At 59.2% G+C, this 85,708-nt stretch carries 94 protein-coding genes and 1 pseudogene; 48 read left to right on the top strand and 47 right to left on the bottom strand.

The features are described from left to right. The 7 genes from J2Y56_RS24155 to J2Y56_RS24125 form a co-directional block, all read left to right on the top strand. On the top strand, window positions 1–229 hold a 229-nt coding region (locus tag J2Y56_RS24155; RefSeq protein WP_310353114.1), incomplete at its 5' end, for an OprD family outer membrane porin. A gap of 267 nt (window positions 230–496) precedes the next feature. After that, entirely contained in the window at window positions 497–1,318 is an 822-nt protein-coding gene (locus tag J2Y56_RS24150) for an NAD(P)-dependent oxidoreductase (RefSeq protein WP_007949314.1), read from the top strand. A gap of 52 nt (window positions 1,319–1,370) precedes the next feature. Further along, window positions 1,371–2,258: an SMP-30/gluconolactonase/LRE family protein gene (locus J2Y56_RS24145; protein ID WP_310353111.1), complete on the top strand. Its 888-nt coding sequence runs from the start codon at window positions 1,371–1,373 to the stop codon at window positions 2,256–2,258. Window positions 2,259–2,324: 66 nt separating this feature from the next. Next, window positions 2,325–3,296, top strand: coding sequence for a TRAP transporter substrate-binding protein (locus tag J2Y56_RS24140; RefSeq protein WP_007949310.1), 972 nt, complete (start codon window positions 2,325–2,327; stop codon window positions 3,294–3,296). Window positions 3,297–3,378: 82 nt separating this feature from the next. Beyond that, window positions 3,379–3,906: a TRAP transporter small permease gene (locus tag J2Y56_RS24135; protein ID WP_033049793.1), complete on the top strand. Its 528-nt coding sequence runs from the start codon at window positions 3,379–3,381 to the stop codon at window positions 3,904–3,906. After that, window positions 3,907–5,187, top strand: coding sequence for a TRAP transporter large permease (locus tag J2Y56_RS24130; protein ID WP_310353108.1), 1,281 nt, complete (start codon window positions 3,907–3,909; stop codon window positions 5,185–5,187). A gap of 76 nt (window positions 5,188–5,263) precedes the next feature. After that, window positions 5,264–6,133 carry an aldose 1-epimerase gene (locus J2Y56_RS24125; RefSeq protein WP_310353106.1) on the top strand — a complete coding sequence of 290 codons (870 nt, stop codon included), beginning with the start codon at window positions 5,264–5,266 and terminating at the stop codon, window positions 6,131–6,133. Window positions 6,134–6,141: 8 nt separating this feature from the next. Here J2Y56_RS24125 and J2Y56_RS24120 read toward each other — a convergent pair whose 3' ends face one another. The 13 genes from J2Y56_RS24120 to pedF form a co-directional block, all read right to left on the bottom strand. Then, entirely contained in the window at window positions 6,142–7,869 is a 1,728-nt protein-coding gene (locus J2Y56_RS24120) for a NahK/ErcS family hybrid sensor histidine kinase/response regulator (RefSeq protein ID WP_310353104.1), read from the bottom strand. Then, window positions 7,853–9,016: an alcohol dehydrogenase-like regulatory protein ErcA gene (ercA, locus tag J2Y56_RS24115; RefSeq protein ID WP_007949305.1), complete on the bottom strand. Its 1,164-nt coding sequence runs from the start codon at window positions 9,014–9,016 to the stop codon at window positions 7,853–7,855. Before ercA ends, J2Y56_RS24120 begins: the two co-directional genes overlap by 17 nt. Window positions 9,017–9,252: 236 nt before the next feature. Beyond that, window positions 9,253–10,395, bottom strand: coding sequence for a pyrroloquinoline quinone biosynthesis protein PqqE (gene pqqE, locus J2Y56_RS24110; protein WP_310353102.1), 1,143 nt, complete (start codon window positions 10,393–10,395; stop codon window positions 9,253–9,255). Then, the gene (pqqD, locus tag J2Y56_RS24105) at window positions 10,373–10,645 is read right to left on the bottom strand and encodes a pyrroloquinoline quinone biosynthesis peptide chaperone PqqD (RefSeq protein WP_310353100.1); all 273 of its coding nucleotides are present in this window, start codon (window positions 10,643–10,645) and stop codon (window positions 10,373–10,375) included. Before pqqD ends, pqqE begins: the two co-directional genes overlap by 23 nt. Then, a complete protein-coding gene (pqqC, locus tag J2Y56_RS24100) occupies window positions 10,642–11,394 on the bottom strand; it encodes a pyrroloquinoline-quinone synthase PqqC (RefSeq protein WP_310353099.1) in 753 nt (250 codons plus the stop codon). Before pqqC ends, pqqD begins: the two co-directional genes overlap by 4 nt. Before the next feature lie 90 nt (window positions 11,395–11,484). Further along, window positions 11,485–12,399 (bottom strand): pyrroloquinoline quinone biosynthesis protein PqqB, encoded by a 915-nt coding sequence (gene pqqB, locus J2Y56_RS24095; protein WP_310353096.1) that lies wholly within the window; start codon window positions 12,397–12,399, stop codon window positions 11,485–11,487. Between the two features lie 54 nt (window positions 12,400–12,453). Further along, the gene (pqqA, locus tag J2Y56_RS24090) at window positions 12,454–12,525 is read right to left on the bottom strand and encodes a pyrroloquinoline quinone precursor peptide PqqA (protein ID WP_003253598.1); all 72 of its coding nucleotides are present in this window, start codon (window positions 12,523–12,525) and stop codon (window positions 12,454–12,456) included. 257 nt (window positions 12,526–12,782) lie between these two features. Beyond that, entirely contained in the window at window positions 12,783–14,303 is a 1,521-nt protein-coding gene (locus tag J2Y56_RS24085) for an aldehyde dehydrogenase family protein (protein ID WP_310353095.1), read from the bottom strand. Window positions 14,304–14,503: 200 nt separating this feature from the next. Next, on the bottom strand, window positions 14,504–16,279 hold the full coding sequence (locus J2Y56_RS24080) for a PQQ-dependent methanol/ethanol family dehydrogenase (RefSeq protein ID WP_007949297.1): 1,776 nt from the start codon (window positions 16,277–16,279) through the stop codon (window positions 14,504–14,506). 143 nt (window positions 16,280–16,422) lie between these two features. Next, window positions 16,423–17,361: a quinoprotein relay system zinc metallohydrolase 1 gene (locus tag J2Y56_RS24075; RefSeq protein WP_310353093.1), complete on the bottom strand. Its 939-nt coding sequence runs from the start codon at window positions 17,359–17,361 to the stop codon at window positions 16,423–16,425. Window positions 17,362–17,377: 16 nt separating this feature from the next. Continuing rightward, entirely contained in the window at window positions 17,378–18,139 is a 762-nt protein-coding gene (locus J2Y56_RS24070) for a quinoprotein dehydrogenase-associated SoxYZ-like carrier (RefSeq protein ID WP_007948299.1), read from the bottom strand. 9 nt (window positions 18,140–18,148) lie between these two features. Then, window positions 18,149–19,024 (bottom strand): ABC transporter substrate-binding protein, encoded by an 876-nt coding sequence (locus tag J2Y56_RS24065; RefSeq protein ID WP_007948300.1) that lies wholly within the window; start codon window positions 19,022–19,024, stop codon window positions 18,149–18,151. A gap of 4 nt (window positions 19,025–19,028) precedes the next feature. Further along, entirely contained in the window at window positions 19,029–19,490 is a 462-nt protein-coding gene (gene pedF / locus J2Y56_RS24060) for a cytochrome c-550 PedF (RefSeq protein ID WP_007948301.1), read from the bottom strand. A gap of 461 nt (window positions 19,491–19,951) precedes the next feature. On the opposite strand from pedF, the gene J2Y56_RS24055 reads away from it, so the two are divergent. The 6 genes from J2Y56_RS24055 (at window position 19,952) to J2Y56_RS24030 (ending at window position 25,082) form a co-directional block, all read left to right on the top strand. Next, window positions 19,952–21,136: an ABC transporter substrate-binding protein gene (locus J2Y56_RS24055; RefSeq protein WP_310353090.1), complete on the top strand. Its 1,185-nt coding sequence runs from the start codon at window positions 19,952–19,954 to the stop codon at window positions 21,134–21,136. Window positions 21,137–21,176: 40 nt separating this feature from the next. Continuing rightward, a complete protein-coding gene (locus tag J2Y56_RS24050) occupies window positions 21,177–22,151 on the top strand; it encodes a YVTN family beta-propeller repeat protein (RefSeq protein WP_310336191.1) in 975 nt (324 codons plus the stop codon). Then, window positions 22,148–22,879: an ATP-binding cassette domain-containing protein gene (locus J2Y56_RS24045; protein WP_310353087.1), complete on the top strand. Its 732-nt coding sequence runs from the start codon at window positions 22,148–22,150 to the stop codon at window positions 22,877–22,879. The genes J2Y56_RS24050 and J2Y56_RS24045 overlap by 4 nt, the downstream gene beginning before the upstream one ends. Beyond that, the gene (locus J2Y56_RS24040; RefSeq protein WP_310353085.1) at window positions 22,876–23,667 is read left to right on the top strand and encodes an ABC transporter permease; all 792 of its coding nucleotides are present in this window, start codon (window positions 22,876–22,878) and stop codon (window positions 23,665–23,667) included. The genes J2Y56_RS24045 and J2Y56_RS24040 overlap by 4 nt, the downstream gene beginning before the upstream one ends. A gap of 135 nt (window positions 23,668–23,802) precedes the next feature. Beyond that, window positions 23,803–24,360 (top strand): PQQ-dependent catabolism-associated CXXCW motif protein, encoded by a 558-nt coding sequence (locus J2Y56_RS24035; protein ID WP_310353082.1) that lies wholly within the window; start codon window positions 23,803–23,805, stop codon window positions 24,358–24,360. A gap of 56 nt (window positions 24,361–24,416) precedes the next feature. Further along, window positions 24,417–25,082 (top strand): response regulator transcription factor, encoded by a 666-nt coding sequence (locus J2Y56_RS24030; protein ID WP_007948476.1) that lies wholly within the window; start codon window positions 24,417–24,419, stop codon window positions 25,080–25,082. Window positions 25,083–25,223: 141 nt separating this feature from the next. Here the strand turns inward: J2Y56_RS24030 and nahK are convergent, their stop codons facing one another. The 3 genes from nahK to J2Y56_RS24015 form a co-directional block, all read right to left on the bottom strand. Beyond that, a complete protein-coding gene (gene nahK, locus J2Y56_RS24025) occupies window positions 25,224–27,857 on the bottom strand; it encodes a hybrid sensor histidine kinase/response regulator NahK/ErcS' (RefSeq protein WP_405046883.1) in 2,634 nt (877 codons plus the stop codon). Further along, the gene (gene nosP / locus J2Y56_RS24020) at window positions 27,787–28,950 is read right to left on the bottom strand and encodes a nitric oxide-sensing protein NosP (RefSeq protein ID WP_310336198.1); all 1,164 of its coding nucleotides are present in this window, start codon (window positions 28,948–28,950) and stop codon (window positions 27,787–27,789) included. Before nosP ends, nahK begins: the two co-directional genes overlap by 71 nt. A 158-nt stretch (window positions 28,951–29,108) precedes the next feature. Then, window positions 29,109–29,915: a sulfite exporter TauE/SafE family protein gene (locus J2Y56_RS24015; protein ID WP_310336201.1), complete on the bottom strand. Its 807-nt coding sequence runs from the start codon at window positions 29,913–29,915 to the stop codon at window positions 29,109–29,111. Between the two features lie 162 nt (window positions 29,916–30,077). Between J2Y56_RS24015 and J2Y56_RS24010 the strand changes: the two genes are divergently transcribed. Next, complete coding sequence (locus J2Y56_RS24010) at window positions 30,078–30,941, top strand: MBL fold metallo-hydrolase (protein ID WP_033049679.1); 864 nt, start codon at window positions 30,078–30,080, stop codon at window positions 30,939–30,941. Between the two features lie 145 nt (window positions 30,942–31,086). Here J2Y56_RS24010 and bkdR read toward each other — a convergent pair whose 3' ends face one another. After that, window positions 31,087–31,575 (bottom strand): Bkd operon transcriptional regulator BkdR, encoded by a 489-nt coding sequence (bkdR, locus tag J2Y56_RS24005; RefSeq protein ID WP_007948482.1) that lies wholly within the window; start codon window positions 31,573–31,575, stop codon window positions 31,087–31,089. Window positions 31,576–31,760: 185 nt separating this feature from the next. Here bkdR and J2Y56_RS24000 point away from each other — a divergent pair, with 185 nt between their 5' ends. The 5 genes from J2Y56_RS24000 (at window position 31,761) to J2Y56_RS23980 (ending at window position 38,037) form a co-directional block, all read left to right on the top strand. Next, the gene (locus J2Y56_RS24000; RefSeq protein ID WP_007948483.1) at window positions 31,761–32,996 is read left to right on the top strand and encodes a 3-methyl-2-oxobutanoate dehydrogenase (2-methylpropanoyl-transferring) subunit alpha; all 1,236 of its coding nucleotides are present in this window, start codon (window positions 31,761–31,763) and stop codon (window positions 32,994–32,996) included. 1 nt (window position 32,997) lies between these two features. Further along, window positions 32,998–34,056 carry an alpha-ketoacid dehydrogenase subunit beta gene (locus J2Y56_RS23995; protein ID WP_007948485.1) on the top strand — a complete coding sequence of 353 codons (1,059 nt, stop codon included), beginning with the start codon at window positions 32,998–33,000 and terminating at the stop codon, window positions 34,054–34,056. After that, window positions 34,057–35,328: a dihydrolipoamide acetyltransferase family protein gene (locus J2Y56_RS23990; RefSeq protein WP_310353075.1), complete on the top strand. Its 1,272-nt coding sequence runs from the start codon at window positions 34,057–34,059 to the stop codon at window positions 35,326–35,328. Window positions 35,329–35,331: 3 nt separating this feature from the next. Then, window positions 35,332–36,717, top strand: coding sequence for a dihydrolipoyl dehydrogenase (gene lpdA / locus J2Y56_RS23985; RefSeq protein ID WP_007948487.1), 1,386 nt, complete (start codon window positions 35,332–35,334; stop codon window positions 36,715–36,717). Window positions 36,718–37,017: 300 nt separating this feature from the next. Next, window positions 37,018–38,037: a branched-chain amino acid aminotransferase gene (locus J2Y56_RS23980; protein WP_007948490.1), complete on the top strand. Its 1,020-nt coding sequence runs from the start codon at window positions 37,018–37,020 to the stop codon at window positions 38,035–38,037. Between the two features lie 98 nt (window positions 38,038–38,135). Here the strand turns inward: J2Y56_RS23980 and J2Y56_RS23975 are convergent, their stop codons facing one another. The 5 genes and pseudogenes from J2Y56_RS23975 to J2Y56_RS23955 form a co-directional block, all read right to left on the bottom strand. Beyond that, complete coding sequence (locus tag J2Y56_RS23975; protein ID WP_050550233.1) at window positions 38,136–38,624, bottom strand: MEKHLA domain-containing protein; 489 nt, start codon at window positions 38,622–38,624, stop codon at window positions 38,136–38,138. Window positions 38,625–38,729: 105 nt separating this feature from the next. Next, on the bottom strand, window positions 38,730–39,413 hold the full coding sequence (locus J2Y56_RS23970) for a hypothetical protein (RefSeq protein WP_007948492.1): 684 nt from the start codon (window positions 39,411–39,413) through the stop codon (window positions 38,730–38,732). 130 nt (window positions 39,414–39,543) lie between these two features. Further along, window positions 39,544–40,377, bottom strand: coding sequence for a cycle-inhibiting factor (locus tag J2Y56_RS23965; RefSeq protein ID WP_310353070.1), 834 nt, complete (start codon window positions 40,375–40,377; stop codon window positions 39,544–39,546). Between the two features lie 579 nt (window positions 40,378–40,956). Then, window positions 40,957–41,172 (bottom strand): annotated as a pseudogene (locus tag J2Y56_RS23960) (aldehyde dehydrogenase family protein); the annotation flags it as partial. 146 nt (window positions 41,173–41,318) lie between these two features. Further along, window positions 41,319–41,657, bottom strand: a complete 339-nt coding sequence (locus J2Y56_RS23955; RefSeq protein WP_007948495.1) for an FKBP-type peptidyl-prolyl cis-trans isomerase — start codon at window positions 41,655–41,657, stop codon at window positions 41,319–41,321. A 421-nt stretch (window positions 41,658–42,078) separates the two neighbouring features. On the opposite strand from J2Y56_RS23955, the gene J2Y56_RS23950 reads away from it, so the two are divergent. Both J2Y56_RS23950 and J2Y56_RS23945 read left to right on the top strand, forming a co-directional pair. After that, complete coding sequence (locus J2Y56_RS23950; RefSeq protein ID WP_007948496.1) at window positions 42,079–42,684, top strand: DJ-1/PfpI family protein; 606 nt, start codon at window positions 42,079–42,081, stop codon at window positions 42,682–42,684. A gap of 202 nt (window positions 42,685–42,886) precedes the next feature. Beyond that, on the top strand, window positions 42,887–44,698 hold the full coding sequence (locus J2Y56_RS23945) for a monovalent cation:proton antiporter-2 (CPA2) family protein (protein ID WP_310353066.1): 1,812 nt from the start codon (window positions 42,887–42,889) through the stop codon (window positions 44,696–44,698). A gap of 210 nt (window positions 44,699–44,908) precedes the next feature. Here J2Y56_RS23945 and J2Y56_RS23940 read toward each other — a convergent pair whose 3' ends face one another. Then, window positions 44,909–45,847 carry a hypothetical protein gene (locus J2Y56_RS23940; RefSeq protein ID WP_007948498.1) on the bottom strand — a complete coding sequence of 313 codons (939 nt, stop codon included), beginning with the start codon at window positions 45,845–45,847 and terminating at the stop codon, window positions 44,909–44,911. Between the two features lie 278 nt (window positions 45,848–46,125). Between J2Y56_RS23940 and J2Y56_RS23935 the strand changes: the two genes are divergently transcribed. Both J2Y56_RS23935 and J2Y56_RS23930 read left to right on the top strand, forming a co-directional pair. Next, window positions 46,126–46,809, top strand: coding sequence for a response regulator transcription factor (locus tag J2Y56_RS23935; protein WP_007948499.1), 684 nt, complete (start codon window positions 46,126–46,128; stop codon window positions 46,807–46,809). Beyond that, entirely contained in the window at window positions 46,787–48,184 is a 1,398-nt protein-coding gene (locus J2Y56_RS23930) for a HAMP domain-containing sensor histidine kinase (protein ID WP_310353062.1), read from the top strand. Before J2Y56_RS23935 ends, J2Y56_RS23930 begins: the two co-directional genes overlap by 23 nt. A gap of 172 nt (window positions 48,185–48,356) precedes the next feature. On the opposite strand, the gene J2Y56_RS23925 is transcribed toward J2Y56_RS23930, so the two are convergent. The 3 genes from J2Y56_RS23925 to J2Y56_RS23915 are packed head-to-tail and all read right to left on the bottom strand — an operon-like array spanning window position 48,357 to window position 50,611. Continuing rightward, the gene (locus J2Y56_RS23925; protein WP_310336219.1) at window positions 48,357–48,767 is read right to left on the bottom strand and encodes an SRPBCC family protein; all 411 of its coding nucleotides are present in this window, start codon (window positions 48,765–48,767) and stop codon (window positions 48,357–48,359) included. Window positions 48,768–48,794: 27 nt separating this feature from the next. After that, entirely contained in the window at window positions 48,795–49,592 is a 798-nt protein-coding gene (locus tag J2Y56_RS23920; protein ID WP_310336220.1) for an SDR family oxidoreductase, read from the bottom strand. A gap of 2 nt (window positions 49,593–49,594) precedes the next feature. After that, on the bottom strand, window positions 49,595–50,611 hold the full coding sequence (locus J2Y56_RS23915) for an aldo/keto reductase (RefSeq protein WP_310353058.1): 1,017 nt from the start codon (window positions 50,609–50,611) through the stop codon (window positions 49,595–49,597). Window positions 50,612–50,728: 117 nt separating this feature from the next. On the opposite strand from J2Y56_RS23915, the gene J2Y56_RS23910 reads away from it, so the two are divergent. Next, window positions 50,729–51,628 (top strand): LysR substrate-binding domain-containing protein, encoded by a 900-nt coding sequence (locus tag J2Y56_RS23910; protein WP_007948372.1) that lies wholly within the window; start codon window positions 50,729–50,731, stop codon window positions 51,626–51,628. Window positions 51,629–51,745: 117 nt separating this feature from the next. Here J2Y56_RS23910 and J2Y56_RS23905 read toward each other — a convergent pair whose 3' ends face one another. Continuing rightward, a complete protein-coding gene (locus J2Y56_RS23905) occupies window positions 51,746–52,108 on the bottom strand; it encodes a DUF6124 family protein (protein WP_007948370.1) in 363 nt (120 codons plus the stop codon). 419 nt (window positions 52,109–52,527) lie between these two features. Here J2Y56_RS23905 and J2Y56_RS23900 point away from each other — a divergent pair, with 419 nt between their 5' ends. Continuing rightward, a complete protein-coding gene (locus J2Y56_RS23900; RefSeq protein ID WP_007948369.1) occupies window positions 52,528–53,457 on the top strand; it encodes a LysR substrate-binding domain-containing protein in 930 nt (309 codons plus the stop codon). On the opposite strand, the gene J2Y56_RS23895 is transcribed toward J2Y56_RS23900, so the two are convergent. Then, entirely contained in the window at window positions 53,369–53,965 is a 597-nt protein-coding gene (locus J2Y56_RS23895) for a DinB family protein (protein WP_007948368.1), read from the bottom strand. The two genes, J2Y56_RS23900 and J2Y56_RS23895, sit on opposite strands and share 89 nt — an antisense overlap. A gap of 209 nt (window positions 53,966–54,174) precedes the next feature. Here J2Y56_RS23895 and J2Y56_RS23890 point away from each other — a divergent pair, with 209 nt between their 5' ends. Then, window positions 54,175–54,492 carry a DUF2388 domain-containing protein gene (locus J2Y56_RS23890; protein WP_310353055.1) on the top strand — a complete coding sequence of 106 codons (318 nt, stop codon included), beginning with the start codon at window positions 54,175–54,177 and terminating at the stop codon, window positions 54,490–54,492. Between the two features lie 51 nt (window positions 54,493–54,543). Here the strand turns inward: J2Y56_RS23890 and J2Y56_RS23885 are convergent, their stop codons facing one another. Then, entirely contained in the window at window positions 54,544–55,473 is a 930-nt protein-coding gene (locus J2Y56_RS23885) for a pyridoxal-phosphate dependent enzyme (protein WP_310353053.1), read from the bottom strand. A 135-nt stretch (window positions 55,474–55,608) separates the two neighbouring features. Here J2Y56_RS23885 and J2Y56_RS23880 point away from each other — a divergent pair, with 135 nt between their 5' ends. Further along, the gene (locus tag J2Y56_RS23880) at window positions 55,609–56,268 is read left to right on the top strand and encodes an isoprenylcysteine carboxylmethyltransferase family protein (RefSeq protein ID WP_007948347.1); all 660 of its coding nucleotides are present in this window, start codon (window positions 55,609–55,611) and stop codon (window positions 56,266–56,268) included. A 107-nt stretch (window positions 56,269–56,375) separates the two neighbouring features. On the opposite strand, the gene J2Y56_RS23875 is transcribed toward J2Y56_RS23880, so the two are convergent. Together J2Y56_RS23875 and J2Y56_RS23870 are read right to left on the bottom strand one after the other, a co-directional pair. Then, complete coding sequence (locus J2Y56_RS23875) at window positions 56,376–57,044, bottom strand: HAD-IA family hydrolase (RefSeq protein WP_310353050.1); 669 nt, start codon at window positions 57,042–57,044, stop codon at window positions 56,376–56,378. A gap of 89 nt (window positions 57,045–57,133) precedes the next feature. Further along, complete coding sequence (locus tag J2Y56_RS23870; RefSeq protein ID WP_007948345.1) at window positions 57,134–57,541, bottom strand: response regulator; 408 nt, start codon at window positions 57,539–57,541, stop codon at window positions 57,134–57,136. Window positions 57,542–57,741: 200 nt separating this feature from the next. Between J2Y56_RS23870 and J2Y56_RS23865 the strand changes: the two genes are divergently transcribed. Next, the gene (locus J2Y56_RS23865; protein WP_007948344.1) at window positions 57,742–58,683 is read left to right on the top strand and encodes a class I SAM-dependent methyltransferase; all 942 of its coding nucleotides are present in this window, start codon (window positions 57,742–57,744) and stop codon (window positions 58,681–58,683) included. A gap of 17 nt (window positions 58,684–58,700) precedes the next feature. Here J2Y56_RS23865 and J2Y56_RS23860 read toward each other — a convergent pair whose 3' ends face one another. Continuing rightward, window positions 58,701–59,150: a cupin domain-containing protein gene (locus tag J2Y56_RS23860; protein WP_007948342.1), complete on the bottom strand. Its 450-nt coding sequence runs from the start codon at window positions 59,148–59,150 to the stop codon at window positions 58,701–58,703. Between the two features lie 239 nt (window positions 59,151–59,389). Here J2Y56_RS23860 and J2Y56_RS23855 point away from each other — a divergent pair, with 239 nt between their 5' ends. Continuing rightward, window positions 59,390–59,833: a hypothetical protein gene (locus tag J2Y56_RS23855; protein ID WP_310353047.1), complete on the top strand. Its 444-nt coding sequence runs from the start codon at window positions 59,390–59,392 to the stop codon at window positions 59,831–59,833. A gap of 177 nt (window positions 59,834–60,010) precedes the next feature. On the opposite strand, the gene J2Y56_RS23850 is transcribed toward J2Y56_RS23855, so the two are convergent. The 3 genes from J2Y56_RS23850 to J2Y56_RS23840 all read right to left on the bottom strand — a co-directional run bounded on the left by J2Y56_RS23850 (window position 60,011) and on the right by J2Y56_RS23840 (window position 63,046). After that, window positions 60,011–60,946 carry a Ppx/GppA family phosphatase gene (locus tag J2Y56_RS23850; protein WP_310336246.1) on the bottom strand — a complete coding sequence of 312 codons (936 nt, stop codon included), beginning with the start codon at window positions 60,944–60,946 and terminating at the stop codon, window positions 60,011–60,013. A 194-nt stretch (window positions 60,947–61,140) separates the two neighbouring features. After that, window positions 61,141–61,491: a BON domain-containing protein gene (locus J2Y56_RS23845; protein ID WP_007948337.1), complete on the bottom strand. Its 351-nt coding sequence runs from the start codon at window positions 61,489–61,491 to the stop codon at window positions 61,141–61,143. 52 nt (window positions 61,492–61,543) lie between these two features. Next, entirely contained in the window at window positions 61,544–63,046 is a 1,503-nt protein-coding gene (locus tag J2Y56_RS23840; protein ID WP_310353044.1) for an aldehyde dehydrogenase family protein, read from the bottom strand. A 372-nt stretch (window positions 63,047–63,418) separates the two neighbouring features. Between J2Y56_RS23840 and J2Y56_RS23835 the strand changes: the two genes are divergently transcribed. Both J2Y56_RS23835 and J2Y56_RS23830 read left to right on the top strand, forming a co-directional pair. After that, on the top strand, window positions 63,419–63,934 hold the full coding sequence (locus J2Y56_RS23835) for a DoxX family protein (protein ID WP_007948335.1): 516 nt from the start codon (window positions 63,419–63,421) through the stop codon (window positions 63,932–63,934). Between the two features lie 55 nt (window positions 63,935–63,989). Then, on the top strand, window positions 63,990–64,688 hold the full coding sequence (locus J2Y56_RS23830) for a dienelactone hydrolase family protein (RefSeq protein WP_310353041.1): 699 nt from the start codon (window positions 63,990–63,992) through the stop codon (window positions 64,686–64,688). Between the two features lie 73 nt (window positions 64,689–64,761). Here J2Y56_RS23830 and J2Y56_RS23825 read toward each other — a convergent pair whose 3' ends face one another. Both J2Y56_RS23825 and J2Y56_RS23820 read right to left on the bottom strand, forming a co-directional pair. Next, window positions 64,762–65,730, bottom strand: coding sequence for a nitrilase-related carbon-nitrogen hydrolase (locus J2Y56_RS23825; protein WP_310353038.1), 969 nt, complete (start codon window positions 65,728–65,730; stop codon window positions 64,762–64,764). Window positions 65,731–65,834: 104 nt separating this feature from the next. After that, complete coding sequence (locus J2Y56_RS23820) at window positions 65,835–66,791, bottom strand: GlxA family transcriptional regulator (protein WP_405046882.1); 957 nt, start codon at window positions 66,789–66,791, stop codon at window positions 65,835–65,837. Between the two features lie 245 nt (window positions 66,792–67,036). Between J2Y56_RS23820 and J2Y56_RS23815 the strand changes: the two genes are divergently transcribed. Next, on the top strand, window positions 67,037–67,531 hold the full coding sequence (locus tag J2Y56_RS23815; RefSeq protein WP_150782695.1) for a PaaI family thioesterase: 495 nt from the start codon (window positions 67,037–67,039) through the stop codon (window positions 67,529–67,531). 11 nt (window positions 67,532–67,542) lie between these two features. Here the strand turns inward: J2Y56_RS23815 and J2Y56_RS23810 are convergent, their stop codons facing one another. Continuing rightward, on the bottom strand, window positions 67,543–68,163 hold the full coding sequence (locus J2Y56_RS23810) for a cell wall hydrolase (protein ID WP_310353037.1): 621 nt from the start codon (window positions 68,161–68,163) through the stop codon (window positions 67,543–67,545). Window positions 68,164–68,302: 139 nt separating this feature from the next. On the opposite strand from J2Y56_RS23810, the gene J2Y56_RS23805 reads away from it, so the two are divergent. Then, a complete protein-coding gene (locus tag J2Y56_RS23805) occupies window positions 68,303–69,154 on the top strand; it encodes a CAP domain-containing protein (RefSeq protein ID WP_007944209.1) in 852 nt (283 codons plus the stop codon). 31 nt (window positions 69,155–69,185) lie between these two features. Here J2Y56_RS23805 and J2Y56_RS23800 read toward each other — a convergent pair whose 3' ends face one another. After that, a complete protein-coding gene (locus J2Y56_RS23800) occupies window positions 69,186–69,422 on the bottom strand; it encodes a hypothetical protein (RefSeq protein WP_007944207.1) in 237 nt (78 codons plus the stop codon). Between the two features lie 200 nt (window positions 69,423–69,622). Between J2Y56_RS23800 and J2Y56_RS23795 the strand changes: the two genes are divergently transcribed. Both J2Y56_RS23795 and yghX read left to right on the top strand, forming a co-directional pair. Then, complete coding sequence (locus tag J2Y56_RS23795) at window positions 69,623–71,386, top strand: L-lactate permease (protein WP_310336249.1); 1,764 nt, start codon at window positions 69,623–69,625, stop codon at window positions 71,384–71,386. A gap of 102 nt (window positions 71,387–71,488) precedes the next feature. Next, complete coding sequence (yghX, locus tag J2Y56_RS23790) at window positions 71,489–72,376, top strand: YghX family hydrolase (RefSeq protein ID WP_007944205.1); 888 nt, start codon at window positions 71,489–71,491, stop codon at window positions 72,374–72,376. Between the two features lie 29 nt (window positions 72,377–72,405). Here the strand turns inward: yghX and J2Y56_RS23785 are convergent, their stop codons facing one another. After that, a complete protein-coding gene (locus J2Y56_RS23785; protein ID WP_310353034.1) occupies window positions 72,406–73,194 on the bottom strand; it encodes a DeoR/GlpR family DNA-binding transcription regulator in 789 nt (262 codons plus the stop codon). Window positions 73,195–73,305: 111 nt separating this feature from the next. Between J2Y56_RS23785 and J2Y56_RS23780 the strand changes: the two genes are divergently transcribed. The 3 genes from J2Y56_RS23780 to J2Y56_RS23770 all read left to right on the top strand — a co-directional run bounded on the left by J2Y56_RS23780 (window position 73,306) and on the right by J2Y56_RS23770 (window position 75,291). Next, window positions 73,306–74,184, top strand: coding sequence for a serine hydrolase domain-containing protein (locus J2Y56_RS23780; RefSeq protein ID WP_310353032.1), 879 nt, complete (start codon window positions 73,306–73,308; stop codon window positions 74,182–74,184). A 118-nt stretch (window positions 74,185–74,302) separates the two neighbouring features. Then, entirely contained in the window at window positions 74,303–75,109 is an 807-nt protein-coding gene (locus J2Y56_RS23775) for a DUF2092 domain-containing protein (RefSeq protein WP_007944201.1), read from the top strand. Then, window positions 75,106–75,291, top strand: coding sequence for a hypothetical protein (locus tag J2Y56_RS23770; RefSeq protein WP_007944200.1), 186 nt, complete (start codon window positions 75,106–75,108; stop codon window positions 75,289–75,291). The genes J2Y56_RS23775 and J2Y56_RS23770 overlap by 4 nt, the downstream gene beginning before the upstream one ends. 31 nt (window positions 75,292–75,322) lie before the next feature. On the opposite strand, the gene J2Y56_RS23765 is transcribed toward J2Y56_RS23770, so the two are convergent. Next, window positions 75,323–75,991 (bottom strand): ATPase, encoded by a 669-nt coding sequence (locus J2Y56_RS23765; RefSeq protein WP_310353028.1) that lies wholly within the window; start codon window positions 75,989–75,991, stop codon window positions 75,323–75,325. A gap of 173 nt (window positions 75,992–76,164) precedes the next feature. Here J2Y56_RS23765 and J2Y56_RS23760 point away from each other — a divergent pair, with 173 nt between their 5' ends. Next, the gene (locus J2Y56_RS23760) at window positions 76,165–76,641 is read left to right on the top strand and encodes a hypothetical protein (protein WP_007944198.1); all 477 of its coding nucleotides are present in this window, start codon (window positions 76,165–76,167) and stop codon (window positions 76,639–76,641) included. 57 nt (window positions 76,642–76,698) lie between these two features. Then, window positions 76,699–77,607, top strand: coding sequence for an alpha/beta hydrolase (locus J2Y56_RS23755; protein ID WP_310353025.1), 909 nt, complete (start codon window positions 76,699–76,701; stop codon window positions 77,605–77,607). Window positions 77,608–77,638: 31 nt separating this feature from the next. Here the strand turns inward: J2Y56_RS23755 and J2Y56_RS23750 are convergent, their stop codons facing one another. Beyond that, window positions 77,639–77,839, bottom strand: coding sequence for a YbdD/YjiX family protein (locus J2Y56_RS23750; protein ID WP_007944193.1), 201 nt, complete (start codon window positions 77,837–77,839; stop codon window positions 77,639–77,641). Between the two features lie 33 nt (window positions 77,840–77,872). Here J2Y56_RS23750 and J2Y56_RS23745 point away from each other — a divergent pair, with 33 nt between their 5' ends. The 6 genes from J2Y56_RS23745 to J2Y56_RS23720 all read left to right on the top strand — a co-directional run bounded on the left by J2Y56_RS23745 (window position 77,873) and on the right by J2Y56_RS23720 (window position 80,813). Then, the gene (locus tag J2Y56_RS23745; protein WP_157214413.1) at window positions 77,873–78,040 is read left to right on the top strand and encodes a hypothetical protein; all 168 of its coding nucleotides are present in this window, start codon (window positions 77,873–77,875) and stop codon (window positions 78,038–78,040) included. A gap of 239 nt (window positions 78,041–78,279) precedes the next feature. Continuing rightward, the gene (locus J2Y56_RS23740) at window positions 78,280–78,885 is read left to right on the top strand and encodes an SCO family protein (protein ID WP_310336258.1); all 606 of its coding nucleotides are present in this window, start codon (window positions 78,280–78,282) and stop codon (window positions 78,883–78,885) included. Further along, window positions 78,885–79,358 carry a copper chaperone PCu(A)C gene (locus tag J2Y56_RS23735; RefSeq protein WP_310353022.1) on the top strand — a complete coding sequence of 158 codons (474 nt, stop codon included), beginning with the start codon at window positions 78,885–78,887 and terminating at the stop codon, window positions 79,356–79,358. Before J2Y56_RS23740 ends, J2Y56_RS23735 begins: the two co-directional genes overlap by 1 nt. 122 nt (window positions 79,359–79,480) lie before the next feature. Beyond that, on the top strand, window positions 79,481–79,906 hold the full coding sequence (locus tag J2Y56_RS23730; RefSeq protein WP_007944189.1) for a hypothetical protein: 426 nt from the start codon (window positions 79,481–79,483) through the stop codon (window positions 79,904–79,906). A 104-nt stretch (window positions 79,907–80,010) separates the two neighbouring features. Then, on the top strand, window positions 80,011–80,229 hold the full coding sequence (locus J2Y56_RS23725; protein WP_310353020.1) for a PLD nuclease N-terminal domain-containing protein: 219 nt from the start codon (window positions 80,011–80,013) through the stop codon (window positions 80,227–80,229). A 302-nt stretch (window positions 80,230–80,531) separates the two neighbouring features. Further along, window positions 80,532–80,813 (top strand): hypothetical protein, encoded by a 282-nt coding sequence (locus J2Y56_RS23720; RefSeq protein WP_033048962.1) that lies wholly within the window; start codon window positions 80,532–80,534, stop codon window positions 80,811–80,813. A gap of 45 nt (window positions 80,814–80,858) precedes the next feature. Here the strand turns inward: J2Y56_RS23720 and J2Y56_RS23715 are convergent, their stop codons facing one another. Beyond that, entirely contained in the window at window positions 80,859–81,287 is a 429-nt protein-coding gene (locus J2Y56_RS23715) for a hypothetical protein (protein ID WP_238543896.1), read from the bottom strand. Beyond that, window positions 81,259–82,413: a polymorphic toxin type 44 domain-containing protein gene (locus J2Y56_RS23710; protein WP_310353016.1), complete on the bottom strand. Its 1,155-nt coding sequence runs from the start codon at window positions 82,411–82,413 to the stop codon at window positions 81,259–81,261. Before J2Y56_RS23710 ends, J2Y56_RS23715 begins: the two co-directional genes overlap by 29 nt. A 455-nt stretch (window positions 82,414–82,868) precedes the next feature. Between J2Y56_RS23710 and J2Y56_RS23705 the strand changes: the two genes are divergently transcribed. Beyond that, window positions 82,869–83,219 (top strand): DUF6152 family protein, encoded by a 351-nt coding sequence (locus tag J2Y56_RS23705; protein ID WP_007946331.1) that lies wholly within the window; start codon window positions 82,869–82,871, stop codon window positions 83,217–83,219. Further along, window positions 83,219–83,731 (top strand): DUF6644 family protein, encoded by a 513-nt coding sequence (locus J2Y56_RS23700; RefSeq protein WP_310353013.1) that lies wholly within the window; start codon window positions 83,219–83,221, stop codon window positions 83,729–83,731. Before J2Y56_RS23705 ends, J2Y56_RS23700 begins: the two co-directional genes overlap by 1 nt. A gap of 114 nt (window positions 83,732–83,845) precedes the next feature. Here J2Y56_RS23700 and J2Y56_RS23695 read toward each other — a convergent pair whose 3' ends face one another. The 3 genes from J2Y56_RS23695 to J2Y56_RS23685 all read right to left on the bottom strand — a co-directional run bounded on the left by J2Y56_RS23695 (window position 83,846) and on the right by J2Y56_RS23685 (window position 85,372). Then, window positions 83,846–84,118: a hypothetical protein gene (locus tag J2Y56_RS23695; RefSeq protein ID WP_007946333.1), complete on the bottom strand. Its 273-nt coding sequence runs from the start codon at window positions 84,116–84,118 to the stop codon at window positions 83,846–83,848. A 144-nt stretch (window positions 84,119–84,262) separates the two neighbouring features. Beyond that, window positions 84,263–84,709 (bottom strand): NUDIX hydrolase, encoded by a 447-nt coding sequence (locus J2Y56_RS23690; RefSeq protein WP_007946334.1) that lies wholly within the window; start codon window positions 84,707–84,709, stop codon window positions 84,263–84,265. Window positions 84,710–84,823: 114 nt separating this feature from the next. Next, a complete protein-coding gene (locus J2Y56_RS23685; protein ID WP_007946335.1) occupies window positions 84,824–85,372 on the bottom strand; it encodes a cupin domain-containing protein in 549 nt (182 codons plus the stop codon). Between the last annotated feature and the right edge of the window lie 336 nt (window positions 85,373–85,708).

The raw sequence follows: 85,708 nt of genomic DNA, 5'->3' as shown, positions 1-85,708 counted from the left end.
CGGCCTGACGTTGATGAACCGCTACATCAGCGGCGACAACATCCACACCGGCACCATCACCGATGGCAAGGAATGGGGCCGCGAATCGGAACTGGCCTACACGCTGCAAAGCGGGCCGTTGAAAAGCCTAAACGTCAAATGGCGCAACTCGACCATGCGTCGCGACTACAGCAACAACGAATTCGATGAAAACCGGATCATCATCAACTACCCGATTTCGTTGCTGTAAACCCGACCTCTGTGGGAGCGAGCCTGCTCGCGATTGCTATCTTTCAATCAGCCATTGGTTGACTGATCCACCGCTATCGCGAGCAGGCTCACTCCCACAAGGATTGCATTTCAGTCCGGAGGATTGGCGTTACTGCAACAGGGAATGACCCTCCGTCCATTTCGACCAAAGTCGCGTTGACAAGACCCGGATTGCCTAACAATATCTCAAGATGTCGTACGACAACCTACAACAAATTTTTACAACGACTGCGTGTCCAGGATTCCCATGACTACTACAACCACCCGCCTCCCATTTAATCGCCTGCTGCTGACCGGTGCCGCCGGTGGCCTGGGTAAAGTCCTGCGCGAAAGCCTGCGCCCTTACGCCAACGTCATTCGCCTGTCGGACATCGCGGCCATGGCCCCGGCTATCGATGATCGCGAAGAAGTCGTGCCGTGCGATCTGGCGGACAAGCAAGCCGTGCATCAATTGGTCGAAGGCGTGGACGCGATCCTGCACTTCGGCGGTGTGTCGGTTGAGCGCTCGTTCGAAGAGATTCTCGGCGCCAACATCTGTGGCGTATTCCACATCTATGAAGCCGCGCGCCGCCACGGTGTGAAGCGGGTGATCTTCGCCAGTTCCAACCACGTCATCGGTTTCTACAAGCAAGACCAAGTCATCGACGCCCACTCCCCTCACCAACCGGACAGCTATTACGGTTTGTCCAAGTCCTACGGTGAGGACATGGCCACGTTCTACTTCAATCGCTATGGCATCGAAACCGTCAGCGTGCGCATCGGTTCTTCGTTCCCGGAACCGCAAAACCGCCGGATGATGAGCACCTGGTTGAGCTTTGGCGACCTGACCCAACTGCTCGAACGCGCGCTGTACACCCCGAACGTCGGCCACACCATCGTGTACGGCATGTCCGACAACAAGGACATCTGGTGGGACAACCGTTACGCCACGGCCTTGGGTTACGCACCGCAGGACACCTCCGAAGTGTTCCGTGAAAAAGTCGAAGCCCAACCGATGCCTGCTGCTGATGATCCGGCTCGGGTCTACCAGGGCGGTGCCTTTTGCGCGGCCGGCCCGTTTGGTGATTGAAGCACTGCTTCTCGCTTGATCCCCACAACAAAAACCCAGGGAATGAGTTGCCATGTCCGCTGAACTGATTGTCGATGCCCGTAATGCTGTCGGTGAATGCCCGGTGTGGGTCCCCGAGGAAGACGCCCTGTACTGGGTGGATATTCCCGCCGGGGGCCTGCAACGCTGGAGCGCCGAAAACGGTCATGTCCACGCCTGGAAAACTCCAGAAATGGTGGCATGCATCGCCCGTCAGGCTGACGGCAGTTGGGTGGCCGGGATGGAAAGCGGGTTTTTCCAGTTGCATCCGCACAACGACGGCAGCCTCGACAGTCAAGTGCTGGCGAACGTCGACCACGCCCGAACCGACATGCGCCTGAACGATGGCCGTTGTGACCGTCAGGGACGTTTCTGGGCCAGCAGCATGGTGTTGAACATGGGCGCCAACATCGCCGAAGGCGCCCTTTACCGCTACAGCGCTAGTCAACGCGGGCCCGTCGAGGCACAACTGGGCGGGTTTATCGTCCCGAACGGTCTTGGGTTCAGCCCCGATGGCCGCACGATGTACCTGTCCGACTCTCATCCCCTGGTTCAGCAGATCTGGGCCTTTGACTACGACATCGACAGCGGCACGCCGACCAATCGGCGGCTGTTCGTCGACATGAATCAGTTCTGCGGTCGCCCCGATGGCGCCGCTGTGGATGCCGAGGGTTGCTACTGGATCTGCGCCAACGACGCCGGGCTGATCCACCGCTTCACCCCCGACGGTCGTCTGGACCGTTCCCTCACCGTACCAGTGAAAAAACCCACCATGTGCGCCTTCGGCGGCAGTCGACTGGACACGCTGTTCGTGACCTCGATCCGCCCCGGTGACGACCATGACGAGCAATCCCTGGCCGGTGGCGTGTTCGCGCTCAACCCCGGCGTCAAAGGATTACCGGAGCCTCTTTTCCACGTCTGACCATAACCACCTCTGCTGCATCGCTGTGCCTTTGACAAAAAAAACAATAAAACTGGAGACACCCCCATGGACTTCAAACGCACCTTGCTCGCCGCTGCACTCCCGCTCGCCTTCTCCCTGAGCAGCGCCGCTCACGCGCTGGAAATCAAGTTCGCCGACATCCACCCTGCGGGTTACCCGACAGTCGTGGCCGAGGAGCAACTGGGCAAAACCCTGGTGGCCGACAGCGACGGCAAACTGACCTTCAAGATGTTCGCCGGCGGAGTGCTGGGCTCGGAAAAGGAAGTGATCGAACAGGCACAGGTCGGCGCCATTCAGATGGCCCGGGTCAGCCTGGGGATCGTCGGCCCGGTGGTCCCGGACGTGAACGTGTTCAACATGCCGTTTGTGTTCCGTGATCAGGCGCACATGCGCAAAGTCATCGACGGTGACGTCGGCGACGCGATCCTCGACAAGATCACCAACTCGGAATTCAACCTGGTCGCCCTGGCCTGGATGGATGGCGGCACGCGCAATATCTACAGCAAAAAACCGGTGCGCAACCTCGCCGATCTCAAAGGTATGAAGATCCGCGTGCAAGGCAACCCGATGTTCATCGAGACCATCAATGCCATGGGCGGCAACGGCATCGCGATGGACACCGGCGAAATCTTCAGTGCCTTGCAGACTGGCGTGATCGACGGCGCGGAAAACAACCCGCCGACCCTGCTGGAACACAACCACTACCAGAACGCCAAGTACTACAGCCTGACCGGGCACCTGATACTGCCAGAACCCATCGTGATGTCGAAAATCACCTGGAACAAACTCACCCCCGAGCAGCAGGAGTTGGTGAAGAAAACCGCCAAAGCCGCCCAGGCGCATGAGCGCACCCTGTGGGACGCCAAATCGGCCAGCAGTGAAGAAAAACTCAAGGCCGCTGGCGTAGAGTTCATCACCGTCGACAGAAAACCTTTCTATGAGGCAACCGCCTCGATCCGCGAAAAATACGGCGCCCCTTATGCCGACCTGATCAAGCGTATCGAAGCCGTTCAGTAATCCTCCCTGCATTCAAGAAAGGCTCGGCGCCACTGACTGACATTGATGTCGGTCGGTGCGCGCCCGGTTACGGTAAAACTCGATGAAAAATCTGCTGTTGCGCATCAACGACAGGATTTACATGACCTGCATCTGGGTCGCGGGGCTGTCGGTGCTCGCCATTTCCCTGATGATTCCCTGGGGCGTGTTTGCCCGTTACGTCCTTGGCACCGGCTCCAGTTGGCCGGAGCCCACTGCGATTCTGCTGATGATGGTCTTCACCTTCATCGGTGCCGCGGCCAGTTATCGCGCCGGCGCGCACATGGCGGTGGCGATGATCACCGATCGCATGTCGCCCGAAATGAGCAAATACATGAGCGTGTTTTCCCAGCTGTTGATGGCCACCATTTGCCTGTTCATGGCCATCTGGGGCACCAAGCTTTGCCTGTCGACCTGGAACCAGTTCATGAGCGCCATTCCGACCCTGCGCGTAGGCATCACTTACATGCCGATCCCGATTGGCGGGGTGCTGACGTTGATCTTTGTGCTGGAAAAACTCTTGCTCGGGGACCAGAGCAACCGTCGGGTCGTGCGTTTCGACCTGGTTGAAGAAAATGAAGGTGCCGCATAAATGGACGCTCTGATTCTGCTGGGCAGCTTTATTGCTTTGATTCTGATCGGCATGCCGGTCGCCTACGCCCTGGGGCTTGCCGCCCTGATCGGCGCCTGGTGGATCGATATCCCGTTCCAGGCACTGATGATTCAAGTCGCCGGGGGCGTGAACAAATTCTCCTTGCTGGCGATTCCGTTCTTCGTCCTGGCCGGCGCGATCATGGCCGAGGGTGGCATGTCCCGCCGGCTCGTGGCATTCGCCGGGGTGTTGGTCGGATTCGTCCGTGGCGGCCTGTCACTGGTCAACATCATGGCCTCGACCTTCTTCGGCGCAATCTCCGGCTCTTCGGTGGCGGACACCGCCTCGGTCGGTTCGGTACTGATTCCGGAAATGGTGCGTGAAGGCTATCCACGGGAGTTCGCCACGGCGGTTACCGTCAGCGGCTCGGTGCAAGCCCTGCTGACCCCGCCGAGCCACAACTCGGTGCTCTACTCCCTGGCCGCTGGCGGTACGGTGTCGATTGCCTCGCTGTTCATGGCGGGCGTGGTGCCGGGTTTGCTGATGAGCGCGTGCCTGATGGTGCTGTGCCTGATTTTCGCCAGGAAACGTGACTACCCCAAGGGTAAAGTCATTCCGATGCGCGAAGCGTTGAAGATCTGCGGCGAAGCCATGTGGGGCCTGATGGCGATGGTCATCATCCTCGGCGGTATTCTGTCGGGTATTTTCACCGCGACTGAATCGGCGGCGATCGCCGTGCTGTGGTCGTTCTTCGTCACCATGTTCATCTACCGCGACTACAAGTGGCGTGAACTGCCGAAATTGATGCACCGCACGGTGCGCACGATTTCGATCGTGATGATTCTGATCGGTTTTGCCGCCAGCTTCGGCTACATCATGACGCTGATGCAGATCCCGTCGAAGATCACCACGATGTTCCTGACCCTGTCGGACAACCGTTACGTGATCCTGATGTGCATCAACGTCATGCTGCTGTTGCTCGGCACCGTGATGGACATGGCGCCGCTGATCCTGATCCTGACACCGATTCTGATGCCGGTGATCCTGGGCATTGGCGTGGACCCGGTGCAGTTCGGCATGATCATGCTGGTGAACCTGGGGATTGGTTTGATCACACCGCCAGTGGGTGCGGTTCTTTTTGTGGGGTCGGCAGTGGGCAAGGTCAGTATCGAAAAAACCGTGAAAGCGTTGCTGCCGTTCTACGGCGTACTGTTCCTGGTGCTGATGGCCGTGACCTACATTCCCGCGCTGTCGCTGTGGTTGCCGCATCTGGTCCTGTAACGCTTTTCTTCAGGAGCCCGGTTTTGCGGGCTCCTGAAGCAGGCATTCCACGCATTTCCTGCTGTCGATGGTGAACATGAAACCAACACTGATCGAACTTGAAGACGAACTGACCCACCTCACCCTTGCCCCCGAGATCGGCGGCAGTATTGTCAACTGGACCGTTCTCAGCACTGGTCAACCGCTGCTACGTCACAATGATTCCCATGCACTGAACACCGGTCTGCCAGGCAAGCTCGGTTGCTATCCCCTGGCCCCGTGGTCCAACCGCATTGCCGAAGGTGGCTTCGATTGCCCCGATGGCTGGCTGGCCCTGACGCCCAACAGCCTCACCGATCCGCTGCCCATCCACGGCAGCGCCTGGCAACAACCGTGGCTGGTGGTGTCACAATCCGCCAACGAAGTGGTCCTGCAACTCGACAGCAGCACACCCTTCGCTTATCGCGCCCGGCAACGCTTCCAGTTGAACAAAGGGCAATTGAGCATCGAGCTGCAAGTCACCCACTTGGCCGAGCAAGCCGCATGGCATGGGCTCGGTTTGCACCCCTACTTTCCGCGCACCGCGAACACGCAGCTACAGACCAAGGCCGAGCAAGTCTGGCTGTGCAATGGCTCAAAATTACCGACTGAGTTGATCGAGCTGCCCGCCGACTGGGACTTTGGTCAATTGGGAGCCCTACCCGCCTCGCTGGTGGATAACGGCTTCTGCCACTGGGACGGCCATTGCCTGATCCAGCAACCCGACCTCGGTTATGCGCTGGAATGCCAGGCCACCGGCAGCGATTACTACCTGCTCTACTGCCCGGTCGATCTGGCGTTTTTCTGTATCGAACCGGTTAGCCACCCCGTCAACGCGCATCACTTGCCGGGTCGGCCGGGGTTGCAGTTGCTGGAGCAAGGTGAGTCGGTTGAACTCGGGTTCAGCCTGCAGTATCGCGCGCTCTGATAACGCCACTACCCGAGCATCTGACTCAGCACTGCGCGCAACTTGCCGGGCTTGACCGGCTTGTTCAGCAGCGGTGCGCCAAGTCTCTGCAATGAGCGTCGGCATTGATCAGTGCGGTCCGCCGTGATGATCACCGCCGGGATGACCTGGCTGTAATGCTCACGCAAATGCCTGACCACATCGCAGCCCACCACACCGTGATCGAGGTGATAGTCCGCCAGAATCAGTTCCGGTGCTTGCCCTCGCAGGGCCGCCAGCGCGGAGGATTCATCCGTGGCCGTGACCACCTCGCACCCCCACTGTTCCAGCAGCGCGCTCATGCTCTCGAGAATGCTCACCTCGTTGTCCAGCACCAGCAAACGTCGGCCTGGCAAGGGATTACCGGTGCTCAACAGAGGCGCGGCTTGACTGATAGGCAGCGGCACCTCATGGGATATCGGTACGTCGATGCTGAACATCGAGCCTCGCCCCGGCAAGGACTGCACCCGAATTTGATAACCCAGGATCTTGGCGATGCGCTCAACGATGGCCAGTCCCAGGCCCACGCCTTTGCGGTCGGCGGCACGTCCGACGTCGAGCTGGTTGAACTCCAGGAAAATCGAATCCAGCCGGTCCGCCGCGATGCCGCGCCCGGTGTCCCATACTTCCAGGCGCAGCACCTCGCCACGCCGTCTTGCCGCCAGCAGGATGCTGCCCTCGTCCGTGTAGCGACAGGCGTTGCTGAGGAAGTTACGCAGGATCCGCGTCATCAGCCGCAAGTCGGTGCTGATGGCGTAATCGCCCACATGCACGCGCAGGTTCAACCCCGCCGCTTCGGCGACTGACTGAAACTCCGACACCAGCGGGCCGAGCAATTCGTCGAGACGATAGAGGGCAACGTCTGGCTTGACCGCCGCCTGATCGAGCCGGGAAATATCCAGCAGGTCAGTGAGCAGGTCTTCCGCTCCTTCCAGTGCCTGATGAGTGCGTTCGACCAAAACCTGCTCAACGTCAGGCAGTTTTCGTTCACGCAATGTCGAGATCAGCAAGCGCGCAGCGTTAAGCGGTTGCAGCAGGTCGTGACTGGCGGCGGCGAGGTACTTGTCCTTGCTGCGATTGGCGGCCTCGGCGGCGTCACGAGCATCGCGCAAGGCTTCGGCAATCTGCTTACGCTGGGTGATCTGCTGTTGCAGGTTGCGGTTGGCTTCCAGCAGTTCATCGGTACGCGCGGTGACCCGCTGCTCCAGTTCATCGTTGAGCTGTTGCAGACGTTGCTGGGCCAACTTGCGTTCGGTGATGTCAGCGACAAACCCCTCCACCAGGCCTTCCTGATCAGGCTTGAGCAACAGGTTCATCAACACATCGAGGCTGCTGCCGTCCTTGCGTCGCAACTGGGTTTCATAACCGTGCAGGCTGCGTTGATGCTTGAGGATTTCGCCGATTTTTTCCAGCTCGGCAGCCCCGCCGACAAACAGGTTGCTCGCCAGATCAGCCAGCGAAAACAGCACCTCCTGCGGATCCTGATAACCGAGCATGTGCGCCAACGCCGGGTTGGCGGCCCGCATGCCTTCTTGCAGGCTGGCCTGGAAAATCCCCTGGACCGCGTTTTCGAACAGCCACTTGTAGCGATTGCGTTCGGCTTCCAGTTCGTCGAGTCGCGCGGCCAGTTCCGGGTAATGACTCTTGCGCGCCGAATGGCTGCCTAACCCGAGTAGCCCCGCCAGTGCCCGTTGCTGATCGTCAGAGGGCTTCGCCATAGACGACCTCGACATCACGCTGACTGGATTCACGCGGATTGGTCAGGATGCACGGGTCGTGCATGGCGTGTTGCGACAGGAACGGAATGTCCGCCGTGCTGACCCCATGCAAACCGAGGGTCTCATGGAAGCCGATGGCGTGTTTGAGGGCGATCAAATGCTCGACCAGCCGCCCGCAAATCTGTCGGTGGTTCAGGCCACGGCAATCGATGCCGAATGTCTCGGCGATCACTTTGAAGCGATCCGGCGCCGAGCTGTAATTGAACGCCACCACGTGTTCCACCAGCACCGCGTTGCACAAGCCATGGGGCAGATCGAGAAACCCGCCCAGACTGTGGGACATCGCGTGCACCGCGCCGAGGATCGCGTTGGAAAAGGCGAGACCGGCCTGCATGCTGCCAAGCATGATCTTCTCGCGCAAGGCGATGTCCGTCGGGTTGGCGATCATTTGCACCAGGTTGCCGTTGATCAACCGCATCGCTTCCAGTGCGTGCGGATCGGTCAGCGGCCCGTGCCCCGTGGAGACGAACGCCTCGATGGCATGCACCAACGCGTCGATGCCGGTACAGGCCGACAGGAACGGGTCCATGCTCAGGGTCGTTTCCGGGTCGATCAACGACACGTCCGGCACCACCGCTTTACTGACGATGGAGAACTTCATGCGTTCTTGCTGGTTGGAAATGATCACGAATTGCGACACATCCGCCGAGGTACCGGCCGTGGTCGGAATCAGGATCAGGGGCGGGCTGGGCACGCGGATGGTGTCCACGCCTTCGAATTCGAGAATGCTGCGTCCGTGAGCCACGACAATGCCGATGCCCTTGCCGCAATCCATCGGGCTGCCACCGCCGACGGCGACGATCACATCGCAATGGTTTTCCCGGTACAGCTCGGCGCCGAGCATGACTTCTTCGACCCGCGGGTTAGGCGAGACATCGCTGTAAAGGAAGTAGTCGATACCCAAGGCTTGCAGGCTGGCCTCGACATCGGCGACCCAACCGGCGGCAATCACCCCGGGGTCACTGACGACCAGGACTTTGCGGGCGCCGAAGGTCTTGGCGTAATTGCCGACGTTGTGCCGGCAGCCGGCACCAAAAATGATTTCAGGCGACACGAATTTACGCAGTTGGCTGAGACTCTGGCTCATTGGAAAGCCTGTTTTTATTGTTTTGGAAGGTAGAAACCACACTAAACCATCCAACCGTGAATGCAATCAGACCAAAGAACACTGCTACCGGAGGCGCACCCGGATTGTGTATTCACCGCCGACCTACTGTGGGAGCGAGCCTGCTCGCGATGAGGCCAGCTCATTCAAAATTGATTTCGACTGACCCACCGCTATCGCGAGCAGGCTCGCTCCCACAAAGGATCGGTGTATGGCGACTATCCACGGTAGATCAGCTGCGACACTTTTTCGTTGCGCAACGTCAGGTGCTCCATGCCCTGCCCCGGCGTTTCGGCTTCTTCGCGGGCCTTGAGGATCACGCCGTGATGCGGTGACTTGCTGCACACCGGGTCGGCATTGGCGGCATCGCCGGTGAGCATGAACGCCTGGCAGCGGCAGCCGCCCAGGTCCTTGTGCTTTTCATCGCACGAGCGGCACGGTTCCTTCATCCAGTCATCACCGCGAAAACGGTTGAAGCCAAACGAGTCCGTCCAGATGTGCTCGACACTGTGCTCGCGCACGTTGGGAAACTGCACCGGCAACTGTCGGGCGCTGTGACAAGGCAGTGCGGTGCCGTCCGGGGTGATGTCGAGAAACAGATTGGCCCAGCCGTTCATGCAGGTTTTGGGGCGTTCCTCGTAGTAATCCGGGGTGACGAAGATCAACTTGCACGGATGGCCCTGGGCCTCAAGCCGCGCGCGATATTGGTTGGTGATGCGCTCGGCCCGTTGCAGTTGTTCGCGGGTGGGCAGCAGGCCGACGCGATTGAGTTCGGCCCAGCCGTAGAACTGACACGTGGCCAATTCGACAAAATCCGCTTCCAGTTCCAGGCACAGGTCGATGATCTGCCCGATCTGGTCGATGTTGTGCCGATGGGTCACGAAGTTCAGCACCATGGGGTAGCCCTGGGCTTTCACCGCACGGGCCATGGCCAGTTTCTGGGCGAAGGCCTTGCGGGAGCCAGCGAGCATGTTGTTGACCGCTTCGTCGGCCGCCTGAAAGCTGATCTGGATATGGTCCAGCCCGGCCACTTTGAAATCGCGGACTTTCTGCTCGGTCAGGCCGATGCCCGAGGTGATCAGGTTGGTGTAGTAGCCCATGTCGCGCGCGGCTTTGATCAGTTCGACCAAGTCCTGTCGCACCAATGGCTCGCCACCGGAAAAACCCAACTGCGCCGCACCCATCTCCCGGGCCTCGCGAAACACCCGAATCCACTCCTCAGTGCTCAGCTCCTCGCCGTGCCTGGCAAAGTCCAGCGGGTTGGAGCAATACGGGCATTGCAGCGGGCACCGGTAGGTCAGCTCCGCCAACAGCCACAGTGGTGGACCTATAGAGGCATCATTCGATCCAGAATTGAGCATGGGCCACCTCCAGAAACGCCAGCACATCCTCGTCGATCCCCGGCACCCCGGGAAAATTCGCGGCCAGTTGCTCAATGATCGCCGCGACGCTGCGCTGACCGTTCACCAGACAAAGGATCTGCCCGGCGCTACCGTTGAGTTTGATCATGCCTTCGGGGTACAGCAGCACATGACAGTTCTGGCGGGGTTCCCATTGCAAACGAAAACCCTGGCGCAACGACGGCAATAGCTCGCGATTGATCAGGCTCACAGGGCAATCCCCCGGTGCCAGACGTTTTCGGTGGTGACGGTGTGATACGGCGGGCGTTCCAGCTCGTAGGCCATGCTCATGGCGTCAAGCATGCTCCACAGCACGTCGAGTTTGAATTGCAGGATGTCCAGCATGCGTTGCTGCGCCGGGAGCGTGACATAGTGCGTCAACGTGATACGCAAGCCGTGCTCCACGTCGCGCCGGGCCTGGCTCAGGCGGTTGCGAAAATAGTCGTAGCCGGCCACGTCGATCCACGGGTAATGGGTGGGCCAGGCGTCGAGCCGGGACTGGTGGATCTGAGGGGCGAACAGTTCGGTCAGTGAACTGCTCGCCGCTTCTTGCCAGCAGGCGCGACGGGCGAAATTGACGTAGGCATCCACGGCGAAGCGCACGCCGGGCAGCACCAGTTCCTGAGACAGAATCTGCTCGCGATCCAGCCCCACCGCTTCGCCCAGACGCAGCCAGGCTTCGATGCCGCCCTCACTGCCGGGCACGCCGTCGTGGTCGAGAATCCGTTGCAGCCACTCACGACGCACCTCGCGGTCCGGGCAGTTGGCAAGGATGGCGGCATCCTTGAGTGGAATGTTCACCTGGTAATAGAAACGGTTGGCGACCCAGCCCTGAATCTGTTCGCGAGTCGCCCGGCCGGTGTACATGGCTTGGTGGAACGGGTGATGGATGTGGTAGTAGGTGCCTTTGGCGCGCAGGGCGGCTTCGAATTCGGTGGGGGTCATGGGTCTGTCAGTCATTTTTATTTTCCTTCGAGTTCTGCGGTGCCCGGGCTGTTCTCATCGCGAGCAGGCTCGCTCCCACAAGGTTCGAGGTGATGGAACCATTGCCTACAGCTCAATACTCATGCCGTCATAAGCCACTTCGATCCCGCACCGTTCCAGCAAGGCACGTTCGGCCGAGTCTTCGTCGAGGATCGGGTTGGTGTTGTTGATGTGGATCAGCACCTTGCGCTGGCGGGTAAAGCCTTCCAGCACCTCAAGCATGCCGCCGGGGCCGCTTTGGGACAGATGCCCCATTTCACTGCCCAGGCTCTGGCCGACTTCGCAGACGCGCATTTCGTCGTCACGCCACAAGGTGCCGTCCAGCAGCAGACAATCGGCACGCTGCATCCAGCTCAACACTTCATCATCGACTTGCCCCAGCCCCGGTGCGTAAAACAGTGATGCGCCGCTGCGCCGGTCTTCAACGAACAAACCAATGGTGTCACCCGGTTGCGGATTGCCGCGATTGGGCGAGTACGGCGGTGCATTGCTCACCAGGGGAATCGCACGCCAGCGCAAGTGCTGGCAGGCAGGAATGCTGAATGGCTGGCGATCCAGACCGATCGGTTGCCACTGCAACCCGCCGTTCCAGTGGCGCAGCATGTTGAACAGCGGGAAGCCACTGCTCAGGTCCTGGTGAACCCGTTCGGTGCACCAGACGGCATGCGGACACCCTTCACGCAGGCTCAGCAAGCCGGTGCAGTGATCGATCTGGCTGTCCAGCAGCACGACGCCGGCGATGGCACTGTCACGCAACTGGCGAGCCGGTTGCAACAGCGGAAAACTGGCGAGCTGCGCGCGAATGTCCGGTGACGCATTGCACAGCACCCAATCCACACCGTTGTCGCTCAGGGCAATCGAGGACTGCGTGCGCGGTTGCGCCCGCAGGCTGGCATTGCGCATCCCGGCGCACTGGTAGCAGTTGCAATTCCACTGCGGGAAACCGCCACCAGCGGCGGAGCCGAGAACGCGGATGTGCATGGGTAAGGCTCCAAAGGCAGGCCCGGCCAACACAACAGCTGGCCGGGTGAGCAATCAACGGTTGGCGAAATACATCGTCACTTCGAAGCCAATGCGCAGATCGGTAAACGCGGGTTTAGTCCACATGGGTCAATCCTCTTCTTGTGCCGGGCGATTCCGGTAAAGCCATTAATGCACGGGGCGTCGAGTGCCCGAATGCTACTTTCGAAGGAGATGGCGGGGTGCGTTGGTAGGGGGTGTTGCGCGATCTTCAAGTGCACCCAAAACCAATGTGGGAGCGAGCCTGCTCGCGATAGCGGTCCATCAGTCAACAGTGTTGTTGAATGTGAAACCGTCATCGCGAGCAGGCTCGCTCCCACAGGTTTTTCAGTGATCTGGAAGGGTTAGAAGAACCCCAGCGGATTGATGTCGTAGCTGACCAGCAGGTTTTTGGTCTGCTGGTAGTGATCGAGCATCATCTTGTGGTTTTCCCGACCAACGCCGGACTTCTTGTAGCCACCGAACGCCGCGTGTGCCGGGTACAGGTGATAGCAGTTGGTCCACACGCGCCCGGCCTTGATCGCCCGGCCCATGCGGTACGCACGGTTGATGTCGCGGGTCCAGAGGCCGGCACCGAGGCCGAACTCGCTGTCGTTGGCAATCGCCAACGCTTCGGCTTCGTCCTTGAAGGTGGTGACACCCACCACCGGGCCGAAGATTTCTTCCTGGAACACGCGCATCTTGTTGTGCCCCTTGAGCAGCGTCGGCTGGATGTAATAGCCGCTGGACAAGTCGCCTTCAAGACGCTCGGCGGCGCCACCGGTGAGCAGTTCAGCGCCCTCCTCCTGAGCGATTTTCAGGTACGAGAGGATCTTGTCGTATTGCTGCTCGGACGCCTGGGCGCCGACCATGGTTTCGGTGTCCAGCGGGTTGCCGCGCTTGATCTTGACGATCTTCTTCATGACCTCGGCCATGAACGGCTCGTAGATCGACTCTTGCACCAGCGCCCGCGACGGGCAAGTACACACTTCGCCCTGGTTGAAGAACGCCAGCACCAGACCTTCGGCGGCTTTCTCGATGAACCGAGGCTCGGCGTTCATGATGTCTTCGAAGAAGATGTTCGGCGACTTGCCGCCCAGCTCGACCGTGCTTGGAATGATGTTCTCGGCGGCGCAATGCATGATGTGCGCGCCCACCGGGGTCGAGCCGGTGAAGGCGATCTTGGCGATGCGCTTGCTGGTAGCCAGCGCTTCGCCGGCTTCACGACCGAAGCCTTGGACGATGTTCAATACGCCCGCTGGCAGCAGATCGGCAATCAGCTCAGCGAACACCATGATCGACAGCGGTGTCTGCTCGGCCGGTTTGAGCACGATGCAGTTGCCGGCAGCCAGCGCCGGGGCGAGCTTCCAGGCGGCCATTAGCAGCGGAAAATTCCACGGAATGATTTGCCCGACCACGCCCAGAGGCTCATGAAAGTGATAGGCGGTGGTCAGCTCGTTGATCTCGGCAGCGCCGCCTTCCTGGGCGCGAATGCAGCCGGCGAAATAACGGAAATGGTCGGCGGCCAACGGCACGTCGGCGTTCAGGGTTTCGCGCACGGCCTTGCCGTTGTCCCAGGTTTCGGTGACCGCGAGGATTTCCAGGTTTTGCTCGATACGATCGGCGATTTTCAGCAGCACCAGCGAGCGGTCCTGGGCCGAGGTCTTGCCCCAGGCATCCGCAGCGGCGTGTGCGGCGTCGAGGGCCTTTTCGATGTCGGCGGCGCTGGAGCGTGGAAACTCGGCAATCACTTCACCGGTGACCGGCGAGGTGTTGGTGAAGTATTCGCCATTGACCGGCGCGACAAACTCGCCGCCGATGAAGTTGCCGTAGCGCGGTTTGAAGGAAACAACGGCGCCTGGGGTTCCGGGTTGTGCGTAGATCATGGTGAGCCTCTGTCTGGGTCGATGCCTGCCGTACCGACAGGCGATGAATCGATACGTTATTTGGTAGTAGGTTTCACACAAGTCCCCTTGTGGGAGCGAGCCTGCTCGCGAAGGCGGAGTGTCAGTCACCAATGTGTTGAATGTGACGCCGCTTTCGCGAGCAGGCTCGCTCCCACAGGGGATGTGCAGCGGACTCAGGGTCAGTGCTTGGCAACGAGATCTTTGGGCAGCTTGAAGGTCCAGAGCATGCCGCCCTGGTTGAAGTCCTTCACGCGCTTGGCCACTTCCCCGCCCCACAACGGTACGGCGCCGCCCCAGCCGGAGAGGACGGACACGTATTGTTCGCCGTCCATTTCCCAGGTCACGGGTGAGCCGAGTACGCCGGAACCGGTCTGGAACTCCCAGACTTTCTCGCCGGTCTTGGCGTTGAACGCCTGGAGGAAACCTTCCGGCGTGCCGGTGAACACCAGATTGCCCTTGGTGGTCAGCACCCCGCCCCACAGCGGCGCGTAGTTCTTGTGGCGCCAGACTTCCTTGCCGGTTTTCGGGTCAATGGCGCGCAGCACGCCGATGTAGTCTTCATTCAACGGCTTGATGGTGAAACCGGCCCCGAGGAATGCCGCGCCTTTTTTGTAGGCGATGCCTTCGTTCCAGATGTCCATGCCCCACTCGTTGGACGGCACGTAAAACAGCCCGGTGTCGCGGTTGTAGGCCATCGGCATCCAGTTTTTCGCGCCAAGGAACGCAGGCGCTACGAAGACCGAACTGCCTTTGGGGTCAGCGCCCGGGGCGCCGGGGCGGCTGGCTTCGTTGTAGATTGGCCGGCCCTCTTTATCCAGACCGGTGGCCCAGGTGATCTTGTCCACGAACGGGAAACCACGGATGAACTTGCCGTTGGTACGGTCCAGCACATAGAAGAAACCGTTACGGTCCGCCGTGGCCGCCGCTTTGATTTCCTTGCCGCCCTCGGTGTAGTTGAAGGACACCAGCTCGTTGACGCCGTCATAGTCCCAACCGTCGTGAGGCGTGCTCTGGAAGTGCCATTTGATGGTGCCGTCGTCCGGGTTGAGCGCCAGACGCGACGACGAGTAGAGGTTATCGCCAGGACGCAAATGCGAGTTCCACGGTGCCGGGTTGCCGGTGCCGAACAGCAGCAGATTGGTTTCCGGGTCGTAGTAACCGCCGAGCCAAGGGGCCGCACCACCGGTCTTCCACAGGTCACCCGGCCAGGTCTTGCCGGCTTCACCGCCGGAGATGCCGTTTTCGATGGCCTTGCCGTCCTTGTAGATGTAGCCCATGTGGCCTTCGACGGTCGGCCGGACCCACAACAGCTCGCCATTTTTAGGGTCGTACGCCGCGATCTTGCCCACCACACCGAATTCGCCACCGGCCACGCCGGTAATCAGTTTGCCGTTGATCACCAGAGGTGCGGCACTAATGGAGTAGCCTTCCTTGTGGTCGGCCACCTTCTTGCTCCACACCACTTTGCCGGTGTCTTTGTTCAGGGCTACCAGCTTGGCGTCGAGGGTGCCAAAGATCACCAGGTCGCCATACAGCGCCACGCCACGGTTGATCACGTCGCAGCACGGACGGATGTCATCCGGCAGGCGCGCATCGTATTGCCAGAGTTTCTTGCCGGTGCGCGCATCCACCGCGAACACCCGCGAGTAGGAACCGGTCATGTACATCACGCCGTCCTTGACCATCGGCTGTGCTTGCTGGCCACGCTGTTTTTCGCCGCCGAAGGAGAATGCCCAGACGGGCCGCATCTCCTTCACGTTGTCGACGTTGAGAATATCCAGCGGGCTGTAGCGCTGCCCCTGGACGCCGAGGCCGTTGGTGACGACTTGCTCCGGATTTTTCGGGTCCTGGAGAATGTCCTGGTCGGAAACGGCGGCCCATGCCTGGCCGGACAACAGCATGGCACTGAGCAGCAGGCTCAAGACGAAGGGCTGGCGACGTGCGGGTTGGGTCATGACGGCTACCTCTGCGGTTTTTTGTTATTCGCGGGAACGTTTCCCGGCGTAGTGCAGATTCTTGGGCGCCGCCGCCCCGACAACAATTACCCGCAATATGGAGATTCCTAATCCCTTAGTAGCGGTTTGCATGAGTTCAAGCGTCACATGGCCGCGCCGGAATCAACCCGGGTCATCTGCCCACGCTCGTAACGCGGGTACAAATGACTGACGCTGCGGATCAATTCATACCGGCTCAGATTGATCCTGGCGAAACGTTCAGGGATGGGGCTGCGGATCATCTCGGCCATGTCGCTGCCGCTGGCCGCGCCCTCTTGCAGCAGCTGGTCGAGCCAGGTCAGGTAGTCGCGCATTTGTTCGAAGGGTTGTGGGTCGCTGGCCACCGGACCGTGACCAGGCACGATCAGCGTCCAGGCCAAGCCCTGGAGAGTGGCGGTGTCCGCCAGCCACACGGCCAGCCCGGGGCTGTTGGGGGTGGTCAGGGCCCGCTGATAAAACACCAGGTCCCCGGCAAACAGCACGCCGGTTCGCTGGTCGAGAATAGCCAGATCCGCTGCCGTATGCCCACCCAGGCCCAGCACGCGTAAATCGTGATTCCCAAAACTGTGTACGCCTGGTGTCACGACCTGATTGGGCAGCACCACTTCGGTGCCGCGCATCCAGTCGCCCACCATTCGATACATATTCTCGGCCATCGCATCACCTTGTTGATGCAACAGCTCAGTGGTACCCGCCAATGCGCCGATGGGCACGTCGGCAAACGCCTGATTGCCCAGCACATGGTCCGGGTGATGGTGGGTCAGAAATACCTGAATCACCGGTTTATCCGTGATCGCCGCAATCGTCTTGCGCATGGCCTCGCCGTAACGCTTAGACGGCCCGGTGTCGATCACCACCACGCCGCGCTCGGTGACAATGAATGCGGTGTTGACGATATCGCCGCCGTTGGCCTTGGTGAAATTATCCGTGCTGCCTTCCAGCAGCCAGGTGTCTTCGGCGATCTGCCGGGGCTTGAGCGAATACTCAAGGTCGGCCATGGCCGGCAGGCTGACGCTCAAGATAATCAGCAGTATCCAACGCATGACACGCTCCTTTGGGTCAGGGGATCGACGCATCAAATTCATTGCCGCTGGTGTCCCGAATGAACAGGCGCGTCTGCCCTGCCCCTTCAATGTCAAAGGCAAGGTTGGGGTTTTCACTGACAGCGGGAAACAGCTCCAGCCGCGCCAACAGCTGATCGTTCAGATCCTTCAGTTCCGCATGGTTGATGAAGAATTCCGGAATACCGCTGACCATGCCGTTGTCCATCGGGTGCGCCACTTGCACGCGCAATCGGTTGAACTTACTGCGCGGATAGCGACCGCCCAACACTTCGCCGATGTGCTCCTCCCAGCCGGGCTGGGTGCGCACGACACTCGGCGCGGTGCAGCCGCCACCCGCCGCGTCGATCAACGTCGAACCGACATGCCAGAGCCCATCGCGTGTCAGGACCGCCGCGCGCAAGGGGGTGGCCTGTTCGATCCGGATACGGATCGACAGCCACGGCAATACCCGATCCAGCGGCTGGAAGTCGACGATCCTCGGCAACGGATTGAGTTCGGCCCAGGCGAGGATTTTCACCACCTCGCCCTTGAACGCTCGTGCATCGATTTCCAATGGCACTTGCCGGGCGTCTTCGGCAAACGGCGGCGCCAGCAGCTTGACCCGATCATCAAAGACAAAGGGTGCATCGCCGAGCATTTGCTTGTGATAGAACGCCCACATCACCGAGGGCACCGGGTCTTTACCCGGATCGATGCTCGTAGCGTGCGCAGCCAAGGGTAACCAACAGGCCAACAGACACGTCATTCGCCAGCTCATCACCCGCTCCTATTGATACATCTGCGGCACGTCATAGCGCAGGCCGTAATGGCTGTAGATCGTCTTCACCGCACCCTCGCGGATCAGGCCTTCCAATGCCTCTTCCACGGCATAGGCCAGCTGCCGATTGCTCTCGTGCACGGCCATGCCGATTTCCCAGAGCTGCTTGCCCATGCTCGGGTAGGCGTTTTGCGCCAGTGCCACCTGCGGGTCGGCCGCTTCATGCACCTGCCAGTCAATTTCGCCCCGCATGGCCATGACGGCGTCGACCTCACCGGCCTTCATCGCGGCAAATGCCTGTGGCACGCCCGGATAGTGGTGGGTCTTGCCGGCGAGCATGCCGTTGAACACCGAAGTCAGGTAAAACGACGGCACGCTGTCGACCTCGACGCCAATCGGGTGATGCTCGAACACGGCCACGCTGCCGACTTTTTCCAGCCGACGTTGATCGTATGCCACCTGCCATTGTTCGGTCTGATAGGGGCCGAACATCACCACATGACCGTTTTCCATTTCGCCGAATTCGTTGCGCTTTTGGGCGAAGTCGCGGTCATAGGGCACACGCATCATCAGGTCGGCCAGTTGCTGGTTGTGCAAGGCACTGGCGCGCCAAATGTAATCCCGCAAATCGTCATCGAGTTTTTCCCCGGCAGGCGCCCAGATCAGCGTCAGGCGTACACCGAGCGCCTTGGCCAGGGCCTCGGCGAGCTCGACATCAACACCTCGGGGCTGGCCGGCCTGTTCAAAACTGTAGGGGGGGAAGTCCTTGTAGACCGCCACTTTCAGCTCCCCGGCGGCGATCATTTCGTCATAGGTGCGAACCTGCGCCTGCACTGTCTGGCAGCACAGCCACAGTGCACTGATCAGCACCGCGATCAGACGCATGGGATCACTCCTCGACGTGAACGCTGTCGAGGTAAGTGCGCACCGCCCACAAGGCTTCCTGGCTCAAATAGTCGGCCATTTTGGGCATGTAGACCCGACCGTCACGCACCGCGCCATGACGCACGCGCTCGACAAACCACTCGTCTCCTGACTCTCCGACATCAAGCATGCGCAAGTCGGGGGCAATCCCACCGGACTTGGCCTCCAGGCCATGACAGGCCGCACAGTTCTGGTTGTAGGCCGACGAACCGATTTCCAGCGCCTTATCTCGCTCCGGGGAGGCGCGGTAGGGGTTGGCCGCCGCCCAGCCATCCGCATCGACCGGAACACCGGCGTCCTTGATCGGGGTCAGACCCTGGGTTTCCACGGCTTGAGGTACCACGTTGCCGTGAGCCCACACGGAACCTGCACTGATAAAGCCGGCCAGCAGCCCGGTCATGAGCAAAGCGTTGCGTATTGTTGTCATTGTTATGCCCTCAGGATTGCACGCAAAACCTCTTGGCAGAGGCTATGGCACCCATCTTAGAAACGGCATTGCAATCACCCCATGCTGCTTTGGTGGTCGCCTTCTAGTCCCTTGGTAGTAAGGCGATGGAGGCAGCCGACAGGCGTAACGCGATCCGTAGCAGCTGGCGAAGCCTGCGTTCGGCTGCGCAGCAGTCGTGAAATCAGGCGATGCGGTGGTTCAGGAAGACCGCAGTTTCAGGTTTTACGACTGCTGCGCAGCCGAACGCAGGCTTCGCCAGCTGCTACGGATAGTGTTATGGCTTAACTGATCGGCATCAGGGCGAGAGCCATTCAAACCCAAGCTAAAACCGCGTCGATTCGCCCGGGTTACTACCTTGGTACTGGCTCTCCGGTACTTTCTGCATATTTCTTCTGCTTCACAGGCTTCCTATGCTGGCGCTACCTGTAATGGAGCGTCCTATGCGCCTGCTAGCCCCTTACGCCTTGCTGTACCTGCTGGCGATTGCCTGCGCTGCCGGCCTGGCCACCCAAAGCCAGGCCGCAGACGCGCCGCTTCAGGTGCGGGTCGGCTACCTGGGCTATCGCCCCGATCCGGGACCGTTACTGTCCAATGTCATTCCCGAGCCGACCGATGCCGGGTTGCGTGGCGCCGAATTGGCGATCACCGACAGCAACAGCACCGGACGTTTTCTCAACCACAGTTACACCCTGGACAGTGCCAGCGTCGACAGCCCCGAAGCCTTGCTCGAAGCGGCCAAAGCCCAGCACGCACAGGGGCTGCGTCTGTTTGTGGTGAACGCCCCGGCCGACAACTTGCGCCAACTCAGTGCCGCCCTGCCCGACAGCCTGCTGTTCAACGCCGGCAGCCCCGACGACCGCTTGCGCACCACCGACTGCCTGCCGAACGTGCTGCACAGCTTGCCGAGTCGGGCGATGCTCACCGATGCACTGGCGCAATATCTGGTGGTCCGCAAATGGCAACGGGCGCTGCTGATCGTCGGCCCGACTGCCGACGATCAAGCCTACGCCACCGCCCTGCGCCGCGCGGCCAAGCGCTTCGGGCTGCAACTGGTGGCGGAGAAGGCCTGGAGTTTTGATAACGATCAACGTCGCAGTGCCCAGGCCGACATGCCGCTGTTCACCCAGACCGCCGAATATGACGTGGTGCTGGTGGCCGATGAGCGCGGCGATTTCGGTGAATACGTGCCCTACCAGACCTGGTACCCGCGCCCGGTCGCCGGCACGCAAGGGCTGACCCCGGTGGGTTGGCACAAGACCGTGGAAACCTACGGCGCCGCGCAGTTGCAAAAGCGTTTTGAAGCCCTGGCCGGGCGCTGGATGAACGACCGCGACTTCGCCGCCTGGATGGCCGTACGCAGCATCGCCAGCGCCGTGAGCAAACTGCACCAGACCGAGCCGATGGCGATCCGTCAGCTGGAACTCAGCGATCAACTGCCGCTGGACGGTTTCAAGGGGCGCAAGCTCAGTTATCGCCCGTGGAACGGCCAGTTGCGCCAACCCATTCCCATCGTCCAGCCCCGCGCCCTGGTCAGTACCTCGCCGCAGGACGGCTTTCTGCACCCCTTCAACGAAATGGACAGCCTGGGTTACGACAAACCCGAGGTCGGCTGCCGCTTTCCCTGATCCAACTTTCCACAAGAACTACAACAAAAAGGAATCCGCCATGCGCCGCACCCTGCTTTGCCGCTCCCTGCTTTCTTGGGCCCTGCTGCTCGCTGCCGGGCATGCCGCGGCCAGCACCGCGTGGGTCTCCAACGAAAAGGACAACAGCCTGAGCCTGATCGACATGCAGACCCTGCAAGTCACCGACACCTTGCCTGTCGGCCAGCGCCCGCGTGGCCTGTTGCTGTCCCACGACAACAAGCTGCTGTACATCTGCGCCAGCGATTCGGACCGGGTCCAGGTGATGGACGTGGCCACGCGCAAGATCATCAAGGAGCTGCCTTCGGGCAAAGACCCCGAGCAATTCGCCCTGCACCCCAATAACCGCTGGTTGTACGTTTCCAACGAAGACGATGCGCTGGTCACGGTGATCGACACCGAAACCTCCCAGGTGCTCGGGCAGGTCAACGTCGGCGTCGAACCCGAAGGCATGGCCGTCAGCCCCGACGGCAAGTGGGCGGTGAACACCAGCGAAACCACCAACATGCTGCACTGGATCGACACCAGCACCCAGACCCTGGCCGACAGCACGCTGGTGGATCAGCGACCGCGCTTTGTCGAATTCAATCAGGACGGTTCACAACTCTGGGCGTCGGCGGAAATCGGCGGCACGGTGACGATTCTCGACGTCGCCAGCCGCAAGATCCTCAAGACCCTTAACTTCCAGATCAAAGGCATCCACCCGGACAAGGTCCAGCCCGTGGGCATCAAGCTCAGCGCCGACGGCAAGTACGCATTCGTCGCACTGGGCCCGGCCAATCACGTGGCGGTGATCGATGCCAAGACGTTTGAGACTCTCGACTATCTGCTGGTCGGGCGGCGTGTCTGGCAGTTGGCGTTCACGCCCGATCAAAAGCAACTGCTCGCCACCAACGGCGTCAGCGGTGACGTGTCGGTGATTGATGTCGACAGCCTCAAGGTCAGCAAATCGGTGAAAGTCGGACGCTACCCTTGGGGCGTGGTGGTGACGCCATGAATGCACTGGAAGTCAGCGACCTGAGTTTTGCCTACGGTGCCCGGGAAGCGTTGCGCCACGTGAATTTCAACTTGGCCGCCGGACGTTTCGCCGCACTGCTGGGGCCCAATGGCGCCGGCAAATCAACCCTGATTGCCCTGCTGACCCGGCTTTATGATGTGCAGCACGGAGACATCAAGGTCGGCGGCTATTCATTACGCGATGCCCCGCGCCCGGCGCTAAAGCAGTTGGGCGTAGTGTTCCAGCAAAGCACCCTGGACCTGGACCTCAGCGTCGAGCAGAACCTGCGGTATCACGCCGCGTTGCATGGTCTGTCCCGGCGCCAGACCGGTATCCGGGTTGACGCCGAGCTGGCCCGCCAGACCCTGACCGAACGCCGACGCGAACGGGTACGCGAACTCAATGGCGGCCACCGCCGCCGGGTGGAAATCGCCCGCGCCCTGCTGCATGAACCGCGCCTGTTGCTACTCGACGAAGCCAGCGCCGGACTCGATCCCGCCAGTCGCCTGGCACTCAATCAGCACCTGCGCAACCTGTGCCGCGAACACGCCATCAGCGTGCTCTGGACCACCCATTTACTGGACGAAGTGCAGGCCAGCGACGACTTGTTGATCCTCCATCAAGGCCGGTTGGTGGCCAGCGGACAGGCCGATGCGCTGAGCCTGGAACATGGCGGCGACCTCGGCTCGGCTTTCGCTTGCCTGACCACTTCAGGAGCGGCGCGATGAATGCGTACTGGCAATGTTTCAGCGGTATCGTGCTGCGCGAATGGCTGCGTTTTGTGTTACAGCGCACGCGGTTTCTCAGTGCGCTGGTGCGGCCGCTGTTATGGCTGCTGGTGTTCGCGGCCGGTTTTCGGGCGGCATTGGGCATCGCGATTATCGAACCCTACGACACCTACATTCCGTACGAGGTCTATATCGTCCCCGGCCTGGCTTGCATGATCCTGCTGTTCAACGGCATGCAAGGTTCACTGTCGATGGTGTACGACCGCGAGATGGGCAGCATGCGCGTGCTGCTGACCAGCCCCCTGCCCCGGACCTTTCTGCTATGCAGCAAGCTGCTGGCCACGTCGCTGATTTCCCTGTTGCAGGTGTATGCCTTTTTGGCCATTGCCTGGATGTATGGCGTGCAGCCGCCGGCCATGGGGTTGTTGATTGCCCTGCCGACATTACTGGTGGTGGCGTTGATGCTCAGTGCCTTGGGCCTGTTGCTGTCCAACGCCATCCGCCAGCTGGAGAACTTTGCCGGGGTCATGAATTTCGTGATCTTTCCGCTGTTTTTCCTGTCCTCGGCACTGTATCCGTTGTGGAAGATGCGTGAGGCCAGTGAATGGTTGTACTGGCTGTGCGCGGTGAACCCGTTTACCCATGCGGTGGAGCTGGTGCGGTTTGCCCTGTATGAGCGCTTCAATCCGCTGGCGCTGGCGGTTTGTGTGGGGCTGACCGTGGTGTTCGCGCTGCTTGCCGTGCTCACCTTCAACCCACAGCACGCAGCCCTGCGAAAATCCAGCTAACAACCCGCTCCCACATTTGATCTTCATCAACCGGGGGGAAATTACTACTTTAGTACTGGTTTCCCTGTCTATCGTCGCATTCCCAAAGTCCCCCGCCTGGCATGTAATAGGTCCATAACTATAAGGATCGAACCCATGCCGCGTGCCCGACGCTGTCTGTTGCGCCCTACTCTCGCTGCGCTGTCTCTGAGCCTGTTGCTGGGCAGCGCGCACGCCGAAACACCGCTGTTTTCCGCCGAAGGCTATCGCATCGGGCTGTATCGCAGCCCGACGCCGGAAACCCTGCAAGGCGCGACCATCCTTGACACCCGAGCCCTGCAAACCCTGCTCAATCAAACCCCGTCGCCGGTACTGATCGATGTCTACCGCCGCCAATGGCTGCAAGGGCAGTTCATCGAAGACCAGCCCCATGAAAACCTGCCCGGCAGCCACTGGCTGGCCAATACTGGCGACGGCGACCTGACGCCCGACTGGCAGGGTTACTTTGCGCGTAACCTCAAGGCATTGACCGCCGGGGATCCGGCACGACCGCTGGTCTTCTATTGCCGCGCCGACTGCTGGTTGAGCTGGAACGCGGTAAAACGGGCGTCCGCCATGGGCTATAAGACGTTGTATTGGTATCGCGACGGCCTCGATGCCTGGCAAGCCGCCAACCTGCCCGTGACGCCCGCCCGGCCCGAACCTTTCCCCTGATCTTTACGCTGGCGTGTTGTTGCCACACCCTAATCAAAATAATGAGGTGAAAGGCTATGTACAAAATTCTGATTGCCGACGATCACCCGCTGTTTCGCGAAGCGATTCATAACGTCATCAGCGATGGTTTCCCCAATAGCGAAGTCATGGAAACCGCCGATCTGGACAGTGCCCTGGCGCTCACTCAGGAACACGACGACCTGGACCTGATCCTGCTCGACCTGAACATGCCCGGCATGCACGGGCTTAATGGTCTGATCAATCTGCGCAACGAGGCCCCGACCATTCCCGTGGTGATTGTCTCTGCCGAGCAGGACAAACAAATCGTCCTGCAAGCCATTACCTACGGTGCGGTGGGTTTCATCACAAAGTCGTCACCGCGCACGCAAATGACCGAGGCCATCCAGCAAATTCTTAACGGCAACGTGTACTTGCCGCCAGACATCATCCGCACCACCCGAACCAACACCCCGCGCAGGATGAACGACACGCCGAGCTTCCCTCCCGAATTGCTCCAGGCCCTGACCCGCAAGCAATTGCAGGTACTTGAACGCATGACCAAGGGCGAATCGAACAAACAGATCGCCTACACCCTGGAAATCGCCGAAACCACCGTCAAGGCCCACGTCTCGGCAATCCTGCGCAAACTCAATGTGCACAATCGGGTACAGGCAATCTTGAGTGCCGGGGATATTGATTTCGGGTCTTACTTGCGGCGTTGAGTCTGGGAGACCGCGTCGCCCCATTCGCGAGCAGGCTCGCTCCCACATTTAATCTCCCGTGAACACAGAATTTGTGAACATCCAAGAACCAATGTGGGAGCGAGCCTGCTCGCGATGACGGTGGTACTAACGCAGAGGATCTCAAGGCCTGCCGAGCAAATGACTCATCGCCGTCTTGAGTTTCATCGGCCGCACCGGTTTGTGCATCAGGGTGTGGCCCAGCTCGCGGATCTGCTGTTTGAGTTCGTTGCTGTAGTTGGCGGTGATCATCAGGGCCGGGATGGGTGACGCACGACAGGCATTGATCCGGGCCACGGCGTCCACGCCATTCTGATCGTTGTCCAGATGATAATCAGCGATCAACAGGTCCGCCTCGGCGCGGTAGTTCTCCACTTTTCGCGCCAGGTCCTCTTCCGACAGTGCCGTCACCACCCGACAGCCCCACCCTTCGAGCAAGGTGCGCATGCCGGCGCAAATGGTCGCGTCGTTGTCCAGCACCCAGACCCGTGCCCCGCGCAGGCGCTCAAGCATCGGCTCACTCATCTGCAACGTCGGCACCGGCGTCGGTGCGGTCGCGCTCAAGGGTACTTCGACCGAGAACATCGAACCCTTGCCTGGCCACGAGCGCACATGAATGCGATGCCCGAGGATCCCGGCGATTTTCTCGACAATGGCCAGGCCCAGCCCCAGGCCGCGATCTTGATCCGGACGCTGCACGTCACCGCGTTTGAACTCCTGGAAAATCTCTTCCAGACGATTTTCGGCGATGCCCATGCCGGTGTCCCAGACCTGGATCAACAAGCGCTGATGAAGACGCCGGCATCCGAGTACCACCCGGCCGCTGTAGGTGTAGCGAATCGCATTGCTCAGCAGGTTGCGCAGGATGCGCGCCAACAACTGGATGTCACTGCGCACCAGCGCCGAACAGGCGATGAAATGCAGTTCAAGGCCCTCACTGCGCGCCACTTCGGTGTATTCAGCCGCGAGGTTTTCCAGCAGTTCGCTGAGGGCGAACGGCGCAATATCGGCTTTGATGACCCCGGCATCGAGCTTGGAAATGTCCACCAGAGTGCCCAGCAAGTTCTCGACATCTTCCAGGGAGTTACTGACATTGCGCACCAGAATTTCGTTGGAATTCGGTTCGCGTCGCTCCAGCAATGCACTGGTAAACAAGCGTGCGGCGTTCAGCGGTTGCAGCAAATCGTGGCTAACGGCGGCGAGAAACTTGGTCTTGGACAAGTTGGCTTGCTCAGCTTCAAGCTTGGCCTCACGCAAACGTGATTCCACTTCGCGACGCTCTTCGATTTCACGCAACAACTGGCCATTGAGGGTCGTCAGTTCCGCCGTGCGTTCGCGCACCCGCAACTCAAGATTCTGATACGCCTGGTGCAGTGCCTCAGCGGTGCGACGGCGCTCGGTGATGTCGCGGATCAACACGAAAATCCCCACCACCTCCCCCGAGGCCAGGCGATTGGGCACGTAGGAACGCAGCATGTAGCGCTCCTGATTATTGACGTTGGTTTCGGCGAACTCGAACGTGACGCTCTCGCCGGCCAGCGCCCTCGCCACGTAACTCTCCAAACGCTGGTAATGCTGTTCGCTGTGCACTTGCCGCAGGCTTTGGCCGAGCATCACGCCCCGTGGCCAGCAGTACCACTCTTCGTAGACCTTGTTGGTGAACTCATACACCAGATCGGCGTTGAGGTAGGCGATCAGCGCCGGCACATGGTCGGTGATCAGGCGAATCCAGCGCTCGCTTTCACTCAGCGTCTCGGCGTGCTGGTATCGCTCGGTGATGTCGGTGAAGGTGTTGACGAAACCGCCGGTCGGCAGTGGATGCGTACGGATTTCCAGGACCCGGCCGTCATAGAGGCGTTGTTCGCATTCCTGTACCGGCCGTCCATTGCCATCGCGACTGACCGGGGTCAGCAAATTCAGCTCGGTGTCGGCGATCACTTCAGCAAAGGGTCGATGGGCAGCGACCGGCGCCAGCCCGCTCAATTCGAGGAAGCGCCGGTTCCACAATTCCAGAATACCCTCGGCGTTGACCATCGCCACACCCTGGGACAGGTTATCGACCGCCCGCTGCAACAGATGTGATTTCTGCGCCACGGCCTGTTCGCGGCGTACGGTTTCACTGAGTTTGACGTCGGTAATGTCGGTGAACAGGATCACCCGTCCGCCTTCCTGAGTCGGTCGCTCGCTGACTTGCAGCCAACGCCCGTTCTGCAAGCGGTACAGCAAGCTCTCGTCGGCGTGCCCCCGCGGTTCTTCGGTGAACAGCCCGTTGCTCATCATCAGGCGCTTGACCTCGGTCAGGCGCATGCCCGCGTTGATCCGCACCCGGCTATTGCGCCAGAACGCCTTGAAGCGACTATTGAACAAGACGATGCGCTGCTCGGCGTCGAACAAGACAAAGGCATCGGAAATGCTCTCGATGGCATCGATCAGATGTCGATGCGCCGTTTCGGCACGCAGGCGTGCCTCGCTGAGCAAATGGTTGCCGGCCTTGAGTTCGGCCATGGCCTGGTTCAAGGCATCGGTGCGCTCGCGGACCTGCTCGGCCAGCACCACTGAATGCTGGAACGCCGCGTACGGATCATTGCCCCGGGTGATGCCGGACTCGATACGCTCGATCAGCGCCGCGTTGATCCGCTGCAGTTTATGGTTGTCGTGGCGCAGGCCGGCCAGTTCGGCCTGCAGCTCAGCGATGTCCTGGGGCACGGCCGCGGGCAATGGCAACGCCGGTGAAGGTCTGGTTGATGTGCATGCCATTGAACTGTTCTCCATAGGTGTTGAAACCCATCACCCGTTGCTCGCGCAAAAACGTCCCGATGTCATCGAGACGACCGTCGTCTTCCAGTTCCAGTCGCCTGAGAAAACAGTCGCAACCGATGGTCAGCATCAGATCACCCAAGCGCTCCTCCAGCCCCTCGAACAAGCTTTTCAGGTTCGGCAGCATGGGCCCTGGGGTCATGGCGGTGAGCACGATGCCATTCTCCACGGCGCAGTAAAAACTCAGACTCAAGTCCGCATGCACCTGCTGAATCGCGCGCACGTAATACTGCTCGTTGATTTTCACGGCCAACGGGTGCGCGGCGAAGATTCGGTGATCCAGCGCACTCACCGGCACACCGATGTGCCGGGCGTATTCGGCGGCGGCGGGTTCCGCGTTGAGTTCATAGACACGGCGCGACGCGCTGTCGGCCCCGGTGACCACCAGCTTTTCGGCCCGGGGCAGCATGTGGTGGGTGGTGAACACTTCGAAATCCAGCCAGGTATTGACCAGCACGACCACCGCCGCGCCGCTGTGAAAGGCGCCATCGAAGTACACATGGGTATGGGTCAGGTAGTTGTCGTCACCGGCCGAACCGCCAAAATGGGGAATGTCGCCCAGTGCGGCACTCAAAGCGGCGAGGACCATTTCTTCGCGGCTGGACAAACCATCGAGCAGGGTCAGGGCAAAACTGTTGCCCTTGATCGGTGCCAGGGTGTTGCTGCGACAGCCGCTGACCAGGCGCTCAACCATTTGCTGCGCATCGATCAGGCTGAAGTGTTCCATTTCGTCGATCAACTCGATCGCAATGGAAAAATGCCGGTGATCGAAACCCACCGCCGTCACGCAATTGCGTCCATAGCCCAGCGGGGTGATTTCCCCGGCACTGGTGCAGCCCACCAGACGAATACCCCCGAAACTGTGTTGCAAGGCCTCGCCCAGCGCCTGCAAGTCATATTCGGCGGAACAGAAAAACAGCACGAAGCCCAGATGCGGGTGCAACAATTGACGCGCCAGCTCCTGCGCCACTTGTCGGGCATCGGTGGCCTGGGACATTGCGCTGACGACACCTTCACCCTGGACCTGCTGCATCGTCGCCTCCCGCAGGTGCGTATGGTTGAGCAGGGAGTTTACGAAACCCGCACAGCGCAACGAATGCTACTTGGGTAGCGGTCAGACGCTTCGATGGGATGAGAGCGGTGGCGAACTTCGCTGTGGACCCGACCGGGCCCACATGCAGGGTATCGTTTTTAGACGCCGGCCCTGAACAGCATATAAGCGGCAATCACAATGCAGACGCTGGCAAAGCCGACTTGCAACGCCCGCGCCGGCACCTTCGCGCACAGCTTGCGGCCAATGATCATGCCGACGATGCTGGCAACGATGAAACTGACACCAAGGCTATCGATGCGCACACCGGCGTGAAACGCGCCGATCACGCCGATGGCGGAAATCAGGCTGATCACCATCAGGGAAGTGGCGACGATCCCGCGCATCTGCACGTCGGTCAGTTGCTTGAACGCCGGGACGATCAGAAAGCCGCCGCCCACGCCGAGCAGTCCGGACACCACGCCCGTTACCGCGCCGAGCGACGCCAGGGTCGCCGTGCATTTGGCGGTCCAGGAAAAACGCCCGGTCTGTTGATCAAGCATGCAGTTTTTCTGCCCCCAGTTGGCGTGACCGTGATCGCTCGGCCCTGCTTCCTGCCGCTCACGGCGCAGCATCCGCCAGGCGACCATGACCATCAGCAGACTGAACAGAATCATCAGGATTTTTTCCGGCAACTGATGGGCGAAGTAGATGCCCACCGGGGAAAACACCGCGCCGAGCAGCGCGATCAGCAACGCCGCGCGATAACGCACCAAGCCATGCCGCAACCCGTCAATCGCGCCGACCGCTGCTGCGCTGCCCACCGCAAACAAAGCGACGGGCGCTGCTTGGGTCATGGTCAATCCCAACCCCAGCACCAGGGCCGGCACCGCAAGAATGCCGCCACCGGCCCCGGTCAAACCGAGGACCAGGCCCATGACCATCCCAAAAAAACTTGCCAGCAACATAAACCACTCGTGATTTGTTGAAAAAGGCCGGGAACGCCCGGTATCGATGACGGACAGGATAGAGCCCGCGCAGATTTTTTCATCAATTGAATTAATCAGGGGCTGGTCAATGCGGGGAAAATGAAACTACCCTCGGTGCTTGTTCAGATAGAAATGCTCACCATGCCTGCCTTGATTGAAGCTTTCCTCGACCCTGCCTCGTCGACCTACAGTTACGTGATCCACGAAGCCGATGGCGGCCAATGCGCCATCGTCGACCCGGTGCTCGACTACGATCCGGCAGCGGGCAGGACGTGCACGGCCCAGGCCGACAAAATCATCGCGTTCGTGCGCGATCATCAGTTGCAGGTGCAATGGTTGCTGGAAACCCACGCCCATGCCGATCACCTGTCTGCCGCACCTTATCTGCGCCGGGAGCTGGGCGGCAAAATAGCGATTGGGGAGTCGATCAGCAAGGTTCAAGGCGTGTTCAAAAGCCTGTTCAACCTGGAGCCGGAGTTTCGCATTGATGGTTCCCAGTTCGATCATCTATTCGCGCCGGACGAGTCGTTCATGATCGGCAACCTCAAGGCCACCGCCCTGCATGTGCCCGGCCACACCCCGGCGGACATGGCTTACCTGATTGACGATGAGGTGATTCTGGTCGGCGACACCTTGTTCATGCCCGATGTGGGCACCGCGCGCTGCGACTTTCCCGGCGGCAACGCCAATCAGTTGTACGCCTCGATTCGAAAACTGCTGGCCTTCCCGGCCAGCGTGAGCCTGTACGTTTGCCACGACTACCCGCCCGACGGCCGCGCCCCCCAATGCATGACCACGGTTGGCGAGCAGCGCAAAAGCAACATCCACGTGCATGACGGCATTGATGAGGCGGCATTTGTCGACATGCGCACGCGGCGCGATGCCGGGCTGGGCATGCCGAACCTGTTGCTACCGGCGATTCAGGTGAACGTGCGGGCGGGGAATTTGCCCCCGGCCGAGAGTAACGGCGTGACCTACCTGAAAATCCCCATCAACCAGCTCTGACTCACCACCCTCCACGTAGCAGCTGTCGAGCAACGCGAGGCTGCGTGTGCGGTGTGCCTGACAAAACCCGATTGCCGGGTTTGCGACGGCTGCGCCGCCGGACGCTGCCTCGCGCTGCTCGACAGCTGCTACAGGGATTGGAGGGTCAGCTGGAGAGGGTCAAACCATTGGCCGGCAACGGCAGTGCGGTTTTGTAGCGCACCTGCTTGAGTGCGAAGCTTGAACGGATGTTCGCCACACCGGGGACTTTGGTGAGAAAGTCCATCATGAAGCGCTCCAGCGACTGGATGGTCGGCACCAATACCCGAATCAAATAGTCCGGGTCGCCCGCCATCAAATAGCACTCCATCACTTCCGGGCGATCCGAGATCGCTTCCTCGAAATGCTGCAACGCCTCTTCTACCTGTTTCTCCAGACTGACGTGAATGAACACGTTCACATGCAGCCCCAGCAGGTTCGCATCCAGCAGCGTCACCTGCTCACGAATCAGGCCCAACTCTTCCATGGCCTTGACCCGATTGAAGCACGGCGTCGGCGAAAGATTGACCGAGCGTGCGAGGTCGGCGTTGGTGATACGCGCGTTCTCTTGAAGGCTGTTAAGAATGCCGATATCGGTACGGTCCAGTTTGCGCATGAGACAAAACCACCTGATTTTTCTGTTTATGCAGATTTTTTATCCCCAAATGATCTCCAACGCAATGAAACTGAGATAAATATTCTTCTTCGCCGGGCCTATGATTGTTGTAGGACAATAATTCTTCCACAGAGGAATGACGGTCAGCTCACTACAAGAAATTCACAAGATCGAGCGAAGAAGCCATGAACCAAGCGTACGAACCGCTGCAACTGCACGTTCCCGAACCCTCGGGCCGTCCTGGTTGCAAAACCGACTTCTCCTACCTGCGTCTGACCGACGCGGGCACGGTGCGCAAACCTTCCATCGACGTAGAACCCGCCGACACCGCCGACCTGGCCAAGGGCCTGATTCGCGTGCTCGACGACCAGGGCAATGCCCTCGGTCCGTGGGCTGAAGGCGTACCGTTCGAAATCCTGCGTAAAGGCATGCGCGCCATGCTCAAGACGCGGATCTACGACAACCGCATGGTGGTCGCCCAGCGTCAGAAAAAAATGTCGTTCTACATGCAGAGCCTCGGCGAAGAAGCCATTGGCACCGGCCAGGCCCTGGCCTTGAACATCGACGACATGTGCTTCCCGACCTACCGCCAGCAAAGCATCCTGATGGCCCGCGACGTTCCGCTGGTAGGCCTGATCTGCCAACTGCTGTCCAACGAGCGCGATCCGCTCAAGGGCCGTCAGTTGCCGATCATGTACTCGGTCAAAGATGCCGGCTTCTTCACCATTTCCGGCAACCTCGCCACCCAATTCGTACAAGGCGTGGGCTGGGGCATGGCGTCGGCGATCAAGGGCGACACCAAAATCGCCTCGGCCTGGATCGGCGACGGCGCCACCGCTGAATCCGACTTCCACACCGCCCTGACTTTTGCCCACGTTTACCGCGCGCCGGTGATCCTCAACGTGGTCAACAACCAGTGGGCAATCTCCACTTTCCAGGCAATTGCTGGCGGTGAAGCCACCACGTTTGCCGGTCGTGGCGTCGGTTGCGGCATTGCCTCCCTGCGGGTTGACGGCAACGATTTCGTCGCGGTCTATGCCGCCTCTGCCTGGGCCGCCGAACGTGCACGCCGCAACCTCGGCCCGACCATGATCGAATGGGTCACCTACCGCGCCGGTCCACACTCCACCTCTGATGATCCGTCCAAGTACCGTCCGGCCGACGACTGGAGCTACTTCCCGTTGGGCGACCCGATTGCGCGCCTCAAGCAGCACCTGATCAAGATCGGTCACTGGTCCGAAGAGGAACACACCGCCGTCAGCGCCGAGCTGGAAGCCGAAGTCATCGCCGCACAGAAAGAAGCCGAACAGTACGGCACCCTCGCCGGTGGCCAGATTCCAAGCGCCGCGACCATGTTCGAAGACGTCTACAAAGAGATGCCTGAGCATTTGAAGCGCCAGCGTCAAGAGTTGGGGATCTGACATGAACGACCACAACAACAAAATCGAGCTGGAAACTGCCATGACTACGACCACCATGACCATGATCCAGGCCCTGCGCTCGGCCATGGATGTGATGCTTGAGCGTGACGACAACGTCGTGGTGTTCGGCCAGGACGTGGGCTACTTCGGCGGCGTGTTCCGTTGCACCGAAGGCTTGCAGACCAAGTACGGCACCTCCCGCGTGTTTGACGCGCCGATTTCCGAAAGCGGTATCGTCGGCGTCGCCGTGGGCATGGGCGCCTACGGCTTGCGCCCGGTGGCCGAGATCCAGTTCGCCGACTACGTGTACCCGGCGTCGGACCAGATCATTTCCGAAGCCGCTCGCCTGCGTTATCGCTCGGCCGGAGAGTTCACCGCCCCGATGACCCTGCGCATGCCTTGCGGCGGCGGCATCTACGGCGGCCAGACCCACAGCCAGAGCATCGAGGCGATGTTCACCCAGGTGTGCGGTCTGCGCACGGTCATGCCGTCCAACCCTTACGACGCCAAAGGCCTGCTGATTGCCTCCATCGAAAACGATGACCCGGTGATCTTCCTTGAGCCAAAACGCCTGTACAACGGCCCGTTCGATGGCCATCACGACCGCCCGGTAACCCCATGGTCGAAACACCCGGCCGCGCAAGTGCCGGACGGTTACTACACCGTGCCGCTGGACGTCGCTGCCATCGCCCGTCCCGGCAAAGACGTGACCATCCTGACTTACGGCACCACTGTTTATGTGTCGCAAGTCGCCGCTGAAGAAACCGGCATCGACGCTGAAGTCATCGACCTGCGCAGCCTGTGGCCGCTGGACCTGGACACCATCGTCAAGTCGGTGAAGAAAACCGGCCGTTGCGTGATCGTTCACGAAGCGACTCGCACTTGTGGCTTTGGCGCCGAGTTGGTGGCGTTGGTACAGGAGCACTGCTTCCACTACCTGGAAGCGCCTATCGAACGCGTCACCGGTTGGGACACCCCCTACCCGCACGCGCAAGAGTGGGCGTATTTCCCTGGTCCGTCCCGAGTGGGCGCGGCTTTGCATCGGGTTATGGAGGTCTGAATGGGCACGCACGTTATTAAAATGCCGGACATTGGCGAAGGCATTGCAGAAGTTGAGTTGTCGGTATGGCACGTCAAGGTCGGTGACATGGTCGTCGAAGATCAGGTGCTGGCCGATGTGATGACCGACAAGGCGATGGTCGACATCCCTTCGCCGGTCCACGGCAAAGTGATCGCGCTGGGCGGTGTGCCTGGTGAAGTCATGGCGGTTGGCAGCATCCTGATCAGTATTGAAGTGGAAGGCGCCGGCAACGTTAAAGAGTCGGCGCAGCCTGCTCCCGTTAAAGAAGCGCCGGTTGCAGCGCCTAAAGTTGCAGCCGTGGTGGAAAGCAAACCGGTCGCCGCTGCTGCGCCGCGAGCCGCCGTTTGCCAGGGCCCGATGGTCGCCCGCGAAGCCGACGAACGTCCGCTGGCCTCTCCGGCCGTGCGCAAACACGCCCTGGACCTCGGCATTCAATTGCGCCTGGTACGTGGCAGCGGCCCTGCCGGTCGCGTATTGCACGAAGACCTCGACGCCTATCTGGCGCAAGATCAGTCGAATGCATCGACCGTGTCGTCCGCGTACGCCCAGCGTAACGATGAAGAGCAGATTCCGGTCATCGGCATGCGCCGCAAGATTGCCCAACGCATGCAGGACGCTACCCAGCGCGCCGCACACTTCAGCTATGTCGAAGAAATCGACGTGACTGCCGTTGAAGAACTGCGCGCGCACCTGAACGAAAAATACGGCGCAACCCGTGGCAAGCTGACCTTGCTACCGTTCCTGGTTCGCGCGCTGGTCGTCGCCCTGCGCGACTTCCCGCAGATCAACGCCCGTTACGACGACGAAGCCCAGGTCATCACCCGCCTCGGTGCGGTGCATGTGGGCATCGCCACCCAGGCCGACATCGGTTTGATGGTGCCGGTGGTGCGTCATGCCGAAGCCCGCAGCCTGTGGGACAACGCGGCCGAAATCTCCCGTTTGGCCACCGCCGCACGCAATGGCAAGGCTGGCCGCGATGAATTGTCTGGATCGAGCATTACCCTGACCAGCCTCGGCGCCTTGGGCGGTATTGTCAGCACGCCGGTGCTGAACCTGCCGGAAGTGGCGATTGTCGGCGTCAACAAGATCGTCGAACGCCCGATCGTGGTCAAAGGCCAGATCGTGATTCGCAAGATGATGAACCTCTCCAGTTCCTTCGATCACCGCGTGGTCGACGGCATGGACGCGGCGCAATTCATCCAGGCCGTTCGCGGCCTGCTCGAACAACCCGCCACCTTGTTTGTGGAGTAAGTCATGCAACAGACTTTGAATACCACGCTGCTGATCATCGGCGGTGGCCCTGGCGGTTATGTGACGGCGATCCGTGCCGGTCAACTGGGCATTGCAACCATTCTGGTGGAAGGCGAATCGCTGGGCGGTACCTGCCTGAACATCGGCTGCATCCCATCCAAAGCGTTGATCCACGTGGCTGAGCAGTTCCACCAGACGCAACACCACAGCCAGCACTCGACCTTGGGCATCAGCGTTTCGGCACCGACCCTCGACATCACCAAGAGCGTCGAATGGAAGGATGGCATCGTCGATCGCCTGACCACAGGCGTCGCGGCGCTGCTGAAAAAGAACAAAGTCCAGGTCATTCAAGGCTGGGCCAAGGTCGTTGACGGTAAAACCGTCGACGTCGGCGACACGCGCATTCAGTGCGAGCACCTGGTGCTGGCCACCGGGTCGAAAAGCGTGAACCTGCCGATGCTACCGATTGGCGGCCCGATCATCTCCTCCACCGAAGCCCTGGCGCCGACGTCCGTGCCAAAACGGCTGACCGTGGTCGGTGGCGGTTATATCGGTCTGGAACTGGGGATTGCCTATCGCAAGCTCGGCGCCGATGTCAGCGTGGTCGAGGCGCAAGAACGCATTCTGCCCGCCTACGACGCTGAACTGACCCAGCCAGTCCACGACGAACTGAAAAAGCTCGGCGTGAAGCTTTACTTGAAGCACAGCGTTCAAGGCTTTGACTCAGCAAGTAATTCATTGCAGGTACTGGGTCCGGATGGCGACACCCTGAACCTGGAAACAGATCAAGTTTTGGTGGCCGTGGGCCGCAAACCCAACACTCAGGGCTGGAACCTCGAAGCGCTGAACCTGGACATGAATGGCTCGGCGATCAAGATCGACCACCGCTGCCAGACCAGCATGCGCAACGTGTACGCCATCGGCGACCTGAGCGGCGAACCGATGCTCGCGCACCGGGCCATGGCTCAGGGCGAGATGGTGGCCGAACTGATCAGCGGTAAAACCCGCGAGTTCAACCCTACTGCCATTGCGGCCGTGTGCTTTACCGACCCGGAACTGGTGGTGGTCGGCCAGACCCCGGACGAGGCCAAGACCGCCGGTCTGGACTGTATCGTCGCAAGCTTCCCGTTCGCGGCCAATGGCCGGGCGATGACGCTGGAATCGAAAAGCGGCTTTGTGCGGGTTGTCGCTCGTCGGGACAATCATGTGATTGTCGGCTGGCAAGCGGTGGGTGTGGGGGTTTCCGAACTGTCTACGGCGTTCGCACAAAGCCTGGAAATGGGTGCACGGCTGGAAGACATCGGCGGCACCATCCATGCGCATCCGACGCTGGGCGAGGCTGTGCAGGAAGCGGCGCTGCGGGCCCTAGGCCACGCGTTGCATCTGTAAAAACAGACGCAAAACCCTGTAGCAGCTGACGAGCACCGCGAGACAGCGTCCGGCGACGAAGTCGTCGCAAAACCTGCCACCCAGTGCTTTCAGGCACACCGAGCCAGCTGGATTACGACGACTTCGTCGCCGGACGCTGCCTCGCGGTGCTCGACAGCTGCTACACCGGGACGTATCGATGGTCGCAGAGATCAAATTGCAGGCTGCGAAATGGGTCCGGAATGAAGTATTGTTGTCCCCATCCAAAAAACGTCAGAAGCCTTGAACCGTTTCGGCGGTTGTTCAGTGATAGAGGGTGTCATGGGTAACGAAAGCATCAATTGGGACAAGCTGGGTTTTGACTACATCAAGACAGACAAGCGTTTCTTGTCGTACTGGCGCAATGGCGAGTGGGACAAGGGCACCCTGACCGAAGACAACGTGCTGCACATCAGCGAAGGCTCCACGGCCCTTCACTATGGCCAGCAATGCTTCGAAGGCATGAAGGCCTATCGTTGCAAGGACGGTTCGATCAACCTGTTCCGCCCGGACCAGAACGCCCTGCGCATGCAGCGCAGCTGTGCTCGCCTGCTGATGCCGTTCGTCGAGACCGAACAGTTCATCGAAGCCTGCAAGGCAGTGGTTCGCGCAAACGAGCGTTTCATCCCGCCTTACGGCACCGGCGGCGCGCTGTACCTGCGTCCGTTCGTGATCGGCGTGGGTGACAACATCGGCGTGCGTACCGCCCCCGAGTTCATCTTCTCGATCTTCGCCATTCCGGTCGGCGCCTACTTCAAGGGCGGCCTGACCCCGCACAACTTCCTTATCTCCAGCTTCGACCGTGCCGCCCCACAAGGTACCGGCGCGGCCAAGGTCGGTGGCAACTACGCCGCCAGCCTGATGCCAGGTTCCCAGGCCAAAAAGGCGCACTACGCCGACTGCATCTACCTGGACCCGATGACCCACACCAAGATCGAAGAAGTCGGTTCGGCCAACTTCTTCGGGATCACCCACGACAACAAGTTCGTCACCCCGAACTCGCCATCGGTCCTGCCAGGCATCACCCGCCTGTCGCTGATCGAGCTGGCCAAATCGCGCCTGGGCCTGGAAGTGATTGAAGGTGACGTGTTCATCGACAAGCTTTCGGACTTCAAGGAAGCCGGCGCTTGCGGCACCGCGGCCGTGATCACCCCGATCGGCGGCATCAGCTACAACGACCACCTGCACGTGTTCCACAGCGAAACCGAAGTCGGCCCCGTCACCCAGAAGCTCTACAAAGAGCTGACCGGAGTACAGACTGGCGACATCGAAGCGCCAGCAGGCTGGATCGTCAAGGTTTGATCTGACGTTGCTGTTCGCTTGAACAAAAAAGCCCGGTTATCGATTGGATAGCCGGGCTTTTTTTCGTCTTCGGTTTGAGCAATGCCCCGGGGTAAACTTCAATCACTTACCCTTCCAACACGCTCTGCATCCGGCCAGAACAAGGCTGCCTGCCCCCGATGTTCGCCGTGCTCATCGATAAGCGTCCAGACTTTGCCTTCGTAAATCATGAAGGAATTGCCGTCCCTGTCCACCCGCCAGCCGCTATAGCCATGTGCAATTCCGTTGGCCGTGACCTGCTCCAGCAGTGTCTGGCGCATGGCTCGGTCCAACGGTGAAGCGCTGAACTTCGACGGCATACCCAGGAACTGCGAGAGATCGTATTTGAAACAGGCCAACGTCTGTTTATTGGCAAAGAAGAAACGCGGATCGTCTTCAGTGCCATGGGCTAACAGACTGTACGGCGCGTGCTCGTGCAACCAGTGCAAGCGTTCCGTTCCGGTTATTGACTCCGGGGCCGGCAGACCCTGGCCGGTCCAGTGCCGATAAGCATCGTCCAGCAGTTGAACAGCCGTATATTCGTTGTTTGGCGACACGCGCCCTCCCATAACATGGCGTTGGTGGTACGACGCGCCATAGCCTATCCAAACCGATCAGAAAAATCCTCAGCCCTCTCACCCCAATCGACAACTGTTCATTCTGCACAGGGACACTCAAACCGCTGGGCTAACATTCTCCCCGCTCGCCTTAGACAGAACATTAGCAACAAACGTATTGCAGTTATACAAGCCATCTGATCCGCCGCCGTATATTTGTTGCGTATTTTTTAGCACATCCCCTTCCACGCCAAGCGCAAACGCAATCCTGCTAAAAGTATTTAATTTATCCGACAGCAACTTATGACCGGTACAGGGAAAGTGTATTTTATACGTATCTCGATGCTGAAAAAATTCATCTGGCTTTGTATCAATCCGCTCGCTCAGGCGAAGCCCCATATTGTACCTATCATTATGCGAGACTAGACAATCCATTCTGCCAGCCTCAACCATTTCTATCCTGTTAAATGTACACTCACCTCCGCCGACGCCCTTTACAATCAGCATTGAGCTGTGCACAAGAAGATCATTGTGATGATGTTGACTTAGGCTATTTTTGATATTTGCCGTTCTAATGAGCACGTCGTTTTCTGAAATGAAGTCAATACTATCGATCTTCGTTGCGAACATTGCATTACTTAAAACTCTCTGCATCCTATTTATAGAGCACTCGTGATGAGGAATGGCAGTGGCAGCATCCAGGTCCATCTGCAACCCTTGCGCCGCATCGAGTGTTCTATCATTACCTATAGGTTGCGATATTGAATTTGTTTGTTGTGCATTACTTGAGTGGATACACATAAACCGTTCCTTTGAACGTTAATCGAAACACCTGATCAAGCAGGCTTGCCAATTCATTTGATCCTGATTTATCAAACAAGATTGTGCCACATAAAAAATCGGCGACGCTCGCGCCATTTACGACGATAGTTCAACCCAAGGGTGGCCGCGTTTGATTGCACAGAGAGACAATAGTATCCACATTTTTTTGCAATCTATCTGGATCATATTGTTGAACTTGAAATTTGCTGGGTTTTCCCAACCGCAAGCGTTCTGCCTTGAGGATGAGAGGGTTACTGTCAATATCAAACAGCTTCGCTATGCACTCCAGATCGACATTCCCCGATTCCATGTTGTCGAAGTGCGCATACATTTCATTCATATCAATTGGGATATGAGCCTTTTCCCGCATCCAGTCAGTGATCGAGACACTTCGAGTTACACCGCCACCGAGATCCGATTGGTAGAGAAAAGCCGGACGTATTTTTTCATCGCCGGCTGGGATATCAACTATATAAGCATGACCAAGCCCACCGTCCTGAACTCTCAGCAAGAAGTGTTTATCGACAGGTAATGAGTTCAGCTTGGACTTCAACATTGACAAATCCAGATTTTCCGCCTTCGAGTAACTGTATTTATTTTCTCGGTCGTCCAGAAAAAGCTTCATGATGTTATTCGCAGAAAGTCCGCATACGGGGTCGCGAAAAGTGCTGGCACCGCCTACCATCGCCTCTACCTCATGCAGAGGCATGCCCCATTCGGCAGCTCTTTGCTTGTTACCCTCATTAATAAAATCCATAGTTTTTTTTGGATCTCTTTGGAAGATCGGTACATCATCATTACTTTCATTAAAAAGGGTGTTTGCCTCAATATTACTCCCCGCGAGGCGGGCGAAATCCTGTAAAGATTTAGTTGATATATTTTGCAGGGAAACACTTTTTATTGCTGTAGCCTGTGTCGCATCCGGAACTGCTGATTGCGTCAAATAACTCGCCGCTTTACTCGTAGTTGAAATGATAATTTTGTTTCACCCTAGTCTGACTGCAGCGTTGTTTAATTAGCATCAAGCTGCTTCCCAAAACAGGGATGGATCCATGCCTGATGTTCGCCCAACGAGGGGCATTGTTTTGCTGCGAATCTTTTCGATAGGAAATTGGCAGCGCTCACCGATTATTCTGAACAAGCCAGGAGCGGATCGGCTTTCCTTTTTCGCTCCCCCCGAAGGAAACAATTGGCGCTCATCGAAGCGCTGCATGCGGGGCAGATGCGGGGGCTAGCCTGGGGTGTTTAAGTTTGAACCACTGAACAGGATTCGCCGCTGGTGACGTTAAACAACGTGATGGCGAAGCCCCACATGGAGTCAGCGATGCATGAGACGCGGGAGACGCGGGAGACGCGGGAGACGATGGCCACGATTGCGGTGCATTCACTGATGGCGTTGTCTGGGGATCGGCCGAAGAATTTGACGAATGCAGGGGGTGGCAAGGCTGAGTCTTACGGCGTTTGTTAGTCAGACTGCTCGCGAAAGGGCCACCAAATTCGATGAATATCTTTCAGGCCTGCTGTATCCGCCAAACGGTGTCGAAGCATCCCCTTCACCGAAGCAATTGACCGTCACGATACCCGCGCGAATTTCACGTGAAAGCTTGATAGCGTTGCGCAGATTGTCGGTGTAGACAGATGCCGCCAGTCCATATACCGAATCATTGGCCAGGGCGATGGCTTCGTCGATGGTGGTGAAGGTCGTGACCGCGAGCACCGGGCCGAAGATCTGATTCCGCACCGGTGCTATCGTCAGCATTTGCTGTGGTATGGCTGGGTGCGGAGTTGGATGCGCAGTTTTGGCAGGGTCAGTGCTGGTTACTGCCGGATCGCTTGTCTGTTGGCTTGCGACTCTGCAGCGAATTAATTCAGATCAGACCTCACTCAATCATCCCGAGTCAGCACTTCCAGCAACTCAATCTCGAAAATCAGGTTCGAATTCGGCGTGATCTTGCCCATCGTCCGTTCGCCATAGGCCAGATGCGCTGGCACCAACAGCTTGCGCTTGCCGCCAACCTGCATGCCGATGATCCCCTGATCCCACCCTTTGATAACGCGCCCGGTGCCAATCACACACTGGAACGGTTTGCCACGGCTGTAGGACGAGTCGAATTCAGTGCCGTCTTCCAGCCAACCACGGTATTGGGTGGTGATCAGTGCACCTTTTATGGCGGCTTTACCGTCGCCGGGCTGGAGGTCGATGATTTGCAGTTGTTCATTCATGACGATGTTGGTCTGTTTGCGGAATTCGAGGGACGTGGTTTTCCCAGAAAATCATCCTGCTTGCAACTCTTCAGATGCCTTTACCCGGATGGTGCGGCCGGGTGAACTAACATAAACACTTACTTACCCTGCGGTTTAATGCCCAATACTGATTACTCTCATTGTGTACCCGGACCCCGCGCCAAGCATGGAGCATGGACCGGCTGATCCATATAGCGGACCTGGCGATGTATGAGGCCAAGCGCAGCGGGAATAATCAGTATCGGTTGGCACCGAGAGCCCGGTGCGAGCTCCCGACCCATAGGGCTTAAACGCCCCACCAGGGTACTTCCTTCTGTTGCGATGATTCTGCACCTGACTGTACCGGGGATTGCGCCCCGGCCTGGCGTAGGCTGCGTGAACACATTCAGGACTAGCCGCCATGCACATTGCCATTCTGACCTTCGACGGTTTCAACGAACTGGATTCCCTGATCGCTTACGGCATGCTTAGCCGGGTGTCGCTGCTGGGGGACAAGGACTGGCGTGTGAGCATCGCTTCGCCGACGCCGCGTGTCACGTCCATGAATGGTTTGACCATCGATGCGCAGATTGATCTGGCCGAGGCTTGTCAGGCGGATGCTGTGCTGGTCGGCAGCGGGCGCAAGACCCGTGAAGTGGCTGAGGATCCGGCGATCATGGATCAACTGCGTTTCGATCCAGGCCGGCAGTTACTGGCTGCACAATGTTCTGGCACCTTTTTACTGGCAAAGCTCGGCTTGCTCGGCGACGCCCCCGCTTGTACCGACGCCATCAGCAAACCGTGGGTGCAGGCGGCTGGGGTAAATGTCGTCAATCAAGCGTTTTATGCCAATGGGAATGTCGCGACAGCGGGGGGTTGTTTGTCGGCGCAGTATTTGGCGGTGTGGTTTCTGGCTCGGCTCAAAGGCACTGAAGCGGCTCGGGAGGTGTTGCACAACTTCGCGCCGGTGGGCGAGAAGGATGAGTATGTGGCTCGGGGGATGGCGCATATCGAGGCATTTATCTGATTGCCTGGTTGCTCGTTCGGGCGCCATCGCGAGCGGGCTCGCTCCCACAATGGATCTAAATCGGGCACAAAATTTGTGTTCACTGAAGATCAAATGTGGGAGCGAGCCTGCTCGCGATGAGGTTTGTCAGTCAACACGGCTGACGCATCCCGCCGCAGCCTTTATCCTTGGCGCCCCGCCGTATCGAGTGTTGGAGTCAGCCATGCCCCATGAAGGGAACCTGTTGCAAGCCGCTGTCGTGTTTCTGTTCGCGGCAGTGCTCACCGTGCCCTTGGCCAAGCGCCTGCAATTGGGAGCCGTGCTGGGTTATCTGTTTGCCGGTGTCCTCATCGGGCCCTCGGTGCTGGGGCTGATCGGCAACCCGCAAAGTGTCAGCCACATTTCTGAACTCGGCGTGGTATTGCTGCTGTTCGTCATCGGCCTGGAACTGTCGCCGCGTCGCTTGTGGGTGATGCGCAAATCGGTGTTCGGCGTGGGGCTGGCGCAGGTGCTGCTGACGGGTTCGGTGATTGGTGTGCTGGCGCTTTTCGTCTTCGGTCAGCCGCTGAACAGCGCCATCGTGCTGGGCCTTGGCCTTGCGTTGTCGTCCACCGCGTTTGGCTTGCAAAGCCTGGCCGAACGAAAGGAACTGACCAGCCCTCACGGCCGGTTGGCGTTTGCGATTCTGCTGTTTCAGGACATCGCCGCGATCCCGCTGATTGCCATGGTGCCGCTGCTGGCGGGTGGCGATCATGCCAGCACGGCGGCCGACAATGTGAATCATGGTCTGCGGGTGTTGGGCAGCATTGCGGTGGTGGTGATCGGCGGACGCTATCTGCTGCGCCCGGTGTTTCGCGTGGTCGCCAAGACCCGTTTGCCGGAGGTGTCCACCGCCACGGCGCTGCTGGTAGTGATCGGTACCGCATGGCTGATGGACCTGGTCGGCGTGTCCATGGCGCTTGGCGCGTTCCTCGCCGGGTTGCTGCTGGCGGACTCTGAATACCGCCATGAACTGGAAGCGCAGATCGAACCGTTCAAAGGCCTGCTGCTGGGCCTGTTCTTCATCAGTGTCGGCATGGGTGCCAACTTGAGCCTGCTGCTCAGCGCGCCGATTGCCGTGCTCGGGCTGACGCTACTGCTGATCGCAATCAAATTGCCACTGCTGTTTATCGTCGGCCGATTGGCCGGTGGCTTGGGCAAAGTCAATGCGCTGCGTCTGGGCATCGTGTTGGCGGCCGGTGGTGAGTTCGCGTTTGTGGTGTTCAAGATCGGCCGCGACCAAGGCTTGTTCGAGCCGCACCTGTACGACTTGCTGGTGCTGACGATCACCCTGTCCATGGCAGTGACGCCGCTGCTGTTGCTGCTGTGCGCCCGGCTGTATTCGCCCAAGGTGCAACCGGTCGTGGTGCCGGAAACATTCCGCCAAATCGACACCGATGCGCCACGTGTGGTGATTGCCGGCATGGGCCGGATGGGTCAGATCGTGTCGCGAATTCTGCGGGCGCAAAACATCAAGTTCGTGGCGCTCGACACCTCCGTGGAAACCATCGAACTGTCCCGCAGTTTCGGTGGTGTGCCGGTGTTTTATGGCGACCCGATGCGCCCGGAAATCCTCAGCGCGGCCAAGGTCGAACAGGCGGAATATTTCATCATTGCCACCGATGATCCGGACACCAACATCAAGACCGCCGAGGTGGTGCACCGCTTGTACCCGCACATCAAAATCATCGCCCGGGCGCGTAACCGCCAGCATGTGCACCGCCTGGTGGACCTTGGTGCCGAGGCGATTCGCGAAACCTATTACTCGAGCCTGGAAATGAGCCGGCGCACGCTGGTTGGACTGGGACTGACCCAGGCCCAGGCCGATGCGCGGATCAAGCGTTTCCAGCATCACGATGAACAGGTGTTGGAGGCGCAGCACGCGGTGTATGACGATGCGGCGAAGGTGTTGCAGACTGCGCAGGAAGCGCGGGCGGAACTGGCTAAATTGTTTGAGTCGGATCAGCTGGAGGAGCAGGAAGCGGGGAAAGTTTAAGAAATGGAGTGCTACTTGGGCCGTCATCGCGAGCAGGCTCGTTCCCCCAGTGGGATACCACACAGCAAAACGCCGCTTCTACCAGAGGCAGAAGCGGCAGAGGCAATGAGCCTCAGCGGATCAATGCATGAACAGGGCGATCAGGATGATGATCGGGATTGGCACGCCAAGAAAGAACAAAAGTAATGAGCGCATGATGATTCTCCTGGGTTAGCGAACAGGTGGCAGCGAAGTAGTGGTGACGTAGGCGTCGGTTTCCACATACACCACGGCGTCCCGACGACGACCGCCATAGGTGGCGGCAAGGCTGGCGAAAAACGCACCGATCAGCAGTGCAATGAACATCCACAGCGAAGTCCAGGCAGCGACTTTAGCGGCGGTGTCAGCGGCTTGCTGGGCTGCCAGCTTGGCGTCGGCAATGGCTTTTTGCGTGCGGGCGTAGACTTCATCGACACGACGTTCGGCGTCGGCCTGGGTCAGGTTGGTGCGCTGGGCAACCATTTGTGCGAGATAGGTCCGGTCTTCGGCAGCTAATTGGCCGTTGCTCAAGCTACGAGCGAAGATGCGGGTCACCGTGCCACGCGCGGCTTCATCGCTGACCTCTGCGGGGCTATCGCTACGGAACAGGCTGTCGACGAAATAACCGTATTGGTCGCTGTCGGTTTTACCGGCAGCAGTGCCTGCGGCTTGAGTGGCCGCACTGGCTGCCCCGCCGACAACGTTTGCCCCGGCCTGCACGCCACCGCTGACAATACTGCTGACCGAGCCGACCACCAGGGTCGCGGTTACCAATGTCGCCACGCACCAGGCGAGGAAGCCATGGGCGGTATCACGGAAATACACTTCATCCCCGTGCATGTAGGCCCACTTGACCCGCAAGCGACCGGCAATGTAACCGCCGAGTCCGGAAGCCACGATTTGCGTCACCGCCAGCCATACGATGGTTGAGATGCCCAGGCCCTTGGCGCTGACGCCTTCATTGGCCCAGGGAGAGACCGCCGAAAAACCCAGGCCGAAACCGAGCAGCACCAGGATCAGCGACAACGCCGCCGCCGCAGCGGCCCCGGCGAAGATCGCCCCCCAGGACACACCCGAGAGCGTGCTGGTTTCTTCTGCGACGGGATAAAAACCATCAGAAGATCTATTCATTGTTGTATCGCTCCAGGCAGGAAAGATGGTGTTACAACTCTTCGACTGGACCATTGCAGTCACCGTGCCAGACCCGAAACTAAAATAAATTGTTATTTTTCAATAACCTATAAAGATTGAACTTCCTTTTCTCATGCAATTTGCAAGGAACACGTCAACACGACGGGTTTTCTGCATTGATTGAAATAGCCAGTGCATGAAGTTTTATTCAGGAAGCTATCGATCATTTCTTGGCAAAATGCTGCTCATCAGTGAGCACCGCAAATCAGGCCAACCTTATGACCCGCATCTTGACCATCGAAGACGACGCCGTGACCGCCCGGGAAATCGTCGCCGAATTGAGCAGCCACGGCCTCGATGTCGATTGGGTCGACAATGGCCGTGAAGGTCTTGCGCGTGCGGTCAGTGGTGACTACGACCTGATCACCCTCGACCGCATGCTGCCGGAGCTCGATGGCCTGGCGATTGTCACCACGCTGCGGACCATGGGCGTGGCCACGCCGATCCTGATGATCAGCGCCCTCTCCGACGTCGATGAGCGGGTGCGCGGTTTGCGCGCTGGCGGTGACGACTACCTGACCAAGCCGTTCGCCACCGATGAAATGGCCGCCCGCGTTGAAGTGTTGCTGCGCCGGCAGAACACCGTCACCGCGCAAGCCACCACACTGCGAGTGGCGGACCTTGAGCTCAACCTGATCAGCCACGAAGCCAGCCGCGCCGGCCTGCTGCTGACGCTGCTGCCGACCGAGTACAAACTGCTCGAATTCCTGATGCGCAACACCGGGCAGATTTTGTCGCGCATGATGATTTTCGAAGAGGTCTGGGGCTATCACTTCGACCCCGGCACCAACCTGATCGACGTGCACATCGGTCGTTTGCGCAAGAAGATTGATCAACAAGGTCAGGCCCCACTGATTCGGACCGTGCGAGGCTCGGGTTATGTCATTGCCGAACCCGTCTAACGGCTGGCGTTCCTCCAGCAGCCGCTTGCTGGCACTCTACAGTTCGCTGTTCGTGATCTGGAGCGCGATTCTCATGGGCGTCATGTACTACGAGGTGTCGTCTTACCTGGACAACCTGGCCAAACACTCGCTGATGCAGCGTCAGCATTTGTTTTCGCACTTTCAAGGAGAACAATTGGCGGACGCCCTCGCCGTGAGCATGACCTTCGACATTCGCGGCATCGACGCCTATGGCCTGTTCGATGCGGAGCACCGCTACCTCAGCGGTGCCCTGCGCCACATGCCCGAAGGCCTGCCGCTGGACGGCAAAATCCACATGCTCACCGACTGCGCCGACTCCGACGACCCGACCCTGCCCGCCGACAGCTGCGACGCGGTCGCGACCCAGACCCGGGACGGTCGCTGGCTGGTGCTGGTGCGTGACAACGGTTCGTTGTTTGCCGTCACCCGGATCATCCTGCATGCGTTGCTCTGGGGTGTCACGCTGACGATCATTCCAGGCATCGTCGGTTGGCACGTGTTGCGCCGCCGCCCCCTGCGGCGTATCCGCGCGATCCAGGCCAGCGCCGAAGCCATCGTCGCCGGTGATTTGACCCGACGCCTGCCCTTGTCCGACCGCCGCGATGAACTGGATATGCTCGCCGCCATCGTCAACGCCATGCTGGAACGCATCGAGCGGTTGATGCACGAGGTCAAGGGGGTCTGCGATAACATCGCCCACGACCTGCGCACCCCGTTGACGCGCCTGCGGGCGCAGCTGTACCGGATTCAGCAGCAGGCTGAAGACGGCTCGACGCTGGCCGTGCAACTGGATTCCGTGCTCGGTGAAGCAGACACCCTGATGGCGCGCTTTCGTGGGTTGCTGCGGATTTCCGAGTTGGAGGATCGCCAGCGCAGGTCAGGTTTTGTGCAACTGGACCCGGTGCCGTTGCTGCAAGAGCTGCACGACTTTTACCTGCCGCTGGCGGAAGAAGGAGAATTGATTTTCACCCTGCAATTGCCGACATCGTTGCCAGACCTCAACGGGGATCGGGCGCTGTTGTTCGAGGCCGTGGCGAATCTGCTGAGCAATTCGATCAAATTCACGCCGCCGGGGGGCGAGGTGATTTTGCGTGGGGTCAGTGAGGGCGGGTTTACGCGAATCGAAGTGCTCGACTCCGGCCCGGGCATCCCAGAAGCCGAGCGCGAGGCGGTGTTTCAGCGCTTCTATCGTGCTGAGGGGGGGCATCAGAAAAGCGGGTTTGGGTTGGGATTGTCGATCGTCGCGGCGATTGCCAGCCTGCATGGGTTTGCGCTTGAAGTGGGCAGCAGCGAACTCGGTGGCGCACGGTTGGTGCTTGATTGCAAAAACTCAGCCCTGACACAACCCTTGTAGCAGCTGCCGAGCCTGCGAGGCTGCGTTCGGCTCGGTCCGCGCTCGGGCGAAGCAGTCGTGAAATCAGACAACGCGGTGTATCTGACAGACCGCGTGCTCTGGTTTTACGACTGCTTCGCAGCCGAGCGCAGCCTCGCAGGCTCGGCAGCTGCTACAGGGTCAACTCGTATTTCTAGGCTGGGTAATTGGCCCGCAATGCCTCCAGCCCACCCTGATAAATCCCGCTAAACAACGCCACCACTTCTTCCTCACTCACACCCACCGGCTCAAACCGCCCCGACCACGTTACCCGAGCCCCCTGCCCCTGCACTTCGACCTTGATCGTCGCCAGATACGCCGTAGCCGGAAACGGCGCCTGCTCAATCGAATAGCTGTACGTCTTCCCGACGTTATCAAACGCCTCAAGCCGCTCAACGATCGCCGCGCCGTCCGCCGTTTGCAGGCTACGCACCCGTCCGCCTTCACTCAATTCGCTTTGCGGAATAAATGGCAGCCAGTCCGGCAGCGAGTTGAAGCCGCCAATCAATTGCCACACTTCATCGGCCGAAGCCGGGATATCGGTAAACGCTGATGCAGTTGCCATGTAATGCTCTCTCTTAATCAAAAAAAATCAAATCGCCATGCTGTCGACGACACCGCCGTCGACGCGTAATGCCGCGCCCGTAGTGGCCGAGGACAGCGGTGAAGCGATGTACGCCACAAGATTCGCAACCTCTTCGACATCCGCCACGCGCTGGATGATCGACGTCGGCCGCGCCTTGAGCACAAACGCATCAGCCTCTTCGCGAACGCTGCGACCGGATGCGGCGGTGGCGTCCTTGAGCATCTGCTCCAGGCCATCGGTCAACGTCGGGCCGGGCAGGATCGCATTGACTGTCACACCAGTGCCCGCCAGGCGTTTGGCCAGGCCATGGGACACCGCCAGGTTAGCGCTTTTGGTCACGCCATAGTTGAGCATGTCGGCGGGGATCGAGATGCCAGATTCCGAGGACACGAAGATCACCCGGCCCCAACCCTGCTTGACCATGTCCGGCACGTAATGTCGGGACAGGCGCACGCCGGAGATCACGTTGACCTCATAGAAGCGCGTCCACTCGCTGTCGGGCGTGTCGAAAAAATCCACGTCGTTAAAGATGCCGAGGTTGTTCACCAAGATGTCCGCACGCGGCTCGGCGGCGAACAGAACCTCGGCGCCTTCGGCGGTGCCCAGGTCGGCGGTGAGACCACGCAACTGCGCACCGGGCACACTCTGACGAATGCTCGCCAGCGCCTGGTCGACCTTGGCCGTTTCGCGTCCGATCACCACCACCGTGGCACCGGATTCGGCGAGCGCCTTGCTGATGCCCAAGCCAATGCCGGCAGTGCTGCCGCTGACAATGGCGAGTTTTCCACTCAGATCGATCTTCATGTTCAAACTCCTGTGATTGGCAATGGCGCGCGGTCGGACACCAGTTTTGCGTCACGCATTGCTTGCCAAAAAGCTGGGGGAATTACCGCCGACAGTGCGGCAACGTCTTCAGCTATCCGCTCTGGACGGCTGGACCCTGGAATCACCGCCGCCACCGCCGGGTTGGCCAACGAAAACTGCAACGCCGCGGCCTTGATATCGACACCGTGTGCGGCGGCGATACGTTTGATGTGCTCGACTTTATTGATGATCGCCGGGCTGGCCTGCTGGTATTCGAAGTGTGTGCCCCCAGCCAGAATGCCCGAGCTGTAAGGACCACCGACCACGATCTCGACGTTCTGCGCCAACGCGGCGTCCATCAGACGCTGCAAGGCACGGTCGTGGTCCAGAAGAGTGTAGCGACCCGCCAGCAGAAAACCGTCCGGCTGTGCTTCGGTGAGATCAAGGGTCAACTCGCACGGCTCGACCTTGTTCACGCCCAGGCCCCAGCCCTTGATGACGCCTTCTTCGCGCAAACGGGTCAGCACTTTGAACGCGCCGGTGCGGGCCTGGTTGAAATATTCCAGCCATTGATCACCGTAAAAGTCCTGCGCGATGTCATGCACCCAGACGATGTCCAGACGGTCGGTTTGTAGACGCTTGAGGCTGTCTTCAATGGAACGCAGCGTCGCATCGGCGCTGTAGTCGTTGACGATCTTGTTCGGTAAGCCGTGTTCGAACACCCCGCTCTTCTCGCCCAAGTCACGGGCTGCTGCGTCTTCGACTTCATCAAGAATGACCCGGCCGACCTTGCTGCTCAGCACATAGTCATCGCGGTTGTACTTCGCCAGTGCGTTACCCAAGCGGATTTCCGACAGACCCGAACCGTAAAACGGTGCGGTGTCGAAGTAACGTACGCCGGCATCCCAAGCGGCGTGCACAGTGGCCAGCGCCTCTTCTTCAGGGATGGCGCGGAACATGTTGCCCAAGGGCGCGGTGCCGAAACCCAGCGCGCCGGGCAGTTTGTCTTTCAAGCTCATGATTCAATCCTCGTCAGTTTCATTGGCCAGTTGCCTGACCGTTGAGCAGATCCTAGATTGCGGCGGTCGGACCGTCCAAGACATAATGTGCAGCACTTAAGTCCCTATAGGTCTTACATGATCGACATCCGCCAATTGCGCTACTTCGTCGCCGTCGCCGAAGAGGAACACGTCGGTCGCGCCGCCGAACGCCTGCACATTTCCCAGTCGCCCCTGAGCCGGCAGATCGCCCAGCTCGAAGAACGCCTGGGCCTGACCCTGTTCGAACGCAGCCAGCAACGCATCCGCCTGACCCGCGACGGCCAGACCTTCCTCGCCGAAACCCGCGCCCTGCTGACCCACGCCAATCGCCTTGAATCCCTCGGCAAACGCCTCGGTCGCGGCGAAGAAGGCGGCTTGTGCATCGGCTACATCGAGAACGCCATGCACGCCGGCGTGCTGCCGAATGCCTTGCGCGTGCTGCGCGTCGACCGGCCGAACGTGCATGTCGCGCTGTACAACCTGAGCTCCGCCGAACAACTCGAAGGCCTTCGCCAGCGTAGTCTGGATATCGCCCTGGTCAGCGAACCACCCGTCGCCGAGGACCCGGATTTGCTGGGCTTTCAAGTACTGGACGACCCGATGTTGCTGGCGCTGCCGGAGCACCATCCCCTCGCCCATCAGTCGGCACTGACCCCGGCGGACCTGGCCGATCAGGAATGGATCGGCGTGCAACACCGGCAAAACGTCACCAGCCGCGACGACTTCGTCAGCGCCTGCATCCGCGCCGGATTCACCCCGGACATCCGCATGGAAGCCACCGAACCCTTCACGGCGTTGGGGCTGGTAGCGTCGGGGTTGGGGATTGCGATGATTCAGAAGGGTTTGAGCAGGAATGCACCACCGGGCGTGGTGCTGCGGGAAGTACCGTGGATTTCGTTTACCACGCCATTGTGGGCGGCGTGGCACCGGATCAATTTGCGGCCGTTGGTGGAGACGTTCAGGAAGGTACTGACGGAGCCCGGGACGGCTCAATGATCGTTCCCACGCTCCGCGTGGGAATGCCTCAAGGGACGCTCCGCGTTCCAGCTTTCGAACGGGACGCAGAGCGTCCGGGGCTGCATTCCCACGCAGAGCGTGGGAACGATCACTGCGTCAAGCGTTCTGCGGATCGACGTTATCCAGCATCCGGTTCACCGCCAGTTCCCCCAACATGACGGACTGTTGAATGCCGAGCACGGTATGGCGCTGCGGGCCGCTCAACTGCCCCGCGAAATCACTCAACATGACACTCGCTGACGCCAATGACTCACAGGCATTGACCAACAAGGTTTCGTCATCGGTCTCGGGGGCGACGAAGAAAATCGTGCTGGGTTTGCGTGGGGTGTCTTTGGGAATGACCGGTTTGAGGTAGTAATCGAGGGCACGGTCGGCGGCGTTGTTGAGCTTTTTGGCATCGGTGGATTCGTAGGGGGAAACGTCGTCGGTTTCGGGTGGGTTGGGTGTGATCTTGAACATAGTGAAACTCCTACAATTAATGGAGCCACCTGGACCTGTCGCTAAACAAGAAAGGGTGGCGGCTGCACGCAGGTTAGCGAACCGGGTGTAGGCGCCCGGCAGACCCGAAGGTCTCCCGCGCACAGCCGCCATGACATCAATCGCAGACGTGAACATTCTGCAAGAGAGTTTGGAGCGCTGCTGCGCCTACAAAGGTTCGGGTCGCTAAACCCGATCGCTGATTTGTCAGCGACCCGGAAACGATAAAGTCCAGGCCCAAGGCGCACAAGCCGGCGGATTCTGGCGCAGTCGTAGGTAACGGCGCAAGGATGTGTAGCCTGAGAGAGTATCTGGAGATGTGTGTTAAACATCACCGTTTAATGACCAATTCAGGATTGATGCTTTACTGAACAGACCCAAAAAACCTGCGAGCAATCCCCATGAACCGCAATGACCTGCGCCGCGTGGACATGAACCTGTTGGTGATTTTCGAAACATTGATGTTCGAGAAAAACCTCACCCGCGCCGGGGAGAAGCTGTTCCTCGGTCAGCCCGCTGTCAGTGCTTCGCTGGCGAAGTTGCGCGATCTGTTCGACGACGCGTTGCTGGTGCGCAATGGTCGAACACTGGAGCCAACCCCGCGTGCGCTGGCGATTCTCAAGGAGTTGCAACCGGCGATGGACACTATTTCCGGTGCGGTCAGCCGGGCCAAGGATTTCGACCCGGCCACCAGTCGTGATGTGTTTCGCATCGGCCTGTCCGACGACGCCGAGTTCGGTCTGTTTCCGCCGTTGCTCAAGCAGATTCGCGAGGAGGCGCAGAACGTTGTGGTGGTGGTGCGGCGGGTGAATTTTCTGCTGATGTCATCAATGCTCGCCAGCGGCGAGATTTCGGTCGGGATCAGCTACACCACGGAGCTGCCGGCCAACGCCAAGCGCAAGAAGTTGCGCGACTTGAGCGTGAAGATTTTGCGCGGCGATGACCGGCCCGGGCCTCTGACGCTGGACGAGTTCTGCGACCGGCCCCATGCACTGGTGTCGTTTTCCGGGGACTTGACCGGGGCCATCGACAATGACCTGGCGCGAATCGGTCGTTCACGGCGGGTGGTCTTGGCGGTGCCGCAATTCGCCGGTTTGCGTTCCTTGCTGGCCGGCACCGATATGCTCGCCTCGGTGCCGGATTATGCCGCGTGTGCGTTGATCGAAGGCAGCAGCCAGTTGCGTGCCGACGACCCGCCGTTTGACATTGTGCTGTCCGAACTGTCCATGGTCTGGAACGGCGTCAACGATAACGATCCGGCAGAACGCTGGTTGCGTTCGAAAATTGCACACCACATGTCGGCTCCGCTGCCGGGACATGCAGCGACGTGAACGCTGTCGGTTGGGTCTCGCGCAGGTACACCGGCAAGTCCGTGACCGGTGGCATGGCCGGGATTTCGAAGTACATCTGGACCACCCAGCCCCGGTGATAGCTGGCGTGGTTGACCACGTGCATCAGCATCGCGCCGGCACTCATGGTGCCGCTTTCGCCTGAGACAAACGTGAACTCGACGGGTTTATCCAGCGACGCCTCGGTTTGCCGCTCGCTCCAATCGCAGTACCAGTGATCGATCTCCCGTTGCGCCATGCGCAGTTCGCCAAGGTCGGCATGCAACAGATCATGGGAGGTTTTGAAGCCGTGCCCTCGGCCTTCGAGGTGAGCTTGCCAGATGCAGTCCACTACGTAGATGTGGTTCAGGGTGCCGATCATGTTTTTGAACACCGACACGCGTTCTTTACCGACCTCCCCCGCCGGCAATGCGGCCAGGCTGTCAAAGAGGCGCTGGTCGGCCCAGTTTTTGTAATCGGCAAGCATGCGGGCAGTGCGTACGTTGATCATGAGAGATCTCCCATGGTGGTGGGCGCACTGCAAAGCATAGCCCGCGCAGTGAATGGCATCGCAAACGCTGATCATCGGTACCAGTGCCTGGCGCAATCAACCGCTGCGTTTTAAACGATATTGCGGCGATAAGGAACTCCTGTCGACCGCCGCGCATCCTAAACTAAGAGGTACTTCTTAATTGCTGCACGCTTTCAGAGGACACCGTCATGCGCCGACTGATTATTATCTCCTCCCTGTTGCTGTGTTTACCCTTCGGTTCAGCAATGGCCAAAGTGGATGCGGAAGATGTTGCCACTTCAGCCGGGGTTTCAGCTTCGCTGTACTCGACGTTCAAGGATGACAAACTGATGATTCCCGCCCGGGATGACGCCTCGAGCTTTGTTGCCAGTGGCGGTGAGATTCGCGGGGTTTATCTGGAGTCGGTACTGAAAAAAATCCGTCAGGACAATCCCGGCCTCAATGCCAGCGATGAAGACCTGGCCCGAGCCATCCTGATTCAGGAAGGCAATGCTACCGGCCAATGAAGGCTGAAAAATAGCGGTGGGGCTTGTGACACATGACGAGCGTTTCCGGCCCTACTTCGCTCGCTTACCGGATAAGCGCGCCCACCCGGCGACTAATTGCGCACTGATACTGACCCCGCCACAGACCACGATCACCACGTCATGTGCATCGGTGATGGCGGGATGATCCAGATACGCGACCGCTAATGAAACTCCGCATGCCGGTTCCACCAATTGGCGCATGTCTCTGGCGAAACGAACCACGCCCATGATTGCGTCCTCATCGCTGAGCACCACGCACTGGTAAGCAAACTCCTTGATGTGCTGCACCGGCCAGGCCGCGACTTGCGCGGCACCGAGCGAGGTCGCCACGGTGTCGATGCGCGCAAACCTGACGGGATGCCCGGCCTCCACGGCAGCGGCAAACGATGCAGCGCCCTCGGTTTCACAGGCGATGATCCGGCAGTCCGTGCGGCCATGGCGAATCAACCCGGTGAGGATTCCCGCCAGTAAACCGCCGCCACCCACCGATGTCACAATCGCATCCACTTGAGGACACACTTCCAAGACTTCATCCACCAGCGTGCTGTGCCCTTCCCACAACACCGGGTGATCGAAGGCCGGCACGTATTCGGTGTCCGCGTCTTGCGAGAGTTCTCTTGCCCGTTGATTGGCTTCGTCCCAGACCTTACCGTGGACAATGACTTCAGCGCCGGTTTTCCGGATCCTGGCGCGGGTCGTCTCAGGGGTCGTGTGCGGCACCACAATGCAGGCGTTCAGCCCCAGGCTGGCGGCGGCAATCGCAGTGGCAAAACCGGCGTTGCCGCCTGATGGACAAACAACCCGGCGTTTTCCCTGCGCCTTGGCCTGACTGCACAGAAGCCCCATGCCACGCAGCTTGAACGAACCACTGGGTTGCAGGTTTTCCATCTTGAGCCAGATCCGCCGGGTCGGGGTCGACAGGCCCCAATGCAGAATCAACGGCGTTTTGATGTGCAGCATCGCGAGTGTCCAAAAGGTGAACGGCTCTTCTCCAAGTTTAGTTCACCCTGCACTCCGGCCACCGTTACCGAGTTGAACGCATGAGCAGCATCGGTTATCTAAACTGAACAGGACCATTTTTATGACGAGGTGCTCATGAAAATCTCCCCCGGACTGGCGATTTTCGCCATCGTCGGCACCCTCGCCTACCTGGGCCTGGCGGTGTGGGGGATGGGCGGGTTTGCGGCGTATTTTGCGCATGCGTCGCTGGTGGCAGTTGCCTTGGCAACACTGGTGATGACTGTGGCTTCGCTGTTCACCGAGGTCAACTTGAGTTCCGGCGAGCGTGAAGACCGGGCCAATCGCTGGGTGCTTCCGGCATTCGGCGTGATTGGATTACTCAGCGGGTTCCTGCCGGCCTACACCGACCGGATCGACTTTTGGACCTTCGGTGGTGAAGGCCTGCGCTGGATCGGCGCATTGCTGTTCATCGTAGGCGGCGCGCTGCGCTTGTGGCCCGTGTTCGTGTTGGGCAAGCGGTTCAGCGGGTTGGTGGCGATTCAGCCGGGGCACAGGCTGGTCACCGACGGGATTTATCGGCACCTGCGCAATCCCAGCTACCTGGGGATGCTGGTGATTGCGGTGGGATGGGCGCTGGCGTTTCGTTCGGGTGTGGGGCTGTTGCTGACGGCGTTGATGGTGATCCCGTTGATTGCGCGGATTCGCGCTGAAGAAGCGCTGTTGAGGGCGCAGTTTGGTGGTGAATATGACGAGTATTGCGCCAACACCTGGCGGCTGATACCCGGACTCTATTAACGAGTACAAAGAACCATTGTGGGAGCGAGCCGGCTCGCGATAGCCGTGGTTCAGTCACATCAATTGCGCCTGATCCACCGCTATCGCGAGCAGGCTCGCTCCCACAGTTAGAATTGTTTGAGGCGCAGATGGTGGTCGGGATTCACAGATGTGGTCACCGACTGATATCCGGCCAATGTGGCATGCGCCGTCTGAATCGGATGTTCATGCGTCTCGGTGATGATCACCAGATCCGCCCCCGCCGCTTCCGCCGCCTGAATGCCTACGGCGGCATCTTCAAAGATCAAACATTGCGTCACCTCAACACCCAGCCGTTTCGCCGCCAGCCGATACCCCGCTGGATCAGGCTTACCCGCGCTGACATCTTCGGCTGTCACCATGACTTCAGGCTCTGGAATCCCCGCCGCCGCCATCCGGCGCAAGGCCAGTGCCCTTGGTGCGGAAGTGACAATTGCCCATTGGCCTGTCGGCAACGACTGAAGGAAAGCCTTCGCACCACGAACCTCGACAATCCCTTCCACATCCTCGATTTCCGCCTGGGTTATCCACGCTGCCTCTGCCTCGGCATCTACCCCCGGCAAACCCTGGCGATTGACCGTGTCGATGGCGCGGGCACCGTGAATGGTCGGCAGGAAGGACGCGACATCCACCCCGTGGCGCAAGGCCCAGATCGTCCAGATCCGCTCGGCGGCGGCGATGGAATTGAGCACGGTGCCGTCCATATCGAACAGGAAGGCGCGATAGGCTGTATTGAAAACGGATGGTTGAGCAGACAAGGATCAGCTTCCTCTCGCAAAGGCCAGGCAGGCATGCCTGGCAATGTAGCATTTACCCGCGAGAGGGGCTCAAACGGTGCAATAACGTTTCAACTGACGGGCTTGGACTTCAAGGCGCCTTCGACGCAGTCCAGCAATTGGCCAAGTGCCCAAGGCTTTTTGATAAACGAGACTGAATGCCTGACACCGGCGCTTTGCGGTGTTTCGAAACCGGACATGATCATGATCGGCTTGTCTGGCCAGCGGTCGCCAAACTGATTGGCCAGGTCTGCGCCGTTGAGCGTGCCCGGCATAGTGATGTCGGTGAGCAACAAACGGACATTGTCCGCGTTCTGCTCCAGGTAGGCTGAAGCGGCATCCGCACTAATCTGTGGTTGAACCACGAACCCTTCGTCCTGGAGAATTTCGCAGAGAAACTCCAGGATCAGCGGGTCGTCTTCGACCACCAGAATCAACCCGCCAGAAACGTTCGTGCCTACCGTCGATACTGGCCCCATGATTTTGCCACTCCTTGATTACACCTAAGATTTTCGCGCTCTAAAACCGCTGTCTATCAAGTATGAGCAGCAGTCTTGGCGGAAATTCATTTTTGATATGCAGAGGCTACGAATCATTCTCGGCGTTTGGACGCTGGTACCGCGCGGGGCTACTTAATTGTGGTTAAAATGCCGCCCCCTCAAACTGCCGACCCTGCCCGATGAACTCAGACGCGCTTTCCACCCTCCACGCCCACCTGCTGATGGCCCTGGCAACGGCCCCCGCAGAAACCCGTCGGCTGTTTCACGGCCGTGGCCGCTGCTGGCCGGGGCTGGAGCAGTTGACCGTCGACTGGCTGCAGGGCGTGGTGCTGGTTGCGCTGTTCAAAGAGCCGGAACCGTCGCAGCTGGAAGATTTGAAACGACTGTTGATGCAAATCACCCAGTCACCCGAGTGGGCCCAATCAGGCGCGCATACCTTATTGCTGCAACATCGCTACCTGCTGCAAAGCACCACCGAATGGCTGCTGGGCGAGGTGATCGATGAAATGACCATCACCGAGGGCGGCTTGCACTATCGCGTGGACCTGGGCCGCAAGCAGAACACCGGCCTGTTTCTCGACATGCGTTACGGCCGCGACTGGGTGCGGGCCCATGCCCAGGGCAAGCGCGTGTTGAACCTGTTTGCCTACACCTGCGGCTTTTCGGTCGCCGCCATCGAAGGTGGCGCCGAGCACGTGGTCAATCTGGACATGTCCAGCCCGGCCCTGAGCCGGGGTCGCGACAATCATCGACTCAACGGGCACGACTTGAGCCAGGTGAGTTTTCTCGGCCACGACCTGTTCAAATCCTGGGGCAAGGTGATTGGCAAGGGGCCTTATGACTTGGTGATCATCGACCCGCCATCCTTTCAGAAAGGCAGTTTTTTGCTGACCAAGGACTACCAGCGCGTGCTGCGTCGGTTGCCGGAACTGCTCAGCCCACAGGGCACAGTCCTGGCCTGCATGAACGACCCGGCGTTCGGTCCAGACTTCCTCATCGACGGCGTCACGCGCGAAGCACCGAGCCTGCGCTTTGAACAGCGACTGGAGAACCCACCGGAGTTCCCGGATGCCGATGCTGAATGCGGGTTGAAAGCGCTGGTGTTCACACTGGGGGATTGAGCCCGCTCCCACACTGCTTACTCCTCCAGCACCAGCAGCGGCGTGCCTTTCTTCACAATGTACGTCGCCAGCTCTGAGGCTTTTGCGCCACCCACATTCTTCGCCACATGCGCCGTGCCTGCGGGGATGTACAGCGAATCGCCGGCCTTGAGCGTGACCGGTGGCCGACCCTCCAGTTGATACTCAAACGTACCGTCGATGACGTAAGCGACTTCCACGCCCGGATGTGAATGCTTGGGTGAGACCACACCGGCATCGAAATCGACACGCACCTGAATCACCTCACGTTCGGCGACGTCCAGGTCCTGACGCACCAGGTCTGTACGGTGGAGCCCTGACTGCCAGTTTTTTCCAGGCTGCGCTTCAGGGCCTGCCTCGGCAGCCTGCGAAAAACTCGCGAAAGTAACCAGTGTGACAGCGGCGAGCGCAATGCCGAACCGGGTGTTGCGGGAAGTGATACGGGACATCGCAATTCTCCAATGATGACCGTCGATGCGGTGAGCTCATTTGAAGGGTGCGGTGTATCCCGCTTGTGTCGCATGACCCATGGTTTTGTATGCGAAGTTGGCTGTCGGCACCAGGGATACGTTGCGATACAAGTACCGTACGCCAGGACCGACTGTCCGAAGAAATGTCCGCCCTCCCCTGACAGCTAAAATTGACAGGGGGATCACTTCAACGCGTCCTTACAAGCGGGAGTATCACGATGAAAATCGTATCTTCGCTGGCGTTGGTGGTGGCGGTCGGGTGGCTCTCCGGGTGTTCGACGGTGCCTGACAACCAGATCACCAACGTTCCTCTGCACGCTACGCCCGTCAATGTCGGGAATATCGCCCGGCCCATCATGATGCCCAATGGCAATACGACCGAGTTCTGGTTTGCCGTCAGCGGTGAAACCATGGGCAGTGCATTACCCGGTCGTTTGATGGCTTACATCTACCCCGGCAACTGCGCCAGTCTGGGTGCAAAACCGGCCTATGACATGAACGACGGACCCAATGCGCGGTTCTATTCATCGACATCGCTGCAGTACTTCTGGAAAAGCGCGCCGGTGCCTGTCGAGACACTTCGAGCCGGCGGCTATGTCTTGGTGGTGCGGCAAAATCCGGCCGATGGTCACCAGAACATTTTCTGCGGCAATCTGAGCTGAAGCCTTTGGTTTTACCTGCGTTCCCGACTGCGGTGTGGGAACGCTTTTTTCAACGATCGCCACATGGAGGAAACAGCCAATTGTGACCACCCCAGAATTGATCGCGACCCTGGAACATTGATCGAACCGGACTTCGCACTGGGTGGCCTGGCCGTGGCTACCAAGCCGTTCGGGGGTTCAATGCCGGGACATCAGCCCATGCAGGACCCCGAACCTCAACCCCGCCTCCGATGGCGTCATCTGCGAGATCCCGAAGACCTTGAACGCCGCCAGCATCACCACCAGCCCACCCGGCAAGGTGCTCAAGCGATGGTTTTGCAGTCCGGCCAGTTTGAGCTGTTGGACATGCCCCACTTCCAGCAGGCGCAACGACAGGCGTAGCAGACCGCTGTAGGTAATACCGCTTTCGCCGTCGTCGTTCATCCCGTTGGCCTTGAGCACTTTGGCGAGCATCCGGGCCGTCCCCGAAGACCCGATGGCCTGCTGCCAACCCAAGGCACGGTAGCGCCGCGCCACTGTTTCAAATTGCTGCGTGGCCACACGCTCCGCCTCCAGCAGCGCCGGGGCGGTGATGCAGCCACCGGAAAAATAGCGCGCACCGAAAGTGCCGCTGCCAATCGCAATGCTTTCGGTCAGCAGCGGCTGAGCGCCCTGCCCCAGAATCAACTCGGTGGACCCACCACCGATGTCCACGACCAGTCGCATGCTTTGCGGGCTGGGGATCGCATGGGCCACACCGGCGTACACCAACTGCGCCTCTTCATGCCCGGAAATCACGTCGATCCGAAACCCGAGGTGGCGCTCGGCGCTGGCCAGAAACAGTTGCGCATTGTCAGCTTCGCGAACGGCACTGGTTGCCACCGCCCGCACCCGGCCGGCTTCAAAACCGCGTAATTTTTTGCCGAATCGCGAAAGCGCCTGCCATCCACGATCCAGCGCCATTTCATCCAGCGCACCGCCCTGAAAACCTTCCGACAGACGGACAGGTTCACGCAGGGTTTTCACCTCCTGAATCATCCATTTCTGGTTCCGCTTGACCGACTGTCCAATCATCATGCGAAACGCATTGGAGCCCAGGTCAATGGCTGCAAACAGGGAGGCGTCTCCTTTCATGGCGGGGATTCCTGGCAATTTCATCGGCTTGCGGAGGGAGTTCCGCTGGGCGTTCAAGATGGTTTGCGAGGATCCTGCCATGGGTTAGGTGACATCCAGATGACACCGCCGTTTTTTCTACGTGCTGAAGGCCAGTAGACGTCTCTGAGCAGCACTCCCGATTGACGGAAGCGCTGCTTTCAGGTGCGTCCTGGTCATTTGTCATCCGGTTTGGTTGACGATTGGGGCCGATGTTCAGCGCTTTCTTCGGCGTTGGGTGGTTCGGGATAACTGCCTGGCATGAACACGTGAGTCAGCAAATCCCTGGCATCGACGTCGACAACGCCCTGAACCGAACGTGTGATTGCGACCACTTGCTCACATTGCCGATGGGTGTTGACCCGACCACTCAACGCCACCGTGCCCGCATGGCTTTTAACGTGAATGTGCATGGCAAGGGTGGGCTCGGCCATGGCCAGGGCCGACTTCACCCGTGTCGTCAGCCATGTGTCGTGAGCGACCGCTTCCAGTTGATGTGAATACTGCTCGAAGGAACGAAGTTTCATGGTGTATCCCTCTTTCAGAACGAAGGAGCAAACACCCTAATTATAGTGCGCCCTAGCGTTTGACCGACAAATCCGTCTGCGTCATGCGACTACGCACGGTGAACACGCCGTCTCCCGAGAGAATCGCGCTGCGCGCGAACAATCGGCCGCTCTCCCAGTTCGAAAGTCCCAGCTCCGGCTTGTTCAGCGCGTACTGCCCGTCGACCCAGCGAGTGATGCCGTTGCCGACAAACGGGGCGTTGACCGCGTTGTAGAAACGCTCATGCGCAGCGTCATCCTCACTGATCAATGACACCGTGAACTGTGGGCTGTATCGATTGAACAAGGTAATAGCGCGGTCCAGATCGTCGACGATCATCAGGCTGACTTCCGGGGTTTCTTCCCACTCCCATTCGCGCCCCAATTGATCCTCTGGCAACGGTTCGGCCATTGCCTCGGTCCGGTAGCCTTCGGCGCGGTATACCTCGACGTTTGCACTTAACCATTGAGCCGGCAAATACGGCTCGCTGCCGTCGACAACGTGCAGCTTGCAGCCCTGGCCCCGGGCGCTGCCGGCCTGTTGCAACGCATCGAGAAACAGCGGCACCAGTTCAAAGGCGCGGTCGCGCTGGATCAGGCAAACGTTCAAGGTGTTGCAGACTTTGCGGTCCAGAGAATTGCGCACCACGGCGGCGAAGCGCGTTGCGTCGGCGCCCTTGTCGGCGATCAGCCAGGCGCCACCGGTACCGTGCAGGCTGACGGCGGTGCCGGCCTGTTGGGCGATGCTGCCCAATTGGCTGACCGCACGCCCCGAACCCCGGGCCACGGCCAGGGACAGACGCCGGTCGGCGAACATCGCCCAACCCGCCGCGTGATTGACGCTTTCGACCAGCGACACCGCGCCGACCGGCAACCCGGCGTCGCTCAGTGCCGGATTCAGTGCATGGGTGACGATGGCCTGGGCGGTGCCCAATGCATCGCTGCCGATGCGCAACACGGCGGTGTTGCCGGTGCGCAAGACGCCAGCCGCATCGGCGAACACATTCGGTCGGCCTTCAAAGACAAACGCGACGATGCCCAGCGGCGACACCACTTGTTCAACCTTCCAGCCATCGTGCTCGACGCAACTAAGCACCTTGCCCCGCGAAGCGGGTGCATCGCGCCAGGCCCGGAGGCCGGCGATCATGTCACCACGCATACGTTCATCGGCCAGCAAACGCGTCGTAGAGCGCCCACGAGCCTTGGCGCGTTCGATGTCGTTGAGGTTGGCGGCCGCGATCAAGTCCCAGCACGCCGGGGTTTCCAGGCGCTGGGCAAACAGGTCGAAAAAGGTGCTGATTGCTTGATCCGACACCGTCGACATCGCGCTGAATGCCGCTGCTGCACCCTCGATCGCAACGCTGGCCGCGTGCTGGTCAGCCACCGGAATCAACAACAATTCGCCGCTGACCTGCTCCACCAGCAGATGGTCTCCGGGCTGAAAGCGTGCGGCCAGCTCGGGGCTGACCACCGTGACACGATTACCGGCAAAAGGAATCGGCGTGCCAGCGACTAGACGTTCGAGCGCAAGAGACATGAAGCGGTTTCACCATGCAGGGGGCGGCCGGAAAATGTATAGGAAATTTCCCGGAGCGTCATTCACCACTCTTACATGCTGTTCACTTAAGCCAACGCGAACCTTGTAGCAGCTGGCGCAGCCTGCGTCCGGCTGCAGGCTGCGCCAGCTGCTACAAAATTGGGTCGCTCCTTAAATGAACAGCATTACTCTCCTACAGGGGGTGTGCGCAGGGCTTGTATCAGTGTGTGTACAGACCTGTTCCTGACACACCCGGCCCATAAATCCCGCCCGCAACGACACATCGCAGATACACCTGCTTGATGAACTACGCCAGTCGATTGGCCAAGCCGATCAAAGCGCTCAACTCACTCAAGCTACGGAGATCAGCCTATGAACACTTCGCTCTCATCGGCCGTGAAAGGCCTGCACCTGAACCTCGACCGTGCCGGTAGCTGGCTCGCGCCCCTGACCTTGCGGTTGTTCATCGCCTGGGAGTTTTTTGAGTCGGGCCTGGAGAAATGGAACGGCGACAACTGGTTTGCCGACATTCAGGACCGTTTTCCGTTTCCGTTCGACCAACTGCCGGCCACGCTGAACTGGGAACTGTCGATGTGGGCCGAGCTGATTGGCGCCCTCGCCATTCTGGTGGGCTTCGGCACGCGGGTATCGGCAATCAGTCTGATGGTGATCACTGTGGTCGCCACCGCTGCCGTTCACTGGCCGGCCGATTGGTCTACATTAAGTGAGCTTGCCCAGGGTTACGCCATCAGCAACAAGGGTCATGGCAACTTCAAACTGCCGCTGATCTACCTCGCCGCCCTGATGCCGTTGTTGCTCTCGGGTGCCGGCAAGCTGAGTCTCGATACGCTGCTGGCGCGATTTTTCTGGCGCCGTCACAATCGTTGAGATGCTACCGTGACAAGCTTCACTCTTCACCTCACTTGCGTAGACAGGAGCCACCATGAGCGTGACCACCCAATGGATCGACATCGACAGCGACGAAGGTACGTTCGGCGCTTACCTGGCCATTCCTCATACCCAACGCGGCCCGGGGATCGTACTGATCCAGGAGATTTTCGGTGTCAACGAGCACATCCGCTCGGTTGCCGAGCAATACGCCGCCGATGGGTATCTGGTGATTGTGCCGGACCTGTTCTGGCGCAGCGGCCACCGCATCGAACTGACCTATGACGAATCCGGCTGGAAACGCGCCGTCGAGTTGATGAACGCCACGGACATCACCAAGGCGCAAGCCGATATCAAACTGACCATCGACGCGCTCGATGACCAGCCAGGGCTCGATGGCGGCATCGCGTCCATCGGCTATTGCTTCGGCGGCCTGCTCTCGTACCTCACTGCCGCCAACGGGCTGGTGGAAGTGGCCATCGCCTACTACGGCGGCGGCATCCAGAATCACCTGGACCGCGCCGATGACATTGAAGTGCCTTTGCTGATGCACTTCGGTGAACAGGACAGCCACATTCCGCTGGAAGCCGTGGAGAAAATCGCCGAGCGTTTCGACACCAACGATAATGTAGAAATTGTCGTGTACCCAGAAGCCGAACATGGCTTCAACTGTTCGCACCGCGACAGCTACAACCAGCGCGCAGCGGCTGAGGCGCATGGCAATACGTTGATCTTTTTGGGTCAGGAGCTGTAAAAAACGCCCTTCCTGAAAAAGGCCCCTTCATCGATTGATGAAGGGGCCTTTTTTATTGGGCGCGTTTACCGGATCACAGCTCTTCCGCTTGCGCAGTAACAGCCAGGGTCGGCTGAGCATTGCGCTCATGAACATGGCGATGGGGCGTGCGGTCGATGTTCAGGCTCAGAATCTCCGGACGGCTATAGTGCCCACGGCCGTCCATTTGGCGCTTGCGGATCTCGATCTCGAACAAGTCGATGTCAGCGATGACCTCCCCTTCGCCTTCAGTCAGCGCGCCAATCACTTCGCCTTGTGGGTCGATGATCGCGGTGTAGCAACCGCCGGAAATCGGGCCGATCTCGCAACCGGTGTCGGCCATGATTTGCGCTTGCTGTTCCGGGTATAGCCAGGCAGTCGAGTTGACCACGAAGCACGCCGATTCCAGCGCATGCATGCGGATGCTGACTTCCATCTGACGGGTGAACCGCTCACCGGCGAACGAGCCGGGGTACATCGAGGCGTGAATCTGTTCGCCGTCTTCGATCAGGGCATACCGCGCCAGCGGGTTGTAATGTTCCCAGCACGCCAGTTGACCGATGCGCCCTACCGCGCTGTCGGTGGCGCGCAGGCCGGAGCCATCGCCCATGCCCCAGATCATGCGTTCGTGATACGTCGGCGAAATCTTGCGTCGCGCCTGAATCAGCGTGCCGTCGGCATCAAACAGCAGCTGCGTGTTGTACAGCGTGCTGCCATCGCGCTCGTTGACGCCGATGGACACCACCATGTTGGCTTCCCTGGCGGCATTGCCGATTTCATCGGTGGTCGCCGACGGCACCACCACGGCCTGATCCAGCAACTTGTAGTGCTCGGAACCCATTTTGAACGGCGCCTGCACAAAGGAGAAATACGGGTAGTACGGCACGATGGTTTCCGGGAAAACGGCGAACTGCACGCCCTGCACGCCGAGTTCACGAATCTTGTTAACGACCTTTTCTACTGTGCCTTCACGGCTGTAGAGCACGGGGGCAATTTGGACGGCAGCGGCTTTTACGATGGTCATGGTGGTGATCTCACTGAGGGATTGGGCTTCAACGAGATCAAGATTACGTCAATCATATTTTGTCTTGAATGACGAATACGCCACCTTTCAGGACATGCCAGACATCACACGCGATTAGCCCGCTGAATCACTTGCGGCGGTTGCCCGAACGCACGAATAAACGCCCGGCGCATACGCTCCCGGTCGCCAAACCCGGTTTCGGTCGCCACCACATCAACGGCATGTCGACCGGTTTCCATCATCAATCGCGCAGCTTCTACCCGCAGGTTTTCGATGGCTTTGGCCGGCGTTTGACCGGTTTCAGCGTGGAACACTCGACTGAATTGCCGGGGACTCAGATGGGCCGCATGGGCCAGCTCCTCCACAGATAACAGGGATTTCAGGTGTTGTTTGGCATAGGTCAATGCCGCCTGGATCCGGTCGGTCTTCGGTTCGAGTTCCAGCATCACCGAAAACTGCGACTGGCCACCCGCGCGGCGGTGATACACCACCAATTGCCGGGCCACCGTGCGCGCCACGTCGGCACCGAGGTCCTTTTCCACCAACGCCAGCGCGAGGTCGACACAGGCACTCATGCCGGCAGCGGTCCAGATATTGCCGTCGTTGATGAAGATGCGGTCCTCTTCGACCAGCACCTTTGGATACGCTCGCTGCAAGGCCGGCGCATGACACCAGTGAGTGGTCGCCCGCCGCCCCTCCAGCAAACCCGCCTCGGCCAGTGCAATCGCCCCGGTACAGATCGAACCCAGACGCCGGGTGGACGCGCCGGCGCTGCGCAAAAACGCCACCATGCCCGGCGATGTCGGCCGGACCAGGTTGTCACCCATCACCAGCAGCGTATCGAACACGCGCTGATCGAACGCGCTGGTTTCCACACCGAAACCGGCGGAAGTCTGCACCATGCCACCCTGCTCGGACAGCAGCGAAAGGCTGTACACGGGCTCGTCGGCGCTGTTGTTGGCCAACTCGAAAGTCGCGCACATGGAGAGGCCGAGCACCTGAAAGCCGGGGTGAACGATGAGTCCGATATTGAGCACGGTGGTTGTCCGCAAACGTGGCATGACGGGTTTCACGCCATTTGACCAAGACTCTACTCTGCTGTGAACTGCACCAGGCGATAAACCTGTGGGAGCGAGCCTGCTCGCGATGGCGGACTGACATTCAACAACGATGTCGACTGATCGACCGCTATCGCGAGCAGGCTCACTCCCACAAGGGTTGCGGCGTTACCCGGATGGCGCAATGGACTTCCCTTCGATCCAGCGTTTTAATCGCAGAGGACTTTCAAGCACAACAAGGGACCACCATGCTCGACATTTCCATGCAGGACAGCGCCGCACCGGATGGCGTGTGCTATGGCTGCGGCAGCCGCAACCCTCACGGGCTGCACGTCAAAAGCCACTGGCACGAAGATGGCGTTCACGTCGTTGCCGAGCATCTGCCCGACGCCAAATACTGCGGCTGGCCGGATCTGGTGTACGGCGGATTGATTGCGATGTTGGTCGATTGCCACTCCAACTGGACCGCCATGGCCTACCACTACCGGGCAGAAAACCGCGAACCGGGCTCCCTGCCGCGCATCGACTGCGTCACCGGCAACCTTGGGATCAAGTACATCAAGCCGACACCGATGGGCGTTGTGCTGACTTTGCGCGCCAAGGTTGAGGGCGAAGTCGGGCGCAAGACCCGGGTTATCTGCGAGGTCTACGCCGACGGCGTACTCACGGCCGTGGGGGACTCGGTTTTTGTTCGGGTCGATACCGGGCAACTGGCTGCCGCCGCGCATGGTCGCGAGGTGTAAGGGCTTTACAACTACTTCGCCTTCCCGTCCTTGGGTTTGTAGAACACGAACAAGCCGATACTCGCCGTTTTGATGTACTTCGTTGCCCAGACCGGTTTCACCGTCTTGTCATGGAAGTACATCGCGCCGCCTGTACGATCCGGTAGCTGCTTGTTCAGTGCCTTGCGCGCAATTTCCTTGGCCAACTCATATTGGGTTTCTTCCTGGACCGCATCCGCGCGCCCGTCGCACCACCAGGAGAACTGGCAGCTTTTGGTTTCGGAACCCTGCTTGACCACCGCGCACACGGTGTCGGGGAAACCTTCGTGGCCGAGACGGTTCATCACCACGCTGGCCACCGCTTCCATGTCGGCCGCGTTCTTGCCTTTGGCTTCCCAGTAAATGGAGCGGGCCATGCAGGTGATCGCATCGTCCAGCGGCGACTTGCCGGCCGGGTCGACGGCCTGGACTTCGGTCGCAGTAATAGTCTGGGACTTGGGCACCGGCACGTTGCTGCCCTTCTCGGCCGCCTTGTGTTCAAGCACCTGCGCCTTGTCTTCCGCCACCTCCTTATTTTGTTTTTTATCGTCCGCAATAGCTTGACCGGCGAGTAGTGAAACGGCGAGAACAGCGGCGATCCATTTGACGGGCATAGCGCAGACACTCTGGGAGACGTCGGCATAGTGTAGTAGCCAAATCATGTCAGCTATGGAGTCATAAACTGCAAAAAGCCATTGCCTTGTACGGGGGGAGTTCGCGCATCATGGGCATAGTCCGTCCAAGGGGATTTTCATGCACGTCTTATCATCCGCTATGCGCTTTTCAGGGTTGTCGCTGGGTCTGGTGCTAGCCTCTGCGGCCATGGCGGCCGAGGAAACTCAGCTGACCGACTCGATCAACGCCTTTCGCAGCATGACGCAGAATTGCGCCGGTCAGGTCTCGCCGGAGTTGCCACCGCTGAACAGCGATCCGCGCCTGATATTACCGGCCAGCGGACCGGTCGACTTGCAGCAGGCCATGGTGCGTGCGTCGTATCCGATGTTCAATGTGCAATCGATTACCCTGACCGGCCCGCGTGATGCGCAAGCGGCGATGATGGCGGTGCAGGAAAGCTTCTGTCAGGTGGTGCTGGACCCGAAATTCGTCGACATCGGTGTCAGCCGCCGAGGCAACGATTGGCGAATCGTGCTCGCCCGCCCCTTGTTGCCTGCACGCCAAGGCGATGCCGCCGCCGAAGGCCAAAAGCTGTTGGTCGAGCTCAACGCCGCGCGCACTCAACCTCGTAAATGCGGCAGCCAGGCGTTTGCAGCAACCACACCGCTGGCCTGGAACGCCCTGTTGGCGACAGCCGCCGAAACCCACTCCCGGGCCATGGCCAACGGCAACTATCTCGATCACAAGGACCGTGATGGCCGCACGCCCGGTGACCGTGCGGAACTGGCGGGTTACAACTTTGCGCAGATCGGCGAGAACATCGCCGCCGGGCAAGACACCGTGCGCAGGGTCGTCGACGGCTGGCTGGCCAGCCCCGGTCATTGCGCCAACCTGATGAATCCACAGTTCAGTGAACTCGGTGCCGCTTACGCGGTGGACCCGAAGAGCGATGCGGGGATCTACTGGACGGCCATGTTCGGTACGCAATAAGGACGATGATCAGAGCGGTGATCAGCCGCTCTTACAGCGTTTGCTGACTGTTGCCGACGGTTTTGGCCTTTTCGATGGCCCAGTCCATTGCTGCCTCAAAGTCCAGCAAATGCGGGGACGGATTGTGGTCCACTTCAATCACTGAGCCGTCCGGCCGGTACACGCTAATCAGCATTTTCAGGGAGCCGTCTTTCAGTATCTCGGCGGTGACCTTGATCGAGCATCCGTTGGAAAGCGTCTCCTTGTGTTCCTCATGGCGTTCAGTCATTGCTGTCTCCCTCTCGTGGTGAATGAATGGGGCAGTCATCCCTACTGAGCGTAGTAGAAGTTCGCCCGGGATCATTGCCGCCACGGCAGGTTTCAACAACGAAAAACCTCCCCGAGACAGCGGCGCAATGCCACCTATACTGCATTCCACCAACCCCGCCCGGGGCCTGCACTACCGACAATAAAAAGCAGAGGTGGAACATGGTTTGGCAGCAAGTCTACGATCCCTTCGGTAATCCGCTCATTTCAACCCTCCTGGCCGCCGTACCGGTGGTGGTGATGCTGGCCGCCCTGGCGTTTTTCCATATCAAGGCGCACATCGCAGCATTACTCGCGCTGGCGTCTGCCCTGGTGATTTCGGTCCTGGCTTTTAGCATGCCGGCGAACATGGCCGGCTCGGCGGCGTTATTCGGTGCTGCCAACGGCTTGCTGCCGATTGGCTGGATCGTGCTCAACATCATCTTCCTGCACCGACTGACCACCGAGAACGGCTCGTTCAAAGTGTTGCAGGATTCCCTGGCGCGCATCACCGATGACCGACGATTACAATTGCTGCTGATCGCCTTCTGCTTCGGTGCGTTTTTTGAAGGCGCGGCCGGTTTCGGTACACCGGTGGCGGTGACCGGTGCGATCCTGATCGGACTGGGCTTCTCGCCTTTGGCCGCTTCCGGCCTGGCCTTGATCGCCAATACCGCGCCGGTTGCGTTTGGCGCACTGGGCACACCGATCATTACCCTGGCCAAAGTGACCGGGCTGGATGAAATGGAGCTGTCGATGATGGTCGGTCGCCAGTTGCCCTTCTTCTCGGTACTGGTGCCGTTCTGGTTAATCTGGGCCTTCGCCGGCTGGCGCAAGATGCTGGAAATCTGGCCGGCGATCCTCGTGGCCGGGGTCAGCTTCGCGGTACCGCAATTCCTGGTGTCCAACTACCACGGCCCGATGCTCGTGGACGTGATCGCCGCGCTGATTTCCATGGCCTGCCTGACCGGTTTCATCAAGGTCTGGAAACCCGCCACGGTGCACACCTCAGCCGCCTTGTCCGGGCGCGTCGACAACTCGAAGATCGACGAGGAGCATAAGCACACAACCGAGCCCAACGCGACCTTTGCCAGTGATGCCAAACCGGCGGTAATGCGCGCATGGATGCCGTGGATCATCCTCACGGTATTCGTCTTCGCCTGGGGCACACAGAGCTTCAAAAACATGTTCGATACCCGCCCGGCGATCGATCCGGTCACCAACTCGGCCAAGCTCGACCCGCAAGGCAAACCGATGCGCGAAGCCAACCCGATCTTCGCCCCGACCGTGACCTTTACCACCCTGCACCAGCAGGTTGAAAAAGTACCGCCGGTGGTGCCTGCACCTAAAACCGAGGACGCGATCTACAAGTTCAACTGGTTCACCGCCACCGGCAGCGGCATCTTGCTCTCAGCCATCCTCGGCGGGCTGCTGATGGGTTACTCGATTCCGCAACTGGTACGCCATTACCTGAGAACGATATGGGTGGTGCGCTACTCGCTGATCACCATTGTGGCGATGCTGGCCCTGGGTTACCTCACGCGCTACTCGGGACTGGACGCCACCATGGGCCTGGCCTTCGCCGCGACCGGGATTTTCTACCCCATGTTCGGCACCCTCCTGGGCTGGCTCGGCGTGGCCTTGACCGGCTCCGACACGGCCTCCAACGTGCTGTTCGGCGGCTTGCAACGGGTGACCGCCGAACAACTGGGGATCAGCCCGGTGCTGATGGCGGCGGCGAACAGTTCTGGCGGGGTCATGGGCAAAATGGTCGACGCACAGTCGATTGTGGTGGCGTCCACGGCAACGCGCTGGTACGGGCATGAAGGGGAAATTCTTCGGTACGTATTCTTCCACTCCATCGTGCTGGCGATTCTGGTCGGTGGACTGGTGACGTTGCAGGCGTATGTGGCGCCGTTCAGTCATATGGTGGTGGGTGGGCATTAATCCGTAAGTGCCACCGTTTGCCACAACCCGGACAAATTGTCCGGGTTGTGCGGCAAACGCTGCTTTACTGGATTAAATCTTTAACACACGGGAAGCGCCCCTATGGAACGTCTCACCGCCAAAGATTTCGCCCCCGAACTGCTCGAACTCTACGATTACTACGTCCATGGCAAGATCAACCGGCGAGAGTTTCTTGATCGCGCGGCGTTGTTCGCCTTGGGCGGTTTGACCGCCGGCGCCTTGCTCGCCTCCCTGAGCCCCAACTATGCGCTCGCCGAACAAGTCGAGTTTACCGACCCGGACATCATCGCCGAGTACATCACCTACCCCTCACCCAAGGGTCACGGCAATGTGCGCGGCTATCTGGTGCGCCCGGCCAAAGTCACTGGCAAAGTGCCGGCGGTGCTAGTCGTACATGAAAACCGTGGGCTCAATCCGTATATCGAAGACGTCGCCCGACGCGTCGCCAAAGCCGGGTTCATCGCCCTCGCCCCCGACGGCCTGAGTTCGGTCGGTGGCTACCCCGGCAACGACGACAAGGGCCGCGAGCTACAGGCGAAGGTCGACCCTGAAAAGCTCATGAACGATTTTTTCGCCGGCATCGAGTGGCTATCGAAAAACGACGCGACCACGGGGAAAGTCGGCATCACCGGCTTCTGCTACGGCGGAGGGGTGTCCAACGCAGCGGCCGTGGCCTATCCGGAACTGGCGGCAGCCGTGCCTTTTTATGGTCGCCAGCCAAAAGCGGAGGATGTGGCCAGGATCCAGGCGCCCTTGCTGCTGCATTACGGCGAGCTGGACAAGGGCATCAATGATGGATGGCCAGCGTACGAATCAGCATTGAAAGCCGCCGGCAAAACCTATGAGGCCTATATTTATCCGGGCACCAACCATGGTTTTCATAACGACTCGACGCCTCGCTACGATGAAGCCGCCGCCAAATTGGCCTGGGATCGTACGATCGCGTGGTTTCGCAAGTATCTGGCTTAGCAGACGGGGCACGGTTGGATTGACCGGGCTCAGGCGTCGACCTGAATCACCTCGATACCCAACCGCTGATAATCCTCAACGTTACCCGACGCCACCTGTTGCTCGGTGATCAGCGTATGGATGCGATTGCACGGTGCGACAACAAACGGCTCCACGGCGCCCAGTTTGTCCGCCGTGGTCACGGCCACCACGTGCGACGCGCTGTTGATCATCGCCTGCTTCACCGGCGCCTCATCGAAATGCAGCGAGCTGATGCCGACTTCCGGGTGAATCGCGCAGATACCAATGAACAGCAGATCCGCCTTGATGCCTTCGATCAACCGCAGGGTTTCATGCCCGCTGGCCGACATCGTCGCGCGATTGAGTTGCCCACCGGCCAGGATCACGTTGACGCCTTTGTATTCGGCCAAGGCGATGGCGATCAGTGGCGACGCGGTAATGGCCGTAATGGCAATGTCCGAGGGCAGCGACCGCGCAATCTGCAGCGTTGTGCTGCCTGAATCGAACATCACAATCTGGCCATCCTGCACCCGGCGTGCGGCGAGTTGTGCCAGCTGCGTTTTCACCTCATCGGTTTCACCGACCCGGGTGAAGAAATCCTTGCCCGTGTCTTTAGGCCGCGGCAACGCTCCGCCGTGCACCCGTTGCACCAACCCTGCACTGGCGAGTTCTGACAGGTCGCGGCGAATGGTGTCTTCAGAAACGGAGAAATGCTGGCTCAGCTCGCAAGCCATGACCTTGCCGTCGCGTTCAAGGAGCAGGAGGATTTTTTGCCGGCGCACCGAAGGTAGTTCGGTTGCAGCGTGCTGATCTTGCATGTTTATGCCTGAAATTGCGGGTTTTTGCGAGGTTAGCCAAGCTACCGATAAAACACAATCGGGCGTTTCTGGCACACTCCCCGGCACCTTCGTCCAGAGCAGCCATCACCCATGCTTTTTGCCCTTGTCTCAAACGGTTCACCGCTCACGCCAGCACAACCTGACGTAACGGTTCCGTGGTGGAGTTTTACCAAGACCGTGCTGTGCGCCGCCGCCTTGGCGCTGGTACGTGATGGCAAGTTTGATCTGGACGAAACCCTGCCCGAAGGTCCCTTCACCCTTCGCCAGGTGCTGCGGCATGAAGCCGGGTTGGCCGATTATAGTGAACTGGCGCAGTACCACGCCGCCGTGGCGTGCAACGAAACGCCATGGCGCGCCGATGACATGCTGATACGCCTGGAAGCAACCCGATTGCGCTACGCACCCGGCGACGGCTGGCGGTATTCGAATGTGGGTTACCTGTATGTGGCCAGGTTCATCGAACGCCTGACCGGTCTTGCACTGGAAGAGGCGCTGACCCAACTGGTTTTTTCACCCCTCGGTTTGTCACGTGTACGCCTGGCCACGAAGCGTGCCGATCTGCAGGGCGTAAGCATGGGCACCGCTCAAGCGTACGACCCGGGCTGGGTATATCACGGCCTGCTGGTCGGCCCGCTGGATGAAGCCGCGCTTTGCCTGGATCGTCTATTGGCCGGCCAGACCCTGCCGTCGTCGTTACTGCGGGAAATGCAAACGGTCCGCAGTCTTGGCGGGCCGATAGCCGGGCGCCCCTGGGTTGCGCCGGGCTACGCCCTGGGCCTGATGCAAGGCGCGGTCGAGGAAGGACTGATATTGAGTGGGCACACCGGCTGCGGGCCGGGCAGCGTGATCGCCGTCTACCGTTGCGCCAAAGGCGACGACACCGCCAGTTGCGCGGTTTTTGCCGAAGGTGGCGCCGACGGGGCTGTCGAAGCAGAGGCTGTCGGTCGCTTGGTGAATATCCTTGAATGACGCGGGCCTGTTTGCCAAAGAATCAGCCCGGATGAATGGTCGTTCATGGCGTGTGTGATGGGACTAACGTTGTAAGTCCACACCGGGAAATCCGGTATTCTCACAGCGGTGAACTTCCATGGACAAGATCGCCCGAAAGCTAATGGACTCCTCGACAATCCGTTTCGCTGGCGCCGGATTGGCATTAATCGCGGGATTGAGCGGTCCGATCGCCGCCCATGCCGATGAGACGTACGCCAAGAATTTGCTCAAGAGCATGTCCGACTACCTGACCGCGCAAAAAAACATATCGTTCAACTACGACACCAGTTTTGAAGTCATCACCAAAGAAAAACAAAACCTTGCGCTGGCCGCTTCCGGCACGACCGTCATCAACCGCCCCGACAAGATCCGCAACCTGCGCGCGGGTGGCTTTGTCGACATGGAAATGCTGTTTGATGGCACCACCCTGACCTTGCTCGGCAAAAACACCAACACGTACACGCAAGTGGCTGTACCCGGCACACTGGATCATTTGATTGATGAATTAAGGGAAAAGTACGACCGACCGTTGCCGGGCGCGGACCTGTTCGTGTCCAACCCTCAAGAGTCCTTGATGAAGGGCGTGACCAACATAAAGGACTTGGGCAGTGGCGTGATCGGTGGCGTCGAGTGCGATCACCTGGCGTTCAGAAGCAAAACCGTGGATTGGCAGATCTGGATTGCCCAAGGCGAGCGTCCTTACCCCTGCCGTTATGTCATCACCTCGAAACAGATCGCGGGCGGACCGCAGTACAGCATTCAGTTCAGTAACTGGAAGACCGGCGATGAGGTTGCCCCCGACGATTTCACCTTTAACAACACAACGAATGCGCAGAAAATCGATTTGAAAGACCTCCCCGGCGATACGTTGCCGAAAAATTTTGTGCGAGGACCTGCCAAATGAATCTTTTGATAAAAACAGGTGGTTTGTTACTTGGCGCCTTCGTGCTGATCGCAGCGCTTGAGGTGGGTCAAACCCTGTCGATCCCCGGCGTACATAGCGTTATTTCCCACGCCGAAGCGGAGGTCGGACGCCCTCTTTCACCGGTCAGCGTTGCCGGGGTAGCACGGCGTAGCAACCGGTGATGACAACCCAGGCTTGAACGCCTGAGCGGTGTCAGTTACTGGCAACGTGCGCCACACTGCCCGACTTCACTAACGCCTTGAGCGAAGCATCAAATTGCTTCAGCGCCTTCACTTGCAATTCGGTTTGCTGGTCGATTTGCGCAGCAATTTCCGGCGCCGCCTTGCCATGCACCCACACTGATGGCATTTGCTGTGCGCGTGAGCCTTCGGCCTGGCCGATGTACTGCAGGTCTGCATCGTAGAATTTGGCCATGAAGCGCGCTTCGACCTGATTATTGCGCTTGGACACCAGCCGGCTGTAGGTGTCCAACATCACCACCACGTCGGGACGGGCTTGCACCAGCGCGTCGAGGTTGTCGTAGACCGTCACCGAGCCGAACTGTTTTTGCAGCGAGCCCATGAGCCAGTTGATCGCCAGCTTCGGATCGGAGCTGTTGACGAAGGCGTTGCTGATGCGCGAATCCAGCTGCGGATTTTTCGCGCCGTTCACTGCAACCGCATGGTACTGCTCAAGGTATTGGAGGGTATCGAGGGTGTTTGCGCTGTAGAGCACGCCCACCGATCGGGCATGCTGCAGACCGCGTTTACTGTCGGCGATCGGCGGGAAATGGCAAGACGGGTCAGCCGCGTAAGCCGGCACAGTCGCGGCGACGCTGCCGGTGAATACGGCAACAAACGCCAGCAAGGTAGACATTCTCATCGCGCAGGTTCCTTCAAGGGCGAGTGGGGTATGTGGCTATCCTCCTCCCTTGCCAAAAAAACAGAACTTGCATTGCTTGATGATGAGTATTGATCAAACCAATGGTGGCGCGATGAGCCTGGGCTACGCTGTTTTGATGCCTTTGTTTCCGCCCTCGCCCATGGAGCCCAAACGTGCACCGAATTTCCTCTGCCGCTATCGCCTTGAGCCTGTTATTCGCCTTTTCAAATCCAGCCTCTGCGGATACCCCCGCCCTGAATGAAGCCCGCACCCTCGTCGCCAAGGTCCACATGGGCAGGAATCTCCCGGCCCTTGCATTGTCGACGGCGCAGGGAACGGTCTCCTACTCGATGATTGCCGAGAAGCTGGGGGCTGACGATGCCAACCGTATCGTGTCTGAGGAAATCACCGCGCTGCTGCCCAAGTACCAGCCCGAATGGGACGAAAACCTGGCGCGGGCCTACGAAAAGTCGTTCTCCGAAGAAGAACTGGCCTCGCTCGTCGCCGAAGGCCCTGCCTCGCAATACGTGGAAAAAGTAAAAGCACAGCAAGCCACCGTCGGTGGAGAGATGCGCTCGACTTCAGAACCGATTGTGGCGGCACTGGTGACAGAAGCGCTGAAGGCGACCATGGAGAAACGAGTGCCGTAAAGCGGTCTACGCTGCTTCAGGTACACCACTTCCCCTGTGTACCCTGGAGACACCGTCATGCTGCGCACCCTGCTGACCGCTTCGCTACTGCTTGCACTTAGCCTCCCGGCCTTGGCCGGGGTCACCCCATTCCCCGCCACTTTTCATACCCAGGACATCACCGTTGAAGGCGTGAAAATCCATGTGCGCGTCGGCGGCACCGGGCCGGCCGTGGTGATGCTGCATGGTTTTGGTGACACCGGCGACATGTGGGCGCCCCTGGCGGCCGACCTGGCCAAGGACCACACCGTTGTGGTGCCGGACCTGCGCGGCCTGGGGCTGTCGTCGATCCCGGACGGCGGCTACGACAAGAAGACCCAGGCGGGTGACATCCGTGGCGTGTTGGCCGCATTGGGGATCGAGCATGCGGTGGTCATTGGCCATGACATCGGCACCATGGTCGCCTTCGCTTACGCCTCGCGTTATCCGCAGCTGACAGATCGCCTGGTGGTGATGGACGCCCCGGTGCCCGGCATCCCGCCCTGGAACGATATCGTGCGCTCACCGATGCTTTGGCACTTCGACTTTGCCGGCCCGGACGCCGAACGTCTGGTGGCCGGTCGTGAACGCATCTACCTGGACCGGTTCTGGAATGAATTCGCGGGCGACCGCAGCAAAGTCGATGAAGCCACCCGGCAGCATTACGCCAAGCTCTATGCTCGCCCCGGCGTGATGCACGCAGCCTTCGCCCAGTTCGGCAGCATTCGTCAGGATGCCGTGGACAACGAAGCCTCAATGAAGACGCGGCTGACGATGCCGGTGCTGGCCATCGGCGGGGAAAAGTCCTTTGGAGCCAATGAAGCGATTGTGATGCGCAATGCGGCGGACAACGTGACCGAAGTGGTGATCCCGGGCGCCGGTCACTGGCTGATGGAAGAAGCGCCGACGCCGACCATTCAGGCGATTCGCAACTTCATCGCACAGTGACGCGAGTGGATCGCGGCGTTCGCAGTGGCGTTCAGCAGCAACGCGTCGTGCACTGCTTGCCGCCGTAGCGGGCCTCCTGACGCTCACGAATAAACATCGAAAGGCTCAAGACCGGCTGGTCCGGGTGTTTGAGCGCCATTTGCGCGACGTAGTTGTCGTAGTCCGGGACGCCGACCATCAAACGCGCGCCTTGGCTGAGGAACTTGGCGGCTTGCTGCAATTTGCGGTACATGGCAATGCTCTCATTGTGGTTTTGGACAGCCCCATGAAAGCGCACTTTTGTATCTGGAATGTGTCCACGCAACCGCAACGCATTCCTTCTATCTGCAACGCCAACCGTGTAGCAGCTGCCGAGCAGCGCGAGGCTGCGTTCGGCTGCGCAGCAGTCGTAAACCCTCAGCGCACGGTGAGCCTGACGCACCGCATTGGCTGATTTTACGACTGCTTCGCAGCCGAACGCAGGCTTCGCCAGCTGCTACGGGATCGTTTTAAGGCTGAATTGACGGGAAGCCGCTGATCCGTAGTTTTTCTCCGGTTCTGTCTCTGTACCGCAACCCGCGCCGGTCCGACAATGCGCAGCACGGCGCAAGAGTTTGTTAATATCCACGCGCTTTTTACGTCTGATCTATTCAGCCGCCACAGATTTCACCTCGCTACACAGGATTTTCCCCCATGACTACGTTGTATACCCGTCGCACTGTCTTGCGCGGCATGAGCCTGTTGAGCCTCGGCCTGCTGGCCGGCTGCGATGACAGCAGCAAGCTGTCGTTCAAGTACGGCAAGGACCTCAGCGACAAGATCATGGGCCGTACCTTCAAGCTCAAGGACGCCGACGGCGAAACCCGGATGCTGACCAGCTATCGCGGGTTGATGCCGATGATTTTCTTCGGCTTCACCCAATGCCCGGCCGTGTGCCCGACCACCCTGGCCCGCGCCGCCCAAGCGAAAAAACTGATGGGCCGCGACGGCGAAAAGCTGCAAGTGATCTTCATCACCCTGGACCCGGAACGCGACACGCCGGCGATGCTCGATCAATACGTCAAATCATTCGACCCGACATTCGAGGCGCTGCACGGCACGCTGGAAGAAACCGCCGCCACCGCCAAGGAGTTCGGCGTGTTCTTCGAAAAAGTCCCCAGCGGTTCGAGCTACACCGTCTCCCACACCGCGACCAGCTTCGTCTTCGACTCCCGGGGCACTCTGCGCCTGGGATTGTCCGCGTCCCTTACCGCCCAAGAGTGCGCAGAAGACCTGCTCACCGTCATGGAGGTCTGCTAATGACTGCAACATCCTTCAAACGCATCAAACAACTGGCCCTGGGCCTGTCGCTGATCGGCCTGGCCTTTCAGGTGTCGGCGCAAACCCAGGTCCACGACGCCTGGGTCCGTGCGACCGTTGTCGACCAACCGTCCACCGGCGCGTTCATGACCCTGCAAGCCGACAGCGACAGCACCCTGCTTAGCGTTCAGTCGCCGGTGGCTAAAACGGTGCAGATTCACCAAATGAGCATGAAAGACGACGTGATGAAAATGGGCATGGTCGAGTCCGTCGCGCTGCCGGCGGGCAAGGCTGTGAGTTTCGACCCCCATGGCTACCACGTGATGCTGATCGACCTGACCACTCAGGTTAAGGAAGGCGACAAAGTCCCACTGACCCTGATCGTGAAAAACGCCAAGGGCGAGCAGGAAACCATCGAAGTGCAGGCCGAGGCTCGGGCACTCGGCACGATGGATCACAGCAAGATGCATTGAGGCGTTGAGCTGAAGGCTGTAGCGGATCAAAAAACCAATTGAACCCTGCGGCCCATCGCGCTTTCGAAAGCCTATAGCGCCGAACTTCGAAGAAGCCAGGCGCCATTGCAGAGGAAATCCCGATGAACACCAGACTTCTGCTTCTGATCGCCTGTTTGAGCCCGACGCTGGTCATGGCTGAAAGTTGTGACGTCCAGACCCGGTCCCAAAGCCCTTCCGTACCGGTGGTTGAATCCCATAGCTGCTATGAGTACGACGGCATGCCGGTGAACGCCATCGACTGGTCTTGCAGCAACGAAAGCAAAGAAATGCTGACCAGCACCAAGAAAAAAGTCGCACAGTGCGACGATCACTACCAGGCCACGTGCATCGCCACGCTGACTCAAGAATCTTTGGCCAACCCACATTCCACCAGCAAGGACAAGAACAGCACCTCGCTGACCATCCCCGACAAGGCGAAAGTCACGACGTACTACTACAGTGCCGAACACCTGGGTCAGGCGAAGATAGATTGCGAGTCCGGCGGCGGGCGCTGGAAAGCGCAGTAGGCGTTCACCACATTCCCTGTGGGAGCCTTACCAAAAAACCTGAAATTTAATGAACCCAGCCCACAGCGATACACCTAACTGAATGACTATCAGGAGGGTGACGAATGCACATCGAAACAATCTGGATCGTACTCACAGCCGTTCTTCTGCTGATCGAGCTATGGGCAATCAACCGAGTCCGAAAAGCTGAAGGCAAATCGAGCAACAAACTCTTGTGGATCGTGGTGATCGTGTTTGTGCCGCTGTTTGGGGTTGTGGCATGGGCGTTGGCGGGGCCGAAACACACCGAACACAATCCGCATTCGCCGCAGGTCAGGCAGTGACGCTGGAACGTGTGCGCTGAAGACTGCGTGATCCAAATACAAAGCCCCGACGATTCGGGGCTTTGTCGTTTCTGTTCATCCCGCTTCGCTAAAGTCTATTGGAAGCCGCCAGATTCGAATCTTCCATTCCGAAAATCATGTAGGAAACCACCTTCTGTGGCGAGGGAGCATGCTCCCGCTGGGCGGTGAAGCCGCCCCAACCCCCGCCACAATTTTAAACACACCCACATCCTGTAGCAGCTGGCGAAGCCTGCGTCCGGCTGCGCAGCAGCCGCAAACCCGGCAAACAAAGTCCACCTGACATTAAACAACTTCTGAATACCGGCTTGTCCCAACTCGCAACCGATTACCCCGTCCTGCTCATCGACAGCGACGCCCCACTGCGCGAACTCCACAACTGCCTCAGCGAACGCCTCAGCGCCGTCCTCAAATACCTGAACCTGATGGCCTGCACCAGCCTCCCCGACTACGCCGAAAATGACATCAACACCGTCACCAACATCGCCCGAATTTTGATCCAGGATGTGAATGATGTGTTTCGGGTGATTGAGCAGCGTGGGTTTGATTTGCCAAAGAGCCGGTAATCAAATTCAAGTCGTAAAAAACCCGCGTTACTGCGGGTTTTCGGCCTATGGCTTTGCTGAGTCCCACTCGCACTGCTTCAATCGATCAGCATCAGTGCCGCTTCCTTCATGCCTATCAACTTCGCCCTCTGCATTGAGGAAAATATGAGTGTTGGGCCACGTTGGTGTGATGCTGATGCAATGCCAGCGGCCTTTCTCGCTACGCCAAGAAAACTCCATAAAGAAATCGCTATCCGGGGACAGAAAGCCTTTGTCGCTAACGCTGGCACCGGGGGCAAACCTTCCCCTGTAGATCCGGTCCTTGACGTTCCAGACGTACCGCAACTCTTCCCGTCCTTCTGGGGAATAATGGACGGTTGCCGTTGGTAATGCGGTGCGCCAAAAAACAATCGCCAGCAGCGGAAAAATCAGAATCCATAACCATCGTATGTACCGTGTTCGGGTTTTATTTGCATACGTGGTCACTGATTCCATCTCCCCAATTCTGCGGCGCAACCGCCAACACTTCATCCATGATCAGCTTTGCTGTTACACCGCCGTTAGGGTGCTGGTTGGCGAGCTTCACTCCAATACTGATCGACACCCTGTCAGCAACATCGTCCCATGATCGTAAATCGGTCCATGGGCTGACTGTAGGGTGTGGGCCGGGAAGCGTCCTGTCCGTTTTAGGTTTTGTTAACAATTCATCGGCCTTCCTTACGCTGTCTGAAGCGATTTGTTCAGCACCGGCACCGTCGAGCAGGAGACTTTCCGACAGCCCGCTTATGATTCCAACGTATCCGTAATGGATGTTCGACCAGATGTCATAGAAGTACTCGTACGCACCTTGTTTGTGCCGCACACCAGCGAACAGCTTGCGCAGCTTCGGCTTGTGATCCCACTCCTGATCCTGACCCACTTTTTTAGTCCAGATTGTGGCTGCTGCGACTTTCTGCGCCCTTGCGATATTGCCGTAATTCGGTGGCCCAGCCATGCGCGAAAGAAAAGGTAATTCTGCAAACTGCTTTGCCGCCACGTCGGGATCGTAGTCAATGAGCCTCTTCATCACCAACACAGCCGGGTCGTGGATGTTGCGATTCATCTCACCTGCGATGTAGCTCGCCAGCTCTTCCATTTGATCGGGATGGTTGCAAACGGTGGGCTCAGGCTTTTCGGCTTCCTGGTTTTGAGTTGCAGCATTTGGGTCCACAAGAGCATTGGCAGCAGTAGCCTTCTCTATCAGTTTCGGATCGGCCAGCAAAGTAGCCATGCGTTCATCATCAACCGTGCCGTCCGGACGGACTGCGCCCAAAACAGCGAAGTTGATGATCGAAGCACCGGGAGCGCCCCCCATAACAAACCCACCACCCACATCGCCTGATCCAGTAATGATCGTTCCGCCATGACTGGTGGGGCTCCCCAAGTGAGCCATGGGACGGCCGTTCACTTGAATAGAAGGAAAACCAGTGGTGATAACAGCACCACAGCCACAGGTATCACCCACACGAGCTGCACCCATGAAGTTGATATTTGTGCCGGCGCTAGCTGAAGCAATAGGGGTTGTACCGTGACCTGGCATTGGACAGACATGCTTGTCGCCCAACCGTGCAGAAGAAATCATGCAGCATCCTTAATCGTCCTTGGAAAAACCCGCGCTGAGGCGCGGGCAGAATGACGTTACTCCGGAATCCGATGGCTGACTTTAGGACATCTCCCAAAAGTCACGCTCCGATTTCCGACTCCATGTCATTGCTGGGGCCCGAGGGTAACCGGTCTGGACTGAGGTTTTGAATAGTGGCAGTTCGCCTAATGAGGGTTTCGTATCAGAAAAACCACGACGATGGACGACCTGCCCCTTGCCCTCACGCTCAAAATTCCCACTGACTTCCCTAATCATCGACAACGACACACTCGTACCAGGTGCCCAGCAAAAGGTGACACAGCTATTTACTAAATAAACCTGTCACCTTTTTCGTTGTCACCGTTTTCGTCTATTTTTATAGATGCTCTGGATTGACCTTTTCCTGATCAGAACGGGCTGACGGTCATCAATGATCCGTAACAGGAGATCGCATCATGAAGCGCTTGCTTGGGTCCCTTGGATTTTCATTGTTACTAGTGGCATCGGCGGTGTTCGCTCATCACGGCTGGAGTGAGTACGACTCGAGCAAAACGTTGCAGCTGGACGGAACGATCGAGGAATCCGGTTACTCCCACCCGCATGGGTTCGTTCGCCTGAAAACCGACGACAAGACTTGGAACGTAGTACTGGCGCCACCCTCGCGCATGGAGAACCGTGGTCTTTCCAGGGAAATGCTGAGTGTCGGCAATCGGGCGCTGGTGGTGGGCTATCAGAATCGCAACAAACCCGATGAACTGCGCGCAGAACGCATCACCGTCGACAACAAAACCATTGAGTTACGCTGATGCAGACAACTGGCACCGGCGATGGATCGGGTCTGGAGGGCTGGCTGGACTATGTGGGTGACTCGCAACTCGGGTCGGCCATGCGAAGCGAGTTATGGATATACCCGATAGTCGAAGTGGTTCACATTATTGGTTTTGTGGTGCTTGTCGGCTCTGTCGTCCTGTTCGATCTGCGGGTTCTCGGGTGCTCGAGAGATCTTCCGGTGACGGCACTGGCTCGCCACCTCCTGAGGTGGGGAGTCGCGGCCCTGCTATTGATTGTCCCGGCTGGGCTGATGATGTTTTCAGCACATCCGCATGACTTCGCATCCAACGACGTGTTTATTCTGAAGCTTTGCCTGATCGGTATTGCGGGCCTCAATGCGGCTGTTTTTCACGTTGGTGTCTTGCGCTCAGTAGACCGGTGGAATACGGACACCGCGGCGCCTGGAATAGCAAAAATCCAGGCGATCCTTTCGATTATGTTATGGATCAGCGTGGTGCTCTGCGGCCGACTGCTGGCCTACACCTGACGTAGCTGCCCTCACGATGCGGCAACAGGGATGGAAGAAAAAATGCCCATATCTCACGACACAGGCATTTTCTTCATCCGACCAACCAATAGCCGTACTGGCTCAACCAAAAAACTAACTTCCGCCACTGCTACTGCTGCTACCTTGCGGCCCACTCGCCTTGGTGCCAGCCGCTGCCGGGCCGTTATCGGTTGTCCCGCCATCCGCGCCTTTGGGAAGCGTAGCGGCATCAGGATCAGCATTGGTGGGTTTAGGTGCGGGATCGCGAGTCTCGGTCTTGCCATCGGTAGAGGTCCCTGCCGGTGTTGTGTCCGCTGCGACAGCGTACAGCGAACTGCCCGACAGAAACGCTGCGAGCGTCAGGACCACAATTTTTGGATTCATCATTTTGATTCTTCCTGTGTGTTGGGATAACACAACATTGGAAGAATGACGGATGAAATCGTGCTAAGAGGCGGACGAGCGGTGGTGTCTGGCCGCTTTTCACCTGTGTGCAACTAAATAGATCTGCCACCTTTTTGATGCAGAGTTTCAGGCAATCGCGACTGTTTTTTTCAGCAATTCATACAGCCCATCAGGAACCAACGGCGCTTCATCAGTAAAGCCTTCCCACGTAAGCCACTTCGCAGCGAAGGTTGCGCCATCGGTTTCTTGGCCGTCCAAGTGCGGCAACTCATAGACGCTGGCATCCACAAACTTCGCATCGTAAACCTGCACAATTTCGTGTCCTGGCCTGCCAGCGTACGTAAAGATGTTTTCAAGCGTACCGAGCAAGCGGACATCGGTGATGGCCAATCCAAGTTCTTCCTGAACTTCACGTTCAATGGCTTCGGCACTGGTTTCGCCAAACTCGATGCCGCCGCCGATCGGGCGGAAGAATGGGCGGTTTTTGATGGGGTCGTGGGCTTCGCTGAGCAGTATCTTGCCATCATGATGGAAGATGCAGAGTGCGAGGGGGCGGATGCGGTGTGTGGTCATTAGGTGAAGTCCATTTTCTTTGAAAAACGCTGAATCAGCTGCTTCCATTTAACATTGGTGTTGGATGCGGACGCAGCCTTCGGCAGCTGCTACAGGGGTGCGTCCGTTTTTGGGTTAGAAGTTTGCTGGAGTGTTGGCACTGATGATTTCCGCTTCGTCCTGCCCAATATTGCGAAACTTGTGCGGCAGCGTGGTCGGGAAGTAATAGCCGTCGCCAGCATTCAGCACACTGATCTGTCCATCCACCGTGAGCTCAACGGTGCCACGGGTCACGAGCCCACACTCCTCCCCTTCCGAGTGCACAATCGGCTCTTCCCCGGAGCTCGCCCCAGGCGCGTACTGCTCGCGCAACAAGCGCATCTGCCGGCTCGGCACCGAAGCGCCAATCAGCAGCAACCGCAGCCCATGACGGCCCAGATCCGGCTGCTCGTTGGCGCGGAACACGTATTGATGCTCACGCGGTGGCTGGTCGAAGGTAAAGAAGTCTGCCAGAGACATGGGAATGCCTTCGAGCAGTTTTTTCAGGGAGCTGACGGAGGGACTGACGCGATTCTGTTCGATCAGGGAGATGGTGGCATTGGTGACGCCGCTACGCCGGGCCAGCTCGCGCTGGGACAGTTTGTAGCTTTCGCGTACTAATTTGAGTCGTGAGCCCGTGTCCATGACAGCCTTATGCGAGAAATACTTAAGGGTTATGGGGGTGGATGGCGGGCGACTTTTGGCCGCGAAAATACCGCTTCCCTGTCCCGGAAATTTGAAAGGCGGGTATTAAATCACGTTTGGGGGTGTTGCTCAGCAGGTTCGATAACTGGTTAGTGAAAAAGCTGAAGGTGCTCATGGCAGACCTTTTAGCGATGTGAGTATTGGGGGTGTCAGGTGATATTGAGGGCGGCTGATATGGCGTCATCGCGAGCAGGCTCGCTTGTATGTTTAGACTTGAAGGGGTGGGCGGGACTAAAAGCTCGATTCCGACTCTAGCCAGTACGGACCGTGGGAGAC

Origin of the sequence: Pseudomonas sp. BE134 (genome assembly GCF_031456105.1) — a bacterium.
Taxonomy (GTDB): Bacteria; Pseudomonadota; Gammaproteobacteria; order Pseudomonadales; family Pseudomonadaceae; genus Aquipseudomonas.
This window is presented reverse-complemented; position numbering and strand designations above follow the sequence as displayed.

Coding starts and splice junctions, on each gene's coding strand:
- J2Y56_RS24145 (WP_310353111.1), top strand. CDS start 1,371: ATGTCCGCTGAACTGATTGTCGATGCCCGTAATGCTGTCGGTGAATGC.
- J2Y56_RS23995 (WP_007948485.1), top strand. CDS start 32,998: ATGAACGACCACAACAACAAAATCGAGCTGGAAACTGCCATGACTACG.
- J2Y56_RS23765 (WP_310353028.1), bottom strand. CDS start 75,991: ATGAGAATGTCTACCTTGCTGGCGTTTGTTGCCGTATTCACCGGCAGC.
- J2Y56_RS23740 (WP_310336258.1), top strand. CDS start 78,280: ATGACTACGTTGTATACCCGTCGCACTGTCTTGCGCGGCATGAGCCTG.
- pedF (WP_007948301.1), bottom strand. CDS start 19,490: ATGACAACAATACGCAACGCTTTGCTCATGACCGGGCTGCTGGCCGGC.
- J2Y56_RS23970 (WP_007948492.1), bottom strand. CDS start 39,413: ATGTGTATCCACTCAAGTAATGCACAACAAACAAATTCAATATCGCAA.
- pqqC (WP_310353099.1), bottom strand. CDS start 11,394: ATGACTGACAGACCCATGACCCCCACCGAATTCGAAGCCGCCCTGCGC.
- J2Y56_RS23845 (WP_007948337.1), bottom strand. CDS start 61,491: ATGAAACTTCGTTCCTTCGAGCAGTATTCACATCAACTGGAAGCGGTC.
- J2Y56_RS23950 (WP_007948496.1), top strand. CDS start 42,079: ATGCACATTGCCATTCTGACCTTCGACGGTTTCAACGAACTGGATTCC.
- J2Y56_RS24000 (WP_007948483.1), top strand. CDS start 31,761: ATGAACCAAGCGTACGAACCGCTGCAACTGCACGTTCCCGAACCCTCG.
- J2Y56_RS23935 (WP_007948499.1), top strand. CDS start 46,126: ATGACCCGCATCTTGACCATCGAAGACGACGCCGTGACCGCCCGGGAA.
- J2Y56_RS23725 (WP_310353020.1), top strand. CDS start 80,011: ATGCACATCGAAACAATCTGGATCGTACTCACAGCCGTTCTTCTGCTG.
- J2Y56_RS23925 (WP_310336219.1), bottom strand. CDS start 48,767: ATGGCAACTGCATCAGCGTTTACCGATATCCCGGCTTCGGCCGATGAA.
- J2Y56_RS23975 (WP_050550233.1), bottom strand. CDS start 38,624: ATGGGAGGGCGCGTGTCGCCAAACAACGAATATACGGCTGTTCAACTG.
- J2Y56_RS23830 (WP_310353041.1), top strand. CDS start 63,990: ATGAGCGTGACCACCCAATGGATCGACATCGACAGCGACGAAGGTACG.
- J2Y56_RS23980 (WP_007948490.1), top strand. CDS start 37,018: ATGGGTAACGAAAGCATCAATTGGGACAAGCTGGGTTTTGACTACATC.
- J2Y56_RS24135 (WP_033049793.1), top strand. CDS start 3,379: ATGAAAAATCTGCTGTTGCGCATCAACGACAGGATTTACATGACCTGC.
- J2Y56_RS23695 (WP_007946333.1), bottom strand. CDS start 84,118: ATGATGAATCCAAAAATTGTGGTCCTGACGCTCGCAGCGTTTCTGTCG.
- J2Y56_RS23930 (WP_310353062.1), top strand. CDS start 46,787: ATGTCATTGCCGAACCCGTCTAACGGCTGGCGTTCCTCCAGCAGCCGC.
- J2Y56_RS23745 (WP_157214413.1), top strand. CDS start 77,873: ATGAAAGCGCACTTTTGTATCTGGAATGTGTCCACGCAACCGCAACGC.
- J2Y56_RS23795 (WP_310336249.1), top strand. CDS start 69,623: ATGGTTTGGCAGCAAGTCTACGATCCCTTCGGTAATCCGCTCATTTCA.
- J2Y56_RS24150 (WP_007949314.1), top strand. CDS start 497: ATGACTACTACAACCACCCGCCTCCCATTTAATCGCCTGCTGCTGACC.
- lpdA (WP_007948487.1), top strand. CDS start 35,332: ATGCAACAGACTTTGAATACCACGCTGCTGATCATCGGCGGTGGCCCT.
- J2Y56_RS24040 (WP_310353085.1), top strand. CDS start 22,876: ATGAATGCGTACTGGCAATGTTTCAGCGGTATCGTGCTGCGCGAATGG.
- J2Y56_RS23755 (WP_310353025.1), top strand. CDS start 76,699: ATGCTGCGCACCCTGCTGACCGCTTCGCTACTGCTTGCACTTAGCCTC.
- J2Y56_RS23885 (WP_310353053.1), bottom strand. CDS start 55,473: ATGCTGCACATCAAAACGCCGTTGATTCTGCATTGGGGCCTGTCGACC.
- J2Y56_RS24055 (WP_310353090.1), top strand. CDS start 19,952: ATGCGCCTGCTAGCCCCTTACGCCTTGCTGTACCTGCTGGCGATTGCC.
- J2Y56_RS23880 (WP_007948347.1), top strand. CDS start 55,609: ATGAAAATCTCCCCCGGACTGGCGATTTTCGCCATCGTCGGCACCCTC.
- J2Y56_RS24130 (WP_310353108.1), top strand. CDS start 3,907: ATGGACGCTCTGATTCTGCTGGGCAGCTTTATTGCTTTGATTCTGATC.
- J2Y56_RS23855 (WP_310353047.1), top strand. CDS start 59,390: ATGAAAATCGTATCTTCGCTGGCGTTGGTGGTGGCGGTCGGGTGGCTC.
- J2Y56_RS23820 (WP_405046882.1), bottom strand. CDS start 66,791: ATGCCACGTTTGCGGACAACCACCGTGCTCAATATCGGACTCATCGTT.
- J2Y56_RS23915 (WP_310353058.1), bottom strand. CDS start 50,611: ATGAGCTTGAAAGACAAACTGCCCGGCGCGCTGGGTTTCGGCACCGCG.
- nosP (WP_310336198.1), bottom strand. CDS start 28,950: ATGCAGCAGGTCCAGGGTGAAGGTGTCGTCAGCGCAATGTCCCAGGCC.
- nahK (WP_405046883.1), bottom strand. CDS start 27,857: ATGGCATGCACATCAACCAGACCTTCACCGGCGTTGCCATTGCCCGCG.
- J2Y56_RS23895 (WP_007948368.1), bottom strand. CDS start 53,965: ATGATCAACGTACGCACTGCCCGCATGCTTGCCGATTACAAAAACTGG.
- yghX (WP_007944205.1), top strand. CDS start 71,489: ATGGAACGTCTCACCGCCAAAGATTTCGCCCCCGAACTGCTCGAACTC.
- J2Y56_RS24065 (WP_007948300.1), bottom strand. CDS start 19,024: ATGCGTCTGATCGCGGTGCTGATCAGTGCACTGTGGCTGTGCTGCCAG.
- J2Y56_RS23785 (WP_310353034.1), bottom strand. CDS start 73,194: ATGCAAGATCAGCACGCTGCAACCGAACTACCTTCGGTGCGCCGGCAA.
- J2Y56_RS23900 (WP_007948369.1), top strand. CDS start 52,528: ATGAACCGCAATGACCTGCGCCGCGTGGACATGAACCTGTTGGTGATT.
- J2Y56_RS24010 (WP_033049679.1), top strand. CDS start 30,078: ATGCCTGCCTTGATTGAAGCTTTCCTCGACCCTGCCTCGTCGACCTAC.
- J2Y56_RS23750 (WP_007944193.1), bottom strand. CDS start 77,839: ATGTACCGCAAATTGCAGCAAGCCGCCAAGTTCCTCAGCCAAGGCGCG.
- J2Y56_RS24075 (WP_310353093.1), bottom strand. CDS start 17,361: ATGCGTTGGATACTGCTGATTATCTTGAGCGTCAGCCTGCCGGCCATG.
- J2Y56_RS23805 (WP_007944209.1), top strand. CDS start 68,303: ATGCACGTCTTATCATCCGCTATGCGCTTTTCAGGGTTGTCGCTGGGT.
- J2Y56_RS24120 (WP_310353104.1), bottom strand. CDS start 7,869: ATGGCGAAGCCCTCTGACGATCAGCAACGGGCACTGGCGGGGCTACTC.
- J2Y56_RS23685 (WP_007946335.1), bottom strand. CDS start 85,372: ATGGACACGGGCTCACGACTCAAATTAGTACGCGAAAGCTACAAACTG.
- J2Y56_RS24015 (WP_310336201.1), bottom strand. CDS start 29,915: ATGTTGCTGGCAAGTTTTTTTGGGATGGTCATGGGCCTGGTCCTCGGT.
- J2Y56_RS23850 (WP_310336246.1), bottom strand. CDS start 60,946: ATGAAAGGAGACGCCTCCCTGTTTGCAGCCATTGACCTGGGCTCCAAT.
- J2Y56_RS23770 (WP_007944200.1), top strand. CDS start 75,106: ATGAATCTTTTGATAAAAACAGGTGGTTTGTTACTTGGCGCCTTCGTG.
- J2Y56_RS23865 (WP_007948344.1), top strand. CDS start 57,742: ATGAACTCAGACGCGCTTTCCACCCTCCACGCCCACCTGCTGATGGCC.
- bkdR (WP_007948482.1), bottom strand. CDS start 31,575: ATGCGCAAACTGGACCGTACCGATATCGGCATTCTTAACAGCCTTCAA.
- J2Y56_RS23840 (WP_310353044.1), bottom strand. CDS start 63,046: ATGTCTCTTGCGCTCGAACGTCTAGTCGCTGGCACGCCGATTCCTTTT.
- J2Y56_RS23920 (WP_310336220.1), bottom strand. CDS start 49,592: ATGAAGATCGATCTGAGTGGAAAACTCGCCATTGTCAGCGGCAGCACT.
- J2Y56_RS24070 (WP_007948299.1), bottom strand. CDS start 18,139: ATGAGCTGGCGAATGACGTGTCTGTTGGCCTGTTGGTTACCCTTGGCT.
- J2Y56_RS23835 (WP_007948335.1), top strand. CDS start 63,419: ATGAACACTTCGCTCTCATCGGCCGTGAAAGGCCTGCACCTGAACCTC.
- J2Y56_RS23715 (WP_238543896.1), bottom strand. CDS start 81,287: ATGGAATCAGTGACCACGTATGCAAATAAAACCCGAACACGGTACATA.
- J2Y56_RS23860 (WP_007948342.1), bottom strand. CDS start 59,150: ATGTCCCGTATCACTTCCCGCAACACCCGGTTCGGCATTGCGCTCGCC.
- J2Y56_RS23870 (WP_007948345.1), bottom strand. CDS start 57,541: ATGGGGCCAGTATCGACGGTAGGCACGAACGTTTCTGGCGGGTTGATT.
- pqqB (WP_310353096.1), bottom strand. CDS start 12,399: ATGCACATCCGCGTTCTCGGCTCCGCCGCTGGTGGCGGTTTCCCGCAG.
- J2Y56_RS24050 (WP_310336191.1), top strand. CDS start 21,177: ATGCGCCGCACCCTGCTTTGCCGCTCCCTGCTTTCTTGGGCCCTGCTG.
- J2Y56_RS24080 (WP_007949297.1), bottom strand. CDS start 16,279: ATGACCCAACCCGCACGTCGCCAGCCCTTCGTCTTGAGCCTGCTGCTC.
- J2Y56_RS23940 (WP_007948498.1), bottom strand. CDS start 45,847: ATGAATAGATCTTCTGATGGTTTTTATCCCGTCGCAGAAGAAACCAGC.
- J2Y56_RS23815 (WP_150782695.1), top strand. CDS start 67,037: ATGCTCGACATTTCCATGCAGGACAGCGCCGCACCGGATGGCGTGTGC.
- J2Y56_RS24085 (WP_310353095.1), bottom strand. CDS start 14,303: ATGATCTACGCACAACCCGGAACCCCAGGCGCCGTTGTTTCCTTCAAA.
- J2Y56_RS23690 (WP_007946334.1), bottom strand. CDS start 84,709: ATGACCACACACCGCATCCGCCCCCTCGCACTCTGCATCTTCCATCAT.
- J2Y56_RS23700 (WP_310353013.1), top strand. CDS start 83,219: ATGCAGACAACTGGCACCGGCGATGGATCGGGTCTGGAGGGCTGGCTG.
- J2Y56_RS23800 (WP_007944207.1), bottom strand. CDS start 69,422: ATGACTGAACGCCATGAGGAACACAAGGAGACGCTTTCCAACGGATGC.
- J2Y56_RS23910 (WP_007948372.1), top strand. CDS start 50,729: ATGATCGACATCCGCCAATTGCGCTACTTCGTCGCCGTCGCCGAAGAG.
- pqqE (WP_310353102.1), bottom strand. CDS start 10,395: ATGCTCAATTCTGGATCGAATGATGCCTCTATAGGTCCACCACTGTGG.
- J2Y56_RS23825 (WP_310353038.1), bottom strand. CDS start 65,730: ATGACCATCGTAAAAGCCGCTGCCGTCCAAATTGCCCCCGTGCTCTAC.
- J2Y56_RS24030 (WP_007948476.1), top strand. CDS start 24,417: ATGTACAAAATTCTGATTGCCGACGATCACCCGCTGTTTCGCGAAGCG.
- J2Y56_RS23905 (WP_007948370.1), bottom strand. CDS start 52,108: ATGTTCAAGATCACACCCAACCCACCCGAAACCGACGACGTTTCCCCC.
- J2Y56_RS23710 (WP_310353016.1), bottom strand. CDS start 82,413: ATGATTTCTTCTGCACGGTTGGGCGACAAGCATGTCTGTCCAATGCCA.
- J2Y56_RS24125 (WP_310353106.1), top strand. CDS start 5,264: ATGAAACCAACACTGATCGAACTTGAAGACGAACTGACCCACCTCACC.
- J2Y56_RS23780 (WP_310353032.1), top strand. CDS start 73,306: ATGCTTTTTGCCCTTGTCTCAAACGGTTCACCGCTCACGCCAGCACAA.
- J2Y56_RS23810 (WP_310353037.1), bottom strand. CDS start 68,163: ATGCCCGTCAAATGGATCGCCGCTGTTCTCGCCGTTTCACTACTCGCC.
- J2Y56_RS23730 (WP_007944189.1), top strand. CDS start 79,481: ATGAACACCAGACTTCTGCTTCTGATCGCCTGTTTGAGCCCGACGCTG.
- J2Y56_RS24045 (WP_310353087.1), top strand. CDS start 22,148: ATGAATGCACTGGAAGTCAGCGACCTGAGTTTTGCCTACGGTGCCCGG.
- J2Y56_RS23990 (WP_310353075.1), top strand. CDS start 34,057: ATGGGCACGCACGTTATTAAAATGCCGGACATTGGCGAAGGCATTGCA.
- ercA (WP_007949305.1), bottom strand. CDS start 9,016: ATGAGCCAGAGTCTCAGCCAACTGCGTAAATTCGTGTCGCCTGAAATC.
- J2Y56_RS23955 (WP_007948495.1), bottom strand. CDS start 41,657: ATGAATGAACAACTGCAAATCATCGACCTCCAGCCCGGCGACGGTAAA.
- J2Y56_RS23775 (WP_007944201.1), top strand. CDS start 74,303: ATGGACAAGATCGCCCGAAAGCTAATGGACTCCTCGACAATCCGTTTC.
- J2Y56_RS23735 (WP_310353022.1), top strand. CDS start 78,885: ATGACTGCAACATCCTTCAAACGCATCAAACAACTGGCCCTGGGCCTG.
- J2Y56_RS23890 (WP_310353055.1), top strand. CDS start 54,175: ATGCGCCGACTGATTATTATCTCCTCCCTGTTGCTGTGTTTACCCTTC.
- J2Y56_RS23705 (WP_007946331.1), top strand. CDS start 82,869: ATGAAGCGCTTGCTTGGGTCCCTTGGATTTTCATTGTTACTAGTGGCA.
- J2Y56_RS23945 (WP_310353066.1), top strand. CDS start 42,887: ATGCCCCATGAAGGGAACCTGTTGCAAGCCGCTGTCGTGTTTCTGTTC.
- J2Y56_RS24035 (WP_310353082.1), top strand. CDS start 23,803: ATGCCGCGTGCCCGACGCTGTCTGTTGCGCCCTACTCTCGCTGCGCTG.
- J2Y56_RS24140 (WP_007949310.1), top strand. CDS start 2,325: ATGGACTTCAAACGCACCTTGCTCGCCGCTGCACTCCCGCTCGCCTTC.